The organism is Pseudomonas sp. CNPSo 3701 (assembly GCF_028674975.1).
In the GTDB taxonomy this organism is placed as follows: Bacteria; Pseudomonadota; Gammaproteobacteria; order Pseudomonadales; family Pseudomonadaceae; genus Aquipseudomonas; species Aquipseudomonas straminea.
On record NZ_JAQZSI010000007.1, the window covers coordinates 170437 to 253305 of the forward strand.

Here is an 82869-nt window from a genome sequence, read left to right on the forward strand (position 1 = left end):
ATTCCGCCGGTGGAGTACCTGCGTAACCTGCGCCTCAACGCAGTACGCCGGCGCCTGGCCAGCACCTCGACCGAGGCCTGCGGTGTGGGCGAAGCGGCGGCGCAGATGGGCTTCTATCACCTGAGCCATTTCTCGCGGAACTACCGCGGCCTGTTCGGCGAGTACCCGTCTGAAACCCGCCGCGCTACCGGCTGATTCGTCCCTTCGCCAACCTGAGAGCGCCTGAATGACATCGCAAACCCAGCCACGCTGGCTCGTGTGGCTGCTGGCCACGCTCGCCGCTTTTTCGCCGCTGTCCATCGACACTTACCTGCCGAGCCTGCCGGACATCGCGCGCGAGCTGGGCACTCGCGATGCCCAGGTGCAGCTGACCATCGGTGTGTTTCTGGCCGGACTCTGCTCGGGCATGTTGCTCTATGGGCCGTTGTCGGACCGCTACGGGCGCCGCCGCCTGATGCTCGGCAGCCTGCTGCTGTACATCCTCGCCTCGGCCGGCTGCATCTGGGTGACGAGCGTCGAGCAACTGATCCTGCTGCGTTTTCTGCAGGCGGTCGGCGGCGCCGGCGCTCTGGTCCTGGCGCGCACCGTGGTGCGTGACCTCTACCCCTTGAGCGAGGCAGCGCGGGTGCTGTCGCTGATGCATGTGATCGCCATGGTCGCCACGCTGCTGGCGCCCATCATGGGCACATACCTGGTGCTGCTTGGCGGTTGGCGGATCATCTTCGTGATGCTGTTTCTGCTCGGCGCCGGTTGTCTGTTCGCGGTAGCCACTTCCCTGCAGGAGAGCTTGCCTGTCAGCTCGCGCACGCAGTCGGTGCTGGGCTCCTTTCGCCACTACGTCACCGTAATGCGTGATCCATTGGCGCTGTGCTACATCCTCGCCATGGGCCTATCGGTGGGCGGCATGTTCGCCTTCATCACCGCGTCGCCGTTCCTGTTCATCCACCACTTCGGTTTCTCGCCACGGGCGTTCAGCCTGCTGTTCGGGCTGAACATCGTTGGCATCATTGTGGCCACCATCATCAACGCGCGGCTGGTGCGGCGCCTGGGGCCGCTGCAGATGCTCGGTGTCGGCAGCGTAGTGGCGGCTTGTGCGGGCGCGCTGCTGATCGTCATCGGCCTGACCGGTTGGGGGCAGCCGTTCTCGATCACTGGCGGCGTGCTGCTGTTCATGGGCATCAGTGGCCTGATCGGCGCCAACTGCATCGCCAGCCTGATGGGGCTGTTCCCCGGTAATGCCGGCGCCGCGGTGGGCTTGGGCATCTCCTTGCAGTTCGCTTGCGGGGCTTTGTTCAGTTGGCTGGTCAGCGTATTGGCAGACGGCACGGCGCGGCCCATGTGCCTGGTGATCGGCTTCGCCGGCCTGGGCAGTCTCGCTTGTTATCGGGCAATCCGTCATTTGATGCGCCAGCCGCAACGTCAGGCCGTCAGGCGCGCACTCGGCGCTCAGGATCGGTAAGGATACCGCGAGCTGGCAGTGCAAATGACTAGCACCCAGCGTTTCTGCAGGCAGGATCTACCACGTCTTGATTAATGCATTTTGTTGAATAAAAAATCCTATATTTGCATTGGATTGAATTATTGGCGTCTGCCACTCTCGCTACGTTCCCGTCTTATTGCTGCGTTGATGCTACCTCCACCGGTCAGCTGATCGAGCTGATGCTGGCCGCTGGCTCTCCAGCTTTTGCCGTACGCCCGATATCCGGCTATGCCCTCGACACGATGTAGCGTTGCTGGCTGCCCTTAGGTGTAGCGCTCGGCCGTGTGGAGTCGAGCGAGCAGGCAAGCCTGGGCGGGACTACGCGCCTGGCGCAAGCATCCACCCATAGGATGCAGTTCGCCTCGTTGCGGTGACTTATAAAAACTAGGGGAAGGAGTTCTGCCATGTACCACTGGCTCGCCAGCGTGAGTGTCGCCAAAAAGCTGATGATCGGCTTCGGCTTGTTGTTATTGATGAGCCTGCTGATCTTCTGGTCCGGCTGGAGCTCCATCTCCGGGTTGTCCTACCGGATGGACCGCATGGGCGCGGTCAACAAGCTGATGGATGACATGGGCGACATGCGCCTGGCCCGCGGCGACTATCTGCAGAGCCAGGGCGACGTCGACAACGCCAAGGTACTGGACGCCAAGATCGATACCACCGCCCAGACCCTCGCAGGCCTCAAGGCGTTCTTCACTACGCCATTCAACCTCAAGCACCTCGACGACATGACCCAGAGCCTGCAGGCCTACCGCATGGGCGTCGACGGCCTTAAGGCTGCTTACCAGCAGATCGACGCCTCGCGCCTGGTACGCCGTACCACCGGCGACAAGGCGCTGCAGCTGCTCGACGGGCTGGACAAGTACGTCACCGAAAGCGCCGACGTGGAAACCCAATACAAGGTCTATCGCGCGGTGAAGGACGTGCAGATGCAGTTCCTGTTCGCCCGCTTCGAAACCCGTGCTTACACCTACAGCAACAACCCCAAGAGTTTCGCCGCCGCTGCCGGGGCGGTCGACAAGACGCTGGCCAGCCTCGGCGTGCTGCGCCAGGCGCTGGGCAGCGCCGATGGTGCTGCGCTTGCCGAGCTCGGCCAGGTGGTGCAGGGCTACCGAGACTCGCTGCAGACCCACCAGAGCGCGCTGCAGCAGATCAACACCAGCAGTGCCGAGGTGCAGAAGCAGGGCGACAACATGCTGCACATCAGCCAAGAGCTGTACGCCAACCAGATGCAGCTGCGCGCCGAAGACACCGACAAGGCTGCCTGGACCATGGGCCTGTGTCTGCTGCTCGCCCTTACGCTGGGCGTGATCGGCGCGGTGCTGATTACCCGGCAGATTGCACCGCCGCTGCGCGCCGCCCTGCAGAATGTGCGGCGTATCGCGGCCGGCGACCTGACCTACCAGGCCACCAGCCGACGCGGCGATGAAATCGGTCAACTCGAACAGGGCCTGGATGAGATGGCCAGCAACCTGCGGCAACTGATCGGCCACATCGGCGATGGCGCGACGCAGATAGCCAGCGCCACCGAAGAACTCTCGGCCATCACCCAGCAGACCCGTGCCGGTGCCAGCGAACAGAAGCTGGAAACCGAGCAGGTCGCCACCGCCATGCACGAAATGACCACTACTGTGCACGACGTGGCCCGTAACGCGGTGGACACCGCCAGTGCGGTGGATCATGCGGCACGTGATGCCAACGAGGGGGCGCGTATCGTGCTCAAGGCCATCGAGCAGATCGAGAACCTTACCGGCGAGGTGCAGCTGACCAGCGATGCCATCGGTAGCCTGGCCGCCGAGAGTGACCGTATCGGCAGCATGCTGGACGTGATCAAGTCGGTCGCCGAGCAGACCAACCTGCTGGCGCTCAACGCCGCCATTGAGGCAGCACGGGCCGGCGAGGCTGGCCGTGGGTTCGCCGTGGTGGCCGACGAGGTGCGTGGCCTGGCGCAGCGCACCCAGCAGTCCACCCAGGAGATCGAAGGGCTGATCGGCGCGTTGCAGCAGGGCACCCGCAACGCCGTGCAGCGCATGGACGCCAGCCTCAGCCTGACCACCGACAGCGTCGAACTGGCCCGCAATGCCGGGCAGGCGCTGTCGAGCATCACCTCGAACATTTCCGCCGTGCAGAGCATGACCCAGCAGATTGCCGCCGCGGCCGAGCAGCAGGGCGCGGTGGCCGAGGAGATCAACCGCAGCGTGTTGAACGTGCGCAGCATCACCGAGCAGGCCTACACCGCCAGCGAGCAGACCAGCGAGGCGAGCCAGGAACTGGCCAAGCTCGGCGGCGCGCTGCAGAGCCAGGTGCAGCGCTTTCGGGTCTGACCAGGCGGCAAAGCCTGCAGCGCTTCCTGGCGCTGCAGGCATTCAACCCTTCAGCAGCATCACCAGCATGCCCACGGCCAGGGCGATCAGTACCAGGCCGGAAAGCCGTTCGAGCAGCGGCAGGGCGCGCTGGAAGTTGCGCAGCAGCCGGCCATTGCCGATGGCCAGGGCCACCAGCAGATCCCAGCCGAGCACCACGGCGAACATCCACACGCCATAGAACGCCTTCCAGCCGGCACTGCTCTGGGCGCCCAGCATGCTCGCCAGGCTGACGTAGAACAGCGCGTTCTTGGGGTTGAGAATGCCGGACAGAAAACCCATGCCAGCCGCTTGCAGCCAGGAGGCGCGGCTGGCGGGCGCCGCCTCGCCCGGTGCCTGCAGCATGCTGCCGGCATGGCGAATGAACAGTACGCCCAGGTACAGCAGGTACAGGCAGCCGACCAGCTGCAGGGTGATGAACGGCGCGCTGCCAGGCTGCAGCACCGACATGCCGGTAAAGGCGGCGACGATGAACGCTCCGTTGGCCACGGCGATGCCCAGGCAGGCGCCACTGGCGACCCGCCAGCCCGCTGCCAGGGACGTGCGGGCGACCAGAAAGAAGTCCGGACCGGGGGAAATCAGCGCCAGGAAGTGGGCGGCGGCAATGATCAGGAACTGCTGCATGGCGGGCATCGCTCATCTGGGAAGAAAGGTCCGCCAGTCTGTCGCTCCGTACCTAGGCCGTATTGAAGGAAATCGTCAGGCAGCGCTTTGACCGACCATGTCGCTCAGGTCGGATTTCGCCATGGTATCGACCTCCAGCGCCTGCTCTGCCGGTTACCAGGCCAGCCGCCTATGGGACGGCCGACCTGAGCGTTCGCTACCAGCGGAAGTTCACCGCGGTCACCAGTTGGCGCTCGTCGCCATAGGTGCAGGTGGCGAATTCGCAGTAGGTGTATCGCTTGTTGGTGAGGTTGTTGGCGTTGAGGCTGATGTCCCAGTTCGCGTCGAGCTGGTAGCTGACCATGGCATCGAACAGGGTGTAGGCAGGCATCGCCGAGTCCATTTCGGAGGCCTGGGTGGTGCCCTTGTAGCGGGCGCCGGCGCCGACGGTGAGCTGCGGCAGGTTGAGGCGCATGAAGTTGTAGTCCAGCCACAGCGCCGCCTGGTGATAGGGCGTGTCCTCGCTGCGTTGGCCGACTTCGCCGGCGATGTCGCTCTCGGTGATGCGCGCATCGATATAGGCGTAGGAGGCGATCAGGCTGAGGTCCTCTGTCACGTCCGCCTTGGCTTCCGCCTCGAAGCCGCGCGAACGCACTTCGCCCGTCTGCGTGGCGATGCTGGTGGCAGGGTCCTGCTTGAACACGTTCTGCTGGGTCAGCTCGAAAACCGCGGCACTGAGCAGCAGGTTGCGGCCATCGGGCTGGTAGCGAATCCCCGCTTCGTATTGCTTGCCTTCGGTAGGCACGAAGCTCTGCCCGCCGGCAACGGCCACCGACACCGGGAAGAACGATTCGCTGTAGCTCAGGTACGGCGCCAGGCCGTTATCGAACTTGTACACCAGGCCGGCGCGGTAGGTGGTGGCCTCGTTGTCCTGGCTGGTGCGCACGCCGTTGCGATGCTGTTGCTGGTCCTGGTCGGCCCAGTCGTGGCGCACGCCGAGTACGGCGACCCAACGATCGTCGATGTTGATCTGATCCTGCAGATAAACGCCTTTTTGCAGGGTGTCGATCTGTGAGCCGCGCTCCAGGCTGCGGTCCTTGTTCACCACCACCGGCTGCCCGTAGTTGTAGCGGCTCAGATCCAGCGACGGCGCGACGCCGCGAAAGTTGTGCGAGTCGTAGCTCATGTCGTAGGCATCGAAGCCCAGCAGCACGCTGTGCTCCGCACCACCAAGCTGCCATTTCGACTCGATGTTGGTGTCGCTGGCCAGGCCGCGGGCGCGTTCGTGGCGGTCGCTGTACTGGCGCTGCAGGATGCCCGTGGTGGCCGCCTGATTGATCACGGCGGCAGTCAGACCGTTACCGCCGGTACGCACCTGCAGGTACTTCCAGTCCACTTCGGTCTGGTAGTAACGCAGCTTGTGGTTGATGCGCAGCTGCTCGTTGAAGTGGTGCTCGAACTCGTAACCGAGCGTCGACATCTCGCCGTTCATCTCGTTGTAGTCGGGCTCGCCGATGAAGTCGTGGCGACCGATCTGGTATGCCGCGTCGCCCACGCCCTTGACCAGTTGGTAGGGCAGCGGCGCGGAGAAGCCCGTTTCGGTCTTCTGGTAGAACGACAACAGGGTCAGGGAGGTGTCTTCGTTCGGGCGCCAGGTCAGTGCCGGGGCGATATAGAGCCTGTCGTCGTCGATGTGATCCTGAGGTGTGCCGCTGTCGCGAGTGAGCAGGGTCAGGCGGTAGCTCAGGGTATCGCTGTCACCGAGCGGGCCGCTGAAGTCGGCGGACAGCTGCTTGCGGTCGTTCTGGCCGACCTGCAGGTTGAGTTCGTGCAGCGGCTCGCGAGTCGGCCGCTTGCTCACCCCGTTGATCATGCCGCCTGGCGACAGCTGCCCGTAGAGCACCGAGGCCGCGCCGCGAATCACCTCGACACGCTCCAGGCCATAGGGCTCCTGAATGCCGTCATAGGAATTGTTCTGCAGGCGCAGGCCATCGCGCAGCGAGCCGCCGGTGGCGGACTCTACATCGAGACCACGGATCCGAAAACGGTCCGCCGTGCGGTTGAAACTGGTCGGCTGGCTGGTGACGCCCGGTGTGTAGCTGAGTGCCTGGGAAAGGGTCTCTGACTGGCGATTGCGCAGCTCGTCGCGGGTGACCACCGAGATCGATTGCGGCGTATCGACCAGGGCGGTATCGGTCTTGGTAGCGCTGCTGTTGCGCAGGGCCACGTAGCCGGCCAGCGGTTCACCCGGCAGCTCGGCATTGCCGTCGGCGATGCCGGATACCGTGGTGCTGTCCAGCTCCAGCGCGCCGCTGGCCGGCAGCGGGCGCAGTACATAACCTCCGCCGCCCTGATCGACTGCCTCCAGCCCGGAGTTTTGCAGCACCAGGGCGAGCCCGGCGGTGACCGAGTAGTTGCCGTTCAGGCCGGGGCTGGTCTTGCCGCTGGCCAGGTCGTTATGGCCGGCGAGGTAGATACCGGCCTGGGCGGAAAACTGGTTGAGCACGCTGTTCAGCGGCCCTGGCGCGATGCTGTAGGTGCGCACCGCCTGACTTTCCTGCGCGGTGGCCGGCAGGGCGATCAGCAGCGTCGGGGTGAGGGACAGCGCCATGGGCAACGCCAGGGCGAGTGGTCGCAGGGAGAAGTGGAAAGCGTGCGCGGCTGGCAAATGCATGATGGCCCCAGGGGTGGTCTGATCGGTTGGCTTCTCAGGGATTACCGAGCCAGATCTGCAAAAGGGAACCGCGCCGATGAATTAATTTCGTTCAGGCCCCGCTCGGCTCGACGGTTACCCACCAGTCGGTCAGCCGCTGCACGCGAATGGGCAGGGCGGCCTGCAGCAGGCGCAGGCTTTGCTCGCTGTCGTCCAGCGGGAAATAGCCCATCACCGGCAGGTTGGCGACCGCCGGGTTGCAGCCCAGGTGGCCGCGGCGAAATTGCCCTAACTCGTCGAGCAACTGGCCCAGCGGCATGCCTTCGGCAGCCAGCACATGACGCGTCCATGATTCGCGGGCGCCGGCTGCGGCTTGTACGGCGCCAATCTGCGCAGTGTCGAAGGTGACTTGCTGGCCGGCGGGGATGCGCAGGGTTTGCTGGTTGCCTGCGGTACGGATTTCCACCGTGCCGTCGAATACTGTCAGCCAGGTTTGCGTATCGCTCTGGCGCACGCTGAAGCGCGTGCCCAACGCCTGCATGCGCCCGTGCCGGCTGGCGATGAAGAACGGGCGAGTATCGCGGGCAGTGTCGACCAGCACTTCGCCAGCGAGCAGGTGCAGCAGGCGCACGGCGTCGTCGAAGTCGGCGTCCACCGCGCTGCCCGCGTTGAGCCACAGGCGAGTGCCGTCGGCCAGGCGGGTTTCGCGCACCTCGCCGATGTCGGTGGCGAAGTCGGCGGTCCAGCCGGCGACCAGGCGCGGCAGTGCCGTGTGGCGCCAGGCGCTCCACGCCACCAGGCTACCAGCGCCGACGATCAACAGGCTCTTCAAACCCTCGCGCCGGGTCAGGCCGGAGCGGCCAGGCTGGGCCAGAGCACGGCGCAGCGTCTGTCCGTCGTCCTGTTGCTGCAACTGGCCGAAACGCTGGCTGACGCGCTCGACATAGTGCCAGGCGTCGCGGTGTTCGCCGTGTTGCTCCAGCCACCGCTGCCATTGCTGGCGCAGCTGGCCATCGGCCTGCTCGTCGTGCAGGCGCACGTACCAGTCGGCGGCCTGCTGCAGGCTGGCGTGGCTTAGGGTGTGGGGGCGCGGGTTGATCATTCGACCAGCAGACCGTCGAGTTCGGCTTCGAGCAGGGCGCAGTGCAGCAGCGCCTGGGCCAGGTATTTCTTGACCATGCGCTCGGACACGCCGAGCTGCGTGGCGATCTGGCGATAGGGCAGGCCGTCGAGCTGGGCGAGCAGAAACGCCTGGCGCACCCGCGCGGGCAGGCGCAGCAGCATGGCGTCCACTTCGTGCAGGGTTTCGATGATCAGCGCGGCCTGCTCTGGCGACGGCTGCAGCGCTTCCGGGCGGCTGGCCAGGGCACTCAACCAGGCGTGTTCCAGCTGTTTGCGGCGCCAATGATCGATGCTCAGGCCGCGGGCGATGGTCGCCAGGTACGAGCGTTCGCCACTGTGGCTGTCGAAGCGACGCGGGCGCAGCAGCAGGCGCACGAAGGTGTCCTGCACCAGGTCGGCGGCATCGGCGCTGTCACCCAGGCGACGACGCAGGAACTGCTGCAGCCAGCCGCGATGGCTGGCGTACAGCTGGTGCAGGGCGGAGGTATCGGAAGGCATCATCGAGAGCACGTACCCGAAGGCGTTTGCGCGCCTCAATGCAGATAAGAATTAGTCGCAAATTAGAACAAGATGCGTCGATTGCTGCAATGGGGTGGCAGTCGATTCTGAGCTGGAGCCGAGCGGCTCGTTACGGTCCAGCTGTTGTTGGGCTGTTCGTTGGGGCTGACGGTCTGATGGAGTCATTAGCTGCTTGAAGTGGATCAGCGTAATGAGCCATAAAGTACCAACTGATTGATCCAAGTGAGGCGATGATGGCGAGCGGAAAAATAGGCCCCCTGGTGGTTTCGTTGCCGCTCGGTGTACCGCAGCCCGGTGAGAGCCTGCAGCGCTGGCTGTATGGTGCGCTGCGCGAGGCGATCCTCAGCAGTCGCCTGCCATCGGGTAGCCAGTTGCCCAGCACCCGCGCCCTGGCCGAGCGCTACGGTATGGCCAGGGGGACCGTGCAGGCGGCCTATCAGCAACTGCAATCCGAAGGTTATCTGGATACCGGGAGCGGCTATGGCACGCGGGTGTGCACGGTGCTGCCGGATGCCACGCTCAACGCCGGCAATGCCCGGCGGGCGGTCCGGGCGCCCGTCGAGCAGCCGCGGGCCGCGCCGGACACGGAATGGTCGCAGCGCTTGCAGGCGGAAAAACCGGTGTTCATGAGTGGCGCTGCCCAGCGCGGCTTGCGGCCGTTCTTCCCGCATCGGGGTGATGTGCTGGCGTTTCCCATCGACCTGTGGCGCAAGCTGCACACCGCCCATCTGCGTTCTTCACGCCTGCTGGACATGCTCGATGCCGACCCCGCCGGCCTGCCCGCGCTGCGCAGTGCCATCGCCCAGTACCTGGCGATTGCCCGGGGCGTGCAGGTCGATGCCGAACGCATCGTGATCCTCGGCAGCGTGCAGCAGGCGCTGGATCTCACCTTGCGCTTGCTGGTGGCGCCGGGTGAACGGGTGTGGATGGAAGACCCCGGCTACCCCGGCGCCCGGCAACTGATGAAGGCGAGCGGCGTGGCGGTGGTCGATGTGCCGGTCGACCGCGAAGGCCTGCAGGTCGACACGGCCCTGGGCCTGGCGCCGGATGCGCGGCTGGCCTACGTCACGCCCTCGCACCAGGCGCCGCTGGGCGGCGAACTGTCGCCAGCGCGGCGTTTGGCGTTGCTGCGCTGGGCCGACGAGCAGGGCAGCTATATCTTCGAGGACGATTACGACAGCGAGTACCGCTTCGTCGCCAAGCCCATTCCAGCGCTGCGCAGCATGGCCGGGGCCGATGCGTCGGTGATTCTCGCCGGTACCTTCAGCAAGCTGCTGTTTCCGTCCCTGCGCATGGCCTATGTGGTGCTGCCGCCGCAGTTGGTCGACGGTTTCACGCGCCTGGTGTCGTTGACCGCGCGGCATGCCAACAGCCTGGCCCAGGCGGTACTGGCGGATTTCATCGACCAGGGCCACTTCGATCGCCACCTGCGGCGCATGCGCAAGCTCTACGCCACGCGGGCCGAGGCATTTTCAGAGGCCGCCGAGCGGCATTGGCAGGGGTTGATCGAGGTACCGCCGATTCGCGCCGGCCTGGATGTGGTGTGCCGGCTTCACGGCGTGGAGGAGGGTGATGCCCAGGCGCGCCTGGCCCAGGCGGGCATCGACGTGATGCCCCTGCAGCGCTATTGCATGCAGCCCCAGGTGCCAGGGCTGGTGATGGGTTTCGCGGCGTACGACGAAGCGGCCATCGATGTGGCCGCCAGGGACGTGGCGCGGCTGCTTCGCCGCCCCTGAGCGCTGCTCAACTGGCGACGATGATCACGGTGATGCAGATCATCGCCACCACGCCAAACACCATGCGGGCGATCCACGGGGCGGTGAGCCAGGCGGTGGTCGCGCCGGCCACCTGACCGACGTTCTTCTCGGTAAGCCAGCGATTACCGGGTTGCGCTTGCATCGGGTTGCCGCACTGCGGGCAGGCATAAGCCTTGTCGGAGATGCGGTGTTGGCATTCGGGGCAGTCGATAAGGCTCATCTCGGTCGTCCTCTGATCGGTGGCGATAGCTGGAGGTGAGACTGGGCGCCGCTAACCGAGTTCCGCGCCAGGCCAGAGCTGACGCGGGCTACGGGATTTTTTGCGGGAAATTGAGAAAGCGCTCGCACCGTGCGGCGAGCGCTCTGCGGCGTCACTTGCGGCGCCACTGTCCTTGCTGCTGGATGTACTGGCCGGCCGGGGTCTTGTCGATGGCCTTCTGGCCAGCGATGGTTTCCACGTCGCTGAGCTGGATGCCGTTCTGCTGGGCGAGCTTCTGGTATTCGGCACGGCGTGCAGCGTTGATCAGCTTGGCGATCTCGTCGGCCTGGCCGGCGGATTTGACCACGCCGAGGTAGCCGTTGGGCATTTCGCCGAGCTGGCCGCTGGCCTTGGCGTCACCCAGGGCGGACATCGCCTCGTTGAGGCTGATGGCGTGGGCCGGCAGGCTCAGGCTCAGCAGCAGCAACAGGCCGGCGAAAGGTTTGATCAGATTCATGCGTGGCTCCTCAGAACAGTCCGCTGGATTCACTGAACATGCTGTCCAGCGCCTTATCCACCTTGATATAGATCTCGTGCTCGATCTTCACATTCAGGTTGATGTTGATCGGCTCGTTGGGCATCGCCAGTTGTACCGTCGGGGTACAGGCTGTGGTCAGCAGCCCCAGCAGCAGGGCGGTGATGCAACTACGCAAGCGCATGGCGCTTCTCCTCGTCAAGGCTCCTTGGGGGCGGTATTGCGCTGCAGCATTCGCTGCTGCACGCGCCGTGTGATGATGTCGTTGACCCGGTCGGTCAGCTGCAGGCTGGCGAGCAGGGTAGGGATGTCTTCCTCCAGGTTGATGTTGAAGTGAATCGGGCGGCCGTTCTCGATGGCCGGGTTCTGGCCTTCCAGACGCATGCCCAGGGTCAGTATGCCGTGCTGATCATAGTCGACCGAGCTGTTCAGGGTGGTGAACCGGAAGTCCTCCAGGGACTGCGTCACCAACTGCATCGCCGGGTTGCTGCGGCCCAGGGCCTTGATCTTCTCGGAGCTGAACTTCAGGTAGCCGCCGGGCTGGCGGGCGGCGACGTGGCCTTGCTCGATCTCGATGCCGTTCTCGCCCAGGCGTAATGGTAGATCGCCGTCCAGAGTGCCACTGCCAGCCAGGCCTTCAGCGGGGTAGAGGGCGAACAGCTGCTGGAGTTCCAGGCCGCGAATCTGGATGGGAAACGCTGGATTGGCCGCGCCCAGGTTCCAGGTGCCTGGCGTCAGGGTGACCTCACCGCCCATCAGCGCGGTGCGCGCCAGGTTAACTTCCAACTGGCCCCTGCCGGTATCTGCCAGCGGCGCGCTATAGCGGGCGCGGGCTTCGACTGGGCCAATGGGCAGGCCGGGGTTGGCCTGCTGCAGCTTCAGTTCGGGGATGTACAGCTCGAAACGCTGGTGCGCCAGCTTGAACTGCGCGCGCGCGTCCAGGCCGCTTAGTTCGGAGCGGTCATAGATGCCGCCGAGGCCCTTGCCGGTCAGGTTCAGGTCCAGGCTCGGCGCGCTGCTGCCGGCGGCCAGCGTTAGGTTGGCATCGGCAATCAGGCGGCCACTGGTGAGGTCGAGCAGTTCGGGCCATTGCATCAACGTTTTGGCCAGGGGGTTGCCGGAGCGCAGGAACAACTCGCCCAGGGTGGCCTCGAGTTGCAGGTTGTGTTTCGCGTCGAGGCTGGCAGTGAGGTCGAGTTGCAGCTCGCTGTCGTTGCTCAGTTTGCCCTGCAGGGTGCCGGCCCCGTCGGCGACGGCCAACTGCCCTTGCAATCGCCAGCCCTGGGGCTTGAGGTTGGCCTGCTGCAGGCGCGTGGTGCTCAGGTTCAACGGGCCGTTGAATTGCCAGCCTTGCAGGGCGCCGTCCTGCAGCGCCAGCTTCAACGTGCTGCCGCCCACCCCGGCCTGCAGTTTCTGCGCGCTCAGCACGGCGCCTTTCAGGCTGGCAGCCTGCAGTTGCGAACCTTGGCCAAGGTTCAGTTCGATTGCGCCGTCGTCGGCGTAGCCCGCCAGGTTCAGCGCGCTGCTCAGCTCGGCGGCTTGCCAGCCGGCCTGATCGACCTTGGCAGTTCGCGCGACCAGATGAGCATCGGCGAACTGCACCGCCCAGGGCGCCGAACTGGCGACGGCGACGCGGCCCTGCAGGTCCAGGCGCGTGGCGCCGTGCAGTGCCGCGGTCACCTTCAAGGGCAGGCTGCGCTCGGCCAGTTCCGGTCGTAAGTCGGCCAGTGGCGTATCCGCCTGGACCTGCAGCTGCAGGGATTCGCTGCGCAGCTCCGGCGGCAATATCGCCAGCCACTCGGGGTCCGGTTCGTTGAGTTGCAGATCCGCTTCGGCGCGGCTGGCGATCCACTGGGGGCCTTCGTTATGAGCCGCAACGGCCAGTTGTCCCTGCAGCAAGCCGACGCCGGGCACCGGCCAGAGCTGCGGCAGGTTGCTTTGCAGATCGAACTGGCCAGTGGCGGCCAGCAGGTTGTTTACTTTCACTTCGCGGCGCGGCAGGTCAAGTTGCCAGGTGCCCGCCAGGCTGGCTGCACCCGGTGCTGCCGGCCACTTCTTGCCCTCGGGCAGTGCCCAGGCGCTCAACAGGCGCTGCAGCGTGGCGGCCTGGGTGAGGTCGGTAGCCTTAAGCTCGCCGTTCCAGGCCAGGCCTTCACCACGTTGCTCCAGGTGACTGATCAAGGTGGCTTGCGGTTGATGGTCCACCGCCAGCGTCAACTTCAGGTCGAGCGTATCGGTGCCTGGCTTGAGTTCGAGCGCGGCGCCCACGACCTGCGTCTCCTGGTCGAGATTCAAACGCAGGGCGATGCGCTCAGCCTCGCTGCGCTGCATAGCCAGATTGCCGGTGGCGACGCACTGGCCGCGGGCGCAGGGCAGGGTGGCAGTGAGGTTGGTGATGGTCAGGCTGCGCGGCAGCAGGGCAAGCGGCGCGGCCAGTCGCTGCACATCGAGGTCGGTCGATGCGGGCTCGGGCTGCTCTTCTTCTGTCGTTCGCCACTCCAGCGACAAACGGTCGATAGCGACGTGCTGCCAAAACGGCAGGCTGAAGCCGAAGTCGCGCCAGGCCAGGTCGATACTGTTGCCCTGCAGTTCCAGGATGCCGGCAGTGCTGCGTTGGTGCAGCGCCAGACCATCGATCCGCAAACCTTCGCTCGACAGCGAAGCGCCATGCCAGTCGAAGGTTTCGATGCCGCTGCGCTGCAGCAGATAACGGCTGCCCAGATAAAGGCCGACGACCAGCATCAGCAGCACGGCGAGTGTGACGGACAGTCGCAGCCAGATGCGGCGGCTGAGCATGGGCGTGGGTCCCTGAACGGATCAATCTGCGACGGTAACCCGAAGTGATCGAGGCTGCCAAACCGGACGCGCCTGATTGGTGCTTCACACTTTTGTGGCATGCCGATGACAGGGGCGGATTTGGTGCACGGTCTGCATGCCCCGCCCGTCGTGGCGTGCCGCCTTGTCAAGGGGGATTTCGCCCCGCAACAGGGCATTTTTCAGGCCTCGCCGCGGGACTTGTGCACAATCGCGAAGCAGCTTGTCAAGGTTCATCTTGCCTCTTGTCAAAACCTCAGTAATAGCGTAGGCATAAACATAAGTTTATGAAAAATATAGACTTTTTTGATGTGGTGAAAAAATGAGCAGTTTGAGCGCAAGGCCCATTTCATGGGTGTTAGGAGGTATTTCGCCCACCATATTCACAAAGTTATCCACAGCTTCTGTGGATTGTCGCGCGCAGCCGCTCTGCCACGGGCCAGGGCTTTACCTGTGAATAAAAAAGAGTAGAGTGGCGCGCCTGTTCCGAACCCCTGCTTTAGTCTTATGCCCCGCGTTTTACCCCGCAGCCAATTCCACACCCTTCCAGTGCGTACCCAGGTTCCCGTTCGTGTCGCCACCTGGCTGCTCGACAGTCCGAGGCTGGCTGAAGCCCCCAGCGTGAAACGCATCGCCGGCCGTCTGCTCAAGCAACCTGCGCGTCAGGGTGTGGTTCAGGCGCAAAGTCGACTGGGCCAGATGCTCTGCCGCGAGTGCGGCAATACCCGCGACCGGCGCATCGGTATCGAGCTGCTGCGCCAGGCAGCGCGTGCCGGTGATGGGCGCGCGCAGTTGGAGCTGGGCCGCCTGTATTGCCAACCGCGGACTCTTGAGCCCGAGCAGGCCCGGCATTGGCTGGAGCTGGCAGCGCTGCAGGGGCATGACGAGGCGCGGGATTTGCTGCAGCGCTTGTAACCGCTGTCAAGTCGCCCGCGCGGTTATACTGCTCGGCAGTCTCGCCTGGATGCCTTTATGCCTTTCGATCTCCTGACCCTGTTGCCAGCCGTTCTGGTCGGCGCGCTGCTGGCCGCTGTTCCATTATGGCTGCGCATGGCCGCCGCCTTGCGTCAGGCCGAGGAGATGCGCCTGCAGGCGGGACTCGCTCAGGAGCGCATGAATGCAGCGCAGCTCGCCCAGGCCGGCCTCAGCGCGCAGCTGGACAACTGCCGCGACGAGCTTGCCGAGATCCTCGAAATCAAGGCTGATCAGCAGGCCGAACTGGCCGCCCTGCGCCGCGAAACCCACTTGCTGCAGAACGACCTGCAGCTGGCCCGCGAGCAGCTCGAGGGCGCGCAGGCCCTGCGCGAACGTCAGGAAGCCGAGCTGCGCCGCCTGGACAGCGAGCGGGCCGGGTTGGCCGCCGAACTGCACGAGCAGCAGGAAAACCATCAGCAGCGCCTCGAGGATCTGCAGGGCGCCCGCGATGCCCTGCGCGCGCAGTTCGCCGAGCTGGCCGGCAAGATCTTCGACGAGCGCGAGCAACGTTTCTCGGAGACCAGCCAGCAGCGCCTGGGGCAACTGCTCGACCCGCTCAAGGAGCGCATCCAGGCCTTCGAGAAGCGCGTCGAGGAGAGCTACCAGCAGGAGGCCCGCGAACGCTTTTCTCTGGGCAAGGAGCTGGAGCGCTTGCAGGGCCTCAACCAGCGCCTGAGCGAGGAGGCGATGAACCTCACCCAGGCGCTCAAGGGCCAGAAGACCCAGGGCAACTGGGGCGAGCTGGTGCTCGAGCGGGTGCTCGAACATGCCGGCCTGCAGAAGGGCCGCGAGTACCACACCCAGGTCAGCCTGAAGAGTGCCGAGGGCGAGCGTTTTCAGCCGGACGTGCTGATCCAGCTGCCGGGCGACAAGCAGGTAGTGGTCGATGCCAAGGTCAGCCTCACCGCTTATCAGCAGTACGTGTCGGCCAGCGAGGAAGCGGCGCGGCAGGCGGCGCTGAAACAGCATGTACTTTCGCTGCGCAGCCACCTCAAGGGCCTGTCGCTCAAGGACTACCAGCACCTCGACGGGCTGCACAGCCTGGATTTCGTGCTGCTTTTCGTGCCGATCGAGGCCGCATTCGCAGCGGCTTTGCAGGCTGACCCGGGGCTGTTCCAGGAAGCCTTCGACCAGCACATCGTGATCGTCAGCCCGACGACGCTGCTGGCGACCCTGCGGGTGATCGACAGCCTGTGGCGCCAGGAACGGCAGAGCCAGAACGCTCGGGAAATCGCCGAGCGGGCAGGGGCGCTGTACGACAAGTTCGTGGCCTTCATCCAGGATCTGGACGAAGTGGGCATGCGCCTGCAGCAGCTCGACAAGGCCTACTCCGGCGCGCGCAACAAGCTGGTGGACGGCCGCGGCAACCTCATCAGTCGCGCTGAAAACATCAAGCTGCTCGGCGCGCGGGCCAGCAAGAGCCTGCCCCCCGAGCTGCTCGAACGTGCGGCCGGCCTACCTCTGGATGAGTTGGAGCCGGATTGAGCCGAGCGCTGATGTGCAGGTTCAGTCGTCCCGCGTCAGCACTTCCAGCAGCTCGATTTCGAAACTCAGGTTGGAATTCGGCGTGATCGTGCCCATCGAGCGTTCGCCATAGGCCAGATGCGCAGGCACGAACAACCGGCGCTTGCCGCCGACCTGCATTCCTATCAGACCCTGATCCCAACCCTTGATCACGCGCCCAGTGCCGATCACGCACTGGAACGGCTTGCCGCGCGAATAGGACGAGTCGAACTCGGTGCCGTCCTCCAACCAGCCGCGGTACTGGGTGGTGATCAGCGCGCCCTTGACCACCGCCTTGCCATCGCCCGGGTGGATATCTTCGATATGGAGTTCGTCGCTCATTGCTGGGGTTCCGAGAGTGCAGAAGGCCGCGTTTTTCGCAGGAAATGCGCGGCTTTGCAAGATCCGGCTACGAGCTCGGTGGACGCGGGCGCCCCGTCTGTTCCCACCGTTAGTGCATCGCTGTCCGGCCGTTCTACTGCAGCGGCAAATGCCGGCTGATCAACGCCCGCAGCGCCGCTGGCTTCACCGGCTTGGGCAGAAAATCCAGGCCGGCGGCGTGCACCTGGGCGATCAGTTCGGGGCGGCCGTCGGCGCTGATCACCACGCCGGGCACCGGTTCGCCCAGGCGGGTGCGTAGCCAGGCCATCAGCTCGGTGCCGGTGTCTCCTTCGTCCAGGTGATAGTCGACCAGGGCCAGGTGCGGGCGTACGTCCTCGTCGAGCAGCTGCTCGCATTCGGCGCGGGTGCGCGCCGACCAGACCTGGCAGCCCCAGCGCGACAGCAGGCTGTGCATGCCGGTCAGAATGCTTTCCTCGTTGTCGATGCACAGCACCTGGGTGCCGGTCAGCAGCTGGCCGGTGCCTTCGGTGCGCGCCCGCTGCGGCGTCGCGGTCTGGCTGCGAGCGATCGGCACGGTGACGCTGAACACGCTGCCTTTGCCGGGCCAGGAGCGCACTTCCAGGCTGTGGCCGAGCACCCGGCACAGCCCGTCGGCGATCGCCAGGCCCAGGCCCAGGCCTTTTTCGGCGCGGGTCTGATGGCTGTCCAGGCGTTTGAATTCCTCGAAGATGGTCTGCCGTTTGTCTTCGGGAATGCCCGGCCCGCGATCCCAGACCTCTAGCCGCAAATTCGCACCCTGGCGGCGCACGCCGAGCAGCACGCGGCCCTTGGCGTAGCGGAAGGCGTTGGTGAGGAAGTTCTGCAGCACGCGGCGCAGCAGCTTGCTGTCGCTGTCTACCCGCAGTTTGCTGCCCTGCATGTGGAAATCCACGCCATGCTCGGCGGCCAGCACGCGGAATTCGGCGCCCAGGGTGTCAAACAAGCTGTTGAGGGCGAAGGCATTGCGGTCCGGGGTGATGCGGCCGTTCTCCAGGCGCGAGATGTCCAGCAGGTCGCTAATCAGGTCCTCGGCCGAGCGCAGCGAGCTGTCCAAGTGGCGCACCAGCTCCTGAGCCTCGTGGGGCAGCGCTTCTTCCTGGTGGGAGAGGGCGGCGGAGAACAGCCGGGCGGCGTTCAGCGGTTGCATCAAATCATGGCTGACCGCGGCGAGAAAGCGGGTCTTCGAGGCATTGGCCGCTTCGGCCACGCCAGTGGCGGCGGTCAGCGCCTTGTTCAGTTGCGACAGTTCATGGGTGCGCTCGGCGACGCGCTGTTCGAGGCCTTCGTTGGCGGCCTTGAGGGCGCGCTCGGCTTCGCGGAATTCGGTGATGTCGGTGAAGCTCATGACGAAACCGCCGCCGGGCATGGGGTTGCCGATCAGCTCGATCACCCGCCCATTGGGAAACACCCGCTCGTAGCTGTGGGCGGTGCCCTGGCGCATCCAGTACAGGCGCTTGGCGACGCTCTCCTCGACATCGGCGCTGCCGAGCATGCCGCGCTCGGCGTTGAAGCGGATGATCTCGGCGATCGGCCGGCCAACGCAGATCAGCCCGTCCGGGTACTCGAAGATTTCCAGGTAGCGCTGGTTCCAGGCCACCAGACGCAGGGACTGGTCGACCACGCTGATGCCCTGGCTGATGTTCTCGATGGCGCCCTGCAGCAGGGCGCGGTTGAACTGCAGCACCTCGCTGGCTTCGTCGACGATGCGCACCACGTCTTCGACCTGCATGTCGCGGCCTTCGATGGCCGCCTTGACCACCGCGCGGGTCGACGAGGCGCCGAGCACGCCGGCGAGCAAGCGTTCGGTGTGGGCGATCCATTCGCTGTTGGCCGGTTGCGCCGAGTTGAAGGCCTTGCCCTGGCGACGGGCAAACTGGCTGAAGCTCTCCAGCGCGCGCTCCTCGCCGACGAAGCGGCCGGCGAGCATCAGCAGGTCGTTGACCTGTACGGCCAAAGCGCTACGTCCGCCCTGCTTGTGGCCAAACTCGTGGTTGACGAAACGCCCGGCCTGCCAGTGCTCCGACACCCGGGTGCGCGAGAAGAACGACACCCAGGCGAACAGCGTCAGGTTGCCGGCCAGCGACAGCACCACACCGCGGGTCAGGGCGTCCACCTCGATGCCGATCGGCGCGTAGAGCAGGGTGCGCAGGCCCGGGAAGATATCCAGCGGCCAGCCCAGGCTGCGCGCCAGAACCGGCAGCACCAGGGTGTAGACCCACAGCGCGGCGCCGGTGATCAGCCCAGCGAACACGCCGCGGCGGTTGGCCTGCTTCCAAACCAGGGCGCCGAACATGGCCGGCGCCAGTTGACCGATGGCGGCGAAGGAAATCTGCCCGATGGTCGCCAGGCTGGCGTTGGTGCCGAGCAGGCGGTAGCACACGTAGGCGAGCAGCAGAATCAGCACGATGCTGACCCTTCGTGCCGTGAGCATCCAGTGGCGGAACGCCTCGAACGGCCGCTCGGTGCTTTTGCGGTGCAGCAGCCAGGGCAGCAGCATGTCATTGGAGATCATCGTCGACAGCGCCACCGAGGCGACGATCACCATGCCGGTGGCCGCTGAGGCGCCGCCGATAAAGGCCAGCAGGGCCAGGGTAGGGTGGGCTTCGGCGAGCGGCAGACTGATCACGAAGGAGTCCGGGCTCACCCCGCCCGGCAGCAGCATCTGCCCGGCCAGGGCGATGGGAATCACGAACAGCGCGGCCAGCAGCAGGTATAACGGGAACACCCAGCGCGCCAGGCCCAGGTCGCGCGGGTCGGTGTTTTCCACCACGGTGACGTGGAACTGCCGCGGCAAGCAGACGATGGCGATCATCGCCATGCCGGTCTGCACCAGCATCGCCGGCCAGTTCACCGCCTCGGCCCAGTATGCCTCCAGCTCGACGCTGCGCTGCGCCTGGCTGAACAGGTCGCCAAAGCCATTGAACAGCCCGTAGGTGACGAAGGCGCCGACAGCGATGAATGCCAGCAGCTTGACCAGCGATTCGAAGGCGATGGCCAGCACCATGCCGCGGTGATGCTCGGTGACGTCCAGGTTGCGAGTGCCGAACAGGATGGTGAACAGCGCCAGGATCACCGAGACGATCAGCGCAGTGTCCTGGGCGCGGGTGCCGTCAGGGTCGGTTTCCGAGCCGATCAAGAGGTTCACGCCGAGCACGATGCCCTTGAGCTGCAGGGCGATGTAGGGCAGCACGCCGACCAGGCAGATCAGCGCGACGACGATGGCCAGGGACTGTGACTTGCCGTAGCGCGCGGCGATGAAGTCGGCGATCGAGGTGATGTTTTCCTGCTTGCTGATCAGCACCATCTTTTCGATCACCCAGGGGGCGAACAGCAACAGCAGCATCGGCCCAAGGTAGATGGGCAGGAACGACCACAGTTGTTCGGCGGCCTGACCGACGGCGCCGAAGAAGGTCCAGCTGGTGCAATAGACAGCCAGGGACAGCGAGTAGACCCAGGCGCGGACTTTCGGCGGCAGTGGCTTGCGACGGCGGTCACCGTAGAAGGCGATGGCGAACAGCACGGCCATGTAGAGCAGGGCGACTGCAGCGATAAGCCAACTGGACAGCGACATGCAGACTCCACGAAACAGAAGGGCAATGGTGCGAGCGTACCCTGGCACGCCTGCGTAGTGTCGCAGCAAAGCGGCGCAACGTCAGGCGCGACCAAGGTCGCAGAGGCGTGGCTCGGCGTTTGCGGCACCCTGTGGTTGGTGGTTTTTAGGCAGACAGGCGGTTTTTTCGGTGAGAAAATGAGCGGCCTGGCAGCGTCGTACCTGGAGAAAATAGATGTTCAAGCCGCAATTGATCACCCTGCAGCGCGGTGCCCTGCGCATCGAACCGTTGCTCGATGGCGATATTCCGGCGCTGGTCAGCCTGGCTGAAGCCAATCGCGAGGAACTGCTCTACATGAGCGGCACCCAGCGCCTGGACTGGTACCGCCTGGCTTTGCAGGAGCAGCGCGAGGAGCGCGCCTTGCCCTTCGTGATTCGCCTCGCCGATCAGGTGGTCGGCACTACGCGGTTCGCTGACTTCATGCCCACCCTGCCGGCCGTGGAAATCGGCTGGACCTGGCTGGACGCCGCCCAGCACGGCACGGGCCTCAATAACATGGTCAAGTACCTGATGCTGCGCCACGCCTTCGAGAGCTGGCAGATGGTGCGCGTGCAGCTGAAAACCGCGGCCAGCAACCTGCGCTCCCAGCGCGCCATCGAAAAGCTCGGCGCAGTTCGCGAGGGCCTGCTGCGCAATCATCGCCGCCTGGCCGACGGGCGCCTCGATGACACCGTGCTGTACAGCATCACCGACCAGGAATGGCCGGTGGTCAAGGCCGGGCTGGAGGCACGCTTCGGCGTGTGAGCCATGCCCACCGGCGAGCGCATCCGCTTCTGGGAAAGCCCCGCGCTGGCCGGTGTGGAGCTGCTGCAGGCGCGCTACATCAGGCAGCGCTTCACCCCGCACGTACACGAAGGTTTCGTGTTCACCGTGATCGAGCACGGTGCCCAGCGCTTTCGCCACCGCGGTGCCGATCACCTGGCGCCGGTCGGCAGCATGGTGCTGATCAACCCGGATGAAGTGCACACCGGCTCGTCGGCCCATGAGCAGGGTTGGTTGTACCGCGCCTTCTACCCGGCGCCGGCCCAGGTCAATGGCGTGCTCGACGAGCTGGGCCTGGCGCACCGCGGCCTGCCGTCGTTCGCCGCCAGCGTGCTGCAGGACGTCGAACTGCATCGGGCCTTCGGTCAGTTGCACCGCCTGCTCGACAGCGATGCCAATGTGCTGCACCAGCAGACGGCATGGCGCGAGACGCTGCTGATGCTGTTCCAGCGTCATGCCGGGGTCAGGCAGGCAGCCGTCGCCGGTCTGGAACCGCGGGCGGTGAGCCTGGCCAAGGAGCTGCTGGCCGCGCGCCTGGGCGAGCCGCCATCGCTGGAGGAACTGGCGGCCGCGGTGAACCTCTCGCCGTTCCATTTCGCCCGGGTGTTTCGCCGCGCCACCGGCCTGCCGCCCCATGCCTGGCTGCAGCAACGCCGGTTGGAGCAGGCGCGGGCGCTGCTGCGTGACGGCTGTGCACCGCTGAGCGTGGCGCTGCAACTGGGCTTCGCCGACCAAAGCCACCTGACGCGACAGTTCAAGCAGGTGTATGGCGTGGGGCCCGGTGAATACCGCAAGGCTTGCCATCGCAGCCCCTAGCCTGCGGTTGAGCGCAGCCGCAGCTTTCCCTGCGAATTACACCTGTGGGATCGGGCGGGGACGCCTAGTCCATGCCCGCGATTTTTCGCGCGCATGGCGCGCTCCCACAGGTACTACGCTGAAGCTGTTTTTGCCTATCGACACTGATTGGGAGAGAGCAGGTTGCTGGTTGCCACATCCTGGGTATCGCTGCGCTCAACCCAGGCTACCTGCTGTACGACTGCGCAAGATCGTTCAAGACAGCCAGAGCAGGCTGGGCTAGCCTGATGCGCTCCTGATCGCCCGCAGGCGATCTTTTCAGCCAAGCGATAAGCCGATGTCCCGATACCAAGAATTCTTCCAGGGCCTGCGCGACATGCTGCCGATGCTGCTCGGCGCCATGCCGTTCGGCATCATCTATGGCAGCCTGGCCGGCGCCGCCGGACTCGATGCCTGGCAGACCATCGGCATGTCGGTGCTGGTGTTCGCCGGCTCGGCGCAGTTCATCGCCGTCAGCCTGCTGACCGGCGGCGCCACCCTGGCGGTGCTGTGGCTGACCACCCTGGTGGTCAACCTGCGCCATGCGCTGTACAGCGCCACCCTGCAGCCCTTCGTGCGCCACCTGCCCAAGCGCTGGCGCATCCCGCTGGCGTTCTGGCTGACCGACGAGGCGTTTGCCGTGGTGCAGCAGCGCTACGCCCAGCGCGACGACTCGCCAAACAAGCATTGGTACTTTCTTGGCGCCGGTCTGGCCATGTACGGCAACTGGATCGGCTGCACGCTGATTGGCCTGCTGTTCGGCCAGGCGGTGCCGAACCTCGCCGCCTGGGGGCTGGATTTCGCGATGATCGCCACCTTCGTCGGCATCGTCGTGCCGATCCTGCGCAATCGCCCGCAGATCGCTGCGGCGCTGGTGGCAGCCGTGACGGCGCTGATCTTTCACGACCTGCCGTACAAACTCGGGCTGATGGCCGCTGCTTTTGCCGGCATCGTGATCGGCGTGGCGCTGGAGCGTTGCCAACAGCCGCTGCAGGAGGAGCTTTGCTGATGGAAAACTGGATTCTGATCCTCGGCATGCTGGCGATCACCTTCGCCACGCGTTACAGCCTGTTCGCCTTTCCCGACCTGCGCTTTCCCCAGGCGGTGCGCCAAGCCCTGCATTACGTGCCGACCGCGGTGCTCACCGCCATCGTGGTGCCGGCCATGCTCCTGCCGGACGGGCGCAATTGGGCCGTAAGCTGGGACAACGCCTATCTGCTGGCGGGCCTGGCGACCATCGTCATCGCCGTGGTGACGCGCCATCTGCTGGCGACCATCGGCGGCGGATTGCTGATCTTCTTCGCGCTGCGCTGGGCGCTGGGGCAACTGCCGATCTGACGCGGAATCGGATTGTTCCACTTATCGCAATAAAGTAATGCCGACAACGCGTATTCCTCAAAACGCGCTGCGGTCGCAAGCTGGTTGCACGGCTCGGGACTTCTCCCGGCCCACCGTCAACCAGGAGCCGACCCATGAAAATCCATCACGTCCCCCTGTCCGGCCATGCCCACCGCGCCGTTCTGTTCGCTTCGCTGCTGGGCCTGAAGCCCGAATTGGTCGAGGTCGACCTGGCCGGCGGAGCCAACAAGCAGCCTGAATTTCTCGCGCTCAACCCCTTCGGCCAGGTGCCGGTGCTGGAAGATGACGGCGTGGTGGTCGCCGACTCCAATGCCATTCTCGTTTACCTGGCCAAGAAGACCGGGCGCACCGACTGGCTGCCGGAAGATCCCGCTGGTGCGGCGGCGGTGCAGCGTTGGTTGTCCGTGGCCGCCGGCGAACTGGCTTACGGCCCGTGCGCCGCGCGCCTGATCACGGTGTTCGGTGCCGACTTCAATGCCAAGGAAGTGATCGCCCGCGCCCACGTGCTGCTCGCCCGCCTGGAGCGCCACCTGAGCGGTCGCCAGTGGCTGGCCGCCGACCACCCGACCATCGCCGACGTGGCGCTGTATAGCTACCTGGCGCGGGCGCCGGAGGGCAACGTCGACCTGTCGGCCTACGAGCAGGTCCGGGCCTTCCTGGCGCGCATTGAGGCGCTGCCCGGCTTCGTGGCCATACCCCAGGCGCCTGCCGGGCTGACCGCCAACGATTGAGCCTGTGCGCCACCGCCTCCGGGAGAACCGCCATGACCGATCTCGCCAAAACGCTCACACCCTGGCATTCGGGTGAAACATTCATTCAGGAAAAGCTCGGCGTCGCCGAACGAATGGATGCGGTCGGCAAACGCGTGGTGCGCGACTTCATGCCCGACCAGCACCGGGATTTCTACGCCCAGCTGCCGTTCATCGTGCTGGGCAGCGTGGATGGGCAGGGCGATGCCTGGGCCGGCGTGCTCGAGGGCCAGGCCGGTTTCATGGCCTCGCCGACGCCCAGCACGCTTGACATTGCCGCTCGGTCCCAGGCCTACGACCCTATCGCCCAAGGCATGGGCGAGGGCGCTGCGCTGGGCCTCCTGGGCATCGAACTGCACAGCCGAAGGCGTAACCGCATGAACGGCGTGGTGGCGGCGGGTGGCAAGGGCCTGCGGGTGGCGGTCGAGCAGAGCTTCGGCAACTGCCCACGCTATATCCAGCAGCGCGATTTCACCTTCGCCCGTGATCCGGCGGCGCCGTTCGCCGCTACCGTCGAGCAGTTGCCGGCGCTGGATGCCGCGGCGCGGGCAGTGATCGAAGGCGCCGATACCTTTTTCGTGGCGACCTATGCCGATGTCGACGGGCAGCGCCAGGTGGACGTCTCGCACCGTGGCGGCAACACCGGCTTCGTGCGCATCGATGCCGACGGCACCCTGACCATCCCGGACTTCAACGGCAACCTGTTCTTTTCCACCCTCGGCAACATGGTGCTCAACGGCAAGGCCGGTCTGCTGTTCGTGGATTTCGCCACGGGCGACGTACTGCAACTGAGCGGCGACGCCGAGGTCATCTTCGAATCCCCGGAAATCGGCGCCTTTCAGGGCGCCGAGCGGCTGTGGACCTTCCGTCCCCGGCGTATCGTGCGGCGCCCGGCTGCCATGGCCCTGCGCTGGGCGCTGCGCGAGGACGGCTGGGCGGACAGCTCGCTGCTCACCGGCAACTGGCAACAGGCCGCCGATCAGCTGCGCGTCGCCCAGTACGCCACGCAGTGGCGGCCAATGAGGATTGCGCGCATCGTTGAGGAAAGCCGGTCGATCCGTTCCCTGCACCTGGAGCCGGTCGACGGTGCCGGGGTGTTGCCGCACCTGGCCGGCCAGCATCTGCCGATTCGGCTGCAAGTGGCCGCGGGCGAGAAGCCGCAGATTCGTACCTACACCCTGTCGGTGGCGCCGTCCGACGGCATCTACCGGATCAGCGTCAAGCGCGAGGGGCGGGTGTCGCAATTCATCCATGACGGGTTGCGCGAGGGCGACCTGATCGACGCCCGCGCGCCGGCCGGGGCATTCACCCTCGATGCGCAGGAGGAGCGCCCGCTGGTGCTGCTGGCCGGTGGCATCGGCATCACGCCGATGCTGGCGATGCTGCGCCATGTGGTCTACGAAGGCTGGCGCCGGCGGCAGATCCGCCCGGTTACGCTGTTCTACGCTGCGCGGTCGAAGGCCGAGCGCGCCTTCGACAGCGAACTCGGCGATCTGGTGGCCGCCGCCCAGGGCGCGGTCAGGCTGGTGCGGGTGCTGAGCGACACCAGCGGCGCCGAGCCGGGTGTCGATTACGACACCGCCGGGCGCATCGACATGGCGCTGCTGACCCGTTATCTGGCCTTCGACGATTACGCCTTCTACCTGTGCGGGCCGCCGGCCTTCACCCAGGGGCTGTACGACGGCCTGCGCGGCTACAACATCGCCGATGGGCGCATCCATGCCGAAGGCTTCGGGCCGGCGTCCCTGGTGCGTCGCCCCGATCAGCCGGCGGCGGCCGCCGTGACGGCTCCGCCGGCCACCGAGGCGGTGCCGGTACTATTTACCGAGTCGCTGAAGGAGGGGCGCTGGACACCGGGCTCCGGCACCTTGCTGGAACTGGCCGAGGCTAGAGGCCTGGAGCCGGAGTTCAGTTGCCGCGAAGGCTCTTGCGGCACCTGCAAGACGCGCCTGGTGAAGGGCGCGGTGAGCTACCTGAAAGAACCCAGCGCGCCCCACGGCGACGATGAAGTGCTGATCTGCTGTGCTGTACCGGCGCAGCCGCAAGGCGCCAGTGACGAGCGCCTCGAACTGGCGCTCTGAGCGGCGCAGCGAGCGAATCTGTGGCAGTCCCGCGCAGCTTTTGTGGGAGGGCCTTCAGGCTCGAATTTGGCCGGCCTGGGCGCACAAGAGCTCGAAGCTGAAGCCTCTCCTGCATGATTGCGGATGGCCGGTAGGGTGATGGCGCCCGCGTTCCTATGTGGGCGCTCGACCATGCAGCCTGAGTCGCATTGCCGCTCAGGGTGCGCGGATACGGCATACTCGCTGGGCTGCGCCACCAGCGCAGCCAACGCTTAAAGCAGAGGAGCGGGTGGATGGATCGTTGGCAGGCGATGCGGGTATTCGTGAAGGTCGCGGAGACGGGCAGCTTCGCCAGTACCGCGCGGCAGATGCACATGAGCGCGCCGGCGGTGACGCGCATCGTCGCCGGCCTCGAGGACCTGATCGGCGCGCGGCTGCTGGTGCGCACCACGCGTTCGGTGAAGACCACCGATGCCGGCAGCCGCTACCTGCAGGATTGTCGGCGCATTCTCGCCGATATCGCCGAGGCGGAACTGGCCGCAGCCGGGCATTACGCCGAACCGTCCGGCACCCTGGCGGTGACCGCTGCGTCGATGTTCGGCCACCTGCACGTGCTGCCCCTGGTGCTCGATTACCTGGATGCCTACCCGGGCATGCACGCGCGCACCTTTTTCGTCGACCGGCCGGTGAATATCCTCGACGAGGGCATCGACGTGGCGGTTCGTATCGGACACCTGGCGGATTCGGGCTTTACCGCCATCCAGGTCGGCGCGGTACGCCGGGTGATCTGCGCGGCGCCGTGTTACCTGGAGAAATACGGCGTACCGACCACGCCCGCCGATTTGAAACACCATCGCATCGCCGTGTCGCAGAGCGCCTGGGCTTCGCCGGAATGGCGCTTCGCCGAGGGCCAGCGAGTGCTGGTCGACCCGGTGCTGCAATGCAACACCAACGAGTCGGCGATCGCCACGGCCAGGGCCGGCTGGGGGCTGACCCGGGTGCTGCACTATCAGGTCGGTCAGGCGCTGCAGGAGGGCGCGCTGCAGGTCGTGCTCGAAGGCTTCGAGGAGCCACCGCTGCCGATCCACGTGCTGTACCCCGAGGGCCGTCAGGCGCCGGCCAAGGTGCGTGCCTTCGTCGACCTGGCCGTGGCGCGCCTGCGTGGCAACCCGCTGTTCAACTGAAAAGGCGCACGCGTCGATAAAAATGCGCGCGGCTGTGGCTTTGCTCGAGCCGTTGCAGTCCAATGCTCATCGAATCCGTAAAGGGAAAGGTATCGATGAGTCAGCCATCGCAATTCGCGCTGCTGAAAAGCCGGCGCTTCCTGCCGTTCTTCATCACGCAGCTGCTCAGCGCCTTCAACGACAACATCTTCAAGCAGTCGTTGATCCTGGCGATCCTCTTCAAGCTGGCCCTGGATACCGACCGCGATCTGCTGGTCAATGTCGCGGCCATGCTGTTCATCCTGCCGTTCTTCCTGTTTTCCGCGCTTGGTGGCCAGTTCGGCGAGAAATTCGCCAAAGACCTGCTGATCCGCCGGCTGAAGTTCTTCGAGATATTCATCATGCTGGCCGGTGCTGCCGGCGTGCTGCTCGGCAGCCTGCCGTTGATGCTCGGCGTGCTGTTCACCATGGGCCTGCAATCGGCGCTGTTCGGCCCGGTGAAGTACTCGATCCTGCCCCAGGCGCTCAAACCCGAGGAGTTGGTGGGCGGTAACGCACTGGTGGAGATGGGCACCTTTCTGGCCATTCTGGCCGGCACCATCGGCGCCGGCATCATGCTTACCAGTGTTCACTACAGCGTGATCGTCGCCGTCTCGGTGGTGCTGGTGGCGCTGCTCGGCTATCTATCGGCCCGCGGCATTCCCGCTGCGGCTGCTGCGCTGCCGGATCTGGCGTTGGACTGGAACATCTTCCGGCAAACCTGGCTGACCCTGCGCATGGGGCTGACGCAACCCAAGGCGGTGTCGCGCTCGCTGGTCGGCAACTCGTGGTTCTGGTTTCTCGGCGCGGTGTACCTGACCCAGATCCCGGCCTACTCCAAGGAGTGGCTGCACGGTGACGAGAGCGTGGTCACCCTGATTCTCACCGTGTTTTCGGTGGGCATCGCGCTGGGCTCCATGCTTTGCGAGCGCATGAGCGGGCGCAAGGTGGAAATCGGCCTGGTGCCGTTCGGCTCCATCGGCCTGACGGTGTTCGGCATCCTGCTCTGGGCCGCCTCGGGTGGCATTCCCGAGGCGGCGCAGCCCTACGACTGGCTGGCGCTGCTGGGCTTCGGCCACGCCTGGTTGGTAATGGCCTCGATCCTCGGCATTGGCGTGTTCGGCGGCTTCTACATCGTGCCGCTGTATGCGTTGATCCAGTCACGTACCGCCGAGAACGAGCGGGCCCGGGTGATCGCCGCCAACAACATTCTCAATGCGGCGTTCATGGTCGTCTCGGCAGTGGTGTCGATCCTGTTCCTGAGCGTCGCCGGGCTGTCGATCCCCCAGCTGTTCCTGGTCATTTCGCTGATGAATGTGGCGGTCAACAGTTACATCTTCAAGATCGTCCCCGAATTCACCATGCGCTTCCTGATCTGGATGCTCGGCCACTCCATGTACCGGGTGTCGCACAAGGGCCTTGACTCGATTCCGGACGAGGGGCCGGCGGTGCTGGTGTGCAACCACGTGTCGTTCGTCGATGCGCTGCTGATCGGTGGTGCGGTGCGTCGCCCGGTGCGCTTCGTCATGTACTACAAGATCTACAACCTGCCGGTGCTCAACTTCATCTTCCGCACCGCCGGTACGGTGCCGATCGCCGGGCGCAGCGAAGACCTGCTGGTGTTCGATGCGGCGTTCAAGCGCATCGGCGAATACCTGCGCGACGGCGAGCTGGTGTGCATCTTTCCCGAGGGCAAGCTGACCGCCGACGGCGAGATCGACGAGTTCAAGGCGGGCGTGGAGCGCATCCTGCAGGACAACCCGGTGCCGGTGATTCCCATGGCGCTGGGCGGGCTGTGGGGCAGCTTCTTCAGCCGTGACCCGCGCAAGGGCCTGTTCCGCCGCTTCTGGTCGCGGATCGAGCTAACCGCCGGTTCGCCCATCGACGCCGCGGCAGCGACGCGGCAGGTGCTGCAGGCCGAGGTGAAGGCGTTGCGTGGGAATAATCGCTAGAGCTTAAGATCAACACCCGGGTGTCGCTGCGCTCGACCCGGGCTACGGGATGGGTAGCCTGGGTTGAGCGAAGCGATACCCAGGGTTGATTCCAGCTACCTGAACAAAGAGCCCGCCAATCGGCGGGCTCTGTCATATCAGCCGTGGCTCATCTTCAGACCGATCAGCCCGCAGATGATCAACGCCACGCTGGCCAGGCGGATCAGCGCCATGGACTCACCGAACAAGATGATCCCGGCGATCACCGTGCCGACGGCGCCCACGCCCGTCCAGATGGCGTAAGCGGTACCCAACGGCAATTCCTTCATGGCCAGGCCGAGCAGGCCGAGGCTGACCAGCATCGCGGCGATGGTCAGCACGGTAGGCAGAGGGCGGGTGAAACCGTCGGTGTACTTCAGGCCGACGGCCCAGCCGACCTCGAACAGGCCGGCTAAAAAAAGAATGATCCAAGACATATGACCCTCACGGATGGCGGTGGGGTCGTCCCCGGCAGTCAGGCACTGAAATCCAGGGTCGTCCCCGGCGTGCACCGCTATTGTGCATGATGCGATCGTCTGGGCAAGTCAGCTTGGTAGTGACTTTCGATAGGCCATCATCGGGTGGGACGCCTGGCGCATGGGTGAGAAGTCACGGGCATGGCCCGTTCCCACAGGCTTCGTTGACCTATCGAGATGGGTGGCATCAACTCCAGCGCTGTAGGGTGGGCTTTAGCCCACCAAATGGCGGTTACGGCTAAGCCCGCTCACTGATCGCGATCATCTTTCATGCGGCGCAGGAAGGTTGCCAGCAGCGGCCCCGAAAGGTTGTGCCAGACGCTGAACAGCGCGCTGGGTACCGCTGCCAATGGCGAGAAGTGGGCGTTGGCCAGTGCCGCACCGAGGCCGGAGTTCTGCATGCCGACCTCGATGGACAGCGTCTTGCGCTGCGCCAGCGGCATGCCGAAGAAACGTCCGGCGGCGTAACCCATGGCCAGGCCGAGACCGTTGTGCAGCATCACCACCGCCATGATCAGCAGGCCCGATTCGGCGATCTTGGCCTGGCTGGCCGCCACCACTGCGGCGACGATGGCGACGATGGACACCACCGAGATCAGCGGCAGCACGTCCACCGCCAGCTTGACCCGCTCACCCAACAGGCGCTGGGCGACCAGGCCGAGGATGATCGGTAGCAGCACCATCTGCAGGATCGAAGTGAACATCGCCCAGAACGACACCGGCAGCCATTCGGAGGCCAGCAGCCAGATCAGCGCCGGGGTAACCAGCGGCGCCAGCAGCGTGGTGACCGCGGTGATGCCGACCGACAGCGCCACATCGCCTTTGGCGAACCAGGTGATGACGTTCGAGGCGGTACCGCCCGGGCAGCAGCCCACCAGGATCACCCCGACGGCCACTTCCGGCGGCAGGGCGAACAGCTTGCAGAGCAGCCAGGCCAGGCACGGCATGATGATGAACTGGGCCAGTACACCGATTGCCACGCGCAGCGGATGGCGCACCACTTCGCGGAAATCCTCGGCTTTCAGGGTCAACCCCATGCCGAACATGATCAGCCCGAGCAGCGGCACGATAAACGCCGTCAGCGGCACGAAAGCGCCTGGGATCAGGAACGCCAGCACGGCGAACAGCAGAACCCAGATGGCGAAGGTGTTGCCGACGAAGCGGCTGAGGGCGATCAAGGCAGACATGGCAGGGTTTCCCTAAAGAGCGGTGGCAGGCTCCGGGGCGGAGCGCTAGCTGGCGGTCAGTTATTGTTGGGTGTGCAGGCGCGGGAGAGGGCGCTGCAGGCGGGCAAGAATAGCAAGGTGGATGGAGAAAACGCCGGATACGCCCTCCGACCCACCTTGCAGGGCCAACTCAGAGACCTTGCGGAGTGTCTTCGCCACCCAGGGCTTCAAACAGTGCCGGCAGGAACTCGATCAGGGTCAGCATCATCAGCGTGAAGCTGGCGTCCTGCTGGCTCAGGTCGTCGTCGCCGCCATCCTGCTCGGCCTGCTCCTGCAGCAGGTCCTCGAATTTCAGGCGCTTGACCACCAACTTGTCATCGAGCACGAAGGACAGCTTGTCCTGCCAGGCCAGGGACAGTTGGGTCACCTGCTTGCCGGAGCTCATGTGCAGCTGCACTTCTTCGCCGGTCAGGTCCTGGCGCTTGCAACGCACGATGCCGCCATCTTCGTGGGTGTCGCGCAGCTCGCACTCGTCCAGCACATGGAAGTCGGCAGCGGCCTGCTGGGCCTTGACCCAGTCGGTCATGGTCGCGCTCGGGGCGATCTTCACGGTCAGCGGGCGCACCGGCAGCGAGCCGATGGCTTCGCGCAGGGTCGACAGCAGGTCTTCGGCGCGCTTGGGGCTCGAGGCGTTGACGATGATCAGGCCCTGGGCCGGAGCGATGGCGGCGAAGGTCGCGGACTTGCGAATGAAGGCGCGGGGCAGGAAGGCCTGGACGATCTCGTCCTTGATCTGCTCGCGCTCCTTCTTGTAGACCTTGCGCATCTGCTCGCTTTCGATCTCGTCGACCTTCTCCTTCACGGCGTCCTTGACCACGCTGCCGGGCAGAATGCGCTCTTCCTTGCGAGCGGAGATCAGCAGAAAGCCCTGGCTTTCATGCACCAGTGGTGCGTCCTCGCCCTTGCCGAACGGGGCGACGAAGCCATAGGTCGCCAGTTCCTGGCTGGCGCAGGGGCGGGCCGGCTTGGCGGCCAGTGCGGTTTCCAGTTTTTCGGTATCGAAGTCGACGTCCTGGGTGAGGCGGTAGACCAGCAGGTTGCGAAACCACATGAGCGGGTTGTCTCCAGTTAACGGGTGCGCGCCGCGGCGCGCAGGAAATCTTCAATTCGGGCGCATGGCCGCTGCCTCGGGCAGCGCATGGGCAGTCTGGCGGCGGACAGGGAATCACGCCGCGCGACGATCAGACCCGCGCGAGGGCGCATTATTCCTTCCGCTGGTGGATTAGGCCAACCCCGTATCGAGTCGTCATGCGATTTGCCCCGCCAAATGGTGGCGATTGCTAAGCCTTTGGATCGCCAATAAATTTTTTTCGCAAAGGGGGTTGCCAAGGGGCAGGGTGCTCTCTAGAATGCGCCCCACTTCGAGAGTGAAGGGTGATTAGCTCAGCCGGGAGAGCATCTGCCTTACAAGCAGAGGGTCGGCGGTTCGATCCCGTCATCACCCACCAATCGAGGTATGCGCAGCGGTAGTTCAGTCGGTTAGAATACCGGCCTGTCACGCCGGGGGTCGCGGGTTCGAGTCCCGTCCGCTGCGCCATATATCGCTTCCAGGGCCCACTGAACACCCGGAAGCAACGCAAGAAAGCGCCCTAGGGCGCTTTTTTCGTCTCTGCGTTTCGCCTTTTACCCGGCGTCAGATCGCACCGGGGCGAAAAGGCGGCTCGTCATCCGGCACATCGGCCAGTTCATCGAAGCCGGCTTCGATATCCGGCACCACGTAGCTTTCCCGCGGCAGCTCTTCTTCTGGCGAGTGCCGGCGACCCGTGCCCAGCAGCCCCACCAAGGCGCCTGCCGCCAAACCGGCAGCCGCAAAGGCCCACGGGTGGCGATGCACGGCCTGGCCCACGGCGTTGGCGCTCTGCTTGACCTGCTCGGTCGCAGCGCTGGCGCCATCGGCGAGGTCGTGCAGTTTGCGGCGCGCGGCCTGAGTGCTTTGTTCCAGCGACTGTTTGGCACTGTGCAGGGCATCGGCCAGGGATTCGTGATCCTGCGGCAAGTCCGGCTCGGGCGCCTTCGGCGTGTGTCGGCGCGTCTGCTCGACGGCCAGCCAGGCCAGGCCGATGGCGGTCATGGCAACGGGTACCGGATTGGCCTTGAGGGTCTGCCCCAGACGTTCGGCCATTTCCAGGCCGCCACTGTCACGGCCATAGGCCAGGGCCTGGTCGATCAGCCGTTGCGGTGTCAGGCGTGCCTCCACATCATCGATAAGTGCATCGATACGGCTGCGCTGCTGGTCGATTTCCTGTTCGAGCACGTCCGGGGACTTGAGCGATTCGGCGGCGATGCTGCTGTGGGTACTCATGACATTTGCCTCTGCACCGCTTCCTTGTCTTTCTGCAAGGAATCCAGGGTGCGTTCGGGAGTGAGTTGGGAAGGGGCGAATTTCTGCTGCCCGACCTTGAGCATGATCAGGCCGATCACGATCACCACGATTCCGACGATCAGCGCGGCTGCCCAGGGCGGCATCACTTCGCTGAGGCCGTAGACGGCGGCCAGCAGCAGCATCAGTACGCCGCACAGCAGCACGATGGCACCGCCCGCGACGGCGGCGATGCCGGTCTTGGTGGCCTGCAGCGAAGCATTGAGCTCGACCTTGGCCAGCGCCAGTTCCTTGGTGAACAGCGTCTGCACCTCTCGCGTCAGCTGGCGTAGCAGGCCGAGCAGCGAGGGCTCCAGTGGCGGTTGCCGAAGATCGTCGTTCATCGCAGCGTCCCTCCATGGTAGTAGTCATCAGCGCGGCTGCGGCGCTTGCGCAACAGGCGACTCACCAGAATGCCCACCGCCAGGCCGCCGGCCGCTAACCATAGCGGGTGCTTGCGGGCGAAGCGGTCGACGCTGTGCACGGCGTGACCACTGTAGTTGTTCAAGGCATCGCGAAGAGCGGCGAGCTGGCGCGCGGCTTCGCGCAAGCGATCCGGCGAGGCAACGGCATCGGGATTTTCCAGGTCGGCGATGGTGGAGCGGGCGATGTTGGCCAGGGCTTCCAGCTCATCGGTATGGGACTGCTCGGCCTGGATGCGCGCGCGCAGCTGTTCCTGGGCATCTTGCTGCCAATGCCCGGAAATGACCTTGGCAGGGCGCTTGTGCGGGCGTTCTTTGCTGTCGTTATCCATATGACTACACCTGTTGATGCGTAAAAATGCGGTATGGCAATGCGCGTTAACGGCTCTGCTCGCGGCTGGCGAATTCGTCGGCAATCGGTGTGCCCAGGTCTGCCGGCGCCGGCGTGACCGGTACTGGCGGCACGGGCGGGACTGGCGTGGCGCGGGTGCGATCGGCGACTTCCTCGGCCATCAGCACCAGCTCCTGAAGGCGCTGTACACGGGCGCGCAGGTAGCGGATTTCAGCCAGCGGGTCGTCCACCGCGCTTTTCACGCTGCAATGCCCGCTCAGCCCGCGCAACAGCAACAGGCCACCCACGCTCAACTGACGCCGGCCACGCTCGCCGTGTTTGCTCGCACCGAGCGTGGCCAGCAGCAATCCTCCGCCGATGGACAGCAGGCGCTCCCAGCCTCTGACGTTCTGAGGTGCCGGGCCCTGTCGTTCGGGTTGCGATTGCGGTTCGAAGGCGACCATTTGTTCACTCCTGCCTGATGTGACGGGCCACCGGTTCAAGCCAGCTCAAACGGGGTCGGGCTGTGGCTTGTCCGGTAGCGCATCGTTGTCGGGTTCGTGGGGCTGGCCGAGAGGAGGGGGCTCGCCCGGCAAGTCGGGTGCCTGGGTCGGATCGGGTACTCGCTGGGTCATGCCTCGTCCCTCGGTGCGTTGCTCTAGAGGGTTTGAGGGTGACGGGCGCTGCATGTTCGATCTTTTTGCCCCGCGGTGACCTGCCTGCAAGCCACGCGCAGCGGCCTGGCAGAAACCTTAAACCTCTGCGAGCGGGCCCCGGTCAAGATTTCCTGTCCGGCAGCGAACTGCCTGGCCGAGCCGTCGCGCACACAGACCTCGCGTGGCAACTCCATCCATGTCGGCCCAGCGGGCCTGAACTTCGAGCGAGTTTTCCATGAGCATGACCGTCGCAGATTTCATCGTCGAACGCCTTTACCAATGGGGCGTACGGCGCATCTATGGCTATCCGGGGGATGGCATCAACGGCGTATTCGGCGCCCTGGCCAAGGCCGAGGGCAAGATCCGCTTCATCCAGGCGCGTCATGAGGAAATGGCCGCGTTCATGGCGGCGGCCGACGCCAAGTTCTCTGGCGACCTGGGCGTATGCATCGCCACCTCCGGCCCCGGTGCGGCCCATCTGCTCACCGGTTTGTACGACGCGCGCATGGACCATATGCCGGTGCTGGCGATCGTCGGCCAGCAGGCGCGCAACGCCCTGGGCGGACATTACCAGCAGGAGGTGGATCTGCTGTCGATGTTCAAGGACGTCGCCGGCGCCTTCGTCCAGCAGGCCAGCGCGCCCTCCCAGGTGCGTCACCTGGTCGACCGCAGCATTCGCACGGCGCTGGGCGATCGCCGGGTAACGGCGATCATTCTGCCCAATGACTTGCAGACGCTGCCCTACGAGGAGCCGCCCCGCGAGCACGGCACCCTGCATTCTGGCGTGGGTTACAGCCGACCTCGGGTTGTGCCTTATGAAGAAGATCTGCAGCGCGCCGCCGACGTGCTCAATGCCGGCAAGAAGGTAGCGATTCTGATCGGTGCCGGCGCGTTGGGCGCTGCGAAAGAAGTCACCGAAGTGGCGGATGTGCTCGGCGCCGGCGTGGCCAAGGCGCTACTGGGCAAGGCGGCGTTGCCGGATGATCTGCCCTGGGTGACCGGTTCCATCGGCCTGCTGGGCACCAAGCCCAGCTATCAGATGATGAACGAATGCGACACCTTGCTGATGATCGGTTCGGGCTTTCCCTATGCCGAATTCCTGCCCAAGGAAGGTCAGGCGCGCGCCGTGCAGATCGACATCCAGGCCGACATGCTCGGCTTGCGCTACCCCATGGAAGTCAACCTGCAAGGCGACGCTGCCGATACCTTGCAGGCGCTGCTGCCACTGCTCGAACGCAAGACGCTGCGCACCTGGCGCAAGCGCATCGAACGATGGACGGCGCAGTGGCAGACCACCCTGAAGCGCCGCGCCATGGCTTCGGCTGCGCCGATCAACCCGCAGCGGGTCGCGTTTGAACTATCGCCGCGCTTGCCGGATCGCGCCGTGGTGACCAGCGATTCCGGCTCCTGTGCCAACTGGTTCGCCCGTGACGTAAAGATGCGCGAGGACATGCTCTGCTCGCTGTCCGGCGGCCTGGCGTCCATGGGCGCGGCGGTGCCTTATGCGATTGCCGCCAAGTTCGCCCACCCGGATCGCCCGGTGGTGGCGCTGGTTGGCGATGGCGCCATGCAGATGAACAACATGGCCGAACTGATCACGGTCGCCAAATACTGGCACGAGTGGCAGGACAAGCGCTGGATCTGCGCGGTGTTCAACAACGAGGACCTCAATCAGGTGACCTGGGAGCAGCGGGTGATGGAGGGCGATCCGAAGTTCTCGGCCTCCCAGGACATTCCCAGCGTCGCCTATCACCAGTTCGCCGAGTCCATCGGGCTGATGGGCATCTACGTCGACCGCGAGGAGGACGTCGCTGCGGCTTGGGAGCAGGCGCTGGCCGCTGACCGCCCGGTGGTCATCGAATTCAAGACCGACCCTGACGTGCCGCCGCTGCCGCCGCATATCACCCTGGCCCAGGCCAAGGCCTTTGCATCCACCCTGTGGCAGGGCGACCCGAACCAGGGCGGCATCCTGCGCCAGGCCACCAAGCAGGTATTGGGTTCGATCCTGCCCGGCAAAGGCCGGCGCTAAGCCTCGCCAAGCAGCTGCGCGTGCCGCTCAGGCAGGCGCAGCAGGGCGAAGCGGGCAGCTTCATCGAGGATGCGCGAACGGTCGCCGGCGAAATGTTCGGTGCTCGAATACAGCTGGACGCTGCCGTCAGCGAGGCGAAAGGCCCAGGCGAAGCACAGGGTGCCGGCAGCAATCTCGCCCTGGGGTTCGGGGCCCGCGACGCCCGTGGTGGCGACGGCGACATTGGCCGGGCTGCCGTCTAGTGCGCCCTTGGCCATGGCCCGCGCCACTTCTTCGCTGGTCAGGTTGAAGTTATCGAGGGTGTGCTGGCTCACGCCCAGCAAGCGTTTCTTGGCCGCTGGCGAATACACCACGTGACCGCTGTCCAGGCATTCGCCGCTGCCAGGATGCTTGGCGAGCAGCGCCACGACCATGCCGGCGGTGCAGGACTCGGCGGTGGTCAGATACAACTTGTGACGCTTCAGATAATCGAGCAGCGCTTCGATGTCTTGCATGGCAGTTCTCCTCCCGTGGCCGGTGTTTCTTGGATTGGCGCGCCGCTCTGGAGGTGCTGGCTGCCTGATCGGCGGCAGCGGGCTTTTCCCTGAACTCTGCCGCTTGGCTTTCAGTCAGGTGTAGCAAGTCGAGGAAAGGGGAACGGCCATGCTCATCTCACTGCAGTCACAGGTCGCGCTGGTCACCGGCGCCAGTTCGGGTATCGGCGCGGCTTCGGCCAAGGCGCTGGCGGAGGCGGGCGCCGCGGTGGTGCTCAACTATCGATCCGGGCGTGAGGCTGCCGAGAAGCTCGCCGCGCAAATCCGTGATGATGGCGGCCAGGCCATCGCCGTGCGGGCCGATGTATCCAACGAGCAGGACGTCGAGGCGCTGTTCGCTGAAACCCTTTCCGCGTTCGGGCGGTTGGATATTCTGCTGGCCAATTCCGGCATGCAGCGCGACGCGCCGACCGTCGACATGAGCCTGGAGGAATGGAACCAGGTGCTGCAGGTCAATCTCACCGGCCAGTTCCTCTGCGTGCGTGCCGCGCTGCGGCAGTTCGCCAAACAGGGCATTCGCGAGGAGATTTCCCGCGCTGCCGGCAAGATCATTCAGATGAGTTCGGTCCACCAGCTGATTCCCTGGGCCGGGCGCGCCAACTACGCGGCCTCCAAGGGCGGGCTCGATCTGTTGATGCGCAGCGTGGCGCAGGAGGTGGGCGAGCAGCGCATTCGCGTCAACGCTATCGCCCCGGGGGCCATCCGCACCGCGATCAACCGTGAAGCCACCGAAGGCGCGGCTGCCGACAAATTGCTCGAGCTGATTCCCTACGGCCGTATTGGTGACGCCGAGGACATCGCCAATGCGGTGGTCTGGCTGGCCTCCGATGCCGCCGATTACGTTCACGGCACCACGCTGTTCATCGACGGCGGCATGAGCCTTTACCCGGAGTTTCGTGACAATGGCTGATATCCAGGATCGTCAGATGCCCATCGAGGCCCACGGCATCATTGGCGACATGCGCAGTGCCGCGCTGGTCGCCGACAGTGGTTGCGTGGACTTCTTCTGCTGGCCAGACTTCGACAGCCCGTCGATCTTCAGCGCCTTGCTCGACACGCCCGAAGCCGGGGTTTTCCAGCTGGCGCCGGATCTGCCCGAGGCGCGCCGTCAGCAACTGTACCTGCCCGATACCAACGTGCTGCAAACGCGCTGGCTGGACGAGCAGGCGATAGTGGAATGCACCGACCTGATGCCGATCAATGCGGATGTCGATGCTGCGCCAAGACTGATTCGCACCATTCGCGTGGTCTCCGGCCACGCCACCATCAGCCTGCGCTGCCGGGTGCGCCACGACTACAGTCGTGCTGACACGGTTGCCGGGCTGGAAGGCGGTGATGTGCTGTTCACTGCGCCGGGCCAGCCCAGCCTGCGGCTGTCGGCGAGCGAGGCGCTGGCAATCGACGATCAGTGCGCGGTCGCTGAATTCGAGTTGCGCGAAGGTGAGCACGCGGAATTCGTGCTCGGTGCGCCGGATGATCCGCTGGTGTCCGCAGGTGCCTGCGAGCATTGCCGCGACGAGACCGTGAAGTACTGGCGGCGTTGGATGAAGCAGTCCAACTACCGCGGACGCTGGCGCGAGATGGTCCATCGTTCGGCGCTGGCGCTCAAGCTGCTGACCTCACGCAAGCACGGCGGCATCATCGCCGCCGCCACCTACGGCCTGCCGGAAGCGCCAGGCGGTGAACGCAACTGGGATTATCGCTACACCTGGATTCGCGACGCCTCGTTCACGGTGTACGCCTTCATGCGTCTGGGGTTCTCCGAAGAAGCCAACGCCTTCATGCGTTGGGTGCGCGACCGCGTCGAAGACTGCTCGGAAACGCCGGCGCACCTGCGCATTCTCTATAGCCTGCGCGGGCAGCATCACTTGCCGGAAAGCTCGCTCGATCACCTGGCTGGCCATGGCGGCGCGAAGCCGGTGCGCATCGGCAACGAAGCCCATGAGCAGACCCAGCTGGATATCTTCGGCGAACTACTGGACGCCGTTTACCTGGCCAACAAGTACGGCGAGGCGATTTCCCACGAAGGTTGGAAGCACGTGGTGGGCATCGTCGATCAGGTGTGCGACAGCTGGCAGCAGAAGGATGTCGGCATCTGGGAGATTCGCGGCGAGGAGCAACACTTCCTGCATTCGCGGCTGATGTGCTGGGTCGCGCTGGATCGTGCCATCCGCCTGGCCCAGAAGCGTTCGCTGCCGGCGCCGTTCGCGCGCTGGAACGACGAGCGCCAGGCCATTCATGACGACATCTGGAACAATTTCTGGGACGAGAGCTGCGGGCATTTCGTGCAGCGCATCGGCTGCCAGGACGTCGACGGCTCCATGCTGCTGATGCCGTTGATGCGCTTCGTCGCCGCCACCGATCCACGCTGGCTGGCGACCCTGGAGGCCATCGAGCAGCAGCTGGTGCGTGACGGCATGGTGTATCGCTATCGCACCGACGACGGGCTGGAAGGTGAGGAGGGCTCGTTCATGGCGTGCTCGTTCTGGTACGTTGAGTGCCTGGCGCGTGCCGGCAGGATCGAAAAGGCCCATCTGGAGTTCGAGCAACTGCTGCGCTATGCCAACCCGCTGGGGCTGTACGCCGAGGAGCTCGACAAGCGCGGCCACCATCTGGGCAACACGCCCCAGGCGCTGAGCCACCTGGCGTTGATCAGCGCGGCGAGCTTTCTCGACCACCGGCTCAGCGGCGAGCGCACCACCTGGCAACCCTGAGCCAGAGCGGTCAGTGACCGCCCTGCAAACCGGCCCAGGCCACGGCGCCGAGAATCAGCGCGCCGCCGAGCAGCATGCCGGCGGTCGGTACGGCGCCGAACAGCAGCCAGGCGCCGGCGATGGCGTAGATCGGCTCCATGGTGATCACCACCGCAGCGGTATGGGTGCGCACATGGCGTAGCGAGGCGATGAACAGGCTGTAGGCCAGGGCCGTGCACAGCACGCCCAGCGCCGCCAGTTGCCACCAGTCGTGAGTGCTGATGGTCGGCACCTGCGGCATGCACCAGAACAGCAGCGTGAAGCTGATTGCCAGGCACTGCCACCAGCACGAAGCCAGGCCATCGATACTGCTGGAAGCGTGCTTGTTGGCCACGGCAATCGCCGCATACACCGCACCGGACAGCACGCCGTAGAGCAGGCCGACGGTGGCGCCATCGCGCAGATCGAGCGACGGGGTTATCAGGATCAGCCCGATCGACACCAGCACCAGAATCCAGCGATCGCTACGCCCCAGGCGCTGGCCGAACACCAGCCGCTCTATCAGCGCGGTAAAGGCCGGAAACGAGGCGAAACCCAAGGTCGCCACAGCCACGCCGCCGGTTTGCACCGCCATAAAGAACAGCAGCCAGTGCGCCCCCAGCACCAGGCCCGTGGTCAGTAGCTTGGCCGCGGTGGCCGAGGTGACGCCGCGCCAGGGGCACTTGCCCAGGCACAGGCAGAAAAGGCTCAGGGCCAACAGCGCGAAGGCCGAGCGGCCCAGCACGATCATGCTGGCGCTGACCTTCAACGACTCGCCGAACAGCGCTGAAACGCCGACCAGCAGGGCGGCAGCGTGGAGTTGCAGATGGGCGGTGCGAGAACTCATCGGGTGGAACGCCTGGGAAATGTCGGGCAGTGCAGGAAGGTTTGCTCCACACACTAAAGCGCGCGGGCCGGCAGGCCTCTAAGGTGCCGGTTACCGCGCGCGTTTGAAAGCGGTTTTGGCCTGCTCTCAGGATACGATCTTCACCGGCGTCTCCATCGCCTGACGCTCTTCTGTCACCCGGGCCAGTGCCTGTTCCGGGGTGATCTGGCAGCGCGGAGTGAGCAGGGAGACGACCACACCTGCCACCACTGCTGCGATAACCGCCGGAATGCTGGGGTTACCCCAGTAGGCGCTCCAGCCGGCGTGGCTGATGATGGCCAGCGATGTGGTGGATGCCGCGATCAGCGTAGCGAGGGCGCCTTGCCAGTTATAGCGGCCCCAGAACTTGCCGAGAATGGCGCAGACGAACATGCCGGCCATGACCGTGGCGATCATTTTGGTGATGTAGCTGATGATGTTGTCCGAGGTGAGGGCGAAGGCCAGCGCCATGCCGATGGTGAACAGCAACGCGAAGCGCGAATAGCGCACCACGCGCTCGGCCGGCGGCGTGTGACCGGTGACCAGGATGTACAGGTCGCGCATCATGATCGACACGCCAGCCAGGGCGTCGGAGCTGGCGCTGGACATGGTCGCCGAGAGGCCGGCGATCATCACCAGCAGGCCTAGGCCGAGGGGCAGCACCTGGGTGGCCAGGAACGGGAAGGCGTAGTTGCTGTTCTCCAGATCCGGCGCCAGCGTGTGGGCGGCCATGCCGATGATCGCCGGAATGATGGAGAAGCCCAGGTACAGGATGCCGGTGAACACGAAGGAGCGGCGCACGCTGCCGACCGAGTCCGCCGAGTAGATGCGCTGGCGGAAAGAGGGCGTGGCCAGCACGCCGATGGCGACCACGGCAGCGAGCGATACGGCGGGAATTACCCCGAGGCTGCTTATCCCCAGAAAGCCGGTGGTGGCGGCGTCCATGTTATCGGCGAGGTGGGCGAAGCCGCCGATCTCGACCAGAGCGAACACCGCCATGGCGATGAAACCGATGAACAGCAGGATGGCCTGGATGGTGTCGGTCCACACCACGGCCAAGTAGCCGCCGATGATGCAGTACAGGCCGAAGCCGATGGCGACCACGAATTTCGCGGTGTTCAGGTCGATGTCGGTGATCCACGCCAGGTACATGCCACCGCCGAGGATGTGCGCGCCCAGCCAGCCGATGCTGGCGATGTAGATCAGCAGCGCCACCACGTTGCGCACCACCCGACTGCCGCCCACGTAATAGGCCAGCTCCTCGCTCATGGTCATGAAACGCAGTTTGCGCACCGAGGCGAACAGCGCGGCCAGCAGCAGAATGCCGATGGCCCCGCCGATGCCGTACAGCGCGCCGGCCCAGCCGTTGTTGTAGCCGAAGCCCACCGCGCCCATGCTCGAGCCAGTGCCGACCATGGTCGCGACGGTGGTGCCGATGGTCAGAAACAGCGGAATGCTGCGCCCGCCGAGGAGAAAGTCATCACCTGTGGAGCGGTGATGGCGTGAAACCCACCAGCCTAGGGCGATCATGGCCAGGAGGTAGATGAAGAAACTGCCGAGAAAGATGTTGCTGTTCATACCTGACCTCAGATTGGAATGATTGTTGATCGAGGTAGCTGTCAGCGAGCCGGCAGCGTGGCGCCGGCTTGGGGCTGCGGTGATGAAAGGGGTCTCCTGCGGGGCGGGCGCTGGGGTCAGGCGCGCGATGCCTTGAAGCACTTCACGTCGACCTCGACCTTGCAGTCGACTACCAGGTCCTGAACGCTGCAGATGCGCGCCGGCGGATGGTCGCCGAAGATTTCCTTGAAGACCTTGTTGAACGAGCTGAAGTAGCGCGCGTCGGTGAGCACGGTGGTGACGTGCACCACGTCTTCGACGCCGTAACCGGCCTCGGCCATGATGTCGAGGCAGTTCTGAAAGGCCAGGCGCGACTGTTCGATGATGCCGCCCTCGACCACTTCGCCGTCCTTCATGGGCGTCTGGCCGGATACGTAGAGCCAGCCGCCGGCTTCCACCGCGCGCGAGAAGGGCAGCTTCTGGCCGCCGGTTCCGGTTCCGCCTTCGGCGCCATAACGTTTGATGCTCATGGGGTTTCTCCTTGGATCATGATCGAGAGTGGGGGAGTTCAGTGGTGCGTTTGAGCAGGCGGCCGGCACGCGCTTCGAGCTGACCGTGGCGGTAGGCCATGGCGCCATTGACCACCACCAGCTCGATGCCCTGCGCCGCGGCGATGGGGTTGGCGAAGGTGGCGCGGTCGCGCACCTCGGCGAAGTCGAACAGCGTCAGGTCGGCGAAGGCGCCGACGCGCAGCTCGCCGCGGTCAAACAGGCCGAAGTTGCGCGCGGACAGGCCGGTCATCTTGTGGATGGCTTCGGGCAGGGTGAACAGGCCCTGATCCCGGCAGAAATGCCCGAGCACTCGCGGGAACGCGCCCCATAGCCTGGGGTGCGGGTGCGGATCATTGGGCAGGCCGTCGGAGCCGACCATGCTCAGCGGATGGCGCAGGATGCGCCGCATGTCGTCCTCGGCCATGTTGTGGTAAACCGCGCCAGCCGGCTGCAGGCGCCGCGCGGCATCGAGCAGCGAGACGCCCCAGCTGGCTGCGATGGCTTGCAGGGTCTGGCGGGCCATCTGGGGGTGCGGGTCGGACCAGGTGATGAAGATTTCGAAGTCTTCGGTGACCTGGCCAAGATCCAGGGTCGAGGAGCCGGCGGTGTAGGGGTAGCAGTCGCAATGGCAGTTGTGCTGCTGCGCCGCCAATTCGAGTTTTTCCAGGGCCAGGGGCGCGGTGCCCCAGTTGCCGACGCCGGCGCACTTGAGGTGGGAAATCACCAGCGGCGCCTGGCCATGGCGGGCGGTGGCCACGGCTTCGTCCATGGCGCCCAGCAGCCCGGCGAACTCGTCGCGCAGGTGCGTGGTATAGAGACCGCCGGCTGCGCCGACTTCTTCGACCAGGGCGCGCATCTCCGCTTCGGGGGCGTGGCGGGCGTTCATGTAGGCCAAGCCCGAACTCATGCCGATGGCGCCGTCCGCCAGGGCCTGACGCAGGGCGCTGCGCATCTGTTGGATTTCCTCGGCGCTGGCGGGGCGGTCGAAACGCTCCATGAAGTTGGCGCGTAGTGCCGTGTGCCCGACCAGCGCCGCGACGTTGACGCTCGGTTGCGCCGCGCTGACCGCTTCGGCATAGGCAGCGAAGGTTGGGTAGCGAAAATCCTCGAGGCGGCCCAGCAGGTTCATGGGGTCGGGAACGCTGGGGCCGGGCAGGCGCACCGGCGACGCGCTGATCCCGCAGTTGCCGACGATGACGGTGGTCACGCCCTGGGTGAGCTTGGGCAGCATCTCCGGCATGCGGATGACGTTGCTGTCGTCATGGGTGTGCACGTCGATGAAGCCGGGCGCTAGGCAGCGGCCGTGGCCCTCGATGCAGGTGTCGGCTGACCAGTCGCGCAGGTCGCCAAGCGCGACGATGCGCTCGCCACGCACCGCCAGGTCACCCCGATAAGGCGCGGCGCCGGTGCCATCGATTAGCTGGACATCGCGAATCAGCAGGTTGGCGTGCTGCGACATGCTTCAGTCTCCCAGCGGCTGGCGGTTGTCGCCGCCACGGTGGCTGTCGAGGGTCAGTTTCAGGCGCCGCAGTTTGTCGCGCGAGCGCTGCCGGTGGCGCAACGCCAGGCTCATGGCGAGTACGTCGATGGCCGCCAGCATGGCGTAGCGCGATGAAGAAGGGTGGTAGATGAAATCGGTCTCCCGGGCGGCAATCGGCAGGATCACGTTGGCCTGCTGCGCCAGGGGCGAGTCCGAGGCGGTCAGTGCCAGCACCTGGGCGTCGTAACTGCGAGCGATACGCGCCGCGTCGACGATTTCCGGTGTGAAACCGGTCACCGACAGTGCCACCACCACATCGCTGGGATCCAGCGTGGCGGCGACCATGCGTGGCATCAAAGCCTGGGAATAGGCGCTGACGGCGTAACCCAGGCGCACCAGGCGGAACTGCATTTCCTGGGCGAGCACCACCGAGCCGCCACCGGCGCCGAAGATGACGATCTGTCGGGCGTCGTCGAGCAGGTCGAGGGCGCGCTCGATATCGGCGTTGGCGATCAGCTCACGGTTGAGATCCAGGGTTTGCTTGGCGATCTCGTAGACCGCACCGATGCCGTCCTCTTCGCTGGCTTCCTGAATGAAGCGCCGACCCACGGCGAGCGATTGCGCCAGGCGCAGCTTGAGTTCGCGCACGTCCTGGCAGCCGATGGATTTGGCGAAGCGGGTGACGCTGGCATCGCTGACGCCGGCGCGGGCGGCGATGCTGGAGATGTTGGCGCTGGTCACGAAGTCGATATCTTCGATGATCATGGCCGCGACTTTGCGCTCGGCTTCACGCAGGGTCGGGTAGCGTTCGGTGATGCGCGACAGGATGTCGATTTCCAGATTCACTTCAGGGCTCCAAGGCTGGCTCAGGGCAGGGCTTAAAAGCTGTGCCTGGCATTTGTTAATTTCTAACTTAAAAATTTTATTTGTGATAGTTATTTTCCGTGATTCAATCCAGATGACCCTGCGAGGTGCGGCTGCACGGCTTTCGCGCCCGGAAAATCGACAAGGATCCAGACATGAAACCTGCTGACCTGAACGACGTGCCGCCGAGCGGCGTGGAGAAAGCCGCGATCATTGGTAGCGGACGCGCCTTGCTGCACGACGTCAGCCTGCCAGCCGCGGTGGTGTATCAGCAGCCGCTGGCGCGCAACATCGCCTGGATGCAGGCCTTCGCCGAGCGCCACGGCGCACGCCTGGCACCCCATGGCAAAACCACCATGACGCCAGCGCTGTTCCATCGCCAGCTCGAAGCCGGGGCCTGGGGCATCACCCTGGCCACCGCTACCCAGTGCGTGGCGGCGTTCGAGCACGGCGTGACGCGCCTGCTGATGGCCAACCAGCTGGTCGGCGCCGCGAACATGGCGCTGGTGGCCGGGCTGATCGCCAAGGGCGCGGAATTTCATTGCGTGGTCGATAGCGTGGCAAACGTCCGCGCGCTGGATGAATTCTTCGCGGCCCGCGGTCTGCGATTGCAGGTGATGATCGAGCTTGGCGTGGAAGGCGGCCGCTGCGGCGTGCGCAACGACGACGAGCTCGAAGCGCTGCTGGTGGCGCTGGAGAAATCATCCGCCCTGTTGCTGACCGGTATCGAGGGCTACGAGGGCATCATCGGTGGGCAAACGCCGATTGCCGATGTGCGGGCCTATGGCGCGCGCCTGGTGGACACCCTGATGCGCCTGAAACGCAGCGCTGCCTTTACCGCCGACAAACCGGTGGTTACTGCGTCCGGCTCGAAATGGTTCGACCTGATCGCCGAAGCCTTCGACCGCGCCGAGCTGCGTGATCAGTACATCCCGCTGCTGCGCCCCGGCTGCTACGTGGTGCACGACCACAAGCTGTATGCCGGGGCGATGGAGGAGGTCAAGGCACGGCATGCCGACCTCGAGGGCGAGCTGCTGCCGGCCCTGGAGGTATTCGCCCATGTGCAATCACTGCCCGAGCCGGGCCTCGCTATCGTCGCGCTCGGCAAACGGGATATTGGTTGCGACCCCGACTTGCCGATGCCCCAGCGCTTGTACCGCGAAGGCCAGGCGCCTCGGGACGTGCGCGGCTGGGGTGTACGGATGATCATGGATCAGCACCTGTTTCTGACCGTGCCCGCCGGCGAGGCCCTGGCGGTCGGCGACATTATCTCATTCGGCACCTCGCACCCCTGTCTTACCTTCGACAAGTGGCGACAGGTGCTGCTGGTCGATGAGGCGCTGAATGTGGCCGAAGTGATGCCGACGCGCTTCTGAGCGCCCGGTCAACGCCGATACATACAGACAAAGGAGCCGCCATGACGATTTCCTCCAACCAGACGGCGCCGATAAAGGTCGGCCTGATCGGCGAATGCATGGTGGAGCTGCAGCTGCAAGCTGACGGCAGCATGCGCCAGAGCTTTGGTGGCGATACGCTGAATACCGCGGTCTACCTCAGCCGCCTGTGCCGCGGTGAAGGTGTGGCGGTCGACTACCTCACCGCCCTCGGTGACGACCCCATGAGCCAGGCGATGCGTGCGCGCTGGCGTGAAGATGGCGTCGGTGATCGCCACGTGCGCGTGCTGGCGGATCGACTGCCGGGCCTCTACATGATCCAGACCGACGGCGAAGGCGAGCGGAGTTTTCTGTATTGGCGCAGTGAAGCGGCAGCCCGTTACTGCTTCGACGGTCCGGGCGCCGATCAGTTGTTGGCCGCTCTTGGCGACTATCACACGCTGTATCTCAGCGGTATCAGCCTGGCCATCCTCACCGCTGAAGGGCGTCAGCGCCTGCTGGAAGCCCTGCGCCAGGCGCGCAGCCGCGGTACGCGCATCGTCTTCGACAACAATTACCGGGCACGACTTTGGCCGAGCGCGGCCGAGGCGCGAAAGCATTACGAAGCCATGCTGGGTTTGGTGGATATCGCGCTGGTCACCTGGGAGGACGACGTCGCCGTATTCGGTTTCGCGACGCCGCAGCAGCTCTTCAGTCATTACGCAGGCCTTGGCGTGGGCGAGGTGGTGATCAAGCGTGGCGCGGGCAGTTGCCTGCTACAAAGTGCTGATGGCCGCGTCGAGGTGGCCCCCGAGCCGGTCGAACAGGTGGTCGACACCACGGCCGCTGGTGATTCCTTCAGCGCAGCCTACCTGGCCGCTCGCCTGCGTGGCGGCCGGCCCGAGGCGGCGGCACACTGGGGGCACCGCCTGGCGGGCAGCGTGATCCAGCACCCGGGCGCGCTGATTCCCTTGCCGGCGATGCCGAACATGCCGTCGCTCGGCTGACGGGCTGCATCGCGCAGTGTCAGGCTATTCGCCTCATGGCCCAGGTGAATCCAGTTGCGCTATCTTCCGGACTCCCTGATCACCTTTCGTTGAGGATCGCCGTATGAGCTGCGCCGTTTTGGGTATCGACCTTCCGATCATTCAGGCACCCATGGCGGGCACCGCCACACCGGCTCTGGCGGCGGCAGTCAGCAACGCTGGCGGGCTGGGCTCGATTTCCATTGCTGCGGTGCAGGCCGAGGCCGGCCGGCAGATGATCAGGGAAACCCGCGCCGCCACTCGCAAGCCCTTCAATATCAATTTGTTCTGCCACCGCCTGAGCATCGCTGATGCTGCGAGGGAGCAAGCCTGGCTTGCCCATCTGCAGCCCTATTTCGCCGAGTTCGGCGCCGCCGCGCCGGAGGCCATCCGGGATATCTACTGCAGCTTTCAGGAGGACGAAGGGCAACTGCAGGTGCTGCTGGAGGAGCGACCGCCCATCGTCAGCTTCCATCTGGGATTGCCGCCTCAAGAACGCATCGATGCCCTGAAACAGGCCGGAATAATCTTGCTGGCCTCGGCCACCACGCTGGAGGAAGGGTTGCTGGCCCAGGACGCGGGCATCGACATCATCGTTGCCCAGGGCATCGAAGCGGGCGGCCACCGTGGCGTGTTCGACCCGGCCCATGACCAGGGCATCGGCACCCTGGCTCTGGTGCGGATGCTGGTCAAGCACCTGTCGCGCCCGGTGATCGCCGCCGGCGGAATCATGGATGGCGCCGGGATCGCCGCGGTCATGAACCTGGGTGCCTGCGCGGCGCAACTGGGTACTGCGTTCATTCTCTGCCCGGAATCGGCTGCCAACGAGGCCTATCGGCACATGCTAGGCAGCCAGCGGGCGCAGGTGACTCAGGTCACCACTGTGATTTCCGGGCGCCCGGCGCGTGGCATCGTCAATCGTTTCATGGCCGAAGTCGGCGCGCCCGGCCACCCTGCGGTGCCAGGGTTCGGCATTGCCTACGATGCCGGCAAGCAGCTGATCGCTGCTGCCGCCAAGGCTGGCAATACCGAATTCGCTGCCCATTGGGCAGGGCAGGGGGCGGCGTTGGCGCGGACGATGCCGGCGGCTGAATTGGTGGCGGTGCTGCAGCGCGAGTACCTGGCGGCGCGCGGCTGAGGCGGGGAGAGCTTTTATGTGGGCCGACGGCGGCGTCGGCCCTGACGGCAAGCGATGCGACTCAGGCCGAGTGCAGTTGCACTTCTTCGATGGCGTCGACGCGCGCGGGCGCTTCGACACCGGTCAGTTCGCTGATCAGCACCCATTGCTGATCCAGCTCGCGGCTCACCGCGCCGAGGCGGGTGATCATCTTCGAGGCGGCAGAGCGCACACCGCTGTCATCGCTGCGCAGCAGATCGAAGGACAGGGCCGTCATGGCGGCGGTCATGTGGGTGATGCTACGAGAGGTGAGGGTAAGCAGATCGGTCAGTTGTTGTTCTTTGGCGGTCATCACGTGCTTCCTTGACTGGACGAGTCGATGCACAGCGTTGAAGGGAACTGCGTTGAACCATCGGATCCTTGATGGCTGCCGGTGCGACGCCTTTCACAATGGGGAGGCACGCGGCGAGCAAAATGATATCACCGTCACTCCAGGGGCTGGCAATATGCCGCATAGGGCGGAATGAAAATATTTTTCACGCCATTTGCGGTTCTCGCTCGGTCAGAGAATCCCTGGCGACTCGCCCCACCGAAACGGTGCACTCCGGATAAATGTTAGTCGACCCGTGCGCCGGAGCAGCCGCAACGTTTAAACTGCGCCTCGCCGGCCGACGGACGGGCTTTTGCCAGGCCCGAAGCTAGCAATGGCGCTGTAAGAAGTTGTCGCATGCCGGCAATGCCGGCCCATGAGCACCCCCTACAATCTTTCGCATCGCAGCCTGTCCAGGTCTGCGTGTCTCGTCAGGAGAGTCCCGATGTCCGTTCAGCACGACCCGGTGCAACGCGCCGATTTCGACCAGGTGATGGTGCCCAGCTATGCGCCGGCTACGTTCGTGCCGGTTCGCGGCGCTGGCTCGCGCGTCTGGGATCAGAGCGGTCGTGAGCTGATCGACTTCTCCGGCGGCATCGCCGTCAACGCCCTGGGCCATGCCCACCCGGCGCTGGTCAAGGCGCTGACCGAGCAGGCCGGCAAGCTGTGGCACGTTTCCAACGTGTTCACCAACGAGCCGGCGCTGCGCCTGGCCAAGAAGCTGGTGGAGGCCACCTTTGCCGACCGGGTGTTCCTCTGCAACTCGGGCGCCGAAGCCAACGAAGCGGCGTTCAAACTGGCACGCCGTGTGGCCCACGACCGCTTCGGGGCGGACAAGTACGATATCATCGCGGCGACCAACAGCTTTCACGGCCGTACCCTGTTCACCGTCAGCGTCGGTGGCCAGCCAAAATATTCCGATGGCTTCGGGCCGAAGATCCAGGGCATCACCCATGTGCCGTTCAACGACCTCGAAGCGCTCAAGGCGGCGATCAGCGACAAGACCTGCGCCGTGGTCATCGAGCCGATCCAGGGTGAGGGCGGCGTGCTGCCGGCGGATCTGGCCTACCTGCAAGGCGCTCGCGCGCTGTGCGACGAGCACAATGCGCTGCTGGTGTTCGACGAAGTGCAGAGCGGGGTCGGCCGTTCCGGTCATCTGTATGCCTACCAGCACTACGGCGTGACGCCGGACGTGCTGTCCAGCGCCAAGAGCCTGGGCGGCGGCTTCCCCATTGCCGCGATGCTGACCACCGAGGCGCTGGCCAGCCACCTGGCGGTCGGCACCCATGGCACCACCTATGGCGGCAACCCGTTGGGTTGCGCGGTCGCCGAGGCGCTGCTTGATGTGGTCAACACCCCTGAGGTACTGGCAGGCGTCAAGGCCAAGCATGAGCGCTTCAAGACCCGCCTGCTGCAGATCGGCGAGAAATACGGCGTGTTTTCCGGGGTGCGCGGCATGGGCCTGCTGATCGGCGCAGTGTTATCCGATGCCTGGAAGGGTAAAGCACGTGAATTCTTCGATGCGGCGGCCAATGAAAATCTGATGATCCTCCAGGCCGGGCCGGACGTGGTGCGTTTTGCGCCCAGCCTGGTGATCGAGGATGCCGACATCGACGAGGGTCTGGATCGCTTTGAGCGTGCCGTGGCCAAGCTGGCCGGCGCCTGACCCTTACGGGCGGCTGGGCGCCGCCCGCTCAATTCGCTGTGTCGGCCCGTGCCGGCCAGCCTCACGGACGATGATTCTCGCTGCCAGGGCTGCAACGCCCCAGCCTTGCTGAAGGAGTGAACCATGCTGGTTATGCGCCCCGCGCGAATGACCGACCTCGCCGAAGTGCAGCGCCTGGCCGCGGACAGCCCGGTGGGCGTCACCTCGCTGCCCGACAACGCCGAGCGCCTGCGCGACAAGATCGCCGCGTCGGAAGCGTCGTTCGCCGCCGAAGTCAGCTTCAACGGCGAGGAGCGCTATTTCTTCGTGCTCGAAGATAGCGAAACCGGTCGCCTCTCCGGCTGCTCGGGCATCGTCGCCTCGGCGGGCTACTCCGAGCCGTTCTACAGCTTTCGCAACGAGACCTTCGTTCACAACTCCCGCGAGCTGAAGATCCACAACAAGATCCACGTGCTGTCGCTGTGTCACGACCTGACCGGCAACAGCCTGCTCACCAGCTTCTACGTGGAGCGCGGGCTGGTCGACAGCGTCTGGGCCGAGCTCAATTCCCGTGCACGTCTGCTGTTCGCCGCTTGCCATCCGGAGCGCTTCGCCGACGCCATGGTGGTGGAGATCGTCGGCGAGAGCGACGACGCCGGTGAATCGCCGTTCTAGGACGCGGTCGGGCGGCATTTCTTCGGCATGAGCTACGGCGAGGCCGAGCGCCTGTGCGGGCTGCGCAGCCGCGCCTACCTGGCCGAGCTGATGCCCCATTACCCGATCTACGTGCCGCTGCTGCCCGATGCCGCTCAGGAGTCCATGGGCCTGGTGCACCCGCGTGCCCAGGTATCGTTCGACATCTTGATGCGCGACGGCTTCGAAACCGACCACTACATCGACATCTTCGACGGCGGCCCGACCCTGCATGCACGCACCTCCGGCATTCGCTCCATTGCCCAGAGCGCGCTGGTGCCGGTGGTGTTCGGCGAGACGGGTGAGGGCGGCCAGGCCTACCTGGTCAGCAACGATCAATTGCAGGGGTTTCGTGCGGTCGTCGCGCAGCTGGAGTGGGCATCCGGCCAGCCCGCGGTGCTCGATCCGCAGACCGCGCAGATCCTCGGCGTCGCCGAAGGCAGCCAGGTAAGGCTGGTGGCGGTATGAGTTTTCCAACCATGAGCGCCACCCGTCTGGCTCGCGATTTTCCGGAGGCAGCATGATCGTTCGCTCCGTACGGGCCGGTGACCTGCCGGCATTGATCGACCTGGCGCGCAGCACCGGCACCGGCCTGACCACCCTGCCGGCCAACGAAGCGCGCCTGGCCTACCGGGTCGGGCGTGCCGAGAAGACCTTCAGCGGCGAAGCCGAGCGCGGCGATTGCGACTACATGTTCGTGCTCGAGGACGATGACGGCCGCGTGCTGGGTATTTCCGCTATTGCCGGCGGCGTCGGCTTGCGCGAGTCCTGGTACAACTACCGGGTCGGTCTGACCGTCTGTGCATCCCAGGAACTGGGCATCCACCGTCAGGTGCCGACGCTGTTCCTGGCCAACGACCTGACCGGCCATTCCGAGTTGTGCTCGCTGTTCCTGCATGCCGACCACCGCACCGGCCTGAACGGGCGCCTGCTTTCCAAGGCGCGGCTGCTATTCATTGCCGAGTTCCGCGAGCGTTTCGGCGAGAAGATCATCGCCGAGATGCGCGGCGTGTCCGACGAGCAGGGCCGTTCGCCGTTCTGGGAGTGCCTGGGCCGGCACTTCTTCCGCATGGAGTTCTCCCAGGCGGACTACCTCACCGGCGTCGGTAACAAGGCGTTCATTGCCGAGCTGATGCCGCGGTTTCCGCTTTACACCTGCTTCCTGTCCGAAGCCGCCCGCGAGGTGATCGGCCGAGTGCACCCGGACACCGAACCGGCGCTGGCGATGCTCAAGTCCGAGGGTTTCAGCTACCAGGGCTATGTCGACATCTTCGACGCCGGTCCGGCCATCGAGGCTGAGACCACGAAGATTCGTGCGATTCGCGACAGCCAGCTGCTGGTGCTGGCCATCGGCACGCCGGGTGACGATGCCCCGGTTTACTTGGTGCACAACCGCAAGCACGCCGATTGCCGCATCACCGCAGCCCGGGCGCGGATGGCCGCCGGGACGCTGGTGGTCGACCCGCTGACCGCCCGGCGCCTGCGCCTGAATGTCGGCGATCAGGTGCGCGCAGTGCCCCTGGCGGTCAAGGCCTGAACCACCGTTTCTGATGTGACCGGGGCGGGGCGCCGCCCCGACCGGTTAGCATTACATTGCAGGTCTCTGGCAGATAGGACAGGGCAACACCCTGGAGTCCCTCAACCCAGTCAGCCAGCAGGTGCTCTGGGTGGGCCGTGAAGCTGACGCGACCCAGGTCGAGGCCGCTGTGCAGGCGGCCCGTGAAGCCTTCGCTGAATGGGCGGCGGCGCCATTGAGCGAACGCATCGCGCTGCTCGAGCGCTTCGCCGCCGTATTGAAAACCCGGCAGGACGAACTGGCCCGCACCATCGGTGAAGAAACCGGCAAGCCGCTGTGGGAAGCGACCACCGAAGTCGCCAGCATGATCGGCAAGGTGGCCATCTCCATCCAGAGCCATGCCGAGCGCACCGGCCAGCGCAGCGGCGCTCAGGGCAGCGTGCTGCGCCACAAGCCCCATGGCGTGGTCGCCGTGTTCGGCCCGTACAACTTTCCCGGTCATTTGCCCAACGGGCATATCGTGCCTGCCCTGTTGGCCGGCAATACCGTGGTGTTCAAACCCAGCGAGCAGACCCCGAAGGTCGCCGAGCTGACCCTCAAGTGCTGGATCGAGGCCGGCCTGCCGGCAGGCGTTCTGAACCTGGTGCAGGGCGCACGGCAAACCGGCGCGGCACTGGCGGCTCACCCGGGCATCGACGGCCTGTTCTTCACCGGCTCCAGCCGCACCGGCAATCTGTTGCACGCACAGTTCGGCGGCCACCCGGAAACCATCCTGGCCCTAGAGATGGGCGGCAACAATGCGCTGATCGTCGACCAGCCTGCCGATATGGATGCGGCGGTGTATTGCATCATTCAGTCCGCGTTCATTTCCGCCGGCCAGCGTTGCACCTGCGCCCGCCGTTTGCTGGTGCCCGAAGGCGATTGGGGCGACGCGCTGCTGGCGCGGCTGATCAGCGTGGCCGCCAGCCTCAAGGTCGGCGCCTTCAATGCCGAGCCGGCGCCGTTCATGGGCGCGGTGATTTCCCTGGACGCCGCCCAGCACCTGCTCAAGGTGCAGGAGCGGCTGATCGACAAGGGCGCGCGGCCCTTGCTGGACATGAGCCAGCCGCTCGACGGCGCGGCGCTGCTGACGCCAGGTATCATCGATGTCACGGCCGTGCAGCCGCGCGCTGACGAAGAAGTGTTCGGGCCCTTGCTACAAGTGATTCGCTATGCCGATTTCGACGATGCCATCATTGAAGCCAATGCAACCCGTTTCGGGCTCGCCGCCGGGCTGCTGTCCGATTCCCGTGAGCGTTATCAGCAGTTCTGGCTGCGCAGTCGCGCCGGCATCGTCAACTGGAACAAGCCACTGACCGGCGCCGCCAGCAGCGCGCCGTTCGGTGGCATCGGTGCTTCGGGCAACCACCGCCCCAGCGCCTATTATGCGGCGGATTACTGCGCCTACCCGGTCGCTTCGCTGGAAAGCGAGCAGCTGGCGTTGCCCGACAGTCTCGCGCCAGGAGTCAGCCTATGAGTCGACTCACCTCCTGCGAGCTGAACATCGACGGCCTGGTCGGGCCGACCCACAACTACGGCGGGCTGTCGTACGGCAACGTGGCCTCGCAGAACAACTGCCAGGTGGCGTCCAATCCGCGGGAGGCGGCGCGTCAGGGCTTGGCGAAGATGAAGGCGCTGATGGACATGGGCTTTGCCCAGGCAGTGCTCGCCCCTCAGGAACGCCCCGATGTGCGCGCGCTGCGTGCCTGTGGCTTCACCGGCAGCGATGCCCAGGTGATCGAGAAGGCGGCGCGCGAGGCCATGCCGCTGCTGGTCGCCAGTTGCTCAGCCTCGAGCATGTGGACGGCCAATGCGGCGACCGTCAGCCCCAGCGCTGATACCGCCGACGGCCGCGTGCATTTCACCGCGGCCAATCTCAACTGCAAGTTTCATCGCTCCATCGAGCATCCCACCACCAGCCGGATACTGGCAGCGATGTTCGCCGACGATCGCCATTTTGCTCACCACGCTGCCTTGCCCGCCGTCAGCCAGTTCGGCGACGAGGGCGCGGCCAACCATACCCGCTTTTGCCGCGACTACGGCAAGCGGGGCGTGGAGTTCTTCGTGTTCGGCCGCAGTGCCTTCGACCTGCGCTTGCCGGCGCCGCAGCGCTACCCGGCGCGCCAGACCCTGGAGGCTTCTCAGGCCGTGGCCCGGCTGCACGGCCTCGCCGATGACGCCGTGGTATTTGCTCAGCAGAACCCGGCGGTGGTCGATCAGGGCGTGTTCCATAATGACGTGATCGCCGTGGGCAACGGCCAGGTGCTGTTCCATCACGAGGACGCCTTTCTCGACAGCGAGCGGGTGGTGGGCGAGCTTGGCGACAAGCTGGCGCGCCTCGGTGGGCAGTTGCAATCGGTGTGCGTGCCGCGCCACGTGCTGGGTGTCGAGGATGCGGTGCGATCCTATCTGTTCAACAGTCAGCTGTTGAGCCGTGCCGACGGGCGTATGCTGTTGGTGGTGCCGGAGGAATGCCGCGGCAACCCGCGGGTCTGGGCGTATCTGCAGACGCTGCTGGGCAGCGACGGGCCGATTGCCGAGGTTCGCGCCTTCGACCTCAAACAGAGCATGCAGAACGGTGGCGGCCCCGCCTGCCTGCGTCTGCGTGTAGCCTTGCAGGCAGAAGAGCTGGCAGCGATGAACCCGGGCGTGATGCTGACGCCGGAACTGTACGAGCGGCTGCTGCAATGGGTCGACCGCCACTACCGTGATCGCCTGAGCGAGCATGACCTGGCCGACCCGCAGCTACTGAACGAATGTCGCACGGCGCTGGATGAGTTGACGCAAATCCTCGATCTTGGCGCCGTGTACCCCTTTCAACTCATTTGAGCGGCTCGATGGCGAGCCGCCAACCATGATGGAGTAACCATGAGCGACGCCCTGCAACTGATTCTCGAAGACGCCGACGGCACCCAGCTGGAAACCTCGTGCACCCGTTTTGCCGTAATGTGGCAGGGCAAGGAAGTGTGGATTCAGCAGGTCGGCAACGGCCAACTGATGATCGGCGTAGATGTCGCCGAAGGTGATAGCGAATACGCCAACCTGCTGCTGCGTCCGCTGGCCACCAACCTGGTCAGCCTGGAACTGGAAATGGAGCCGGCCGATGACGGCGCCGACGACGACCATGTCCATGGCCCGGACTGCAATCACTGAGGAACGCCCATGCTCGCCCTCGGCAAACTGCTCGAACTGACCCTGACCGGCCATGAGCCGGCCTCGAAGATCCAGTTGACGCCGCAGGGTACGCGCTTGCGCTGGCTGGCCGAGGGCGCCCTCGAAATTACCCCGGCCTGCGGGCGCGACAACGGCATGGACCTGTTGCTGTCCGCGGGCATCCACGGCAACGAGACTGCGCCGATCGAATTGCTCGACCGCCTGTTGCGGCGCATCGCGCGCAGCGAGTTGCAGCCGCGCGCCCGCGTGCTGCTGCTGTTCGGCAACCCCGCAGCGATGCGCCGTGGCGAGCGTTTCGTCGAGCAGGACATCAACCGCCTGTTCAGCGGCCGCCATGAGCTGAGCAGTGGCGGCGAGGCGATGCGCGCCTGTGAACTGGAACACCTGTCGTCGTCGTTCTTCGTCGACTCTGGCCGCGAACGCCTGCATTACGACCTGCACACGGCGATCCGCGCCTCGCGCATCGAGCAGTTCGCTCTTTACCCCTGGGCCGAGGGGCGTCGCCAGTCGCGCCGCGAGTGCGCGCGGCTACAGGCCGCCGGTATCGATGCGGTGCTGCTGCAAAGCAAACCCTCGACCACCTTCAGCGCCTACACTTATGTCGAGCTGGGCGCCGAAGCCTTCACCCTCGAGCTGGGCAAGGCCAGGCCGTTCGGCCACAACGAGCTGGTCAATCTGGATCGCCTCGAGTTGCGTCTGCAGGCGCTGATCGAAGGCCATGAGCCGCTGATCGAAGAGCGCGCCGTCGAGCGCCTCAAGCTGTTCGCCTTCTCCCGCGAGCTGATCAAGCACAGCGATGCCTTCGTTCTGCACTTGCCTGCCGACGTGGAAAATTTCACCGAACTGGAGCCTGGCTATCTGCTCGCCGAAGACCTGGCCAACAGCCGCTGGGTGGTGGAAGAGCAGGGCGCACGCATCATCTTTCCCAATCCCAAGGTCCACAACGGCCAGCGCGCCGGCATTCTGATCGTGCCGGCCGATGCGTCACTGCTGGACTAGCCATTGCCCTGCATGCACAGGAGTGCCCATGCCCATCATCGATCTGCGTAGCGACACCGTGACCCAACCCACCGCCGGCATGCGCGAAGCGATGCTGGCCGCCGAACTAGGCGATGACGTGTACGGCGAAGACCCCACCGTCAACCGGCTGGAGCAGCGCCTGGCGCGGGATCTTGGCTTTGCCGCGGCGTTGTTCGTGCCCACCGGCACCATGAGCAACCTGCTCGGCCTGATGGCCCACTGCGAACGTGGTGACGAATATATCGTCGGTCAGCAGGCGCACACCTACAAATACGAAGGTGGTGGCGCGGCGGTGCTGGGCTCCATCCAGCCCCAGCCGCTGGACATGGAGTTCGATGGCTCCCTGGATCTTGACCGGGTCGAGGCGGCGATCAAGCAGGACGACTTCCACTTCGCCCGCACCCGCCTGCTGGCCCTGGAAAACACCATGCAGGGCAAGGTGCTGCCGCTGGAGTATCTGGCCGAGGCTCGCGCCTTCACGCGCAATAAGGACCTGGCACTGCATCTGGACGGCGCACGGCTGTTCAATGCGGCGGTCTGCCAGGGCGTCGAAGCGCGGGAAATCACTCAGCATTTCGATTCGGTGTCGGTGTGCCTGTCCAAAGGGCTGGGCGCTCCGGTCGGCTCGGTGCTGTGCGGCAGCGAGGCGCTGATCGCCAAGGCGCGCCGCCTGCGCAAGATGGTCGGTGGCGGTATGCGCCAGGCCGGCATGCTGGCGGCGGCCGGGCTGTACGCGCTGGATCATCAGGTCGCGCGTCTGGTCGAGGATCACGCCAATGCCGATTCCCTGGCGGCCGGCCTGCGCGAGCTGGGCTATTCGGTCGAGCCGGTGCAGACCAACATGGTCTACGTGCAGGTCGGCGAGCGTGCCGCGGCCCTGAAGGCCTTCTGTGCCGAGCGCGGCATTCGCCTGAGCGCCGCGCCACGCCTGCGCATGGTCACCCACCTGGATGTCGATGCCGGCGCCATGGCTCAGGTGATCGAAGCCTTCGCCGCCTTCCGCGCCTGAGATGGCCGACGTGCAGCGCCAGGCAGTGGCCTGGCCGCTGCGGCCCAGTGTTTTCCGACTATCGCGCCGCCTGCAAATAATTCAGCCCATGCCCTAGCCGCCGCGGACAAGCCCGATATAATGCGGGCTTTTGCCGGCTCTGCCGTGGCCGCCTGTTTTCCTGGAAATTGCCAATGAAAAGCGCAGAAATCCGTGAAGCTTTCCTGAGCTTCTTCGAAGAGAAGGGGCACACCCGTGTCGCTTCCAGCTCCCTGATTCCGAACAACGACCCCACGTTGCTGTTCACCAACGCCGGCATGAACCAGTTCAAGGACTGCTTCCTGGGCCTGGAAAAGCGCGCCTATACCCGCGCCGCCACCAGCCAGAAGTGCGTACGCGCCGGTGGCAAGCACAACGACCTGGAAAACGTCGGTTATACCGCGCGTCACCACACCTTCTTCGAAATGCTCGGCAACTTCAGCTTTGGCGACTATTTCAAGCGTGATGCCATCCACTTCGCCTGGGAATTTTTGACCGGCGACAAGTGGCTGAAACTGCCCAAGGACAAGCTCTGGGTCACGGTGTACGCCACCGATGACGAGGCCTACGACATCTGGAACAAGGAAGTCGGGGTACCGGCCGAGCGGATGATCCGCATCGGCGACAACAAGGGCGCGCCGTACGCGTCCGACAACTTCTGGACCATGGGCGATACCGGCCCATGCGGCCCGTGCACCGAAATCTTCTTCGACCACGGCGAGCATATCTGGGGCGGCCCACCCGGCTCGCCTGAAGAAGACGGCGACCGTTACATCGAGATCTGGAACAACGTGTTCATGCAGTTCAACCGCACCGCAGACGGCGTGCTGCACCCGCTGCCGGCGCCGAGCGTGGACACCGGCATGGGCCTGGAGCGCATCAGCGCCGTGCTGCAGCACGTCAACTCCAACTACGAGATCGACCTGTTCCAGAGCCTGCTGGCTGCCAGCGCCCAGGCCATTGGCTGCGCCAACAACGGTGATGCCTCGCTGAAAGTGGTGGCGGACCACATTCGCTCCTGCAGCTTCCTGATCGCCGACGGCGTTACGCCATCCAACGAAGGCCGCGGCTACGTGCTGCGCCGCATCATTCGTCGTGCCTGCCGCCATGGCAACAAGCTGGGTGCCAAGGGCAGCTTCTTCCACAAGATCGTCGCGGCCCTGGCCAGCGAGATGGGCGAAGCCTTCCCCGAACTGAAACAGCAGCAGGCGCACATCGAGCGCGTGCTGAAAACCGAAGAAGAGCAGTTCGCCAAGACCCTGGAGCAGGGCCTGAAGATCCTCGAGCAGGATCTGGCCGAGCTGCAAGGCTCGGTCATCCCCGGCGAAGTGATCTTCAAACTGTATGACACCTACGGCTTCCCGATGGACCTGACCGGCGACATCGCCCGTGAGCGCGAGCTGACCCTCGACGAGGCCGGCTTCGAGCGTGAGATGGAAGCCCAGCGCGTGCGCGCCCGCTCCGCCAGCTCGTTCGGCATGGACTACAACAGCGTGGTCAAGGTCGACAAGGACACCCGCTTCCTCGGCTACAGCGCCACCGTCGCCAGTGGCGAACTGCTGGTTCTGCTGCGCGATGGCCAGCCCGTCGATACCCTGAACGAAGGCGAGGAGGGCGTGGTGGTGCTCGACCAGACGCCGTTCTACGCCGAGTCCGGTGGCCAGATCGGTGACTGCGGCTTCCTCGAAGGCCCGGGCGTGCGCTTCGACGTGCGCGACACCACCAAGGTGGGCGGCGCGTGGCTGCACCATGGCGTGGTCAGCAAGGGCAGCCTGAGCGTCGGCGCCACCATCAACGCCGAGGTGGATGCCTCGGTGCGTACCGCCACCGGCCTCAATCACTCCGCTACGCACCTGCTGCACGCCGCGCTGCGCCAGGTGCTCGGCGAGCACGTGCAGCAGAAAGGCTCGCTGGTCGACAGCCAGCGCCTGCGTTTCGACTTCAGCCACTTCGAAGCGATCAAGCCCGAGCAGCTCAAGGAGCTGGAAAAGATCGTTAACCGCGAAGTGCGTCGCAACACCCCGGTGCAGACCGAGGAGATGGACATCGAGAGCGCCAAGGCCAAGGGCGCCATGGCGCTGTTCGGCGAGAAGTACGGCGACAGCGTGCGCGTGCTGACCATGGGCGACGGCTTTTCGGTCGAGCTATGCGGCGGCATCCACGCCAACCGTACCGGCGATATCGGCGTGTTCAAGATCGTCAGCGAAGGCGGTGTGGCGGCCGGCGTGCGCCGTATCGAAGCGGTCACCGGCGCAGCGGCATTCGCCTACCTGAACGGTGCCGAAGAACAGTTGAAAGAGGCCGCGAGCCTGGTCAAGGGTAGCCGCGACAACCTGCTCGACAAGCTCGCGGCGGTGATCGATCGCAATCGTCAGCTGGAAAAGGAGCTCGAGCAGCTCAAGGCCAAGGCCGCCAGTGCGGCGGGCAGCGACCTGGCCGGCTCGGCCGTGGACGTCAAGGGCGTGAAAACGCTCAGCGCGCGCATCGATGGTTTGGACGGCAAAGGCCTGCTGGCGTTGGTCGATCAACTGAAGAACAAGCTCGGCAGTGCGGTGATCCTGCTCGGCGGCGTGCAGGACGACAAGGTCGTGCTGGTGGCTGGCGTGACCCAGGATCTGACCGCCAAGCTGAAGGCCGGCGACCTGATGAAACAGGCCGCTGCAGCCGTAGGCGGCAAGGGCGGTGGTCGTCCGGACATGGCGCAGGGCGGCGGGGTCGATGTGGCCGCGCTCGATGGTGCCCTGGCGCTGGTCGGCCCGTTCGTCGAGCAGGGCCTCTGAGGCCCGTAACTCAAGCGTGACCGCGTCGCCCGCCATGCCCGGCGAACGGCGCGGTGGTGTGCGGTGGTGTTGTCTGTTTAATGGGCGCCCTTCACGGGCTGAGGCAGCTTTGAAATGGCTTTGATCGTACAGAAATTCGGCGGTACCTCCGTCGGCACCGTCGAGCGAATCGCACAGGTCGCCGAAAAGGTGAAGAAATTCCGCGAGAAGGGCGATGACATCGTCGTCGTCGTGTCCGCTATGAGCGGCGAGACCAATCGTCTTATCGACCTGGCCAAGCAGATCAGCGACGACCAGCCGATCGCGCGCGAACTCGACGTCATGGTCTCCACCGGTGAGCAGGTGACCATCGCGCTGCTGGCCATGGCGCTGATCAAACGTGGCGTGCCGGCGGTGTCCTACACCGGCAGCCAGGTGCGCATCCTGACCGACAGCGCGCACACCAAGGCACGTATTCTGAGCATCGACGACACCAATATTCGCGCCGACCTCAAGGCCGGTCGCGTGGTGGTGGTTGCCGGCTTCCAGGGCGTGGACGAGCAGGGCAACATCACCACCCTCGGCCGCGGCGGCTCCGACACCACCGGCGTGGCCCTTGCCGCTGCCCTGAAAGCCGATGAGTGCCAGATCTACACCGACGTCGATGGCGTTTACACCACCGACCCGCGCGTGGTGCCCAAGGCTCAGCGCCTGGAGAAGATCACCTTCGAAGAGATGCTGGAAATGGCCAGCCTCGGTTCGAAAGTGCTGCAAATCCGCTCGGTGGAATTCGCCGGCAAGTACAACGTCCCGCTGCGCGTTCTGCACAGCTTCCAGGAGGGTCCGGGCACCCTCATTACCCTTGATGAAGAGGAATCCATGGAACAGCCGATCATCTCCGGCATCGCCTTCAATCGCGACGAAGCCAAGCTGACCATCCGTGGCGTGCCTGACCTGCCGGGCGTTGCGTTCAAGATTCTCGGCCCGATCAGCTCCGCCAACATCGAAGTGGACATGATCGTGCAGAATGTCGCGCACGATAACACCACCGATTTCACTTTCACCGTCCACCGCAACGATTACCAGAACGCTCAGCAGGTGCTCGAAGCCACTGCACGCGAACTCGGTGCTCGCGAAGTGGTCGGAGACGTTAACATCGCCAAGGTGTCCATCGTCGGCGTGGGTATGCGTTCCCATGCTGGTGTGGCCAGCCGTATGTTCGAAGCGCTGGCCAAGGAGAACATCAACATCCAGATGATCTCCACGTCCGAGATCAAGGTCTCGGTGGTCATCGAAGAGAAATATCTGGAATTGGCGGTGCGCGCCCTGCACACTGCGTTCGAACTCGATGCCCCGGCCCGTCAGGGCGACTGAGGCATTCTGCAAAAGGCGCGGCTACCCGCGCCTTTTGTTGTTTTGGTTGGTGTTGGTGGAACTTTCCTTCCGTCCGTACTGGTCAATACTTGAGTGCTGGCCTGTTGCTTTCGCGTCCGGCCGGCGCTTTTTACGTTTGCAGACTTGTTGTCCGAAATTGAATCCGTAAGGAGAAAGGAATGCTGATTCTGACTCGCCGGGTCGGAGAGACCCTGATGGTGGGTGACGAAGTCACCGTCACCGTATTGGGTGTTAAAGGTAATCAGGTGCGGATTGGCGTCAACGCGCCGAAGGAAGTCGCCGTTCACCGCGAAGAGATTTACCAGCGCATCCAGAAAGAGAAGGGCGAAGAACCAAACCATTAATTTTTCTCAAAATTTTGGTTTGCAAACGGGGAAAACATGTTTATCATGCGCCCCGTGTTGCGGAGAGGTGGCCGAGTGGCCGAAGGCGCTCCCCTGCTAAGGGAGTACACCTCAAAAGGGTGTCGGGGGTTCGAATCCCCCCTTCTCCGCCATTATTTGGCAAGCCGGGTTTTATCGGGCTGGCAAACAACCAGAGGTGATCTGGTATAAAAACACCAACGGACTCATAGCTCAGCTGGATAGAGTACTCGGCTACGAACCGAGCGGTCGGAGGTTCGAATCCTCCTGAGTCCGCCATATTGGTGGCTTGCAGCAATGCAGGCCATTTTGTTTCAACCAGCGGTGATCTGGTCTAAAAGCGCCACACGGACTCATAGCTCAGCTGGATAGAGTACTCGGCTACGAACCGAGCGGTCGGAGGTTCGAATCCTCCTGAGTCCGCCACACCAAAAGGGCCTGCAGCGATGCAGGCCCTTTTTCTTTGCCTGACATTTTTACCTCAGCGTTTGCCCGCCACGCAGTCGTTCTGATCGAACGTCACCGTGCGTCGCTCGCTGTTGTGTTTGCTGGCGTAGTGGTAGGTGGTCTGGCCGTTGCGCTTGGTGACGCGTTCGGGCTTACCCAGGGCGCTTTCTACATCGCTGCGCGTCATCCCGGCGCGCACTTGTTTTCTAATTATCGCTTCGCGCCGGGCGTTGCCGATAACGGCGTTATCGCAGCCGTCCTGCTGGTCGCCGACGATAGTCAGGGTGCTCTCGTTGCTGCGTGAGCTGGCGGTGGTGTTACTTGCTCTGGGCGACGCCAATGGAACGGCTGCGCCGCTTCCCGGTCTTGGATTGTGGGCGCGCTGCTCCTGCTGTTGCTGGTTTTCAGTGCAGCCGTGTTTGGTGAAGGTGATATGGCCATTGGCGTCTTCGCAGCGAAACACGCTCGAGGCCAATGTTGGAATAGGGTAGAGCAAGATGGCGCAGACGGTTGCGCAGTGGGTCCAGTGCATGGTGGCGTCCTCCCTGACGTGTGCTAGGAAAGCTTAGTTCAGTGACTCCTGGCTGCCAGGTGTCCTGCGCTGGATTGGTGGCGTCGCATCTTCGGACTCGTGCGAATGCGCTCAAGAAAATGCTGCAAGCGCTTGTCTTGCCATGGCTTTGTCACGTACTCAAGCGATTGGCATGTTATTATTCGCTCCGTCAGCCCCGCCGGGGCTTGTGGATACCTTCCATGGACTTACCCAGTAGTAACTCAGAATTCCAAGTGTGCAATCACGTATTGACTGATTGACCCTCGCTGGCGCGCGCCGCCGCTGGGGGCGGAGTGTGCCATGACCGAAGTAGAAGCCAAGAAGCCGCAAGAAAGCCTGCAGGATCGACTCGCTCAGGTCGTCGAGCTGTTGCAGCGGCACAGGCTGGTCGAAGACCTGACCCATCGCCAGGAAGGCCCGCACCACGACCGCGTCGAAGGTCTGGTGCATCGACAGAACCTCACCGAACTGCAGCGTAAGCTCGACGACCTGCACCCGGCCGACGTCGCCTACATCCTCGAAGCCCTGCCGCTGGAAGATCGTCTCGCCGTCTGGCAGTTGGTCAAGGCCGACCGCGATGGTGACATCCTGCTCGAAGTTTCCGACGCCGTCCGGGAAACCCTGCTGGCCGACATGGAGGATCACGAGATCCTCGCGGCCGCCAAGGAGATGGACGCCGATGAGCTCGCCGACCTGGCCTCGGAGCTGCCGCGCGATGTCGTGCACGAACTCATGGAAACCCTTGATGCCCAGCAGCGCGAGCGAGTGCGTTCTGCGCTTTCCTATGAAGAGGAACAGGTCGGTGCGCTGATGGACTTCGAAATGGTGACCATCCGCGAGGATGTCAGTCTCGAAGTGGTGCTGCGCTACCTGCGTCGTCTCAAGGAGTTGCCGGGGCATACCGACAAGCTGTTCGTCGTCGATTATGACGGCGTCCTCAAGGGGGTGCTGTCGATCAAGCGCTTGCTGGTCAATGATCCGGACAAGCAGGTTGCCGAGGTCATGGCCAACGACCCGGTCAGCTTTCACCCTGATGAGGATGCCTACGATGCGGCCCAGGCCTTCGAGCGTTACAACCTCATTTCGGCGCCCGTGGTCGATAAGAACGGCAAGCTGATCGGCCGTCTTACCATCGATGAGATGGTTGACCTGATTCGAGAGGAGAGCGAAAGCGAAGTCCTCAACATGGCCGGTCTGCGCGAGGAGGAAGACATCTTCGCCTCAGTCTGGAAGTCGGTTCGCAACCGCTGGTCCTGGCTGGCCATCAACCTGATCACGGCGTTCATGGCCTCGCGCGTCATCGGCTTGTTCGAGGGTTCCATCGAGAAGCTGGTTGCCTTGGCGGCGCTGATGCCCATCGTTGCCGGTATCGGCGGCAACTCGGGCAACCAGACCATTACCATGATCGTGCGTGCCATGGCGCTCGACCAGGTCAGTACAGGCAATACCTCGCGGTTGATTCGCAAGGAGCTGGGCGTAGCGCTTATCAATGGTCTGGTATGGGGCGGGGTAATTGGTGCCGTCGCCTACGGGTTGTATGACAGCTGGTCGTTGGGTGTGGTGATGACCGCAGCGATGACGCTTAATCTGTTGCTGGCTGCGCTGATGGGCGTGTTGATTCCCATGACCCTGGTGCGTGTCGGGCGTGACCCGGCGATGGGTTCCAGCGTGATGATCACCGCAGTCACCGACAGTGGCGGTTTCTTCATTTTCCTTGGGCTAGCATCACTGTTCCTACTCTAGTCGCCCAGCTTGCAGGCAATAAAAAACCGGCATTGAGCCGGTTTTTTATTGCCTGATGATCACTTACGGGCGTCGAAAGACGCTCGGTATCGCTTGCTGCGATTTTTTGCCCGTGCCGAATCAGTCGTCGTTACCGGCGGCCATTTCGGCATCGTGTGCGATCAGTGCAACGAGGGCGTTCTGCTGGCGGCGCGAGAGCTGGCGGAAGCGCTGCAGCAGTTCGCGTTCGTGCAGCGACAGCTCGGGGCTGTCGAGGCGCGCGCCGAGCGCGTCGTCCAATACACCTTCCTGAAGCATGCTTTGCTCCAGGCGAGCGATGATTTCGGAGTTCATGCTGCGGTGGTGTTGGCGGGCCACGTCAGCGATGCGCTCGCGCATACCGTCGGGCAACCGAACGACGAACTTGTCAGCCGTACGGCTGGAGTAGATAGCCTGTTTCATAGGGCGCATACATCAACCAAATAAGTTCAGGGAAACGAAGCTGTAATGGCATAAAGCTACGGAAAGTCAGGTTCTGACCATCTTTCGCGTCTGCCGTTCAACAACGTCGGCATTTTGTCTGGTGATCGTACTTCTTGCCATCAGATATTTGACGCCAATTACGTGTCGTATTCTGTACCGAGTACCGGCTTTATGCCAGCACAAGTTGTCGGAATTGATTCCGATTGCGCGCAGCGTCGCATTTATTGTGGATGGCAGTGGGCCGCCTTTAACGATTTTCGTTAGTAATCGAGATAAAAAATGCGTTTTCTATGCACTTGCGCATGATTTAGCGTCGGCACGGTACCAATTGCTTATGATTGAGATCCTCTGCAGCTGTGATCGGCTGCGCATCGCATCAATCTCGGCGAGGTATGTGAATGAATGCTGGCAGGCTGATCTACCTGATGGGGCCTTCCGGTGCCGGTAAGGACAGCGTGCTGCAGCACTTGAAGCAATGCCTTGAGGGGAGTCGCTGTCGCATAGCGCGACGGGTCATCACTCGCTCAGCCGAGGCGATGGGCGAGGAGGCTATTTCCGTGTCGCCTCGGGAGTTCGGCGAGCGTGAACGTGTTGGCGATTTCGCCATGGTCTGGCGTGCCAATGGCTTGGCTTACGGGATTCCTAGGGAAATCGAAGAATGGCTGGCCGATGGTTACCAGGTGATCGTAAACGGCTCGCGCGGTTATCTGGATGAGGCTCGCAGCAATTACCCCGATCTGCTTGCCGTTCTGCTTCAGGTCGAGCCAGCCATCCTGAGAAAACGCCTTCTTGCTCGAGCGCGGGAGGATGTGGATCAGATCGAAGCGCGGCTGGCACGAAGTGCTGAGCTGAGCGGCAGCGCTTTCATGGAGGCCGATCAGCGCATCATTCGCCTGGATAACTCCGGCAGTCTCGACGAGACGGTGGAGAGGCTGCTCCAGCTTATCGACAGCCACTAGCTGAGCAGCAAGCCAGAACGTTACTCGCGTTTTAGCGCAGAATCGGGTCGAACTTGACCCGCTTGCCGATCAGCAGGGCGACGGCCAGCGCGACGCTGCTCATCGCCAGGGTAATCTTGGCGGTCGACGTGAGCCATTGAGCCTGTTCGGGCAAGACCAACAGGCCAACGGACAGAACCGCGATCAGCAGAAACAACACAGCTGGTTTGGACATCATGCTCTCCTCGCGCGGCAAGGTTGCCTTCAGAAAAAAGGATCGTGGGGGCCGTTGTGCTCGTCATTGGAGCTGCGCGGCGGAACTCGATCCGAGAGGCCGTCGATCATCCAGATGGCGGCACAGGTAACAATGGCCAGTAGTAGTACGAAACCGGGGAAGAATACGCTCCACATGGCCAGTACTCAGAAGGTAAAGCGCTGTTGGGCGCGAGGTTGCCAATCAGCGGTGGTCAGCGGTTTGGCGACGAATTGGCCAGGCTCGACTTTCGCAGCATGTTCGAACTGCACCGGGGTGGCACGCATCTGCTGAACCAGTTGCATGGCGGTTGCCTGTTGCTGGTTGTTCTGAAAGTTGGCGAATGCGGCTCCTGCAAGCAGGGTCAGGGCGATAGCGGTAGCCAGTGCGATGAGGCTGTTCATGGGCGGGGTTCTCGCATTCGGAATTCTATGCGAGGGAAAGAGCAGTTCCCGTGCCAGGATTTAATTCAAAAAAAATCCTTTAAAATCAATTAGTTAAAATTGATTTGGCGGTGCTTTCTCGTGCATGTTGCAAGGTGCACACATTGGCGTATTGCAAAATGCATGACCTTGAATTTGTTTTAGTCCAGGGGCAGTTCAGTGGTGCGCTTGACTTCACTCATGGCGATGCCCGAATGAGCCTCCTGCACATGGGGACGCTGCAGCAATTGGTCGCGTAGAAAACGCTCGTAACTGGCGATATCGCGGGCTACGACCTTGAGTAGATAGTCCGAACTGCCCGCCATGGTGTAGCACTCGATGACCTCGGGATAACCGGCGATCGCCCGTTCGAATTCGTCCAGATTGCTGCGGCCATGGGCGGATAATTTGATGCTGACGAACACCGTGATGGTGAAGCCGAGACGCTTGTGGCTGAGCAACGCCACCTTGCGCTCGATAAAGCCTTCCTCCTGCAGACGATTGATGCGACGCCAGCAGGGCGACTGAGACAGCTCCACCTTCTTGGCAATTTCAGCCGCGCTGAGGTCGGCGTTGCGTTGCATCAGGCGAAGAATCCGCCGGTCGATGGCACTCAGAGGTTCGTGCATGTTCGTTTCTCCTTTGTGATTATTTTCGAAACGTTCATGCGCAGTATTGGCGTTGGCGGCATGAATGGGAAGGAAAAAATCGCCGCACTCCGGTCTATGCTTAAGGCAGACATCCACACAGTGATCCTGGCGGATGTAGGCAGGTGATTAACCGTGTCACCTGAGTAGGTCGCTATAAAAACAACAGGAGCGCCGTCTTATGTCTCTGGCCGAAATCCGTCTGGACGACAAATACCGTCTCGCGACGGGCCATTTGTACCTCACCGGGACCCAGGCGCTGACCCGCCTGCCCATGCTGCAGAAGCAGCGTGATACCGCCGCCGGGCTCAATACCGCCTGCTTCATTTCCGGCTACCGCGGCTCGCCACTGGGTGGGCTGGACAAGAGTCTTTGGGAGGCCCGCGAGTTTCTGCAGCAGAACGCCATACATTTCCAGCCCGGGGTCAACGAGGAACTCGGCGCCACGGCGGTCTGGGGCAGCCAGCAGACCAATCTGTTTCCCGGCGCGCGCTACGACGGCGTATTCGCCATGTGGTACGGCAAGGGCCCTGGTGTCGATCGCAGCGGCGACGTGTTCAAGCACGGCAACTCCGCCGGTGTGTCGGCCCATGGCGGCGTGCTGGTGCTGGCCGGTGACGATCACGGCTGCAAGTCTTCTACCATCGCTCACCAGAGCGAACACGCCTTTATCGCTGCGTCGATGCCAGTGCTCAACCCGGCCAACGTTCAGGAAATCCTCGACTACGGCATCATCGGCTGGGAGCTGTCGCGGTACAGCGGCTGCTGGGTAGCGCTGAAGACCATTGCCGAAAACGTCGATTCCTCCGCGGTGGTGGATGTCGATCCGCAGCGCATCAAGGTCGTGATCCCCGATGATTTTGAGTTGCCCGAGGACGGCGTGCACATTCGCTGGCCGGATCCACCCCTGGCCCAAGAGAAGCGCCTCAACGTCTACAAGATTTATGCGGCCCGCGCTTTCGCCCATGCCAACGGCTTGAACAAGGTGATGCTCGATTCGCCCAATCCGCGCTTGGGGATCATCACCACCGGCAAATCCTATCTCGACGTACGCCAGGCACTTGATGACTTGGGCCTGGACGAATCACTCTGCGCACAGATCGGATTGCGTGTGCTGAAAATCGGCATGAGCTGGCCGCTAGAGCCGGTTTCCGTGCATGCATTTGCCGAGGGGCTGGACGAGATTCTGGTTGTCGAGGAGAAGCGCAGCATCATCGAAGATCAGCTGACTGGACAACTCTACAACTGGCCGGTCGGAAAGCGCCCCCGGGTGGTTGGCGAGTTCGATGAGCAGGGCGAGTCGCTACTGCCTAATCTGGGTGAGTTGACCCCTGCAATGATTGCCCGGGTCATTGCGCGGCGTCTGGCGCCCATCTACACCAGTGAAGTGATCGAGGCGCGCCTGAAGTTTCTCGATGCCAAGGAAAAGGCTCTGGCAGCACGCAGCTACAACACCGTGCGAACCCCGCATTTCTGCTCGGGCTGTCCGCATAACAGCTCGACCAAGGTGCCTGAAGGTAGCCGAGCTATGGGCGGCATTGGTTGTCATTACATGACCCAGTGGATGGACCGTAGTACCGAGACCTTCACCCAGATGGGCGGTGAAGGGGTGACCTGGATCGGTCAGGCGCCGTTCACCGACACGCCTCATGTGTTCCAGAACCTGGGGGACGGCACCTATTTCCACTCCGGACACCTGGCGCTAAGGGCGGCCGTTGCAGCTGGGGTGAATATCACCTACAAGATTCTCTATAACGATGCGGTGGCCATGACCGGTGGGCAGCCGGTGGACGGCGAATTACGGGTCGATCAGCTGAGCCAGCAGGTACTCGCCGAGGGGGTAAAACGCATCGCGGTGGTGAGTGACGAGCCGGACAAGTATCCGAGCCGCTCGACCTTCGCGCCGATCACCAGCTTCCATCATCGCCGTGAGCTCGATGCAGTGCAGCGCGAGCTGCGCGAGTTCAGGGGCGTGTCGGTGATCATCTACGACCAGACCTGCGCGACCGAAAAGCGCCGGCGGCGCAAGCGCGGCAAACTGGTCGATCCTGCCAAGCGCGCCTTTATCAATGCGGCGGTATGCGAAGGCTGCGGCGACTGCAGCGTGAAATCCAACTGCCTGTCGGTACTGCCTCTGGAAACCGAACTGGGGCGCAAGCGGGAAATTGACCAGAACGCCTGCAACAAGGATTTCAGTTGTCTGGATGGCTTCTGCCCCAGTTTCGTTACCGTGCACGGCGGTCAGCTGCGCCAGCCCCAGGCACTCGGAGTCGGCGCGCTGTTCGTTGCCTTGCCGGAGCCGCGGCAGCCTACCCTGGACAGACCCTGGAACATCCTCCTGCCCGGCGTCGGCGGCAGTGGCGTGACCACCGTGGGCGCTCTGTTGGGTATGGCAGCTCATCTGGAGAGCAAGGGTTGTACAGTGCTCGACCAGGCGGGGCTGGCGCAGAAGTTCGGGCCGGTGAACACCCATGTGCGCATCGCGGCCCGGCAGGATGACATCTACGCCGTGCGGATTGCCGCGGGTGAAGCCGACCTGCTGATCGGCTGCGACTTGGTGGTGGCGGCCGGCGAAGACGCACTGGCTAAGCTCAACGAGAAGGTCTCCCACGCAGTTATCAACGATCACGAAGCCGCCACGGCGGAATTTACCCGTAATCCCGACGCCCAGGTGCCGGGGCCGGCGATGCGCCAGGCGCTTATCGACGCGGTAGGGGCCGAGAAAACCTGGTTCGTCGATGCAACGAGCCTGGCGACCCGCCTGCTTGGTGACAGTATCGCCACCAACCTGTTTATGCTCGGCTACGCCTACCAGAAAGGCCTGGTGCCGATCAGCGCGCAGGCCATCGACAAGGCCATCGAGTTGAACAACGTGGCGGTCGAGTTTAACCAGCAGGCTTTCCTGTGGGGGCGGCGTGCCGCATACGATGCTGCCGCCATCGAGCGTCTGGTTCGCCCGCAGGGAGATGACAGCAAGCTCTGCAGCACGCTCGATGAAGTCATCGAAGACCGCGTCGCACGGCTGACTGCCTATCAGAATGCCCGCTATGCCGAGCGCTATCGTCAGTTGGTCGGCCGCGTCCGAGCACGTGACAGTGATCCGCAGCAGCGTCTGACCGAGGCTGTGGCGCGCTATTACTTCAAGCTTCTGGCCTACAAGGACGAGTACGAGGTGGCACGGCTATACAGCGACGCGGCGTTCAGCGAGGGGCTGCATGCGCAGTTCCAGGGTGATTTCCGCTTGCATTTCCACCTGGCGCCGTCCTGGCTGAGTCGCCCTGATCCAGTAACCGGAGAGCCGCGCAAACGTAGCTTTGGGCCGTGGGTGCTTGGTGCCTTCAGGGTACTGGCAAAGTTGCGCGTACTGCGAGGTACCTGGCTGGATCCGTTCGGGCATAGCGAGGAGCGCAAGTTGGAGCACGCCTTGATCGGCGACTACGAGCGCAGCATTGACCAATTGCTCGAAGCACTCGATGCCGGCAACTACGACACCGCGCTGGCCATTGCCGAACTGCCTGAGCAAATCCGCGGTTACGGGCACGTCAAGGAAAAGGCAGTTGAGCGTGCGCGGGCCCAGGAGCGGCAGTTGCAGGAAAGGCTGAAGGCCGGCCAAGCGGTAGTCGTCAGGCTGTTTGAGCCGGCCGCCTGAGTTGCTGCGCTGACATGACAAATTCGCGTGCGCTGGGTAACATGCCGGCCGGCGCCCTCAAGGGTGCCGGATCAAACGGGTCTCCTTAGTTCAACGGATAGAATAAGCCCCTCCTAAGGGCTAGATGCTGGTTCGATTCCAGCAGGGGACGCCATGATCCGCACGCTTCGATCCTGACATCTATCGTGTCATCAGTTTGCGTTAGCCTGATAAAGAAAAATCGCCGAGAGCCGATATTCCGAGGCCGCATGTGACAACCTGTAAGGGTGGGTCGTCGGGAATGGCAGGCAAAAAAAGACCCGGCAAAAGCCGGGTCAATAACCGTGATTAGCCTGATGAGGAGATAAACTGGAAGCGTCCGACCAGGATGCATTCAGATTATCCAACCAGCCTCTCGGCTGGTGATGTAGATAATAGTCATTCTCGGTTTCTAGTCAATAAAAATAGTTCTCATTTGCTTTGTCGTGCGAATATTGATTTTTTGCGTCTTGAAAATCAGCGACTTGCATGACGACAAAATCTCTTTCACTCATGTCATCTTCACTGCACTCGGGCTACCCTAGGTGCAACCTCCAGGCCGGGTGAGCGACATGACTGAAGATTCCCACGACACTTCTCCGCTGAGCGCCGCTGAAGCGCGCATTCTGGGCTGCCTGATCGAAAAGCAGGCCACGACCCCCGAGGCCTACCCGCTGACGCTCAATGCGCTGGTGCTCGCCTGCAATCAGAAAACCAGCCGTGATCCATTGATGAACCTGACTCAAGGGGCGGTAGGGCAGGGGCTGCGGAATCTGGAAGAACGAGGCTTCGTGAAGCTGGTGATGGGCAGCCGAGCCGATCGCTGGGAGCATCGAATCGACAAGGCGCTCGAGTTGGTGGCCCCGCAGGTGACTTTGCTTGGCCTGTTGCTGCTACGTGGGCCGCAGACGACCGGCGAACTGCTGGCGCGAAGCTGTCGCCAGTACGAGTTCGACGACGCTCAGCAGGTGCAGCACCATCTCGAGCGAATGATCGGCCGACAGCTCGTGGTCCAGGTCGGTCGCCAGGCTGGGCAGCGCGAAGATCGTTATGCACAACTGCTGGGTGATCCGGAACAGTTGCAGGCGCAGCTGCAGCAGCGCGCACAGCGCCAGGAGTCGCCTGGTGACGGGGCATCGGATCGTCTGGAAGCGCTCGAAGCAAGGATCAGCGCACTGGAAGAGCGGCTGGCGATTCTGGAGAGCAGGGCCGTCGACTAGGCATTGCCAATTGCCCAAGCGAGGTCAGGAATGAGTGAACTGTGCCTGATGCGCACCATCCATATGGCACAGCATCAGCTTGGTTGCCTTGGGTGCAGGGCGACTCGTCTGGTCGCCCGTCGAACATAGGCCGGCTCGGTGAAGCTGGTACAAGGAGTTGTTGCAGTCCAATGCGCTTGATCTGGAAATCCTTCAGTTCTCTCTACATCGCCACTGTCCTGATGCTGTTGGGCTCCGGCCTGCTGAGTACCTATCTGGCCCTGCGCCTGGCCGAGTCCGGCGAGGGTGTCTGGGCTGGTGCGCTGATGGCGGCTAACTATTTCGGCCTGGTATTGGGCGGCAAGATCGGTCACCGGCTGATCGCCCGGGTAGGGCATATTCGCGCCTATGTGGCCTGCGCGGGGGTGGTGACGGCGGCTGTGCTCGGCCATGGTTTGCTCGACTGGCTGCCAGCATGGCTCGTACTGCGTGTGCTGGTCGGCCTGGGCATGATGTGTCAGTACATGGTGATCGAGAGCTGGCTCAACGAACAGGCGGAAACCAAGCAGCGTGGCTTGGTCTTCGCCGGCTACATGGCTGCGTCCTACCTGGGCCTGGTGCTCGGGCAGCTGGTGCTGGTGGTGCACCCGACGCTGGGCCTGGAACTGCTGATGCTGGTGGCCCTGTCGTTCGCCCTGTGTCTGGTGCCGGTGGCGCTGACTCGTCGCCTGCACCCAGCGCCCCTGCGACCCGCGCCATTGGAAATGCGCTTCTTCTTTCGCCGTGTACCGTTGTCACTCACCACTATCGGCGTTGCGGGCCTGATGATCGGTTCCTTTTACGGCTTGGCGCCGCTGTATGCGGCAGAAATGGGGCTAGCCACCGAGCAGGTGGGTATCTTCATGGGCTGTTGCATTCTCGCCGGGCTGGTGGTGCAGGCACCTTTGGGCTGGCTCTCGGATCGCTTCGACCGGGTCAAATTGATCCGCGGCATGTCGGCTGCACTGCTACTGGTGGCCTCACCCCTGGCCGTTCTCTCCGAAGCGCCTCTGTTGCTGCTGATCTCGGTAGGCTTCATCGTCAGCATGTTGCAATTCAGCCTCTATCCACTGGCTGTGGCGTTCGCCAACGACCACGTCGAAACTGATCGACGCGTATCGCTGACTGCCATGTTGCTGGTCACTTTTGGGGTTGGCGCCTGTATCGGGCCACTGTTGGTCGGTGTGCTGATGCGCTTCTTCGGGGCCAACATGCTGTACGCGTTCTTCTGCCTGTGCGGCCTGTTCTTGGTCTGGCGCGTGCGCTCGAACATCGTCACACACCTGCACCAGGTCGACGATGCTCCGCTGCAGCACGTGGCCATGCCGGTGAACATGACCGCATCACCGCTGGTAGCGGCGCTCGATCCGCGTGTTGATGAGCAGGTTGTGCAGGAGCAGATGCAGGAGCCTGTGGCGACCGAATTGGATGATGCCGCCACTCCGGCTGAAGGCTCCGAGCCTCCTGCTACCGCGCCATAGGCATGATGTTTGACGGTCTTACAGAAACCCGTCGCTTTCGAAGCGACGGGCTTCGCGCTGCAGTTGGTAGACGAAACGTTCGATCAGGCGCTGTTGCAGGCCGCTGAGACTCTCGAAGTGCAGGCCCGCAAAGGTGATATCGAGCTTGTCGTCATAGCGGGCGTGACGCAGCTCGATGGCCGTTTCCAGTTTGCCGACCGGCAGCTGTGCACAGAAAACCTCGTAGATCTGCCCAGCCTGCAGCTGTTTGGTGGCATCACCGGCGAGGCGGATCTTGCACCCTGATGCCGAGATGTCCAGCATCAGGCCTTCGAGCGGCGCGCGCAGCCGCGTACCACTGAGCTGCACCTTGACCTGTTCCGATTGCTTGACTGCGGCGCGGAAGGCATTGCGGCGCTGGTGGTAATGCACCTCGGCAGGAATTGTGCCGAGATAGCAGCGCTCTCCATCACGTTCGCTTACGCGCATGCCCATTGGGCAGTCCCAGGCGATGCGTACGCCGTCATGCAGCGATTCGACGCTGAAGGCTTCGCCATTTTGCAGGTAGCGTTCGCCGTCACTGGGGATCATCTCGTCGAGAATCAGCAGGTTGCGGTCCCGGTCGATTTCGATGACAAAGCTCTGGAAACGCTGGTTGCGATCCTGAAAGGTCAGGATCAGAGGGTCATGGTGTTGTTGCAGCAGACGTAGGTTGGCAACGATCTCCACAGGTGCCTTGAGCACCTTGGGGGGTTGCGGGCCACAGTCCTGAGCGAAGGGGTTGGACACGGTCCAGTGATCTCCGGGGCAAGGTACTGCTGCGTCGGGTAATGCGATGTTGCATCACCACGCATCTTGTCGTTATGTCAGGCCTGGCTGAGCGGGCGCTTGTTGCCGATTTTAGCGGTACCACCGCTGCTGTCATAGAGTGACGGTGTTTCGCTGCCGCGCAAAATACCGAGCATGCTGGCAGTGGAATTCTGGCTGCTACGAATAACTCGGCCGTTACGTAAATTGGCTTCCTGACAGCGTTCGAGCAGCTCGCTCAACTGTTCGCTGGCCTGGATCAGTTCGTCACCTTTGTCCGAACGTTCGGCAAGCGCTTTCAAGCCTGCGCGATCAGGGCTCAGTTGCAGACTGATTAGGGCTTGTGTACGGCCTTTGCCGTGTTGGTCGAGGGTAGCAAGCAGGGGCTGTTTGCTCGCTAGAATGTCCTGCAACTTGCTCAGGTCATGCTCGCCAAGGGCTTCATATTCGGCGTCGATCAGCTCAAGCAGTTGCGCTGCGTGGCCGATATCCTCGTTGAACAGATCGAGCAGGGGCGTGATGTTCATGGTTCTGGCTCTCTGGGGGGAACCGCTAGGCGCGCATCTGCTATGGAAGCGGACGGGCGTAAGTCGGTTTCCGGGCGTCCAACACCCCAGTGCGAGCCGGAAGCTAGCGCTGGGATTCGAAATTGAGCAGCTTGCTGGCGACGCGCTGACTATCGACCTGATAGCTGCCGTCAGCAACGGCCTGTTTCAGCTTGGCTACTCGGTCACTGTCGACGGCCGGCTGGTCACGCAGCTTGTCGACGGTTTTCTGCAACTGTTGTGCTTCGCTACTCAGCTGTACGGACTCGCCGCTCTTGCCGCTGGCGGTGCTCTGCTGAGTTGTAGCGGTATTGCCGGCAGCCTTGTTGTCGATGGCTTCGTTCTTGCCGGCCTGAGTACCGCCGGCACGGCTGGTGCTGGCTGGCGTGGAGCTGTTGAGTCGGTTGAAGTCGATGACCATGGTGCAAAACCTCTAACGGTGTGTGGACGCTTGCCTAGAGTGTCGGCTGTGCCCGGAAAAACTTTAGGCAAAAAAATTGCGTCGCTTGCACAGTCTAAATCAGCCTCGTTCGCCCGTCAGCCAGTCCATTGGCCGAGCCGGTTCTCACATCGATACTTCCACCTGCCCAGGGCCGGTAACCCTTGCGCGCACCACGCGTTGCGAGCTCTGGTTGCGCACGCTGATCTGCTTGCCAACGGCGCCATCGGAAAGCGCTTCGCCGGGCATGCGTACGTTGATGCCACCGCTGCGTGCGCTGATCACCACCTGATCGCCGCGGCGGATGACTTCCGCCTGGCGGATGAATGTAGGCGACAGTACCTGGTCCGGCTGCAAAGCTCGAGTCGTCTTGCGACCGACCGCCTGCTCCAGGTCGATCATGTAGCCCTGGTTGAGCAGGCCGACATCGCGCTCGGCGAGCATCAGGTCGCCCTCGCCGAGCACACCCTCGCGCTTGATAGGTCGGGTCACGGTGACCACTTCGCGGTAGAGGCGCACCTGGCCGGGAACGAATACGGTCCAGGGGGAGGCGCCATCGCAGCGTACACGCATAGTCACCCGGCCGATGGGTTCGGCCGGCGTTTCCAGGTTGATCGTCAGCGGCTGATCGCATAAAGGCAGGCGCAGGCGGGGGTCGAGGCGATTGATCTGCACCTCATAGCGCGCCTGAATATTGCTGCGCTGCAAATAGTCTGCAACTGCCTGCTCAAGAAAGCGCTGGGTCTCGCCGATAAGCTGATCGGGCAGGGTGACGGAGGCAGTTGTCAGCGTGCTATAGCCGAGCGCCAGCAAAGCAGGTAAAACTGCCAGGCAACGAAGGCTTTTGGCCATCGCGCGTCGGATAATTGTCATTCGTACATTCATGTCTGGTTCGTAGCAAGGCGCGTGCCGCCTGCTACGCTAACCAAATCTGATGTGTTACTGGAATCTTGGGAGCCCGTACATGGCCGGTGTGATGGATTCGGTCAACCAGCGAACTCAGCTGGTTGGGCAAAATCGCCTGGAACTGCTGTTGTTTCGTCTCGACGGCCCTCAGCTGTACGGGATCAACGTCTTCAAGGTGAAGGAGGTGTTGCAATGTCCGAAACTCACCATTATGCCCAAGTCGAGCCACGTGGTTCGCGGCGTGGCCAACATTCGCGGTGGCACGATTCCGATCCTGGATCTGTCTATCGCCACTGGCAAGCGCCCGCTCGCTGACCTTAATGGCAGCTTCGTGATCATCACTGAGTACAACACCAAGGTTCAGGGCTTCCTGGTCCGCTCGGTGGAGCGCATCGTCAATATGAACTGGGAAGAGATCCATCCGCCACCCAAGGGTACTGGGCGTGATCATTATCTGACAGCCGTTACCCGGCTGGATGAGAAACTGGTCGAGATCATTGATGTCGAGAAGATTCTTGCCGAGGTGGCGCCGACCTCCGAGGTTATTTCGGCTGGGGTGATCGATGTCGAAGTGCAGACCAAGGCTGTCAGCCAGCACGTGCTGATCGTCGATGATTCCTCGGTGGCCCGTAAGCAGGTGATGCGCTGCCTGCAGACGGTCGGTGTGGAGGTCACGGCGCTGAACGATGGCCGTCAGGCGCTCGATTACCTGCAGGCCATGGTCGCTGAGGGCAAGTCGCCCGAGCAGGAATTGCTGATGATCATTTCCGATATCGAGATGCCGGAAATGGATGGTTATACCCTGACGGCAGCGATTCGTGCTGATGCACGCATGCAGAAGCTGCACATTCTGCTGCATACTTCGCTGTCCGGCGTATTCAACCAGGCAATGGTGAAGAAAGTAGGGGCCAATGACTTCCTGGCAAAATTCCGTCCGGATGATCTGGCTTCACGAGTCGTGGATCGCATCAAGGCCGGCTGATCGTGGCAGCGTTAAAAAAGCTGGCAGATTTTGCCAGCTAACTCGTCTAGCGCTTCTCGGAGCGCTCGGCGCAATCAATGGAATAGATGGGCGAGGCCTCACGAGTGTCTTCAGGTAATTTGGATTTTGAGCAATTCCGGATCTTTCTGGAAAAGGCCTGTGGCATCGTGCTTGGCAGCAACAAGCAATACCTGGTTTCCAGTCGGTTGAATAAGCTGATGGAGACCAACGGAATCAAGACATTGGGTGAGCTGGTGCAGCGCATGCAAAGTCAGCCGCGTAGTGGCTTGCGCGAGCAGGTGGTCGATGCGATGACGACCAATGAAACCCTGTGGTTTCGTGACACCTATCCCTTCGAGGTGCTGAAGAATCGCGTATTGCCTGAGTTGATCAAGGCTTATCCAGGGCAGCGCCTGCGCATCTGGTCAGCCGCCTGCTCCTCGGGGCAGGAGCCTTACTCGCTGTCGATGAGTATTGATGAGTTCGAGCGCAGCAATGTGGGCCAGCTCAAGGCCGGGATTCAGATCGTCGCGACCGATCTGTCGCCCACCATGCTGAACAACTGCAAGTCGGGCGAGTATGATAGCCTTGCCATGGGGCGCGGGCTTGCTCAGGAGCGGCTACAACGCTATTTCGATCCTAAAGGGCCTGGGCGCTGGGTGGTCAAACCGGCCATTAAGAGCCGTGTGGAGTTCCGCCCGCTGAACCTGCTTGACAGTTACGCCAGTCTTGGCAAGTTCGATATCGTGTTCTGCCGCAACGTGCTGATCTACTTCTCGGCGGAAGTGAAGAAGGACATCCTCACGCGCATCCACGCCATGCTCAAGCCAGGTGGATACTTGTTCCTTGGAGCCTCGGAGGCGCTTAACGGGTTGCCCGAGAAATACCAAATGGTTCAGTGCAGTCCTGGGATCATCTACAAAGCCAAGTGATCAAAGGTTTTTTAGAAATAACGGGAGGCCATGGCCTCCCGTTTTGTTTTATGGCTGACAGCCTTCTGTCACCACCGCGTCAGAAAAGCGGCAATCCAGCGTTCAGATTGCCGTTCCTACTTTGCCTAGCGGCGGAAAAGCTTTGCCGCTCGTGTACCTCGAATGCCCTGCTTTTCAGTGATCTAACTGATTTATAAGTAAAAAAATAAATTGGCACGTGCTTTGCTGTTAGCTCTGCAGGCAAACAGGCTAGCCGTTACGGCAAAGGTCCCTGAGATGAGCATCAGTTTCGATAGTGCACTTGGTATTCACGAGAAGGCGCTGGGTTTTCGCGCGCAGCGTGCCGAAGTGCTGGCCAATAACATGGCCAACGCCGACACCCCCAACTACAAGGCGCGTGACCTGGATTTCGCGTCGGTGTTAGCGCAGCAGGCTGCAAAGAGCAGCGGGAGCGGCAACACGGGCTTGAGAACCACCAATAGCCGCCATATCGCAGCAGAAGGCGTGCCAATGGGCGACGCTTCGCTAGCATACCGTACGCCAACCGCGCCTTCGATCGATCAGAACACTGTGGATGCGCAGGTCGAGCAGGCCAATTACGCCGAGAATGCGGTGGCCTTCCAAACCAGCTTCACGCTGCTCAACAGTAAATTCAAAGGGCTCGTCAGCGCCCTGCGTGGTGAATAAAGGAGCCTGATATGTCCCTCACCAGTGTTTTCAATATCGCCGGAACCGGTATGAGTGCCCAGAGTACTCGCCTCAATACTATCTCCAGCAACATTGCCAACGCCGAGACCGTCTCCTCGAGCGTCGATCAGACCTATCGCGCGCGCCACCCGGTGTTCGCCACCGTGTTCCAGAATGCCCAGGGCGGCAATAACGGCTCGCTGTTTGCCGATCAGGACAACTCGGGCGCCGGCGTTCAGGTGCTGGGGATCGTTGAGGATCAGAGCAGTCTGATGCCGCGTTATGAGCCCAATCACCCGGCAGCGGACGAGAAGGGTTACGTTTATTACCCCAACGTCAACGTGGTCGAGGAAATGGCGGACATGATTTCCGCCAGTCGTGCCTTCCAGACCAACGTAGAAATGATGAATACCGCCAAGCAGATGATGCAGCGCGTATTGACCTTGGGCCAGTGAGCCAGGAGTGAGCGATGAGCACCGTTGATGGCGTCGGCTCCAGTTCCGTACTGGACAAGTATCAGGTCAAGCAGGACAGCACGCAGAACAAGGAGCTGGGCAAGGACCAGTTTCTCAACCTGCTGGTGGCGCAGCTTAACAATCAGAACCCGCTGGAGCCTCAGGGCAATGGCGAGTTCATCGCTCAGCTGGCGCAGTTCAGTACCGTGGAGGGGGTTGAAAAGCTCAACTCGAGCATGGAAACCATCCTCTCGGGCTATCAGTCCTCGCAGGCGCTGCAGGCTTCTTCATTGGTTGGGCGCAAGGTCATCGTGCCGGTCGATAAGGCGGTGGTCGATACCAGTGAAAGCTTCAAGGCCAGTGCCGTACTACCGACCAGCAGCAGCAACGTATACGTCAACGTTTACGACAGTGCCGGTGCGGTGGTCAGTCGTATCAATCTGGGCGAACAGCAGGCCGGCAACGTCAGCTTCATCTGGGATGGTAAGGATTCAAGCGGCAACGTCATGAAACCGGGAACTTACAAGTTCGAGGCTCAGGCCACTTACGGCAATGAGACCAAAGGGCTTTACACATTGCTGCCGGCCAACGTCGACAGCGTCACCTTGGGCGGCAATGAGTTGATGCTCAACCTGGCGGGTATCGGCAATGTGCCGTTGTCGCAGGTGCAGGTCATTGGTCAGTAATTAACAGGCTTTAGCTGCCGAGCTTCGGCAAGGAGAATTTTCATGTCGTTCAATATCGGTCTTAGCGGCCTGCGTGCTGCAACCAGTGACCTCAACGTGACAGGTAACAACATCGCCAACGCCGGTACGGCTGGCTTCAAGCAGTCGCGTGCCGAGTTCGCTGACTTGTACGCTTCGTCGATGCTTAGCAGCGGCTCCAATCCGATTGGTAGTGGCGTGCTGCTCAGTGATGTATCCCAGCTGTTCAGTCAGGGCAATATCAATTACACACAGAACTCGCTGGATCTGGCCATCAACGGCAGCGGCTTTTTCCGTACCAGCAATAATGGCGATATCAGTTACACCCGTGCCGGCTATTTTGGCACTGACCGTGAAGGTTTTATCGTCAACAACTTTGGGCACAACCTTCAGGGTTACAGTGTGGATGCCAATGGCAACCTGCAGAATGGCATCATCAGCAACCTGAAAGTGGAAACGGCCAGTCAGGCGCCGCGTTCGACCAGTACCATCACTCAGCCCTTCAACCTGAACTCCACTGAAGCTGTGCCGGTATTACGTCAGAGCGCCTACGATACGGCCTATCAGACTGCCTTCAATGGCGTGCTTTTGCCCGGTAACCCTAATCCGACTCCTGCTGAAATTGCGGCAGCTACTGCGGCGGCTACTCCTGCGGAGCTCGCAGCTGCGAATGCGGCAGGCGCAACGGCAGGCACAACTGCGGCGAATGCTTCGTTCAATCCGGCCGATCCGACCAGCTACAACCGCTCTACCTCGGTCAATATCTTTGATGCTCAGGGTAATGCGCACTCCTTTACTCAGTATTTTGTGAAGACTGGGGCGAATAACTGGGATGTGAAGATCTTGGTCGACGGGCGTAATCCGTTGGATCCGACCAGCACTCAGGCGCTATCGGCTGGGGTGACGTTCGATTCGTCCGGTAAAATGCAGACCATTGATCCGGCTAACTTGAGCGCTGGGCTTACGGTTGCTCCTGATGGTTCTATCAATATGAATGGCTGGGTGCCCGCTGCACCGACCAACGCTGAAGGTACGACCTGGGCGCCTAATGGGTCTGCCGCCAGTGCTGCGATCAAATTCGATTTCCGCGGCTCTACCCAGTTCAACAGTACCTTCTCGGTCGCCAAGGTGGTGCAGGATGGGTACAGCACGGGCGAACTGGCTGGCTTGCAGATAGATGAAACCGGTCAGCTCTTCGCGCGCTATACCAATGGGCAAACCAAGATTCAGGGGCAACTGGTTCTGGCTAACTTTGCCAACATGCAGGGTTTGACGCCGGTAGGTAAAACGGCCTGGGTACAGTCTTCTGAATCGGGCGAGCCGGTAATAGGAACGCCGAAAAGCGGTACTTTGGGCAGCCTGCAATCAGGCGCTCTGGAAGACTCCAACGTCGAACTGTCCGATCAGCTGGTCAACCTGATCGTGGCGCAGCGCAACTACCAGGCCAACGCCAAGACCATCGAAACCGAAAGTGCGATCACGCAGACCATCATCAATCTGCGTTAAGCGTCAGGGAGTCGTTGCCGGAAACGGCA

At 63.5% G+C, this 82869-nt stretch carries 74 protein-coding genes, 6 tRNA genes and 2 pseudogenes (1 of these 82 only partly in view); 49 read left to right on the forward strand and 33 right to left on the reverse strand.

All coding sequences use genetic code 11. The features are described 5' to 3' along the window. The 4 genes and pseudogenes from PVA39_RS19690 to PVA39_RS23575 all read left to right on the forward strand — a co-directional run. Nucleotides 1-195, forward strand: partial view of a helix-turn-helix domain-containing protein gene (locus PVA39_RS19690; RefSeq protein ID WP_093502245.1) — the 3' end only. 753 nt of this gene lie to the left of the window's left edge; only the last 195 of its 948 coding nucleotides appear in the window; the start codon falls outside the window, past its left edge; its stop codon occupies nucleotides 193-195. A gap of 31 nt (nucleotides 196-226) precedes the next feature. Next, nucleotides 227-1459, forward strand: a complete 1233-nt coding sequence (locus PVA39_RS19695) for a multidrug effflux MFS transporter (RefSeq protein WP_274125477.1) — start codon at nucleotides 227-229, stop codon at nucleotides 1457-1459. A 494-nt stretch (nucleotides 1460-1953) separates the two neighbouring features. Further along, nucleotides 1954-2949: pseudogene (locus PVA39_RS23570) on the forward strand (methyl-accepting chemotaxis protein); the annotation flags it as partial. A gap of 141 nt (nucleotides 2950-3090) precedes the next feature. Continuing rightward, entirely contained in the window at nucleotides 3091-3804 is a 714-nt protein-coding gene (locus PVA39_RS23575; protein ID WP_443200991.1) for a methyl-accepting chemotaxis protein, read from the forward strand. A 42-nt stretch (nucleotides 3805-3846) separates the two neighbouring features. Here PVA39_RS23575 and PVA39_RS19705 read toward each other — a convergent pair whose 3' ends face one another. The 4 genes from PVA39_RS19705 to PVA39_RS19720 all read right to left on the reverse strand — a co-directional run bounded on the left by PVA39_RS19705 (nucleotide 3847) and on the right by PVA39_RS19720 (nucleotide 8722). Then, nucleotides 3847-4467 carry a LysE family translocator gene (locus PVA39_RS19705; protein ID WP_274125479.1) on the reverse strand — a complete coding sequence of 207 codons (621 nt, stop codon included), beginning with the start codon at nucleotides 4465-4467 and terminating at the stop codon, nucleotides 3847-3849. Nucleotides 4468-4663: 196 nt separating this feature from the next. Further along, nucleotides 4664-7120, reverse strand: a complete 2457-nt coding sequence (locus PVA39_RS19710) for a TonB-dependent siderophore receptor (protein ID WP_443200985.1) — start codon at nucleotides 7118-7120, stop codon at nucleotides 4664-4666. Between the two features lie 91 nt (nucleotides 7121-7211). Then, nucleotides 7212-8201: a FecR domain-containing protein gene (locus PVA39_RS19715; protein WP_274125480.1), complete on the reverse strand. Its 990-nt coding sequence runs from the start codon at nucleotides 8199-8201 to the stop codon at nucleotides 7212-7214. Next, complete coding sequence (locus PVA39_RS19720) at nucleotides 8198-8722, reverse strand: sigma-70 family RNA polymerase sigma factor (RefSeq protein WP_274125481.1); 525 nt, start codon at nucleotides 8720-8722, stop codon at nucleotides 8198-8200. The genes PVA39_RS19715 and PVA39_RS19720 overlap by 4 nt, the downstream gene beginning before the upstream one ends. A 251-nt stretch (nucleotides 8723-8973) precedes the next feature. Between PVA39_RS19720 and pdxR the strand changes: the two genes are divergently transcribed. Further along, on the forward strand, nucleotides 8974-10476 hold the full coding sequence (pdxR, locus tag PVA39_RS19725; protein WP_274125482.1) for a MocR-like pyridoxine biosynthesis transcription factor PdxR: 1503 nt from the start codon (nucleotides 8974-8976) through the stop codon (nucleotides 10474-10476). Between the two features lie 7 nt (nucleotides 10477-10483). Here the strand turns inward: pdxR and PVA39_RS19730 are convergent, their stop codons facing one another. From PVA39_RS19730 to PVA39_RS19745, 4 genes are all read right to left on the reverse strand, one after another. After that, the gene (locus PVA39_RS19730) at nucleotides 10484-10717 is read right to left on the reverse strand and encodes a zinc ribbon domain-containing protein (RefSeq protein WP_013792256.1); all 234 of its coding nucleotides are present in this window, start codon (nucleotides 10715-10717) and stop codon (nucleotides 10484-10486) included. Between the two features lie 151 nt (nucleotides 10718-10868). Further along, on the reverse strand, nucleotides 10869-11213 hold the full coding sequence (locus PVA39_RS19735) for a YdbL family protein (RefSeq protein ID WP_274125483.1): 345 nt from the start codon (nucleotides 11211-11213) through the stop codon (nucleotides 10869-10871). A 10-nt stretch (nucleotides 11214-11223) separates the two neighbouring features. Continuing rightward, complete coding sequence (locus PVA39_RS19740; protein ID WP_013792254.1) at nucleotides 11224-11415, reverse strand: YnbE family lipoprotein; 192 nt, start codon at nucleotides 11413-11415, stop codon at nucleotides 11224-11226. A gap of 14 nt (nucleotides 11416-11429) precedes the next feature. Continuing rightward, on the reverse strand, nucleotides 11430-14027 hold the full coding sequence (locus tag PVA39_RS19745; RefSeq protein ID WP_274125484.1) for a YdbH domain-containing protein: 2598 nt from the start codon (nucleotides 14025-14027) through the stop codon (nucleotides 11430-11432). Between the two features lie 525 nt (nucleotides 14028-14552). On the opposite strand from PVA39_RS19745, the gene PVA39_RS19750 reads away from it, so the two are divergent. Beyond that, nucleotides 14553-14960 (forward strand): tetratricopeptide repeat protein, encoded by a 408-nt coding sequence (locus tag PVA39_RS19750; protein WP_274125486.1) that lies wholly within the window; start codon nucleotides 14553-14555, stop codon nucleotides 14958-14960. 57 nt (nucleotides 14961-15017) lie between these two features. After that, on the forward strand, nucleotides 15018-16505 hold the full coding sequence (rmuC, locus tag PVA39_RS19755; RefSeq protein ID WP_274125487.1) for a DNA recombination protein RmuC: 1488 nt from the start codon (nucleotides 15018-15020) through the stop codon (nucleotides 16503-16505). A 21-nt stretch (nucleotides 16506-16526) separates the two neighbouring features. Here rmuC and PVA39_RS19760 read toward each other — a convergent pair whose 3' ends face one another. Then, nucleotides 16527-16865 carry an FKBP-type peptidyl-prolyl cis-trans isomerase gene (locus tag PVA39_RS19760; protein ID WP_274125488.1) on the reverse strand — a complete coding sequence of 113 codons (339 nt, stop codon included), beginning with the start codon at nucleotides 16863-16865 and terminating at the stop codon, nucleotides 16527-16529. A gap of 133 nt (nucleotides 16866-16998) precedes the next feature. Further along, on the reverse strand, nucleotides 16999-20475 hold the full coding sequence (locus PVA39_RS19765) for a hybrid sensor histidine kinase/response regulator (RefSeq protein ID WP_274125489.1): 3477 nt from the start codon (nucleotides 20473-20475) through the stop codon (nucleotides 16999-17001). A gap of 214 nt (nucleotides 20476-20689) precedes the next feature. Here PVA39_RS19765 and PVA39_RS19770 point away from each other — a divergent pair, with 214 nt between their 5' ends. From PVA39_RS19770 to PVA39_RS19805, 8 genes are all read left to right on the forward strand, one after another. Then, nucleotides 20690-21259: a GNAT family N-acetyltransferase gene (locus PVA39_RS19770; protein WP_274125490.1), complete on the forward strand. Its 570-nt coding sequence runs from the start codon at nucleotides 20690-20692 to the stop codon at nucleotides 21257-21259. 3 nt (nucleotides 21260-21262) lie between these two features. Continuing rightward, a complete protein-coding gene (locus PVA39_RS19775) occupies nucleotides 21263-22093 on the forward strand; it encodes a helix-turn-helix transcriptional regulator (RefSeq protein ID WP_274125491.1) in 831 nt (276 codons plus the stop codon). 316 nt (nucleotides 22094-22409) lie between these two features. Then, nucleotides 22410-23120 (forward strand): AzlC family ABC transporter permease, encoded by a 711-nt coding sequence (locus tag PVA39_RS19780; protein ID WP_274125492.1) that lies wholly within the window; start codon nucleotides 22410-22412, stop codon nucleotides 23118-23120. Beyond that, complete coding sequence (locus PVA39_RS19785; protein ID WP_274125493.1) at nucleotides 23120-23449, forward strand: AzlD domain-containing protein; 330 nt, start codon at nucleotides 23120-23122, stop codon at nucleotides 23447-23449. Before PVA39_RS19780 ends, PVA39_RS19785 begins: the two co-directional genes overlap by 1 nt. Nucleotides 23450-23583: 134 nt before the next feature. Next, nucleotides 23584-24201 (forward strand): glutathione S-transferase family protein, encoded by a 618-nt coding sequence (locus PVA39_RS19790; RefSeq protein WP_274125494.1) that lies wholly within the window; start codon nucleotides 23584-23586, stop codon nucleotides 24199-24201. Between the two features lie 32 nt (nucleotides 24202-24233). Next, nucleotides 24234-26300, forward strand: coding sequence for a 2Fe-2S iron-sulfur cluster-binding protein (locus PVA39_RS19795; protein ID WP_274125496.1), 2067 nt, complete (start codon nucleotides 24234-24236; stop codon nucleotides 26298-26300). A 272-nt stretch (nucleotides 26301-26572) separates the two neighbouring features. Beyond that, nucleotides 26573-27463 (forward strand): LysR family transcriptional regulator, encoded by an 891-nt coding sequence (locus tag PVA39_RS19800; protein WP_218549788.1) that lies wholly within the window; start codon nucleotides 26573-26575, stop codon nucleotides 27461-27463. Nucleotides 27464-27558: 95 nt separating this feature from the next. Then, nucleotides 27559-29433: an MFS transporter gene (locus PVA39_RS19805; protein WP_274125498.1), complete on the forward strand. Its 1875-nt coding sequence runs from the start codon at nucleotides 27559-27561 to the stop codon at nucleotides 29431-29433. Between the two features lie 137 nt (nucleotides 29434-29570). On the opposite strand, the gene sugE is transcribed toward PVA39_RS19805, so the two are convergent. The 3 genes from sugE to rdgC all read right to left on the reverse strand — a co-directional run bounded on the left by sugE (nucleotide 29571) and on the right by rdgC (nucleotide 32204). Further along, the gene (gene sugE, locus PVA39_RS19810; RefSeq protein WP_274125499.1) at nucleotides 29571-29888 is read right to left on the reverse strand and encodes a quaternary ammonium compound efflux SMR transporter SugE; all 318 of its coding nucleotides are present in this window, start codon (nucleotides 29886-29888) and stop codon (nucleotides 29571-29573) included. A gap of 287 nt (nucleotides 29889-30175) precedes the next feature. After that, nucleotides 30176-31114, reverse strand: a complete 939-nt coding sequence (locus tag PVA39_RS19815) for a bile acid:sodium symporter family protein (RefSeq protein WP_274125500.1) — start codon at nucleotides 31112-31114, stop codon at nucleotides 30176-30178. 169 nt (nucleotides 31115-31283) lie between these two features. After that, the gene (rdgC, locus tag PVA39_RS19820; RefSeq protein WP_274125501.1) at nucleotides 31284-32204 is read right to left on the reverse strand and encodes a recombination-associated protein RdgC; all 921 of its coding nucleotides are present in this window, start codon (nucleotides 32202-32204) and stop codon (nucleotides 31284-31286) included. A gap of 321 nt (nucleotides 32205-32525) precedes the next feature. On the opposite strand from rdgC, the gene PVA39_RS19825 reads away from it, so the two are divergent. Together PVA39_RS19825 and PVA39_RS19830 are read left to right on the forward strand one after the other, a co-directional pair. Then, nucleotides 32526-32601 (forward strand) — tRNA-Val (locus PVA39_RS19825). A 12-nt stretch (nucleotides 32602-32613) separates the two neighbouring features. Next, a tRNA-Asp gene (locus tag PVA39_RS19830) sits at nucleotides 32614-32690 on the forward strand. Nucleotides 32691-32786: 96 nt separating this feature from the next. Here PVA39_RS19830 and PVA39_RS19835 read toward each other — a convergent pair. From PVA39_RS19835 to PVA39_RS19850, 4 genes are read right to left on the reverse strand one after another with little or no spacing between them, the layout of a single operon-like run. Next, nucleotides 32787-33455, reverse strand: coding sequence for a DUF3618 domain-containing protein (locus PVA39_RS19835; RefSeq protein WP_274125502.1), 669 nt, complete (start codon nucleotides 33453-33455; stop codon nucleotides 32787-32789). Continuing rightward, complete coding sequence (locus PVA39_RS19840) at nucleotides 33452-33856, reverse strand: phage holin family protein (RefSeq protein WP_274125504.1); 405 nt, start codon at nucleotides 33854-33856, stop codon at nucleotides 33452-33454. The genes PVA39_RS19835 and PVA39_RS19840 overlap by 4 nt, the downstream gene beginning before the upstream one ends. Continuing rightward, nucleotides 33853-34266: a hypothetical protein gene (locus PVA39_RS19845; protein WP_274125506.1), complete on the reverse strand. Its 414-nt coding sequence runs from the start codon at nucleotides 34264-34266 to the stop codon at nucleotides 33853-33855. The genes PVA39_RS19840 and PVA39_RS19845 overlap by 4 nt, the downstream gene beginning before the upstream one ends. Before the next feature lie 46 nt (nucleotides 34267-34312). Next, nucleotides 34313-34729 (reverse strand): YgaP-like transmembrane domain, encoded by a 417-nt coding sequence (locus tag PVA39_RS19850; protein ID WP_274125508.1) that lies wholly within the window; start codon nucleotides 34727-34729, stop codon nucleotides 34313-34315. Nucleotides 34730-35156: 427 nt separating this feature from the next. On the opposite strand from PVA39_RS19850, the gene PVA39_RS19855 reads away from it, so the two are divergent. After that, on the forward strand, nucleotides 35157-36950 hold the full coding sequence (locus tag PVA39_RS19855; protein ID WP_274125509.1) for a thiamine pyrophosphate-requiring protein: 1794 nt from the start codon (nucleotides 35157-35159) through the stop codon (nucleotides 36948-36950). Here PVA39_RS19855 and PVA39_RS19860 read toward each other — a convergent pair. Continuing rightward, nucleotides 36947-37444, reverse strand: a complete 498-nt coding sequence (locus tag PVA39_RS19860) for a CinA family protein (RefSeq protein ID WP_274125510.1) — start codon at nucleotides 37442-37444, stop codon at nucleotides 36947-36949. The two genes, PVA39_RS19855 and PVA39_RS19860, sit on opposite strands and share 4 nt — an antisense overlap. A 148-nt stretch (nucleotides 37445-37592) precedes the next feature. Between PVA39_RS19860 and PVA39_RS19865 the strand changes: the two genes are divergently transcribed. Together PVA39_RS19865 and PVA39_RS19870 are read left to right on the forward strand one after the other, a co-directional pair. Then, nucleotides 37593-38393 carry a glucose 1-dehydrogenase gene (locus tag PVA39_RS19865; protein WP_274125511.1) on the forward strand — a complete coding sequence of 267 codons (801 nt, stop codon included), beginning with the start codon at nucleotides 37593-37595 and terminating at the stop codon, nucleotides 38391-38393. Then, nucleotides 38386-40197 (forward strand): glycoside hydrolase family 15 protein, encoded by a 1812-nt coding sequence (locus PVA39_RS19870; protein WP_274125512.1) that lies wholly within the window; start codon nucleotides 38386-38388, stop codon nucleotides 40195-40197. Before PVA39_RS19865 ends, PVA39_RS19870 begins: the two co-directional genes overlap by 8 nt. Before the next feature lie 10 nt (nucleotides 40198-40207). Here the strand turns inward: PVA39_RS19870 and PVA39_RS19875 are convergent, their stop codons facing one another. From PVA39_RS19875 to PVA39_RS19895, 5 genes are all read right to left on the reverse strand, one after another. After that, on the reverse strand, nucleotides 40208-41062 hold the full coding sequence (locus tag PVA39_RS19875; RefSeq protein WP_274125513.1) for a DMT family transporter: 855 nt from the start codon (nucleotides 41060-41062) through the stop codon (nucleotides 40208-40210). Nucleotides 41063-41188: 126 nt separating this feature from the next. Continuing rightward, a complete protein-coding gene (locus PVA39_RS19880; RefSeq protein ID WP_274125514.1) occupies nucleotides 41189-42658 on the reverse strand; it encodes a sodium:solute symporter family protein in 1470 nt (489 codons plus the stop codon). A gap of 116 nt (nucleotides 42659-42774) precedes the next feature. After that, nucleotides 42775-43167 carry a RidA family protein gene (locus PVA39_RS19885; RefSeq protein ID WP_070886682.1) on the reverse strand — a complete coding sequence of 131 codons (393 nt, stop codon included), beginning with the start codon at nucleotides 43165-43167 and terminating at the stop codon, nucleotides 42775-42777. Between the two features lie 16 nt (nucleotides 43168-43183). Continuing rightward, nucleotides 43184-44647, reverse strand: a complete 1464-nt coding sequence (locus PVA39_RS19890) for an N-acyl-D-amino-acid deacylase family protein (protein ID WP_274125515.1) — start codon at nucleotides 44645-44647, stop codon at nucleotides 43184-43186. A gap of 3 nt (nucleotides 44648-44650) precedes the next feature. Further along, on the reverse strand, nucleotides 44651-45514 hold the full coding sequence (locus tag PVA39_RS19895; RefSeq protein WP_274125516.1) for a MurR/RpiR family transcriptional regulator: 864 nt from the start codon (nucleotides 45512-45514) through the stop codon (nucleotides 44651-44653). A gap of 173 nt (nucleotides 45515-45687) precedes the next feature. On the opposite strand from PVA39_RS19895, the gene PVA39_RS19900 reads away from it, so the two are divergent. From PVA39_RS19900 to PVA39_RS19910, 3 genes are all read left to right on the forward strand, one after another. Further along, a complete protein-coding gene (locus PVA39_RS19900) occupies nucleotides 45688-46908 on the forward strand; it encodes an amino acid deaminase (protein ID WP_274125517.1) in 1221 nt (406 codons plus the stop codon). 41 nt (nucleotides 46909-46949) lie between these two features. Further along, nucleotides 46950-47912, forward strand: coding sequence for a sugar kinase (locus PVA39_RS19905; protein ID WP_274125518.1), 963 nt, complete (start codon nucleotides 46950-46952; stop codon nucleotides 47910-47912). A gap of 103 nt (nucleotides 47913-48015) precedes the next feature. Beyond that, a complete protein-coding gene (locus PVA39_RS19910; RefSeq protein WP_274125519.1) occupies nucleotides 48016-49068 on the forward strand; it encodes an NAD(P)H-dependent flavin oxidoreductase in 1053 nt (350 codons plus the stop codon). Between the two features lie 61 nt (nucleotides 49069-49129). Here PVA39_RS19910 and PVA39_RS19915 read toward each other — a convergent pair whose 3' ends face one another. Continuing rightward, a complete protein-coding gene (locus tag PVA39_RS19915; protein ID WP_274125520.1) occupies nucleotides 49130-49399 on the reverse strand; it encodes a hypothetical protein in 270 nt (89 codons plus the stop codon). A 463-nt stretch (nucleotides 49400-49862) separates the two neighbouring features. On the opposite strand from PVA39_RS19915, the gene PVA39_RS19920 reads away from it, so the two are divergent. The 14 genes and pseudogenes from PVA39_RS19920 (at nucleotide 49863) to PVA39_RS19985 (ending at nucleotide 63473) form a co-directional block, all read left to right on the forward strand. Next, a complete protein-coding gene (locus PVA39_RS19920; protein ID WP_274125521.1) occupies nucleotides 49863-51083 on the forward strand; it encodes an aspartate aminotransferase family protein in 1221 nt (406 codons plus the stop codon). A gap of 123 nt (nucleotides 51084-51206) precedes the next feature. Next, nucleotides 51207-52223 (forward strand): annotated as a pseudogene (gene aruF / locus PVA39_RS19925) (arginine/ornithine succinyltransferase subunit alpha). Nucleotides 52224-52275: 52 nt separating this feature from the next. Further along, entirely contained in the window at nucleotides 52276-53292 is a 1017-nt protein-coding gene (gene astA / locus PVA39_RS19930) for an arginine N-succinyltransferase (RefSeq protein ID WP_075934215.1), read from the forward strand. A gap of 55 nt (nucleotides 53293-53347) precedes the next feature. After that, nucleotides 53348-54787 (forward strand): succinylglutamate-semialdehyde dehydrogenase, encoded by a 1440-nt coding sequence (astD, locus tag PVA39_RS19935; RefSeq protein WP_274125543.1) that lies wholly within the window; start codon nucleotides 53348-53350, stop codon nucleotides 54785-54787. Next, nucleotides 54784-56139, forward strand: a complete 1356-nt coding sequence (gene astB, locus PVA39_RS19940; RefSeq protein ID WP_274125522.1) for an N-succinylarginine dihydrolase — start codon at nucleotides 54784-54786, stop codon at nucleotides 56137-56139. The genes astD and astB overlap by 4 nt, the downstream gene beginning before the upstream one ends. Before the next feature lie 39 nt (nucleotides 56140-56178). Then, entirely contained in the window at nucleotides 56179-56463 is a 285-nt protein-coding gene (locus tag PVA39_RS19945; RefSeq protein WP_013792219.1) for a hypothetical protein, read from the forward strand. A gap of 9 nt (nucleotides 56464-56472) precedes the next feature. Continuing rightward, nucleotides 56473-57483: a succinylglutamate desuccinylase gene (gene astE / locus PVA39_RS19950; protein WP_274125523.1), complete on the forward strand. Its 1011-nt coding sequence runs from the start codon at nucleotides 56473-56475 to the stop codon at nucleotides 57481-57483. 28 nt (nucleotides 57484-57511) lie between these two features. Next, the gene (gene ltaE / locus PVA39_RS19955) at nucleotides 57512-58513 is read left to right on the forward strand and encodes a low-specificity L-threonine aldolase (RefSeq protein ID WP_274125524.1); all 1002 of its coding nucleotides are present in this window, start codon (nucleotides 57512-57514) and stop codon (nucleotides 58511-58513) included. Between the two features lie 173 nt (nucleotides 58514-58686). Then, nucleotides 58687-61311 (forward strand): alanine--tRNA ligase, encoded by a 2625-nt coding sequence (alaS, locus tag PVA39_RS19960; RefSeq protein WP_274125525.1) that lies wholly within the window; start codon nucleotides 58687-58689, stop codon nucleotides 61309-61311. Nucleotides 61312-61425: 114 nt separating this feature from the next. Next, nucleotides 61426-62664: an aspartate kinase gene (locus PVA39_RS19965; RefSeq protein ID WP_013792215.1), complete on the forward strand. Its 1239-nt coding sequence runs from the start codon at nucleotides 61426-61428 to the stop codon at nucleotides 62662-62664. Nucleotides 62665-62843: 179 nt separating this feature from the next. Next, nucleotides 62844-63029, forward strand: coding sequence for a carbon storage regulator CsrA (gene csrA / locus PVA39_RS19970; RefSeq protein WP_013792214.1), 186 nt, complete (start codon nucleotides 62844-62846; stop codon nucleotides 63027-63029). A 61-nt stretch (nucleotides 63030-63090) separates the two neighbouring features. Next, a tRNA-Ser gene (locus tag PVA39_RS19975) sits at nucleotides 63091-63181 on the forward strand. 68 nt (nucleotides 63182-63249) lie between these two features. Then, nucleotides 63250-63326: transfer RNA gene (locus PVA39_RS19980), tRNA-Arg, on the forward strand. 70 nt (nucleotides 63327-63396) lie between these two features. Next, a tRNA-Arg gene (locus tag PVA39_RS19985) sits at nucleotides 63397-63473 on the forward strand. A 55-nt stretch (nucleotides 63474-63528) separates the two neighbouring features. On the opposite strand, the gene bamE is transcribed toward PVA39_RS19985, so the two are convergent. Further along, entirely contained in the window at nucleotides 63529-64026 is a 498-nt protein-coding gene (gene bamE, locus PVA39_RS19990; protein WP_274125526.1) for an outer membrane protein assembly factor BamE domain-containing protein, read from the reverse strand. Between the two features lie 321 nt (nucleotides 64027-64347). Here bamE and mgtE point away from each other — a divergent pair, with 321 nt between their 5' ends. Then, the gene (gene mgtE / locus PVA39_RS19995) at nucleotides 64348-65790 is read left to right on the forward strand and encodes a magnesium transporter (RefSeq protein WP_147175142.1); all 1443 of its coding nucleotides are present in this window, start codon (nucleotides 64348-64350) and stop codon (nucleotides 65788-65790) included. Nucleotides 65791-65910: 120 nt separating this feature from the next. Here mgtE and PVA39_RS20000 read toward each other — a convergent pair whose 3' ends face one another. Then, complete coding sequence (locus PVA39_RS20000) at nucleotides 65911-66240, reverse strand: Arc family DNA-binding protein (protein WP_274125527.1); 330 nt, start codon at nucleotides 66238-66240, stop codon at nucleotides 65911-65913. A gap of 410 nt (nucleotides 66241-66650) precedes the next feature. Here PVA39_RS20000 and phnN point away from each other — a divergent pair, with 410 nt between their 5' ends. Further along, complete coding sequence (phnN, locus tag PVA39_RS20005) at nucleotides 66651-67211, forward strand: phosphonate metabolism protein/1,5-bisphosphokinase (PRPP-forming) PhnN (protein ID WP_274125528.1); 561 nt, start codon at nucleotides 66651-66653, stop codon at nucleotides 67209-67211. A gap of 31 nt (nucleotides 67212-67242) precedes the next feature. On the opposite strand, the gene PVA39_RS20010 is transcribed toward phnN, so the two are convergent. The 3 genes from PVA39_RS20010 to PVA39_RS20020 all read right to left on the reverse strand — a co-directional run bounded on the left by PVA39_RS20010 (nucleotide 67243) and on the right by PVA39_RS20020 (nucleotide 68494). Next, entirely contained in the window at nucleotides 67243-67425 is a 183-nt protein-coding gene (locus PVA39_RS20010) for a PA3371 family protein (RefSeq protein ID WP_274125529.1), read from the reverse strand. 185 nt (nucleotides 67426-67610) lie between these two features. Continuing rightward, complete coding sequence (locus PVA39_RS20015; RefSeq protein WP_093502149.1) at nucleotides 67611-67847, reverse strand: hypothetical protein; 237 nt, start codon at nucleotides 67845-67847, stop codon at nucleotides 67611-67613. Nucleotides 67848-68026: 179 nt separating this feature from the next. Beyond that, nucleotides 68027-68494 (reverse strand): Lrp/AsnC family transcriptional regulator, encoded by a 468-nt coding sequence (locus PVA39_RS20020; RefSeq protein WP_147175145.1) that lies wholly within the window; start codon nucleotides 68492-68494, stop codon nucleotides 68027-68029. Nucleotides 68495-68693: 199 nt separating this feature from the next. Here PVA39_RS20020 and PVA39_RS20025 point away from each other — a divergent pair, with 199 nt between their 5' ends. From PVA39_RS20025 to PVA39_RS20040, 4 genes are all read left to right on the forward strand, one after another. After that, nucleotides 68694-72161, forward strand: coding sequence for an indolepyruvate ferredoxin oxidoreductase family protein (locus PVA39_RS20025; protein ID WP_274125530.1), 3468 nt, complete (start codon nucleotides 68694-68696; stop codon nucleotides 72159-72161). Between the two features lie 79 nt (nucleotides 72162-72240). After that, nucleotides 72241-72315 (forward strand) — tRNA-Arg (locus tag PVA39_RS20030). 427 nt (nucleotides 72316-72742) lie between these two features. Next, on the forward strand, nucleotides 72743-73399 hold the full coding sequence (locus PVA39_RS20035; protein WP_443200986.1) for a YceH family protein: 657 nt from the start codon (nucleotides 72743-72745) through the stop codon (nucleotides 73397-73399). Nucleotides 73400-73569: 170 nt separating this feature from the next. Further along, a complete protein-coding gene (locus PVA39_RS20040; RefSeq protein ID WP_274125532.1) occupies nucleotides 73570-74898 on the forward strand; it encodes an MFS transporter in 1329 nt (442 codons plus the stop codon). Between the two features lie 18 nt (nucleotides 74899-74916). Here the strand turns inward: PVA39_RS20040 and PVA39_RS20045 are convergent, their stop codons facing one another. From PVA39_RS20045 to flgA, 4 genes are all read right to left on the reverse strand, one after another. Next, nucleotides 74917-75666, reverse strand: coding sequence for a flagellar brake protein (locus tag PVA39_RS20045; protein WP_274125533.1), 750 nt, complete (start codon nucleotides 75664-75666; stop codon nucleotides 74917-74919). A 77-nt stretch (nucleotides 75667-75743) separates the two neighbouring features. Further along, entirely contained in the window at nucleotides 75744-76211 is a 468-nt protein-coding gene (locus PVA39_RS20050; RefSeq protein ID WP_274125534.1) for a flagella synthesis protein FlgN, read from the reverse strand. 103 nt (nucleotides 76212-76314) lie between these two features. Beyond that, nucleotides 76315-76650, reverse strand: a complete 336-nt coding sequence (flgM, locus tag PVA39_RS20055; RefSeq protein ID WP_093502135.1) for a flagellar biosynthesis anti-sigma factor FlgM — start codon at nucleotides 76648-76650, stop codon at nucleotides 76315-76317. A 144-nt stretch (nucleotides 76651-76794) separates the two neighbouring features. Beyond that, a complete protein-coding gene (flgA, locus tag PVA39_RS20060; protein WP_443200987.1) occupies nucleotides 76795-77553 on the reverse strand; it encodes a flagellar basal body P-ring formation chaperone FlgA in 759 nt (252 codons plus the stop codon). Nucleotides 77554-77632: 79 nt separating this feature from the next. On the opposite strand from flgA, the gene PVA39_RS20065 reads away from it, so the two are divergent. The 6 genes from PVA39_RS20065 (at nucleotide 77633) to PVA39_RS20090 (ending at nucleotide 82840) form a co-directional block, all read left to right on the forward strand. Further along, nucleotides 77633-78556 carry a chemotaxis protein CheV gene (locus PVA39_RS20065; protein WP_027910245.1) on the forward strand — a complete coding sequence of 308 codons (924 nt, stop codon included), beginning with the start codon at nucleotides 77633-77635 and terminating at the stop codon, nucleotides 78554-78556. Between the two features lie 104 nt (nucleotides 78557-78660). After that, entirely contained in the window at nucleotides 78661-79488 is an 828-nt protein-coding gene (cheR, locus tag PVA39_RS20070; protein WP_013792198.1) for a protein-glutamate O-methyltransferase CheR, read from the forward strand. A 276-nt stretch (nucleotides 79489-79764) separates the two neighbouring features. After that, on the forward strand, nucleotides 79765-80175 hold the full coding sequence (flgB, locus tag PVA39_RS20075; protein ID WP_093502131.1) for a flagellar basal body rod protein FlgB: 411 nt from the start codon (nucleotides 79765-79767) through the stop codon (nucleotides 80173-80175). An 11-nt stretch (nucleotides 80176-80186) separates the two neighbouring features. Next, nucleotides 80187-80630: a flagellar basal body rod protein FlgC gene (gene flgC, locus PVA39_RS20080; RefSeq protein WP_093502129.1), complete on the forward strand. Its 444-nt coding sequence runs from the start codon at nucleotides 80187-80189 to the stop codon at nucleotides 80628-80630. Nucleotides 80631-80644: 14 nt separating this feature from the next. After that, nucleotides 80645-81316 (forward strand): flagellar hook assembly protein FlgD, encoded by a 672-nt coding sequence (flgD, locus tag PVA39_RS20085; RefSeq protein WP_093502127.1) that lies wholly within the window; start codon nucleotides 80645-80647, stop codon nucleotides 81314-81316. Between the two features lie 42 nt (nucleotides 81317-81358). Further along, nucleotides 81359-82840: a flagellar hook protein FlgE gene (locus PVA39_RS20090; protein WP_093502125.1), complete on the forward strand. Its 1482-nt coding sequence runs from the start codon at nucleotides 81359-81361 to the stop codon at nucleotides 82838-82840. Nucleotides 82841-82869 lie beyond the last annotated feature (29 nt).

Excerpts from the sequence above, each read along its gene's own strand:
- PVA39_RS19695 (WP_274125477.1), top strand. The coding sequence starts at position 227 with ATGACATCGCAAACCCAGCCACGCTGGCTCGTGTGGCTGCTGGCCACG.
- PVA39_RS23575 (WP_443200991.1), top strand. The coding sequence starts at position 3,091 with ATGCACGAAATGACCACTACTGTGCACGACGTGGCCCGTAACGCGGTG.
- PVA39_RS19705 (WP_274125479.1), bottom strand. The coding sequence starts at position 4,467 with ATGCAGCAGTTCCTGATCATTGCCGCCGCCCACTTCCTGGCGCTGATT.
- PVA39_RS19710 (WP_443200985.1), bottom strand. The coding sequence starts at position 7,120 with ATGCATTTGCCAGCCGCGCACGCTTTCCACTTCTCCCTGCGACCACTC.
- PVA39_RS19715 (WP_274125480.1), bottom strand. The coding sequence starts at position 8,201 with ATGATCAACCCGCGCCCCCACACCCTAAGCCACGCCAGCCTGCAGCAG.
- PVA39_RS19720 (WP_274125481.1), bottom strand. The coding sequence starts at position 8,722 with ATGATGCCTTCCGATACCTCCGCCCTGCACCAGCTGTACGCCAGCCAT.
- pdxR (WP_274125482.1), top strand. The coding sequence starts at position 8,974 with ATGGCGAGCGGAAAAATAGGCCCCCTGGTGGTTTCGTTGCCGCTCGGT.
- PVA39_RS19730 (WP_013792256.1), bottom strand. The coding sequence starts at position 10,717 with ATGAGCCTTATCGACTGCCCCGAATGCCAACACCGCATCTCCGACAAG.
- PVA39_RS19735 (WP_274125483.1), bottom strand. The coding sequence starts at position 11,213 with ATGAATCTGATCAAACCTTTCGCCGGCCTGTTGCTGCTGCTGAGCCTG.
- PVA39_RS19740 (WP_013792254.1), bottom strand. The coding sequence starts at position 11,415 with ATGCGCTTGCGTAGTTGCATCACCGCCCTGCTGCTGGGGCTGCTGACC.
- PVA39_RS19745 (WP_274125484.1), bottom strand. The coding sequence starts at position 14,027 with ATGCTCAGCCGCCGCATCTGGCTGCGACTGTCCGTCACACTCGCCGTG.
- PVA39_RS19750 (WP_274125486.1), top strand. The coding sequence starts at position 14,553 with ATGCCCCGCGTTTTACCCCGCAGCCAATTCCACACCCTTCCAGTGCGT.
- rmuC (WP_274125487.1), top strand. The coding sequence starts at position 15,018 with ATGCCTTTCGATCTCCTGACCCTGTTGCCAGCCGTTCTGGTCGGCGCG.
- PVA39_RS19760 (WP_274125488.1), bottom strand. The coding sequence starts at position 16,865 with ATGAGCGACGAACTCCATATCGAAGATATCCACCCGGGCGATGGCAAG.
- PVA39_RS19765 (WP_274125489.1), bottom strand. The coding sequence starts at position 20,475 with ATGTCGCTGTCCAGTTGGCTTATCGCTGCAGTCGCCCTGCTCTACATG.
- PVA39_RS19770 (WP_274125490.1), top strand. The coding sequence starts at position 20,690 with ATGTTCAAGCCGCAATTGATCACCCTGCAGCGCGGTGCCCTGCGCATC.
- PVA39_RS19775 (WP_274125491.1), top strand. The coding sequence starts at position 21,263 with ATGCCCACCGGCGAGCGCATCCGCTTCTGGGAAAGCCCCGCGCTGGCC.
- PVA39_RS19780 (WP_274125492.1), top strand. The coding sequence starts at position 22,410 with ATGTCCCGATACCAAGAATTCTTCCAGGGCCTGCGCGACATGCTGCCG.
- PVA39_RS19785 (WP_274125493.1), top strand. The coding sequence starts at position 23,120 with ATGGAAAACTGGATTCTGATCCTCGGCATGCTGGCGATCACCTTCGCC.
- PVA39_RS19790 (WP_274125494.1), top strand. The coding sequence starts at position 23,584 with ATGAAAATCCATCACGTCCCCCTGTCCGGCCATGCCCACCGCGCCGTT.
- PVA39_RS19795 (WP_274125496.1), top strand. The coding sequence starts at position 24,234 with ATGACCGATCTCGCCAAAACGCTCACACCCTGGCATTCGGGTGAAACA.
- PVA39_RS19800 (WP_218549788.1), top strand. The coding sequence starts at position 26,573 with ATGGATCGTTGGCAGGCGATGCGGGTATTCGTGAAGGTCGCGGAGACG.
- PVA39_RS19805 (WP_274125498.1), top strand. The coding sequence starts at position 27,559 with ATGAGTCAGCCATCGCAATTCGCGCTGCTGAAAAGCCGGCGCTTCCTG.
- sugE (WP_274125499.1), bottom strand. The coding sequence starts at position 29,888 with ATGTCTTGGATCATTCTTTTTTTAGCCGGCCTGTTCGAGGTCGGCTGG.
- PVA39_RS19815 (WP_274125500.1), bottom strand. The coding sequence starts at position 31,114 with ATGTCTGCCTTGATCGCCCTCAGCCGCTTCGTCGGCAACACCTTCGCC.
- rdgC (WP_274125501.1), bottom strand. The coding sequence starts at position 32,204 with ATGTGGTTTCGCAACCTGCTGGTCTACCGCCTCACCCAGGACGTCGAC.
- PVA39_RS19835 (WP_274125502.1), bottom strand. The coding sequence starts at position 33,455 with ATGAGTACCCACAGCAGCATCGCCGCCGAATCGCTCAAGTCCCCGGAC.
- PVA39_RS19840 (WP_274125504.1), bottom strand. The coding sequence starts at position 33,856 with ATGAACGACGATCTTCGGCAACCGCCACTGGAGCCCTCGCTGCTCGGC.
- PVA39_RS19845 (WP_274125506.1), bottom strand. The coding sequence starts at position 34,266 with ATGGATAACGACAGCAAAGAACGCCCGCACAAGCGCCCTGCCAAGGTC.
- PVA39_RS19850 (WP_274125508.1), bottom strand. The coding sequence starts at position 34,729 with ATGGTCGCCTTCGAACCGCAATCGCAACCCGAACGACAGGGCCCGGCA.
- PVA39_RS19855 (WP_274125509.1), top strand. The coding sequence starts at position 35,157 with ATGAGCATGACCGTCGCAGATTTCATCGTCGAACGCCTTTACCAATGG.
- PVA39_RS19860 (WP_274125510.1), bottom strand. The coding sequence starts at position 37,444 with ATGCAAGACATCGAAGCGCTGCTCGATTATCTGAAGCGTCACAAGTTG.
- PVA39_RS19865 (WP_274125511.1), top strand. The coding sequence starts at position 37,593 with ATGCTCATCTCACTGCAGTCACAGGTCGCGCTGGTCACCGGCGCCAGT.
- PVA39_RS19870 (WP_274125512.1), top strand. The coding sequence starts at position 38,386 with ATGGCTGATATCCAGGATCGTCAGATGCCCATCGAGGCCCACGGCATC.
- PVA39_RS19875 (WP_274125513.1), bottom strand. The coding sequence starts at position 41,062 with ATGAGTTCTCGCACCGCCCATCTGCAACTCCACGCTGCCGCCCTGCTG.
- PVA39_RS19880 (WP_274125514.1), bottom strand. The coding sequence starts at position 42,658 with ATGAACAGCAACATCTTTCTCGGCAGTTTCTTCATCTACCTCCTGGCC.
- PVA39_RS19885 (WP_070886682.1), bottom strand. The coding sequence starts at position 43,167 with ATGAGCATCAAACGTTATGGCGCCGAAGGCGGAACCGGAACCGGCGGC.
- PVA39_RS19890 (WP_274125515.1), bottom strand. The coding sequence starts at position 44,647 with ATGTCGCAGCACGCCAACCTGCTGATTCGCGATGTCCAGCTAATCGAT.
- PVA39_RS19900 (WP_274125517.1), top strand. The coding sequence starts at position 45,688 with ATGAAACCTGCTGACCTGAACGACGTGCCGCCGAGCGGCGTGGAGAAA.
- PVA39_RS19905 (WP_274125518.1), top strand. The coding sequence starts at position 46,950 with ATGACGATTTCCTCCAACCAGACGGCGCCGATAAAGGTCGGCCTGATC.
- PVA39_RS19910 (WP_274125519.1), top strand. The coding sequence starts at position 48,016 with ATGAGCTGCGCCGTTTTGGGTATCGACCTTCCGATCATTCAGGCACCC.
- PVA39_RS19915 (WP_274125520.1), bottom strand. The coding sequence starts at position 49,399 with ATGACCGCCAAAGAACAACAACTGACCGATCTGCTTACCCTCACCTCT.
- PVA39_RS19920 (WP_274125521.1), top strand. The coding sequence starts at position 49,863 with ATGTCCGTTCAGCACGACCCGGTGCAACGCGCCGATTTCGACCAGGTG.
- astA (WP_075934215.1), top strand. The coding sequence starts at position 52,276 with ATGATCGTTCGCTCCGTACGGGCCGGTGACCTGCCGGCATTGATCGAC.
- astB (WP_274125522.1), top strand. The coding sequence starts at position 54,784 with ATGAGTCGACTCACCTCCTGCGAGCTGAACATCGACGGCCTGGTCGGG.
- PVA39_RS19945 (WP_013792219.1), top strand. The coding sequence starts at position 56,179 with ATGAGCGACGCCCTGCAACTGATTCTCGAAGACGCCGACGGCACCCAG.
- astE (WP_274125523.1), top strand. The coding sequence starts at position 56,473 with ATGCTCGCCCTCGGCAAACTGCTCGAACTGACCCTGACCGGCCATGAG.
- ltaE (WP_274125524.1), top strand. The coding sequence starts at position 57,512 with ATGCCCATCATCGATCTGCGTAGCGACACCGTGACCCAACCCACCGCC.
- alaS (WP_274125525.1), top strand. The coding sequence starts at position 58,687 with ATGAAAAGCGCAGAAATCCGTGAAGCTTTCCTGAGCTTCTTCGAAGAG.
- PVA39_RS19965 (WP_013792215.1), top strand. The coding sequence starts at position 61,426 with ATGGCTTTGATCGTACAGAAATTCGGCGGTACCTCCGTCGGCACCGTC.
- csrA (WP_013792214.1), top strand. The coding sequence starts at position 62,844 with ATGCTGATTCTGACTCGCCGGGTCGGAGAGACCCTGATGGTGGGTGAC.
- bamE (WP_274125526.1), bottom strand. The coding sequence starts at position 64,026 with ATGCACTGGACCCACTGCGCAACCGTCTGCGCCATCTTGCTCTACCCT.
- mgtE (WP_147175142.1), top strand. The coding sequence starts at position 64,348 with ATGACCGAAGTAGAAGCCAAGAAGCCGCAAGAAAGCCTGCAGGATCGA.
- PVA39_RS20000 (WP_274125527.1), bottom strand. The coding sequence starts at position 66,240 with ATGCGCCCTATGAAACAGGCTATCTACTCCAGCCGTACGGCTGACAAG.
- phnN (WP_274125528.1), top strand. The coding sequence starts at position 66,651 with ATGAATGCTGGCAGGCTGATCTACCTGATGGGGCCTTCCGGTGCCGGT.
- PVA39_RS20010 (WP_274125529.1), bottom strand. The coding sequence starts at position 67,425 with ATGTCCAAACCAGCTGTGTTGTTTCTGCTGATCGCGGTTCTGTCCGTT.
- PVA39_RS20015 (WP_093502149.1), bottom strand. The coding sequence starts at position 67,847 with ATGAACAGCCTCATCGCACTGGCTACCGCTATCGCCCTGACCCTGCTT.
- PVA39_RS20020 (WP_147175145.1), bottom strand. The coding sequence starts at position 68,494 with ATGCACGAACCTCTGAGTGCCATCGACCGGCGGATTCTTCGCCTGATG.
- PVA39_RS20025 (WP_274125530.1), top strand. The coding sequence starts at position 68,694 with ATGTCTCTGGCCGAAATCCGTCTGGACGACAAATACCGTCTCGCGACG.
- PVA39_RS20040 (WP_274125532.1), top strand. The coding sequence starts at position 73,570 with ATGCGCTTGATCTGGAAATCCTTCAGTTCTCTCTACATCGCCACTGTC.
- PVA39_RS20050 (WP_274125534.1), bottom strand. The coding sequence starts at position 76,211 with ATGAACATCACGCCCCTGCTCGATCTGTTCAACGAGGATATCGGCCAC.
- flgM (WP_093502135.1), bottom strand. The coding sequence starts at position 76,650 with ATGGTCATCGACTTCAACCGACTCAACAGCTCCACGCCAGCCAGCACC.
- flgA (WP_443200987.1), bottom strand. The coding sequence starts at position 77,553 with ATGAATGTACGAATGACAATTATCCGACGCGCGATGGCCAAAAGCCTT.
- PVA39_RS20065 (WP_027910245.1), top strand. The coding sequence starts at position 77,633 with ATGGCCGGTGTGATGGATTCGGTCAACCAGCGAACTCAGCTGGTTGGG.
- flgB (WP_093502131.1), top strand. The coding sequence starts at position 79,765 with ATGAGCATCAGTTTCGATAGTGCACTTGGTATTCACGAGAAGGCGCTG.
- flgC (WP_093502129.1), top strand. The coding sequence starts at position 80,187 with ATGTCCCTCACCAGTGTTTTCAATATCGCCGGAACCGGTATGAGTGCC.
- flgD (WP_093502127.1), top strand. The coding sequence starts at position 80,645 with ATGAGCACCGTTGATGGCGTCGGCTCCAGTTCCGTACTGGACAAGTAT.
- PVA39_RS20090 (WP_093502125.1), top strand. The coding sequence starts at position 81,359 with ATGTCGTTCAATATCGGTCTTAGCGGCCTGCGTGCTGCAACCAGTGAC.